107 protein-coding genes, 4 tRNA genes and 2 pseudogenes (1 of these 113 only partly in view) are annotated in these 113,640 nt (G+C 71.3%); 46 read left to right on the forward strand and 67 right to left on the reverse strand.

Annotated elements, in window-relative coordinates; all coding sequences use genetic code 11:
- The 8 genes and pseudogenes from IE200_RS14950 to IE200_RS14980 form a co-directional block, all read left to right on the forward strand.
- On the forward strand, positions 1 to 317 hold a 317-nt coding region (locus IE200_RS14950; RefSeq protein WP_191280289.1), incomplete at its 5' end, for a transposase.
- Between the two features lie 65 nt (positions 318 to 382).
- Positions 383 to 574, forward strand: a pseudogene (locus IE200_RS21040) (recombinase family protein); the annotation flags it as partial.
- A gap of 48 nt (positions 575 to 622) precedes the next feature.
- Complete coding sequence (locus IE200_RS14955) at positions 623 to 1,192, forward strand: zinc ribbon domain-containing protein (RefSeq protein ID WP_268245554.1); 570 nt, start codon at positions 623 to 625, stop codon at positions 1,190 to 1,192.
- Between the two features lie 538 nt (positions 1,193 to 1,730).
- Positions 1,731 to 2,333, forward strand: a complete 603-nt coding sequence (locus IE200_RS14960) for a helix-turn-helix domain-containing protein (RefSeq protein WP_191280291.1) — start codon at positions 1,731 to 1,733, stop codon at positions 2,331 to 2,333.
- 702 nt (positions 2,334 to 3,035) lie between these two features.
- Positions 3,036 to 3,416, forward strand: a complete 381-nt coding sequence (locus IE200_RS14965; protein WP_191280292.1) for an ArsR/SmtB family transcription factor — start codon at positions 3,036 to 3,038, stop codon at positions 3,414 to 3,416.
- Positions 3,413 to 4,066: a cation diffusion facilitator family transporter gene (locus tag IE200_RS14970; RefSeq protein WP_191280293.1), complete on the forward strand. Its 654-nt coding sequence runs from the start codon at positions 3,413 to 3,415 to the stop codon at positions 4,064 to 4,066. Before IE200_RS14965 ends, IE200_RS14970 begins: the two co-directional genes overlap by 4 nt.
- A 286-nt stretch (positions 4,067 to 4,352) precedes the next feature.
- The gene (locus tag IE200_RS14975; protein WP_456237866.1) at positions 4,353 to 4,952 is read left to right on the forward strand and encodes a recombinase family protein; all 600 of its coding nucleotides are present in this window, start codon (positions 4,353 to 4,355) and stop codon (positions 4,950 to 4,952) included.
- Between the two features lie 222 nt (positions 4,953 to 5,174).
- A complete protein-coding gene (locus IE200_RS14980; RefSeq protein ID WP_229856599.1) occupies positions 5,175 to 5,459 on the forward strand; it encodes a hypothetical protein in 285 nt (94 codons plus the stop codon).
- A 162-nt stretch (positions 5,460 to 5,621) separates the two neighbouring features.
- On the opposite strand, the gene IE200_RS14985 is transcribed toward IE200_RS14980, so the two are convergent.
- Complete coding sequence (locus tag IE200_RS14985; protein ID WP_229856600.1) at positions 5,622 to 7,694, reverse strand: DNA gyrase/topoisomerase IV subunit B; 2,073 nt, start codon at positions 7,692 to 7,694, stop codon at positions 5,622 to 5,624.
- Between the two features lie 235 nt (positions 7,695 to 7,929).
- Between IE200_RS14985 and IE200_RS14990 the strand changes: the two genes are divergently transcribed.
- Both IE200_RS14990 and IE200_RS14995 read left to right on the forward strand, forming a co-directional pair.
- The gene (locus IE200_RS14990; protein WP_191280296.1) at positions 7,930 to 8,175 is read left to right on the forward strand and encodes a DUF7455 domain-containing protein; all 246 of its coding nucleotides are present in this window, start codon (positions 7,930 to 7,932) and stop codon (positions 8,173 to 8,175) included.
- Between the two features lie 81 nt (positions 8,176 to 8,256).
- Positions 8,257 to 8,733, forward strand: coding sequence for a DUF456 domain-containing protein (locus IE200_RS14995; RefSeq protein WP_191280297.1), 477 nt, complete (start codon positions 8,257 to 8,259; stop codon positions 8,731 to 8,733).
- 30 nt (positions 8,734 to 8,763) lie between these two features.
- On the opposite strand, the gene IE200_RS15000 is transcribed toward IE200_RS14995, so the two are convergent.
- From IE200_RS15000 to IE200_RS15015, 4 genes are all read right to left on the reverse strand, one after another.
- Entirely contained in the window at positions 8,764 to 9,306 is a 543-nt protein-coding gene (locus IE200_RS15000) for a hypothetical protein (protein WP_191280298.1), read from the reverse strand.
- Between the two features lie 60 nt (positions 9,307 to 9,366).
- A complete protein-coding gene (locus IE200_RS15005) occupies positions 9,367 to 10,842 on the reverse strand; it encodes an RNA polymerase sigma factor (protein WP_407941012.1) in 1,476 nt (491 codons plus the stop codon).
- A 171-nt stretch (positions 10,843 to 11,013) separates the two neighbouring features.
- Positions 11,014 to 11,607, reverse strand: a complete 594-nt coding sequence (locus IE200_RS15010) for an HhH-GPD-type base excision DNA repair protein (protein WP_191280299.1) — start codon at positions 11,605 to 11,607, stop codon at positions 11,014 to 11,016.
- A 45-nt stretch (positions 11,608 to 11,652) separates the two neighbouring features.
- Positions 11,653 to 12,054 (reverse strand): universal stress protein, encoded by a 402-nt coding sequence (locus IE200_RS15015; protein ID WP_191280300.1) that lies wholly within the window; start codon positions 12,052 to 12,054, stop codon positions 11,653 to 11,655.
- Positions 12,055 to 12,180: 126 nt separating this feature from the next.
- On the opposite strand from IE200_RS15015, the gene IE200_RS15020 reads away from it, so the two are divergent.
- Positions 12,181 to 12,618 carry a hypothetical protein gene (locus IE200_RS15020; protein WP_229856603.1) on the forward strand — a complete coding sequence of 146 codons (438 nt, stop codon included), beginning with the start codon at positions 12,181 to 12,183 and terminating at the stop codon, positions 12,616 to 12,618.
- Between the two features lie 18 nt (positions 12,619 to 12,636).
- Here IE200_RS15020 and IE200_RS15025 read toward each other — a convergent pair whose 3' ends face one another.
- Both IE200_RS15025 and IE200_RS15030 read right to left on the reverse strand, forming a co-directional pair.
- Complete coding sequence (locus IE200_RS15025; RefSeq protein ID WP_191280301.1) at positions 12,637 to 14,100, reverse strand: glutamate--cysteine ligase family protein; 1,464 nt, start codon at positions 14,098 to 14,100, stop codon at positions 12,637 to 12,639.
- A gap of 53 nt (positions 14,101 to 14,153) precedes the next feature.
- Positions 14,154 to 15,155, reverse strand: a complete 1,002-nt coding sequence (locus IE200_RS15030; protein WP_191280302.1) for a DUF4192 domain-containing protein — start codon at positions 15,153 to 15,155, stop codon at positions 14,154 to 14,156.
- Between the two features lie 197 nt (positions 15,156 to 15,352).
- On the opposite strand from IE200_RS15030, the gene IE200_RS15035 reads away from it, so the two are divergent.
- Both IE200_RS15035 and IE200_RS15040 read left to right on the forward strand, forming a co-directional pair.
- Positions 15,353 to 16,654 carry a DNA polymerase IV gene (locus tag IE200_RS15035; RefSeq protein ID WP_191280303.1) on the forward strand — a complete coding sequence of 434 codons (1,302 nt, stop codon included), beginning with the start codon at positions 15,353 to 15,355 and terminating at the stop codon, positions 16,652 to 16,654.
- A gap of 198 nt (positions 16,655 to 16,852) precedes the next feature.
- Positions 16,853 to 17,818, forward strand: coding sequence for a sigma-70 family RNA polymerase sigma factor (locus IE200_RS15040; protein WP_191280304.1), 966 nt, complete (start codon positions 16,853 to 16,855; stop codon positions 17,816 to 17,818).
- Between the two features lie 4 nt (positions 17,819 to 17,822).
- Here IE200_RS15040 and IE200_RS15045 read toward each other — a convergent pair whose 3' ends face one another.
- The 7 genes from IE200_RS15045 to IE200_RS15070 form a co-directional block, all read right to left on the reverse strand.
- Positions 17,823 to 19,145, reverse strand: coding sequence for a glycoside hydrolase family 3 protein (locus IE200_RS15045; protein WP_191280305.1), 1,323 nt, complete (start codon positions 19,143 to 19,145; stop codon positions 17,823 to 17,825).
- 40 nt (positions 19,146 to 19,185) lie between these two features.
- Complete coding sequence (gene coaE, locus IE200_RS15050) at positions 19,186 to 19,782, reverse strand: dephospho-CoA kinase (protein WP_191280306.1); 597 nt, start codon at positions 19,780 to 19,782, stop codon at positions 19,186 to 19,188.
- A 37-nt stretch (positions 19,783 to 19,819) separates the two neighbouring features.
- Complete coding sequence (locus IE200_RS15055) at positions 19,820 to 21,100, reverse strand: aminotransferase class I/II-fold pyridoxal phosphate-dependent enzyme (RefSeq protein ID WP_191280307.1); 1,281 nt, start codon at positions 21,098 to 21,100, stop codon at positions 19,820 to 19,822.
- Between the two features lie 276 nt (positions 21,101 to 21,376).
- A complete protein-coding gene (locus IE200_RS20815; protein ID WP_229856634.1) occupies positions 21,377 to 21,538 on the reverse strand; it encodes a hypothetical protein in 162 nt (53 codons plus the stop codon).
- Entirely contained in the window at positions 21,511 to 22,218 is a 708-nt protein-coding gene (locus IE200_RS15060) for a patatin-like phospholipase family protein (protein ID WP_229856605.1), read from the reverse strand. Before IE200_RS15060 ends, IE200_RS20815 begins: the two co-directional genes overlap by 28 nt.
- A 125-nt stretch (positions 22,219 to 22,343) precedes the next feature.
- Entirely contained in the window at positions 22,344 to 23,825 is a 1,482-nt protein-coding gene (gene rpsA, locus IE200_RS15065; protein ID WP_191280308.1) for a 30S ribosomal protein S1, read from the reverse strand.
- A 220-nt stretch (positions 23,826 to 24,045) separates the two neighbouring features.
- A complete protein-coding gene (locus IE200_RS15070; protein WP_191280309.1) occupies positions 24,046 to 24,948 on the reverse strand; it encodes a phosphotransferase family protein in 903 nt (300 codons plus the stop codon).
- A gap of 1,184 nt (positions 24,949 to 26,132) precedes the next feature.
- Between IE200_RS15070 and IE200_RS21225 the strand changes: the two are divergent.
- The 4 genes and pseudogenes from IE200_RS21225 to IE200_RS15090 form a co-directional block, all read left to right on the forward strand.
- Positions 26,133 to 26,459 (forward strand): annotated as a pseudogene (locus IE200_RS21225) (Ig-like domain-containing protein); the annotation flags it as partial.
- 194 nt (positions 26,460 to 26,653) lie between these two features.
- Entirely contained in the window at positions 26,654 to 27,673 is a 1,020-nt protein-coding gene (locus tag IE200_RS15080) for an Ig-like domain-containing protein (RefSeq protein ID WP_407941013.1), read from the forward strand.
- Positions 27,674 to 27,772: 99 nt separating this feature from the next.
- On the forward strand, positions 27,773 to 28,591 hold the full coding sequence (locus IE200_RS15085) for a class I SAM-dependent methyltransferase (RefSeq protein ID WP_191280311.1): 819 nt from the start codon (positions 27,773 to 27,775) through the stop codon (positions 28,589 to 28,591).
- A 26-nt stretch (positions 28,592 to 28,617) separates the two neighbouring features.
- The gene (locus tag IE200_RS15090; RefSeq protein WP_191280312.1) at positions 28,618 to 29,865 is read left to right on the forward strand and encodes an SGNH/GDSL hydrolase family protein; all 1,248 of its coding nucleotides are present in this window, start codon (positions 28,618 to 28,620) and stop codon (positions 29,863 to 29,865) included.
- 29 nt (positions 29,866 to 29,894) lie between these two features.
- Here the strand turns inward: IE200_RS15090 and IE200_RS15095 are convergent, their stop codons facing one another.
- Together IE200_RS15095 and IE200_RS15100 are read right to left on the reverse strand one after the other, a co-directional pair.
- Complete coding sequence (locus IE200_RS15095; RefSeq protein ID WP_191280313.1) at positions 29,895 to 30,884, reverse strand: DUF3068 domain-containing protein; 990 nt, start codon at positions 30,882 to 30,884, stop codon at positions 29,895 to 29,897.
- A 107-nt stretch (positions 30,885 to 30,991) separates the two neighbouring features.
- On the reverse strand, positions 30,992 to 31,723 hold the full coding sequence (locus tag IE200_RS15100) for a class I SAM-dependent methyltransferase (RefSeq protein ID WP_191280314.1): 732 nt from the start codon (positions 31,721 to 31,723) through the stop codon (positions 30,992 to 30,994).
- A gap of 35 nt (positions 31,724 to 31,758) precedes the next feature.
- On the opposite strand from IE200_RS15100, the gene IE200_RS15105 reads away from it, so the two are divergent.
- Complete coding sequence (locus tag IE200_RS15105) at positions 31,759 to 32,991, forward strand: acyltransferase family protein (RefSeq protein WP_191280315.1); 1,233 nt, start codon at positions 31,759 to 31,761, stop codon at positions 32,989 to 32,991.
- Here IE200_RS15105 and IE200_RS15110 read toward each other — a convergent pair.
- The 4 genes from IE200_RS15110 to IE200_RS15125 are packed head-to-tail and all read right to left on the reverse strand — an operon-like array spanning position 32,886 to position 43,870.
- The gene (locus IE200_RS15110) at positions 32,886 to 37,049 is read right to left on the reverse strand and encodes an alpha-(1->3)-arabinofuranosyltransferase domain-containing protein (protein ID WP_191280316.1); all 4,164 of its coding nucleotides are present in this window, start codon (positions 37,047 to 37,049) and stop codon (positions 32,886 to 32,888) included. The two genes, IE200_RS15105 and IE200_RS15110, sit on opposite strands and share 106 nt — an antisense overlap.
- A complete protein-coding gene (locus IE200_RS15115; RefSeq protein WP_191280317.1) occupies positions 37,046 to 37,798 on the reverse strand; it encodes a class I SAM-dependent methyltransferase in 753 nt (250 codons plus the stop codon). The genes IE200_RS15110 and IE200_RS15115 overlap by 4 nt, the downstream gene beginning before the upstream one ends.
- A gap of 59 nt (positions 37,799 to 37,857) precedes the next feature.
- The gene (locus IE200_RS15120; RefSeq protein WP_191280318.1) at positions 37,858 to 39,726 is read right to left on the reverse strand and encodes a hypothetical protein; all 1,869 of its coding nucleotides are present in this window, start codon (positions 39,724 to 39,726) and stop codon (positions 37,858 to 37,860) included.
- Positions 39,727 to 39,778: 52 nt separating this feature from the next.
- Positions 39,779 to 43,870 (reverse strand): alpha-(1->3)-arabinofuranosyltransferase domain-containing protein, encoded by a 4,092-nt coding sequence (locus IE200_RS15125; RefSeq protein ID WP_191280319.1) that lies wholly within the window; start codon positions 43,868 to 43,870, stop codon positions 39,779 to 39,781.
- A gap of 101 nt (positions 43,871 to 43,971) precedes the next feature.
- Here IE200_RS15125 and IE200_RS15130 point away from each other — a divergent pair, with 101 nt between their 5' ends.
- Positions 43,972 to 44,691, forward strand: a complete 720-nt coding sequence (locus IE200_RS15130; RefSeq protein WP_191280320.1) for a class I SAM-dependent methyltransferase — start codon at positions 43,972 to 43,974, stop codon at positions 44,689 to 44,691.
- Here the strand turns inward: IE200_RS15130 and IE200_RS15135 are convergent.
- Complete coding sequence (locus tag IE200_RS15135; protein WP_191280321.1) at positions 44,676 to 45,497, reverse strand: class I SAM-dependent methyltransferase; 822 nt, start codon at positions 45,495 to 45,497, stop codon at positions 44,676 to 44,678. The genes IE200_RS15130 and IE200_RS15135 overlap by 16 nt on opposite strands.
- 80 nt (positions 45,498 to 45,577) lie before the next feature.
- On the opposite strand from IE200_RS15135, the gene IE200_RS15140 reads away from it, so the two are divergent.
- Positions 45,578 to 46,741, forward strand: a complete 1,164-nt coding sequence (locus IE200_RS15140) for a glycosyltransferase family 4 protein (RefSeq protein WP_191280322.1) — start codon at positions 45,578 to 45,580, stop codon at positions 46,739 to 46,741.
- A gap of 139 nt (positions 46,742 to 46,880) precedes the next feature.
- On the opposite strand, the gene IE200_RS15145 is transcribed toward IE200_RS15140, so the two are convergent.
- Both IE200_RS15145 and IE200_RS15150 read right to left on the reverse strand, forming a co-directional pair.
- On the reverse strand, positions 46,881 to 47,030 hold the full coding sequence (locus IE200_RS15145; RefSeq protein WP_191280323.1) for a hypothetical protein: 150 nt from the start codon (positions 47,028 to 47,030) through the stop codon (positions 46,881 to 46,883).
- A 46-nt stretch (positions 47,031 to 47,076) separates the two neighbouring features.
- Positions 47,077 to 48,861: a hypothetical protein gene (locus IE200_RS15150; RefSeq protein WP_191280324.1), complete on the reverse strand. Its 1,785-nt coding sequence runs from the start codon at positions 48,859 to 48,861 to the stop codon at positions 47,077 to 47,079.
- Positions 48,862 to 48,877: 16 nt separating this feature from the next.
- On the opposite strand from IE200_RS15150, the gene IE200_RS15155 reads away from it, so the two are divergent.
- Entirely contained in the window at positions 48,878 to 50,140 is a 1,263-nt protein-coding gene (locus IE200_RS15155) for an oligosaccharide flippase family protein (protein WP_191280325.1), read from the forward strand.
- 45 nt (positions 50,141 to 50,185) lie between these two features.
- Here IE200_RS15155 and polA read toward each other — a convergent pair whose 3' ends face one another.
- Positions 50,186 to 52,888 carry a DNA polymerase I gene (polA, locus tag IE200_RS15160; RefSeq protein ID WP_191280326.1) on the reverse strand — a complete coding sequence of 901 codons (2,703 nt, stop codon included), beginning with the start codon at positions 52,886 to 52,888 and terminating at the stop codon, positions 50,186 to 50,188.
- A gap of 42 nt (positions 52,889 to 52,930) precedes the next feature.
- On the opposite strand from polA, the gene IE200_RS15165 reads away from it, so the two are divergent.
- Entirely contained in the window at positions 52,931 to 53,377 is a 447-nt protein-coding gene (locus IE200_RS15165; protein ID WP_229856607.1) for a hotdog fold thioesterase, read from the forward strand.
- A gap of 36 nt (positions 53,378 to 53,413) precedes the next feature.
- Here IE200_RS15165 and IE200_RS15170 read toward each other — a convergent pair whose 3' ends face one another.
- Positions 53,414 to 53,983: a GNAT family N-acetyltransferase gene (locus tag IE200_RS15170; RefSeq protein ID WP_191280328.1), complete on the reverse strand. Its 570-nt coding sequence runs from the start codon at positions 53,981 to 53,983 to the stop codon at positions 53,414 to 53,416.
- A gap of 237 nt (positions 53,984 to 54,220) precedes the next feature.
- Here IE200_RS15170 and IE200_RS15175 point away from each other — a divergent pair, with 237 nt between their 5' ends.
- Genes IE200_RS15175 through IE200_RS15185 form a run of 3 tightly spaced genes read left to right on the forward strand, consistent with a single transcriptional unit; the run spans position 54,221 to position 56,650 of the window.
- Positions 54,221 to 55,066: a transporter substrate-binding domain-containing protein gene (locus tag IE200_RS15175; RefSeq protein WP_191280329.1), complete on the forward strand. Its 846-nt coding sequence runs from the start codon at positions 54,221 to 54,223 to the stop codon at positions 55,064 to 55,066.
- 7 nt (positions 55,067 to 55,073) lie between these two features.
- Entirely contained in the window at positions 55,074 to 55,898 is an 825-nt protein-coding gene (locus tag IE200_RS15180) for an amino acid ABC transporter permease (RefSeq protein ID WP_229856608.1), read from the forward strand.
- 2 nt (positions 55,899 to 55,900) lie between these two features.
- Positions 55,901 to 56,650: an amino acid ABC transporter ATP-binding protein gene (locus IE200_RS15185; RefSeq protein WP_191280406.1), complete on the forward strand. Its 750-nt coding sequence runs from the start codon at positions 55,901 to 55,903 to the stop codon at positions 56,648 to 56,650.
- Positions 56,651 to 56,735: 85 nt separating this feature from the next.
- On the opposite strand, the gene IE200_RS15190 is transcribed toward IE200_RS15185, so the two are convergent.
- From IE200_RS15190 to IE200_RS15215, 6 genes are all read right to left on the reverse strand, one after another.
- A complete protein-coding gene (locus IE200_RS15190; RefSeq protein ID WP_456237868.1) occupies positions 56,736 to 57,443 on the reverse strand; it encodes an ABC transporter ATP-binding protein in 708 nt (235 codons plus the stop codon).
- A gap of 1 nt (position 57,444) precedes the next feature.
- On the reverse strand, positions 57,445 to 58,227 hold the full coding sequence (locus IE200_RS15195; protein ID WP_229856609.1) for an ABC transporter ATP-binding protein: 783 nt from the start codon (positions 58,225 to 58,227) through the stop codon (positions 57,445 to 57,447).
- Entirely contained in the window at positions 58,220 to 59,359 is a 1,140-nt protein-coding gene (locus IE200_RS15200; RefSeq protein WP_191280331.1) for a branched-chain amino acid ABC transporter permease, read from the reverse strand. The genes IE200_RS15195 and IE200_RS15200 overlap by 8 nt, the downstream gene beginning before the upstream one ends.
- Complete coding sequence (locus IE200_RS15205; RefSeq protein WP_229856610.1) at positions 59,356 to 60,345, reverse strand: branched-chain amino acid ABC transporter permease; 990 nt, start codon at positions 60,343 to 60,345, stop codon at positions 59,356 to 59,358. Before IE200_RS15205 ends, IE200_RS15200 begins: the two co-directional genes overlap by 4 nt.
- Positions 60,346 to 60,454: 109 nt before the next feature.
- Entirely contained in the window at positions 60,455 to 61,612 is a 1,158-nt protein-coding gene (locus tag IE200_RS15210) for a branched-chain amino acid ABC transporter substrate-binding protein (RefSeq protein ID WP_191280333.1), read from the reverse strand.
- Positions 61,613 to 61,803: 191 nt separating this feature from the next.
- Positions 61,804 to 62,448: an ANTAR domain-containing response regulator gene (locus IE200_RS15215; RefSeq protein ID WP_268245551.1), complete on the reverse strand. Its 645-nt coding sequence runs from the start codon at positions 62,446 to 62,448 to the stop codon at positions 61,804 to 61,806.
- Between the two features lie 37 nt (positions 62,449 to 62,485).
- Here IE200_RS15215 and IE200_RS15220 point away from each other — a divergent pair.
- A tRNA-Leu gene (locus tag IE200_RS15220) sits at positions 62,486 to 62,568 on the forward strand.
- Positions 62,569 to 62,600: 32 nt separating this feature from the next.
- A complete protein-coding gene (locus IE200_RS15225) occupies positions 62,601 to 63,380 on the forward strand; it encodes a transcriptional regulator (protein WP_191280334.1) in 780 nt (259 codons plus the stop codon).
- Between the two features lie 15 nt (positions 63,381 to 63,395).
- Here IE200_RS15225 and pyk read toward each other — a convergent pair whose 3' ends face one another.
- The 12 genes from pyk to IE200_RS15285 form a co-directional block, all read right to left on the reverse strand.
- Positions 63,396 to 64,844 (reverse strand): pyruvate kinase, encoded by a 1,449-nt coding sequence (gene pyk, locus IE200_RS15230; RefSeq protein WP_191280335.1) that lies wholly within the window; start codon positions 64,842 to 64,844, stop codon positions 63,396 to 63,398.
- Positions 64,845 to 64,994: 150 nt separating this feature from the next.
- On the reverse strand, positions 64,995 to 66,464 hold the full coding sequence (locus IE200_RS15235; RefSeq protein WP_191280336.1) for a glutamate synthase subunit beta: 1,470 nt from the start codon (positions 66,462 to 66,464) through the stop codon (positions 64,995 to 64,997).
- 47 nt (positions 66,465 to 66,511) lie between these two features.
- Complete coding sequence (gene gltB / locus IE200_RS15240) at positions 66,512 to 71,062, reverse strand: glutamate synthase large subunit (RefSeq protein ID WP_191280337.1); 4,551 nt, start codon at positions 71,060 to 71,062, stop codon at positions 66,512 to 66,514.
- Between the two features lie 139 nt (positions 71,063 to 71,201).
- Positions 71,202 to 72,083 carry a prolipoprotein diacylglyceryl transferase gene (gene lgt / locus IE200_RS15245; protein ID WP_229856611.1) on the reverse strand — a complete coding sequence of 294 codons (882 nt, stop codon included), beginning with the start codon at positions 72,081 to 72,083 and terminating at the stop codon, positions 71,202 to 71,204.
- An 8-nt stretch (positions 72,084 to 72,091) separates the two neighbouring features.
- Positions 72,092 to 72,715 (reverse strand): SCO family protein, encoded by a 624-nt coding sequence (locus IE200_RS15250; RefSeq protein ID WP_191280339.1) that lies wholly within the window; start codon positions 72,713 to 72,715, stop codon positions 72,092 to 72,094.
- Positions 72,702 to 73,508, reverse strand: a complete 807-nt coding sequence (gene trpA / locus IE200_RS15255; RefSeq protein ID WP_191280340.1) for a tryptophan synthase subunit alpha — start codon at positions 73,506 to 73,508, stop codon at positions 72,702 to 72,704. Before trpA ends, IE200_RS15250 begins: the two co-directional genes overlap by 14 nt.
- Positions 73,505 to 74,788 (reverse strand): tryptophan synthase subunit beta, encoded by a 1,284-nt coding sequence (gene trpB, locus IE200_RS15260; protein ID WP_229856632.1) that lies wholly within the window; start codon positions 74,786 to 74,788, stop codon positions 73,505 to 73,507. The genes trpA and trpB overlap by 4 nt, the downstream gene beginning before the upstream one ends.
- Before the next feature lie 23 nt (positions 74,789 to 74,811).
- On the reverse strand, positions 74,812 to 75,609 hold the full coding sequence (gene trpC, locus IE200_RS15265) for an indole-3-glycerol phosphate synthase TrpC (RefSeq protein ID WP_191280342.1): 798 nt from the start codon (positions 75,607 to 75,609) through the stop codon (positions 74,812 to 74,814).
- Between the two features lie 80 nt (positions 75,610 to 75,689).
- Positions 75,690 to 75,890, reverse strand: coding sequence for an HGxxPAAW family protein (locus IE200_RS15270; protein WP_191280343.1), 201 nt, complete (start codon positions 75,888 to 75,890; stop codon positions 75,690 to 75,692).
- A gap of 67 nt (positions 75,891 to 75,957) precedes the next feature.
- Positions 75,958 to 76,548: a Trp biosynthesis-associated membrane protein gene (locus IE200_RS15275; protein WP_191280344.1), complete on the reverse strand. Its 591-nt coding sequence runs from the start codon at positions 76,546 to 76,548 to the stop codon at positions 75,958 to 75,960.
- Entirely contained in the window at positions 76,541 to 76,903 is a 363-nt protein-coding gene (gene hisI, locus IE200_RS15280; protein WP_191280345.1) for a phosphoribosyl-AMP cyclohydrolase, read from the reverse strand. Before hisI ends, IE200_RS15275 begins: the two co-directional genes overlap by 8 nt.
- Positions 76,900 to 77,730 carry an aminotransferase class IV gene (locus IE200_RS15285; RefSeq protein ID WP_191280346.1) on the reverse strand — a complete coding sequence of 277 codons (831 nt, stop codon included), beginning with the start codon at positions 77,728 to 77,730 and terminating at the stop codon, positions 76,900 to 76,902. The genes hisI and IE200_RS15285 overlap by 4 nt, the downstream gene beginning before the upstream one ends.
- Before the next feature lie 150 nt (positions 77,731 to 77,880).
- Here IE200_RS15285 and IE200_RS15290 point away from each other — a divergent pair.
- From IE200_RS15290 to IE200_RS15300, 3 genes are all read left to right on the forward strand, one after another.
- Positions 77,881 to 77,953: transfer RNA gene (locus IE200_RS15290), tRNA-Gly, on the forward strand.
- A gap of 34 nt (positions 77,954 to 77,987) precedes the next feature.
- Positions 77,988 to 78,058: transfer RNA gene (locus IE200_RS15295), tRNA-Cys, on the forward strand.
- 20 nt (positions 78,059 to 78,078) lie between these two features.
- A tRNA-Val gene (locus IE200_RS15300) sits at positions 78,079 to 78,153 on the forward strand.
- Positions 78,154 to 78,336: 183 nt separating this feature from the next.
- Here the strand turns inward: IE200_RS15300 and IE200_RS15305 are convergent.
- The 3 genes from IE200_RS15305 to IE200_RS15315 all read right to left on the reverse strand — a co-directional run bounded on the left by IE200_RS15305 (position 78,337) and on the right by IE200_RS15315 (position 81,032).
- Positions 78,337 to 78,960, reverse strand: a complete 624-nt coding sequence (locus IE200_RS15305; RefSeq protein ID WP_191280347.1) for a hypothetical protein — start codon at positions 78,958 to 78,960, stop codon at positions 78,337 to 78,339.
- A gap of 15 nt (positions 78,961 to 78,975) precedes the next feature.
- Positions 78,976 to 79,971 carry a potassium channel family protein gene (locus tag IE200_RS15310; protein WP_191280409.1) on the reverse strand — a complete coding sequence of 332 codons (996 nt, stop codon included), beginning with the start codon at positions 79,969 to 79,971 and terminating at the stop codon, positions 78,976 to 78,978.
- Between the two features lie 95 nt (positions 79,972 to 80,066).
- Positions 80,067 to 81,032 carry a YihY/virulence factor BrkB family protein gene (locus tag IE200_RS15315; RefSeq protein ID WP_191280348.1) on the reverse strand — a complete coding sequence of 322 codons (966 nt, stop codon included), beginning with the start codon at positions 81,030 to 81,032 and terminating at the stop codon, positions 80,067 to 80,069.
- 108 nt (positions 81,033 to 81,140) lie between these two features.
- On the opposite strand from IE200_RS15315, the gene IE200_RS15320 reads away from it, so the two are divergent.
- From IE200_RS15320 to IE200_RS15330, 3 genes are all read left to right on the forward strand, one after another.
- Positions 81,141 to 82,796 carry an acyl-CoA dehydrogenase family protein gene (locus IE200_RS15320; RefSeq protein WP_191280349.1) on the forward strand — a complete coding sequence of 552 codons (1,656 nt, stop codon included), beginning with the start codon at positions 81,141 to 81,143 and terminating at the stop codon, positions 82,794 to 82,796.
- Positions 82,797 to 82,880: 84 nt separating this feature from the next.
- A complete protein-coding gene (locus IE200_RS15325; RefSeq protein ID WP_191280350.1) occupies positions 82,881 to 83,198 on the forward strand; it encodes a hypothetical protein in 318 nt (105 codons plus the stop codon).
- Positions 83,199 to 83,353: 155 nt separating this feature from the next.
- Positions 83,354 to 83,698 carry a hypothetical protein gene (locus tag IE200_RS15330; RefSeq protein WP_191280351.1) on the forward strand — a complete coding sequence of 115 codons (345 nt, stop codon included), beginning with the start codon at positions 83,354 to 83,356 and terminating at the stop codon, positions 83,696 to 83,698.
- On the opposite strand, the gene pgm is transcribed toward IE200_RS15330, so the two are convergent.
- Positions 83,679 to 85,322: a phosphoglucomutase (alpha-D-glucose-1,6-bisphosphate-dependent) gene (gene pgm, locus IE200_RS15335; RefSeq protein WP_191280352.1), complete on the reverse strand. Its 1,644-nt coding sequence runs from the start codon at positions 85,320 to 85,322 to the stop codon at positions 83,679 to 83,681. The genes IE200_RS15330 and pgm overlap by 20 nt on opposite strands.
- A 134-nt stretch (positions 85,323 to 85,456) precedes the next feature.
- On the opposite strand from pgm, the gene IE200_RS15340 reads away from it, so the two are divergent.
- From IE200_RS15340 to IE200_RS15355, 4 genes are read left to right on the forward strand one after another with little or no spacing between them, the layout of a single operon-like run.
- Positions 85,457 to 85,807, forward strand: coding sequence for a YciI family protein (locus IE200_RS15340; RefSeq protein ID WP_191280353.1), 351 nt, complete (start codon positions 85,457 to 85,459; stop codon positions 85,805 to 85,807).
- A gap of 11 nt (positions 85,808 to 85,818) precedes the next feature.
- Complete coding sequence (locus tag IE200_RS15345; RefSeq protein WP_191280354.1) at positions 85,819 to 86,178, forward strand: YciI family protein; 360 nt, start codon at positions 85,819 to 85,821, stop codon at positions 86,176 to 86,178.
- Entirely contained in the window at positions 86,175 to 86,528 is a 354-nt protein-coding gene (locus IE200_RS15350; RefSeq protein ID WP_191280355.1) for a YciI family protein, read from the forward strand. The genes IE200_RS15345 and IE200_RS15350 overlap by 4 nt, the downstream gene beginning before the upstream one ends.
- 2 nt (positions 86,529 to 86,530) lie before the next feature.
- On the forward strand, positions 86,531 to 87,769 hold the full coding sequence (locus IE200_RS15355) for an RNA polymerase sigma factor (RefSeq protein WP_191280356.1): 1,239 nt from the start codon (positions 86,531 to 86,533) through the stop codon (positions 87,767 to 87,769).
- An 11-nt stretch (positions 87,770 to 87,780) separates the two neighbouring features.
- On the opposite strand, the gene glgC is transcribed toward IE200_RS15355, so the two are convergent.
- Positions 87,781 to 89,028, reverse strand: a complete 1,248-nt coding sequence (gene glgC / locus IE200_RS15360) for a glucose-1-phosphate adenylyltransferase (RefSeq protein WP_407941014.1) — start codon at positions 89,026 to 89,028, stop codon at positions 87,781 to 87,783.
- 79 nt (positions 89,029 to 89,107) lie between these two features.
- Between glgC and glgA the strand changes: the two genes are divergently transcribed.
- Positions 89,108 to 90,295 carry a glycogen synthase gene (gene glgA, locus IE200_RS15365; protein WP_191280358.1) on the forward strand — a complete coding sequence of 396 codons (1,188 nt, stop codon included), beginning with the start codon at positions 89,108 to 89,110 and terminating at the stop codon, positions 90,293 to 90,295.
- Positions 90,296 to 90,429: 134 nt separating this feature from the next.
- Positions 90,430 to 91,317: an endonuclease domain-containing protein gene (locus IE200_RS15370; RefSeq protein WP_191280359.1), complete on the forward strand. Its 888-nt coding sequence runs from the start codon at positions 90,430 to 90,432 to the stop codon at positions 91,315 to 91,317.
- 51 nt (positions 91,318 to 91,368) lie between these two features.
- Here the strand turns inward: IE200_RS15370 and IE200_RS15375 are convergent, their stop codons facing one another.
- Positions 91,369 to 92,805 (reverse strand): glycine hydroxymethyltransferase, encoded by a 1,437-nt coding sequence (locus IE200_RS15375; RefSeq protein WP_191280360.1) that lies wholly within the window; start codon positions 92,803 to 92,805, stop codon positions 91,369 to 91,371.
- A gap of 100 nt (positions 92,806 to 92,905) precedes the next feature.
- On the opposite strand from IE200_RS15375, the gene IE200_RS15380 reads away from it, so the two are divergent.
- From IE200_RS15380 to IE200_RS15400, 5 genes are all read left to right on the forward strand, one after another.
- Positions 92,906 to 93,523: a DUF5701 family protein gene (locus tag IE200_RS15380; protein WP_191280361.1), complete on the forward strand. Its 618-nt coding sequence runs from the start codon at positions 92,906 to 92,908 to the stop codon at positions 93,521 to 93,523.
- A gap of 289 nt (positions 93,524 to 93,812) precedes the next feature.
- The gene (locus tag IE200_RS15385) at positions 93,813 to 95,525 is read left to right on the forward strand and encodes a nitrite/sulfite reductase (protein WP_191280362.1); all 1,713 of its coding nucleotides are present in this window, start codon (positions 93,813 to 93,815) and stop codon (positions 95,523 to 95,525) included.
- Positions 95,525 to 95,686 carry an Insertion element protein gene (locus IE200_RS15390; RefSeq protein ID WP_191280363.1) on the forward strand — a complete coding sequence of 54 codons (162 nt, stop codon included), beginning with the start codon at positions 95,525 to 95,527 and terminating at the stop codon, positions 95,684 to 95,686. The genes IE200_RS15385 and IE200_RS15390 overlap by 1 nt, the downstream gene beginning before the upstream one ends.
- The gene (locus IE200_RS15395; RefSeq protein ID WP_191280364.1) at positions 95,683 to 96,426 is read left to right on the forward strand and encodes a phosphoadenylyl-sulfate reductase; all 744 of its coding nucleotides are present in this window, start codon (positions 95,683 to 95,685) and stop codon (positions 96,424 to 96,426) included. The genes IE200_RS15390 and IE200_RS15395 overlap by 4 nt, the downstream gene beginning before the upstream one ends.
- Before the next feature lie 100 nt (positions 96,427 to 96,526).
- A complete protein-coding gene (locus tag IE200_RS15400; RefSeq protein ID WP_191280365.1) occupies positions 96,527 to 97,270 on the forward strand; it encodes a sirohydrochlorin chelatase in 744 nt (247 codons plus the stop codon).
- 66 nt (positions 97,271 to 97,336) lie between these two features.
- Here IE200_RS15400 and IE200_RS15405 read toward each other — a convergent pair whose 3' ends face one another.
- The 17 genes from IE200_RS15405 to IE200_RS15485 all read right to left on the reverse strand — a co-directional run bounded on the left by IE200_RS15405 (position 97,337) and on the right by IE200_RS15485 (position 111,180).
- Complete coding sequence (locus IE200_RS15405; RefSeq protein WP_191280366.1) at positions 97,337 to 98,032, reverse strand: DNA alkylation repair protein; 696 nt, start codon at positions 98,030 to 98,032, stop codon at positions 97,337 to 97,339.
- Positions 98,029 to 98,415 (reverse strand): DUF3037 domain-containing protein, encoded by a 387-nt coding sequence (locus tag IE200_RS15410; protein WP_191280367.1) that lies wholly within the window; start codon positions 98,413 to 98,415, stop codon positions 98,029 to 98,031. The genes IE200_RS15405 and IE200_RS15410 overlap by 4 nt, the downstream gene beginning before the upstream one ends.
- Positions 98,412 to 99,209, reverse strand: coding sequence for a HipA family kinase (locus IE200_RS15415; protein ID WP_229856616.1), 798 nt, complete (start codon positions 99,207 to 99,209; stop codon positions 98,412 to 98,414). The genes IE200_RS15410 and IE200_RS15415 overlap by 4 nt, the downstream gene beginning before the upstream one ends.
- Positions 99,206 to 100,066, reverse strand: coding sequence for a polyphosphate kinase 2 family protein (locus IE200_RS15420; protein WP_191280368.1), 861 nt, complete (start codon positions 100,064 to 100,066; stop codon positions 99,206 to 99,208). Before IE200_RS15420 ends, IE200_RS15415 begins: the two co-directional genes overlap by 4 nt.
- Entirely contained in the window at positions 100,066 to 100,815 is a 750-nt protein-coding gene (locus IE200_RS15425; protein ID WP_191280369.1) for a GNAT family N-acetyltransferase, read from the reverse strand. Before IE200_RS15425 ends, IE200_RS15420 begins: the two co-directional genes overlap by 1 nt.
- An 8-nt stretch (positions 100,816 to 100,823) precedes the next feature.
- On the reverse strand, positions 100,824 to 101,315 hold the full coding sequence (locus IE200_RS15430) for a phosphoribosyltransferase (RefSeq protein ID WP_191280370.1): 492 nt from the start codon (positions 101,313 to 101,315) through the stop codon (positions 100,824 to 100,826).
- A gap of 45 nt (positions 101,316 to 101,360) precedes the next feature.
- Positions 101,361 to 102,092, reverse strand: coding sequence for a regulatory protein RecX (locus IE200_RS15435; protein ID WP_191280371.1), 732 nt, complete (start codon positions 102,090 to 102,092; stop codon positions 101,361 to 101,363).
- The gene (gene recA, locus IE200_RS15440) at positions 102,082 to 103,134 is read right to left on the reverse strand and encodes a recombinase RecA (RefSeq protein WP_191280372.1); all 1,053 of its coding nucleotides are present in this window, start codon (positions 103,132 to 103,134) and stop codon (positions 102,082 to 102,084) included. The genes IE200_RS15435 and recA overlap by 11 nt, the downstream gene beginning before the upstream one ends.
- A 204-nt stretch (positions 103,135 to 103,338) precedes the next feature.
- Positions 103,339 to 104,607 carry an MFS transporter gene (locus tag IE200_RS15445; RefSeq protein WP_191280373.1) on the reverse strand — a complete coding sequence of 423 codons (1,269 nt, stop codon included), beginning with the start codon at positions 104,605 to 104,607 and terminating at the stop codon, positions 103,339 to 103,341.
- A complete protein-coding gene (locus IE200_RS15450) occupies positions 104,604 to 104,798 on the reverse strand; it encodes a DUF3046 domain-containing protein (RefSeq protein ID WP_191280374.1) in 195 nt (64 codons plus the stop codon). The genes IE200_RS15445 and IE200_RS15450 overlap by 4 nt, the downstream gene beginning before the upstream one ends.
- Positions 104,795 to 105,412, reverse strand: coding sequence for a class I SAM-dependent methyltransferase (locus IE200_RS15455; RefSeq protein WP_229856618.1), 618 nt, complete (start codon positions 105,410 to 105,412; stop codon positions 104,795 to 104,797). Before IE200_RS15455 ends, IE200_RS15450 begins: the two co-directional genes overlap by 4 nt.
- 264 nt (positions 105,413 to 105,676) lie before the next feature.
- On the reverse strand, positions 105,677 to 106,477 hold the full coding sequence (locus IE200_RS15460) for an ABC transporter permease (protein ID WP_191280375.1): 801 nt from the start codon (positions 106,475 to 106,477) through the stop codon (positions 105,677 to 105,679).
- 1 nt (position 106,478) lies between these two features.
- Complete coding sequence (locus tag IE200_RS15465) at positions 106,479 to 107,243, reverse strand: ABC transporter permease (RefSeq protein WP_191280412.1); 765 nt, start codon at positions 107,241 to 107,243, stop codon at positions 106,479 to 106,481.
- 74 nt (positions 107,244 to 107,317) lie between these two features.
- Positions 107,318 to 108,244 (reverse strand): ABC transporter ATP-binding protein, encoded by a 927-nt coding sequence (locus tag IE200_RS15470; RefSeq protein ID WP_456237869.1) that lies wholly within the window; start codon positions 108,242 to 108,244, stop codon positions 107,318 to 107,320.
- A gap of 73 nt (positions 108,245 to 108,317) precedes the next feature.
- On the reverse strand, positions 108,318 to 109,757 hold the full coding sequence (locus IE200_RS15475; protein ID WP_191280376.1) for a PGAP1-like alpha/beta domain-containing protein: 1,440 nt from the start codon (positions 109,755 to 109,757) through the stop codon (positions 108,318 to 108,320).
- Entirely contained in the window at positions 109,754 to 110,728 is a 975-nt protein-coding gene (locus IE200_RS15480; RefSeq protein WP_191280377.1) for a hypothetical protein, read from the reverse strand. The genes IE200_RS15475 and IE200_RS15480 overlap by 4 nt, the downstream gene beginning before the upstream one ends.
- A complete protein-coding gene (locus tag IE200_RS15485) occupies positions 110,725 to 111,180 on the reverse strand; it encodes a WXG100 family type VII secretion target (protein ID WP_191280378.1) in 456 nt (151 codons plus the stop codon). The genes IE200_RS15480 and IE200_RS15485 overlap by 4 nt, the downstream gene beginning before the upstream one ends.
- A gap of 235 nt (positions 111,181 to 111,415) precedes the next feature.
- On the opposite strand from IE200_RS15485, the gene IE200_RS15490 reads away from it, so the two are divergent.
- Positions 111,416 to 112,078, forward strand: a complete 663-nt coding sequence (locus tag IE200_RS15490) for a YqjF family protein (protein WP_268245552.1) — start codon at positions 111,416 to 111,418, stop codon at positions 112,076 to 112,078.
- Positions 112,079 to 112,082: 4 nt separating this feature from the next.
- Here IE200_RS15490 and IE200_RS15495 read toward each other — a convergent pair whose 3' ends face one another.
- Positions 112,083 to 113,234: a PQQ-dependent sugar dehydrogenase gene (locus IE200_RS15495; protein ID WP_229856622.1), complete on the reverse strand. Its 1,152-nt coding sequence runs from the start codon at positions 113,232 to 113,234 to the stop codon at positions 112,083 to 112,085.
- 164 nt (positions 113,235 to 113,398) lie between these two features.
- Here IE200_RS15495 and IE200_RS15500 point away from each other — a divergent pair, with 164 nt between their 5' ends.
- On the forward strand, positions 113,399 to 113,640 hold the 5' portion of the coding sequence (locus tag IE200_RS15500) for a YciI family protein (protein ID WP_229856624.1). The gene runs 118 nt beyond the window's last position; only the first 242 of its 360 coding nucleotides appear in the window; its start codon is at positions 113,399 to 113,401; the stop codon falls past the right edge of the window.

Raw genomic sequence — 113,640 nt, forward strand, 5'->3', positions numbered from 1 at the left:
ACCACCTCGACGCCGCCCGCGACGACATCCTCGCCTTCACCGGCTTCCCGAAGGACGTGTGGACCCAGATCTGGTCCAACAACCCCGCCGAACGCCTCAACCGCGAGATCCGGCGCCGCACCGACTCCGTCGGGATCTTCCCCACCCGCGACGCGATCGTCCGCCTCGTCGGCGCGGTCCTGGCCGAGCAGACCGACGAATGGGCCGAAGGCCGCCGCTACCTCGGACTCGAAGTCCTCGCCCGCTGCCGAGTCAACATCGTCCCCACCACCGAACCCGAGATCGGAGCTGAAGACCTACCAGCACTCACCGCCTGAAACACCGCGAAGGAACACGCAGCGCTACACCACCACTCGGGACTTGACCAGCGTCGGGAGAGTCCACGACAGCGATTGCACGAGACTTCACAACACGCGGCATCAAGACTGTCAGCGGTAGGGACTGGACCAGTGGTGTACTGGGAGAGACGCTGACCAAGCATGTGTACTACGGCAAGGTGACCTTTAAGGGAGAGGTCATAGCAGATTCCATCTACCCGGCTCTGGTGGATGAAGACACATGGCTAGCAGCACAAGCCAACCTTGCCAACGACTCAGCAGGTACCAACACGCGCCGGTATCTGTTGAGCGGCATCCTCAAATGTCGCTACTGCCTGTCCCCCATGAAGGGCAACCCCTCAAACCAGATGTACCGCTGTAGCACTACCTACGGGGGTTGTGGTCGCCTCTCAGTACGCATCGCACAGGCAGACCGCTGGATTGTGTGGGCCGCGCTGGACTGGGCTAGGTCATCTAGGACCACTCTCCCAGCCCCTAAGCGGGACTACAAGGCTGAGGAAGCGTCACTGAGGGCTGAGCGTGCCAAGTGGCAAGAGGGCTACCGAGCGGGTCTGTACACGCTTGCCGAGGCTCAGGGACCCATCAGGGAATTGGATGCGAAGATTAAGGCCGTTGCGAAAGAAGCAGTCAAGAGCAAGCCTCGTATGAACGCAGTGACCAAACGGCTACTGGACTACCAAAAGATGAACCTTGCACAGAAGCGAGCGTTCATCTCAGAACAGATTACAGACGTAGTTGTAGGTCCGGCACTCTCTAGAGGTAACCAACCCTTCAACCCTGCGAGGTTTGAGGTTCACTACACAGACGGTTCCATCGTGACTCTCAGTAGGGACCTTGACCCGGAAGACATGTAGTCAAAACGACATGCCGACAATGCAATAAGATTGCCTGACTGTTGACTAGTCTTTTTATAGGCATATGAACGAGAATAGATTAACGTGCCCGTAACGTCACATACGATATACTGGAACAGAACGAGAGAGACGCCTGAGAAAAGTCTCTAGATGCGAACTTATCGCACCGTTCGCCCATGAGTGGACTTCTTCCACTTCTTTGCCATTCATGGGCTTAGCCTGTACAATAGAAGATGAGAGAATGACGCAATAATACATAGTTTGGATTGCTTTCTCAGTCTGACTCTCACGGGTTGCCGGTAGGTATTAAGGTCCTCCTAGATTTGAGTAACTACCGGCAACCTAAGAATTTCCTGAGACTATTCAAAAGAGTTGTTCTCGTGATACAATGGTAGTAGCAGAACACACCGCACAACTACCATTCGGGAGTTCATCACAGTTTTCCTTTGTAAAGTCAGGGACCAGTTCCCTAGGAGACAGCCCACGCGAATGGTAGCGCGTGGGCTGTTTCTGACTTTAACGAAGGATTACTACCATTATGAACAAGTTTGAACTGATTAACACGACGCTGATGAGCAATCTAGCAGCGGAGAACAAGACCCTACTGATTGAACTCATCATGCGCTCTGACGATGAGGGACTGTCGTGGCCGTCTGTCGAGCGTCTTTGCAAGGCACGCGGTATCAAGCATGAGAAGAACTTCAAGGGTGCTGACGTGTACCTAGAGGGTCTGGTTACAAAGGTTAGGAAGGGACGCAGGAACTCCTACGTTCTCAACGTACCGGCCATTCAGGCGCTAGACCCGCTAGTAGTGCGCATCAAACACACCGACACCCATGCCGCAGAAGGGGCGAAGGCCCCTGCTGTAGCAGACGACACCCCTGCTGTGGAAGGGGCCAATAGTTCAAAGAAAAATACAGAAGATAGTTCAGAAGATAGTTCACAGTTGGCTACGCCAACGGAAGACGCTTCGCGTCCCCCGTCCCTACCTTCCTCCAACTACGACAGTCCTAGCCTGCTAAGTGTTGGCACTATTACAGACAGGGACACCCCTGCTGTAGAAGGGGTATCGAGTTGGGAAGAGGGCGGTAGAGACTGGTGGTACGCGGAAGAAAACAATGAAATGGAGAAAGCAAGATGAGTATTGAAGTAAGAGCAGAGGGTCTAGCAGACCTTCTAGACGAAACAAACAGGCACCTAGAGCAGGTAGCCCGCGCCGGTAGGGCAACAAACATCATCCTCTTGGCTAACGCCATGGGCGTAGACCCGACAGAGCCGCTAGCACGCGCCAAGGTGGAACGCCACTTGGCAACACTGGTGAGCACCAATGACTGAGACATTGGGAGAATTGGTGAGCACGCAGACGCTCGGCGCGTGCGCTAGGGAGTTCCTAGGCTTCTCATGTCTGGCAGGTAGTGGGTACGCCTGTACGTGCGAGGACGTGAAGACAGCAGCCGTGCACGTTGAGGACAGCAAGGCAGGGCCGGTACTGGTCCTGCACCTAGAACTACAGCAGGGCATCTTGAACACCAAGCCTTTGGTCAGGGCAGTACACCTAACTGGCTACCGGGCTGAGTGGACACAGATTGGCAACGGGGGTCTCGACCATGGTGTGACACTGCGAGTGTCCTACCAACTAGACAGGCCAGAGAACAAGGCTTTGAAAGCACACGTAGAAGAACAAGGCTTCTAGAGCATCGCGTTATGGAAGAGACTCCGGACTACCCGGAGTCTTTTTCATGCCGTCAGACAGGCGCACAGAGGGTTCTCATGCATGCGTAGGCATCCCGTCCCGGCTCGCTTTGACAACGTTGCCCGTCTGCGCCAACATCGGGATATGCCGATGACACAGGTTGTGCCCGATGAGGACCGCGCCGGAGGACTCGCGGTTGCCGCATGCCTCTTCCGTGGGTTCGGAGACCCCTCGCGGCTCGGCATCCTTCGGCACCTCGCGCTTGGAGAGCATCGCGTCGTAGACCTGACCGCGCATCTTGGCCTTGCCCAGTCCACCGTCTCCGAGCATCTGGCGTGCCTGCGGGACTGCGGCTTGGTTCAGGTCCGGGCGGTCGGACGGTCCTCCGTGTACTCGCTGGCGCACCCAGACACGACGGCGATGCTGCTCGCCGCTGCTGAGCAGTTGCTACGCGACACAGGCGAGGCCGTGGCCCTTTGCGACAACTTCGGCACACACACCCAGACCAACGATGAGGAGACCAACCGATGACAAGCACCCCCGAGCTGACTTCCCAAGAGGAAGAGCGGCTGACACGCAGGGGCCTGCGGCTTGCCCAGTTCACGGTTGCCTACAACGTCGTAGAGGGTGCTATCGCCATCACCGTCGGACTCATGGCCGGTCTAGTGTCTCTGGTGGGCTTCGGACTCGACTCAGGCATCGAGTCTGCGGCATCGGTGCTCGTCGGCATCCGCCTTGCAGCCAGACTGCGACACGGGGAGGCGGACGAGGACAAGGAGCGCCGCACCTTGAAGGCCGTAGCCGTCACCTTCTACGTCCTGGCGGCCTACGTCGTCTTCGAAGGCGTGCGCAGCCTCCTGAACGACGAGACGCCCGAGACCTCCACGGTAGGCATCGTGCTGCTCGTGGCGTCCGTGGTCGTCATGCCCGTGCTGGCTGCGGCCAAGCGACGTGTGGGCGTAGCGCTCGGCAACGACCCGCTCATCTTGGCCGACGCCGCTGAGACCCGCATCTGTGTGCTGCTGAGCATCTCAACGCTCATCGGTCTGGGCCTGTTCGCGCTGACCGGCGCGGCATGGCTCGACCCGGTAGCAGGGTTCGTCATCGCTGGCTTCGCAATCATGGAGGGCCGCGAGGCGTGGGAAGGCGAACTTGTCGAGGACGAGGACGATGACGACTGACCTACAGAGCCCTACAAGGGGTCTGTGAGTCCTTCGCGAAAGAACACCGGGAGCAACTAGCCCGGTGTTTTTTCGTGTCTGAGACAGCGCAAGAGCATGTAGAAGTCCCCGTGATTCTGCGAGGGGGTTTCGTAAGACTACTTTGCAAGCGTCTTGCACGGAGCACTGGCAGCACTCAACCAGTAGTTGAGACTAGGACTACAACGGGTGCCAAACTGGAGTAGACAAAAACAAGACACCTAGAACACAGAGTGATACTGTCTACCTAGAGTCCAGATTAGAGAAGATGGACACAAGTGCAGAAGGGTGTAACCCCAACATGACAGGTCAGGTAGTTGGATACGTCAGAGTCAGTTCGGCTGACCAGAACCCACAGAGGCAGATTGAGACGCTGGCAGGGTGTGACCGGCTCTTCACAGACAAGGCGAGCGGTAAGAACACAGAGCGTCCCGCACTGACAGAGTTGCTGGGCTACGTCCGTGAGGGAGACACCGTGCGCGTTGCCTCTCTCGACCGTCTGGCACGCAACATGCGCGACATGCTGGAACTGGTGGAGACGCTGACCGGCAAGGGTGTCACGGTCGAGTTCGTGAAGGAAGGTCTCACGTTCAAGGGCGAGGGCGAGGGCGACAGCATGAGTCGTCTCCTGTTGGGCATCTTCGCAAGTGTTGCCGAATTTGAGAGGGCCACCATCCGCGAGAGACAGCGTGAGGGCATCGAGATTGCCAAGGCTCAGGGCAAGTATCGCGGGAGAGCACGAGCACTCAATCCCGAACAAGTCGAACAAGCCAAGACACTGGTCGCCACTGGAGTCGCCAAAGCCAAGGTTGCCCGTGACCTAGGCGTGTCCCGACAGACCCTCTACAACGCACTGGCAGCCGCGTAGGCGAGTGTGCTCACTATCGGTCGGGCAGTAGCCCGCCGGTAGTGGTGGTTATCCACCACACACAAATTTATGCATTTTGGAGATTGGGATGCCTCTAACGCTGTAGGTTGACAGGACACGTAGGGTGTACCCAAGCAACCAGAGCAAGGAGACGCTGTGAAACTAGAGTTTTCTCCCCAGAAGCCCAGAGCCACGCGCTCGCCAAACGGGGAGCACAAGTACATGAAGACTGATGTAGTGGCCCAGTTCAAGGACAACCCCGGACAGTGGGCGACCGTGGCAAAGAACGTGTCCTCTGCGCAGTCGGTAGCGCAGTGGGTGGACCGACAGAATGGGCGAGACAAGGACGGCAACAAGAACGACGGCCCGTGGGAGTACACCGCGATTGCATCCGGCGAGACCGCCACGGACAAGGACGGCAAGAAGGTCAAGAACGGCAAGGGCGAAGAGGTGAAGGGCTACAACGTCTCTGTGTGTTACAACCCCGAGGGCATCAAGTGGACGTAGGACGCTGACGCCACCACGCACAAGACCCCGGACGGCCAATGTCCGGGGTCTTGCTGTGTCCAGAGTAGGCCGGATTTTCCGGCCCCTCCCGCTGGGACAGCATCCGTGCAGGTCAGGACGGGTGTTGGAGTTTCCGGCCCCTACTCCCCCCAGTGCCTTAGGTCAGAAGTCGAGGTCATCGTCTGATAGATGCCCTCCGTTGGCGACGATGAACTCCTTGCGCGGCGCGACGTCGGAGCCCATCAGCAGGTCGAAGACCTTGCTCGCCTCGTCGACGTCGTCGATGGTGAGCTTGCGCAGCGTGCGGTGGCGGGGGTCCATGGTCGTCTCGGCCAGCTGGTCGGCGTCCATCTCGCCGAGGCCCTTGTAGCGCTGGACCGGGTCCTTCCAACGCACGTTCTTCCGCTTCAGCTCGGCGAGCTTGCGCTGCAGCTCGTCGTCGGAATAGGTGTAGATGTACTTGTCCATCCCCTTCTTGGGGTTGGACAGCTCGATGCGGTGCAGCGGCGGGACGGCCGAGAAGAGCCGCCCGTCGCGCACCAGCTCGGGCATGTACTTGAAGAACAGCGTCGCGAGCAGGCACCGGATGTGGGCACCGTCGGAGTCGGCGTCGGCCATCAGGATGATCCGGCCGTAGCGCGCCGCCTCGAGGTCGAACGTACGGCCCGAGCCGGCGCCGACGACCTGGATGATCGAGGCGCACTCGGCGTTCTTGAGCATGTCGCCGACGGTGGCCTTCTGGACGTTGAGGATCTTGCCGCGGATCGGCAGCAGCGCCTGGAACTCGCTGCTGCGCGCCGCCTTCGCCGTGCCCATCGCGGAGTCGCCCTCGACGATGAAGAGCTCGGTGCGCTCGGTGTCGGTGCTGCGGCAGTCGAACAGCTTGGCCGGTAGGGCGGAGGACTCGAGCGCGTTCTTGCGGCGCTGGTTCTCCTTGTGCTGCCGGGCGGCCAGGCGGGTCTTCGACGCGCCCGCGACCTTCTCCATCAGCAGCTTGGCCTGCGCCTTCTCGGCGCGCTTGGTGGAGGTCAGGAACGACTTGAGCTCGCCTGCCACCACCTTGCGCACGACGCCTCGCGCGGCGGGGGTGCCGAGTATCTCCTTGGTCTGGCCCTCGAACTGGGGCTCGGCCAGGCGTACGGTCACCACCGCCGTGAGGCCCTCGAGCACGTCGTCCTTGATCACGTCGGTGTCGGCGGCCTTGAGCACCTTCGCGGCGCGCATCGCGTCGTTGAACGTCTTGGTCAGCGCGGTCTCGAAGCCGCTGACGTGGGTGCCGCCCTTGGGGGTGGCGATCACGTTGACGAAGGAACGGACCTCGGTGTCGTAGGCGGTGTCCCAGCGCACGGCGACGTCGACCGAGAGCTCGCGCTCGACCTCCTGCGGCGTCATGTGCCCCTTGTCGTCGAGCAGCGGCACGGTCTCGGTGAAGGTGTCGGTGCCCTGCAGGCGCAGGATGTCGGTGACCGGCTCGCCGTGGGAGAGGAACTCGACGAACTCGGCGATGCCGCCGTCGTGGCGGAACTTCTCCTCCACCATCTCGCCCGTGCGCCGGTCGCGGATGACGAGCTCGAGGCCCGGCACGATGTACGACGTCTGCCGCGCACGGCCGACGAGGCCGTCCATCTCGAAGCGGGCGTCCTTGGTGAAGATCTGGCGGTCCGGCCAGAACCGGATGCGGGTGCCGGTCTTGCCCTTCGCGACCCGCTTGCCCTTGCGGGTCAGGCCGGACTGCGGGGTGAACGCGGCGTCGGGGCCGTCGCCGTCGAAGACGCCCGGCACGCCGCGCTGGAACGACAGGCCCTGCTGGCTGGGCGAGCGGTCGACGTCGATGTCCATCCGCGACGACAGCGCGTTGACCACCGACAGGCCGACGCCGTGCAGGCCGCCGGTCGCGACGTACGAGCCGCCGCCGAACTTGCCGCCGGCGTGGAGCTTGGTCGCGACGACCTCGACGCCGGGGAGCCCGGTCTTGGGCTCCTTGTCGGTCGGGATGCCGCGCCCGTCGTCGTAGACCTCGACGGAGCCGTCGCCGTGCAGGGTGACCTCGACGAGGTGGGCCACACCGGCCAGGGCCTCGTCGACGCCGTTGTCGATGATCTCCCACAGGCAGTGCATGAGCCCGCGGGTGTCGGTCGAGCCGATGTACATGCCCGGGCGCTTGCGGACGGCGTCGAGTCCCTCGAGGACCAGGAGGTGCGCTGCGTTGTAGGTGTTGTCTGACGGTGCTGCCACGAGGAGAGAACCTACCTGCGACACGCCGGGCGGCGACGGAGGCACGCCTGCCCCCGGACGCGCATGAGCAGGTCTAGCGCGGGGCACCTCACAGGTATCGCTTCTGCAACGGTCCGTCCACGCATGAGGACAACGCCAGCGGGGAAGGGTGCGACGTGATTCACTGAACGAGTTCTCGATCTACACCCGCCGGCGGGGAATCTTTGCCCCACTGGCTACGTTGGGCCAGACACCGATGAACAGAAATGAGGCTGACGTGACCACTGCCACCGCACCCACCCAGGCCGTCCTCACGGCTGGTGACCGCTGCGACCGCTGCGGCGCCCAGGCCTACCTCCGTGTGGAGCTCCAGACCGGCGGCGAGCTGCTCTTCTGCGCCCACCACGCCCGCGAGCACGGAGAGAAGCTCCGCGAGGTCGCTGCGAAGGTCCACGACGAGACCCACAAGCTCGAGGCCCCCGCTGCGGGGAGCGAGGCCTGACACTCCCCCGCCCACCCGACTTCCAGAACGGCCCCGGACTCAGGTCTCCGGGGCCGTTCTGCGTCTGCGAGGCTGTGCCGCGTGAGCCTCACCGAGATCCTCGTCGCCCTCGCGATCGCCGTCGGCATCGTCGGCATCGTCCTGCCCGTCCTGCCCGGCACCGTGCTCGTCCTGGGCGCGGTCCTCGTCTGGGCGCTGCAGGTGGGCACGTCGACCGCTTGGATCGTGTTCGCGGTCGCCACCGTCCTGCTCGCCGCCGGGACGGTGGTGAAGTACCTCGTGCCCGGCCGTCAGCTCAAGGCCTCCGGTGTCCCCAACCGCACGCTCCTCGTCGGCGCGCTCCTGGGCTTCATCGGGTTCTTCGTCGTCCCGGTGATCGGGCTGTTCATCGGCTTCGTCCTCGGGATCTACGTCGCCGAACGTGCCCGTGTCGGCGCGGCCCTGGCCTGGCCTTCGACCAAGGGAGCGCTCAGGGCCGTCGGGGTCTCGATCCTCATCGAGCTCGTCGCGGCGTGCCTGGCCGCGGCGGCGTGGGTCGTCGGCGTCGTGGTGACCTGACCGGCGCCATGCGTACGAGCGACCGCAGGCTCAGGCGCGCAGCCCCGAGGCGATCGGCAGGGTCCAGCGCTTGCGGCGCGGCACCCAGTCGCGCACCGGGTGCGAGCCGTCGACCGGGTCGACCATCTTGACCGAGAGCCGTACGGATCCCGCCCCGTCGAAGCAACCGCGACTGAGCCGCGCGCGGAACACGTCCCGCCCCCACCTGGGCCGGGCGGTGTAGTCGCACCTGACCTGCTCGTCACTGCCGCGCCAACCGTCCGCCGCGGTCAGGACGTAGTCGGTGCCGTCGCCGAGCCCGCTGCTGAGCACGTACTCGGGGCCCTTGGCGTCACGGTCGGTGTCGACGAACACCGACACACCCGCGGCGCTGGACCGCATGAGCTCGTTGAAGCGCACCTTGACCAGCAGGGCGTCGCTGCCGTGGTCGGCCTCGAGGCCGTACACGTCGGTCAGCGACGCCCGGGCGTCGGCAGGGTCGTCGATGGCGTAGAGCTCCGCGTGCGCCGGCGCGGCTACCAGCACGCCGAGCGCGAGCGCAGGGACGACGGCCGCTGAGATCCGAGTTCTCATGGGGTCGAGTCTGTCATCGCGCCCCCCCGCCGCGTCCACCCACGTCGGGGGGTGGACGGCTCAGTCGAGGTAGTCGCGCAGGACCTGCGAACGGCTCGGGTGCCGCAGCTTCGACATCGTCTTGGACTCGATCTGACGGATCCGCTCGCGGGTCACGCCGTAGACCTTGCCGATCTCGTCGAGCGTCTTGGGCTGGCCGTCGGTGAGGCCGAAGCGCATGGAGACCACACCCGCCTCCCGCTCGGACAAGGTGTCGAGCACCGCGTGCAGCTGCTCCTGCAGCAGGGTGAACGAGACCGCATCGGCCGGGACGATCGCCTCGGAGTCCTCGATCAGGTCACCGAACTCCGAGTCGCCGTCCTCGCCCAGGGGCGTGTGCAGCGAGATCGGCTCGCGGCCGTACTTCTGGACCTCGATGACCTTCTCGGGGGTCATGTCGAGCTCCTTGGCGAGCTCCTCCGGCGTGGGCTCGCGGCCCAGGTCCTGGAGCATCTGCCGCTGGACGCGGGCGAGCTTGTTGATGACCTCGACCATGTGCACCGGGATGCGGATGGTGCGGGCCTGGTCGGCCATGGCGCGGGTGATTGCTTGGCGGATCCACCACGTGGCGTAGGTCGAGAACTTGTAGCCCTTGGTGTAGTCGAACTTCTCGACCGCACGGATCAGGCCGAGGTTGCCCTCCTGGATGAGGTCGAGGAAGAGCATGCCGCGGCCGGTGTAGCGCTTGGCCAGCGACACGACGAGCCGCAGGTTGGCCTCGAGCAGGTGGTTCTTCGCCCGCCGACCGTCCTCGGCGATCCACTCGTACTCCTCGAGCATCTTGGGGCTGATGCGACCGCCCTTGGCGAGCTTCTCCTCGGAGAACAGGCCGGCCTCGATCCGCTTGGCGAGCTCGACCTCCATCTCGGCGTTGAGCAGCGGGACCTTGCCGATCTGCTTGAGGTAGTCCTTGACCGGGTCGGCGGTCGCGCCGGCGACCATGACCTGCTGCTCGGGCTCGTCGGTCTCGTCGGCCGCGGAGACGGTGAAGGCCTGCTTCTCGTCCTCCTTGATCGTCGGGTCGGCGGCGACGTCCTTCTCGAACTCGGCGTCCGGGATGTCGGGCAGGACCTTCTTGCCGTCCGCACCGATCACCGGCGCCTCGACGGCACCGAGGTCGACGACCTCGTCGGCGGGAGCAGGGGACGTCGCGGCCTTCTTGGCCGCCGTCTTCTTCGCCGGGGCGGCGGCCTTGGTGGCCGTCTTCTTCGCGGCTGCCTTCTTGGCCGGGGCCTCGGTCGCAGCGGCCTTCTTGGCCGGTGCCTTCTTGGCGGCCGACGAGGTCGCGGCGCGCTTGCTGGTGGCGGCGACCGCACGCAGGCTGGTGGCGTCGATCTGGACCGAGATGCCGAGGCCGCTGAGGTGCACGAGGAGCGCTTTCAGGTGGCGGGGCTCGACACCGGCCTCGTCACTGGCGCGCCGTACGTCTTCGGGGGACACGGTGCCCGAGGGCGTGGCCTCGGCGACCAGTGCGGTGATGGAGGGGTGCGTGAGCACCTCTGCGGGGAGCAACTTGCGTGCGTGTGAGGACACGAACACCTCTCGTCCAGCAACTTCGGGGCGCGGCGAGACCCGGTGACGTCAAGAGCCGCGTCGTCATTCTGCCACGGCCCCCCTGAGGATCCCGCACCGCCCGCCCGCCCGGCGCGTACGGCCGCGCACGGGCGTTCAGCCGGCGGACCGGGGCGCGGGCTTCGTGGGCGTGTTGGCCGTCTTTGCCTTCTTGGCCTTCTTGAAGTCGCGCACCTTCTGCAGCGAGTCGGCGTCCACGACGTCGGCGACGGAGCGGTGCCCCTCCAGCGCGTAGTCCCCCACCACGGCCTCCCAGCCGGTGGGCCGGACACCGGCCTGCTTGGCCAGCAGGGCGACGAAGATCTGCGCCTTCTGCTTGCCGAAGCCGGGCAGTGCCATGACCCGCTTGAGCAGGTCCTTGCCGTCGGCCGCCTCGGTCCAGATCCGCGAGGCGTCACCGCCGTAGGTCTCCTCGACGATGCGGGCCAGCTCCTGGAGCCGGGCAGCCATCGAGCCCGGGAACCGGTGGATGGCCGGCGGGGTCGCGGCCATCGCGGCGAACTGCTCGGGGTCGGCGGCGGCGATGGCGTCGGGATCGAACGTGCCGAAACGGTCGAGCACCTTGGCGGGCCCGCGAAAGGCGTGCTCCATCGGGTACTGCTGGTCGAGCATCATCCCGACGAGGAGCGCGAACGGCGAGTCGTCGAGGACCTTGTCGGCGGCGGGATCGCCGGTGATCTTGAAACCCATGGGGCCATCCTGCCCGACTCGTGGCGCGGGGCAGGACCTCGTGGGCTACTGGGCCTTGACCGCGAGGACCGGGCAGGGGGCGTCGAGCAGCACCCGCTGGGCGTTGCTGCCGAGGATGAGCTTGCCGACGGGCGAGCGGCGGCGCAGACCGATCACGAGCAGCTCGGCGCTGTTGGCCTCGGCGATGCTGATCAGGTCCTCGGCCGGCTCGAAGCCGCGCACGAGCTGGCGGATGTCGTGCTCGACACCGGCCTCGTCGAGCCTCGCCTGGATCGCGGCGAGCTCGTCCTCCGCGGCCCTGGCCGCCGTGCCGTCGTACTCCTGGCCTCCCCGGTGGGAGTTCACCACGACCAGCTTGCTGCCGCGCAGCTTGGCCTCGCTGATGCCAGCGGCGAGAGCGGCCTCGCCCTCCGGCTTGGGGACGTAACCGACGACGACAGTGCCCATGGTGTCTCCTCTCGGGGCCGCGGCGGCTCGCCGCTGGCCTGCTGGCACCGTAACGGAAAATCTTCGGCCGTGGGCGCCTGTGGAGGAGCGCGTCGCCCGTGCGGGTGTGTACGGCACGCTGGACCCGTGGCTCCCCAGCTCGCCGGCCCGTACGCCATCCGCCCACCCATCGACCGCTACACCCACACCATGCTGCGCGCCGCGACCCTCGAGCTGGTGGAGCGCGAGCGCCGGCGCCGGTTCGCGCCCGTCGTGCACGCCGGCGTGCCTGGCCGGTGCGTCGCCCACCCGGACGACGGCACCGCGTCGGATCCCGGGCTGCGCGCCGACGTCGTGCTGGCCATGCTGCGCCGGTCGGCCTCGCTCACCGCTCGTCCCCTGCTGTGGCTCACCCGCCCCGGCGAGCTCAGCCCCCACGACGACGACCTGCGGTGGCTCGGTCCGACCTCCTGGGCCGCCCAGGCGCTCGGCATGCACGTCGGGCTCGTCGTGGTGACCCGACGAGGATGGTTCGACCCCGTCAGCGACGTACGACGCGAGTGGCGCCGCCTGCGCCCGCGGTGACTCGCGGGTCGACTCCGGTCAGTCCCAGGCGTGCACGGGCTCGTTGCTGTGCATCCGGTCGCGGTAGTCGAGCAGGGTCGCGCGCAGGGCGTCGAAGCGGTCCTCTCCCCCGCGCTGGCGCACCCGCTCGACGAACCAGCCCGCACCGCTCGCCTCGGCCTGGCACCGCTGCTCGATGATCCCGAGGTAGCGGTCGCTCTGCTCGCTCGGCACACCCCACGACTCAAGGCCGGCGCGCGCCATCGGCAGCAGCCGGCGCAGCACGAGCTCGGTGGCACGCACCTGTCCGATGCCGGGCCAGTAGACCTGCGCGTCCACACCGGTCTGGGCGGCGACGTGGAAGTTCTCCTCCGCTGCGGAGAAGGACATCTGCGACCACAGCGGCCGTTCGCTATCGACGAGGTGGCGGATCAGGCCGAACCACAGAGCCGCGTTGGCGATCGTGTCGGCGATGGTGGGGCCGGCAGCCAGGAGCCGGTTCTCCACCCGCAGGTGCGGCCTGCCCTGGGAGATGTCGTAGACGGGGCGGTTCCAGCGGTAGATGGTGCCGTTGTGCAGCTTGAGCTCGTGCAGGGCCGGGGTGCCTCCCGACTCGAGGACCTCAAGGGGGTCCTCCTGGTCCGTCACGGGCAGCAGCGCCGGGAAGTAGCGGACGTTCTCCTCGAACAGGTCGAACACCGAGGTGATCCACCGCTCGCCGAACCACACGCGCGGACGCACGCCCTGCGCCTTGAGCTCCTCGCTGCGGGTGTCGGTCGCCTGCTCGAAGAGCGGGATGCGGGTCTCGCGCCAGAGCTCCTTGCCGAGGAGGTAGGGCGAGTTGGCCGAGACGGCGAGCTGGACGCCGGCGATCGCCTGCGCGGCGTTCCAGTAGGAGGCGAACTGGTCGGGCGAGGTCTGGACGTGGAACTGCGTGCTGGTGCACGCGGCCTCTGGGACGATCGAGTCGGCCGTCGTGGTGAGCCGCTCCTTGCCGGAGATGCTGATCGTGATGTCCTCCCCGCGCGCGTTGAGGATCTGCTCGGACAGCAGGCTGTAGCGCGGGTTGGAGCTCAGCGAGTCGCGCGTCATGTGCCCCTCGGCGAGCGTGGGCAGGATGCCGATCATCACCTGGTGCGCCCCGACCCGCGACCCCTTCTCGTCGGCGTCGTTGAGCGAGCGCCGCAGGCTCTCCTCGAAGGTCCCGAGGCCGCCCTCGCGCAGCTTGGCGGGCGGCAGGTTGATCTCGATGTTGAACTGGCCGAGCTCGGTCTGGAAGTCGGGGTCGGCGATCGCCTCGAGCACCTCGGCGTTCTTCAGCGCCGGGTCCCCCGCGTCGTCGATGAGGTTGAGCTCCATCTCCAGACCGGTCATCGGGTCGTCGGTGTCGAATGCTGCCTCGCGCAGCATCCGGGCGAACACGTCGAGGTTGCGCCGCACCTTCTCCCGGTGCCGCGTCCGGTCGGCCCGACTGAACTCCTGCTGCGCGACCTCTTCTCCCATGTCCGCACCCTAGCCACGCGCGCGTGCCTCGGGAACCGCCCGCCGGGCTGGTCTCAGGCGGCCGGGTCACCGCTGGCGGCCAGCCGGGGCCGGAGCAGGGTCCACTCGTCGGGCGAGGTCGCCGACTCGAGCAGCTGGGCGACGAGGGTCCCGAGGGACTGCTCCGGCTCGGCGTCGCGGCACCGGTCGACCGCGCACCACGCCAGCGCACCGTCGCCGAGGAGCCAGGCCGCGAAGGCGAGGACCGCTGCCGGTGCGGCCACGTGGGTGGCGGGCAGGCGCCTCACCGCATCGGTCCACAGGTCGACCGCGCGACGAGCCTCGTCCCGGGAGAGCCACGCCCACGCCTCGTCGCGTCGCGCGCCCGAGGGCACCGTCAGCGCGACCGCGGCCAGCTCGCCGCAGGAGAACCGGGTGCCGTGGTCGACGTGATCGCGCACCAGGCGCCCCAGCGCGCCGGCGGCGAGCGCGCTCGCACCCTCGAGGGCGGCCTCGGTCGCCCGTACCCCCGCGACGTCGGGGTCCAGCGTGGCGCGCAGCGCCTCGCGGCTGGTGTGCGTGACGCGACCGTCGAAGACGCCCTGCGCCGTGAACGGGTGCTCCGAGCGGGTGAACGCAACGCCGCGGTAGGCGGCCAGGGGCGCACCGGGGAGCACGGCGTACCAGTGGTCGTCGTGCACCCGGAGCACCTCGTGGACCAAGATGCCGGCCGCCGTGAGCTCCTCGTGGAGGGCCCACGCGGCCTCGTCGGCCACCGTGGTGTCGTCGTCGTAGATGACGACCACCACATCGCGCACGCCGTTGCGGCGTGCCGGGCGCAGCAGTGCCTCGACCACGTCGTCGACGTCGTCGGGGTCGTGGGGCAGGTCGACCCGGGCGCTCATCCCGCCGGGCGAGCCGACGCCGATGACGACCACGGAGCGTTCGGGGACGAACCCGAGGGCGAGCGGCACGAAGGCCGCGATGTCGTCGGGTGTGCGTGCCCGCAGGGTGGTGACGCCGCGGCGCGGGCGGTCGTGGGCGGATGAGGTCGTGGCGTGGTCATCGGGTTCCATGTCGACGACGCTTCCCGCCGCCACCGACGGGCCATGCCGGTCAGGCCACGGACCTGTGGACAAGTCCGTACGGCGGCTGGCTGTGGACGGTTCGTGGCCCACGATCGACGCGCGCAGGCCCGTCGCACCGGCCGTCACGCATGCGTGGGCGAGAATGGAACGGTGAGGCAGCCTTACGGATCCCGGGTCCCCGGCTGATGCGCGACACCGCCTCGATCCTCCACCTCGACCTCGACGCCTTCTTCGCCGCGGTCGAGCAGCGCGACAAGCCGTCCCTGCGGGGCAAGCCAGTGATCGTCGGCGGCACCGGGGGTCGCGGCGTGGTGGCGACGGCGTCGTACGAAGCGCGCAGGTACGGCGTCGGGTCGGCGATGTCGGGGCGCGAGGCGCGGGCCCGCTGCCCCCACGCAGCGTTCCTCAGCGGTCGGTTCCACGCCTACCGGGAGACGAGCAGGCAGGTGATGCAGGTCCTGCGCGACCTCTCCCCCCTCGTCGAGCCCCTCTCCCTCGACGAGGCCTTCGTCGACCTCGCTGCAGCAGACCTCCCCGACCTCGAGGTCGCGACGGTCACCGAGGTCGGCGAGCGCCTCCGCGCGCGGGTGCAGGAGGTGACCGGCGGGCTCACCGCGACGGTCGGCATCGCCTCGTCGAAGTTCCTCGCCAAGGTCGCCAGCGAGCTCGACAAGCCGGACGGCATGACGGTGGTCCCTCCCGGCACCGAGCTCGACCTGCTCCGACCGATGACGGTCCACGTGATCCCGGGGGTCGGCCCGGCCACCGCCGAACGGCTCCGCCGCGCGGGCATCCACACCATCGCCGAGCTGGAGCTCGTCACCGAGGACGAGCTCGTACGCCTCCTCGGGCAGGCGCAGGGACACGGCCTGTGGCAGCTGGCGCGGGCGCAGGACTCGCGTCCGGTCGTGGCGGAGCGCGAGGCGAAGTCGGTGAGCGTGGAGGGCACCTACGACTCCGACCTCACCGACCGTCGGCTGATGGAGGGCCTGCTCACGCGCCAGGCCCGCGAGGTCGGGACCCGGCTGCGCAAGAGCGGCCTCTCCGGTCGCACGGTGACCATCAAGGTGCGGCTGCACGACTTCACCACCCTTAGCCGCTCCAGCACCCTGTCCAGCCCCACCGACGACGGCGGCACCATCGGTCGCATCGCCCGCTCCCTGCTCGCCGACCTCGACACCACCGGCGGCGTACGCCTCCTCGGGGTGGGCGTCTCCGGCCTCGCCGACTGGGTCCAGGAGGACCTCTTCGGCGAGACCACGGACGAGGAGGAGGCCGAGGTCGTGCTGCCCGAGCCTCCTCGGCGCGCCTGGCCCCCGGGAGCCGACGTCGTCCACGACGACCTGGGCCCCGGCTGGGTCTGGGGCTCGGGGGCCGGCGTCGTGACCGTCCGGTTCGAGACCGCGGACACCCCGCCCGGACCGGTCCGCAGTTTCCGCGCCGACGACCCCGCCCTGCGGCGCCCCGAGCCGCCCGCCGAGGACTGAGCCTCCCGCGGGGTATGTCCCCGCACCGACCGGGGAACCCCTGAGAAGTCCCTGAGAGTTGGCCGTTCGTGCAACTCCCGGGGGAACTGGCTCGTCAAGGCAGGTGAAGGCACCAATCCGATCGGGAATCCCGCAGCGGACACAGGCGTTGGAACAGATGTGCGACACGGGGTGGTCGCACGAGAGCAGGAGGACGAGATGAGCACTGCACAGCGCAAGAGCACGACCAGCACCACTCGTGAGATCGAGGGCCGCGACAGCGTGGGCCTCTACCTCGACGAGATCGCTCGCACCCCGCTCCTCGACGCCGAGACCGAGGTCGAGCTGTCCAAGACCATCGAGGCGGGCCTGCTGGCCCAGCACCTGCTCGACACCGGCCGCGTCGGCCGACGCAAGGGCGGCGCGCCGATGAGCGCCAACGAGGCCGAGCTCGAGTGGCTCGCCGAGCAGGGCCGGCTCGCCGTCGACCGTTTCATCGAGGCCAACCTGCGCCTCGTGGTGTCGATCGCCCGCAAGTACGGTCGCTCGCAGATGCCCATGCTCGACCTGATCCAGGAGGGCAACACCGGCCTGATCCGCGCGGTCGAGAAGTTCGACTACACCAAGGGCTACAAGTTCTCCACCTACGCCACGTGGTGGGTGCGCCAGGCGATCACCCGCGGCATCGCGCAGCAGGCTCGCGTCGTACGCCTCCCCGTGCACGTCGTCGAGGAGCTCAACCAGGTGGGCAGCGCGCGTCGCACGCTCGAGCGCCAGCTCGGCCGCGACCCGGAGCCCGAGGAGATCGCCACCGAGCTCGGCATGGAGCTCGACCGCGTCCTCGACCTGATGAGCTGGGGCCGCGACCACGTCTCGCTCGACACGCCTGTCGACGAGGACGGCGACACGTCCCTCGGTGACCTGATGGCCCAGGAGACGGCCCCCGGCCCGGACCTCAACTACCTCGACGCCGAGGCCCGCCAGCGCCTCGACGACCTGGTGGCCATCCTCGACGAGCGCTCGGCGGACATCGTCCGGGCCCGCTACGGCCTGGCCGACGGTCGCCAGCACAAGCTCGCCGACATCGGTGCCCGTCACGGCATCTCGGCCGAGCGGGTGCGCCAGCTGGAGCGCGAGGCCCTGCAGAAGCTCCGCCGTGCCGGGGACCCCGACCTCGCGGCCTGACCTTCTAGTACGCCGCGGACTCCAGGTCCGCGCTCGCGGCCCGTGCCCGGTCGACCACGTCGGCAGGCACGGGCCGCTGTGCTGCGATCCGCTCCTGCCACATCTGCAGCGCCACGACGCGCGCGGCGGCCTCCTCCACCCGGGCCCGGGAGACGAGCCCGGCGTCGAGGGCGTCGACGACGATCTGGTGCGTCGTCGCGTTGTCCACCGGCATCAGGAGCAGGTCCGCGCCGGCCTGGAGCGCCTGCAGCGCCGGGGTCGGCCGGCCCCCGACCGCGCCCATGCCGAGCGAGTCGGTGATGGCGACGCCCTCGAACCCGAGCTCGTCGCGCAGCAGGTCGTAGACCTCGGGCGCCATGCTCGCCGGGACCCCCGGCGCGATGTCGGTCAGGTCGAGGTGGCTCATCATCACCGCCGGCGCCTGCTGGCGGACGGCTGCCTCGAAGGGCGGCAGGTCGTGGGCCGAGAGCTCCTCGAGCGTCGCGTCGAGCTCCGGCAGCGTGTCGTGGCTGTCGGACGTCGCCCCGCCGTGCCCGGGGAAGTGCTTGACCGTCGAGACGATGCCGGCGTCGTCGTAGCCCTTGATGGCGGCACCGACTGCCTGCGAGGCCAGCCGGGGGTCCATCGACGGCGAGCGCAGGCCGATCGTGGGGTCGGCGGCACCGATGGTGACGTCCGCGACGGGCGCGAACACCCAGGTGAACCCCAGGCCGCGCAGCTCGAGTCCCGTCGTCAGCGCGGCGGCACGGGTGACCCGGCGACCCAGCCCAGGATCGGCCGCGATGGCCAGCCCCGCCGAGGCGAAGTGGGGGAACTCGGTGGCGATGCCACGCAGGTGCGAGACGTAGCCGCCCTCCTGGTCCACCCCGATCACCGGCGGGAACTCGCGACCGTCGTCGGCCGCGGCACGAGAGATGGCCGCGGTCATGTCGAGCACCTGCTGCTGGTCGAGGACGTTGGCGCCGGTGACCGACACGCCGGCCAGGTGCAGCTCGCGCACCATGCGCGCGGGCTCCTCGGGGTCGGTGCCGTGGAACCGGCCGACGATCACACCGCCGGCGAGCTGCTCGGGCGTCCAGGTGGCGACGAGCTCCTGGGCCTCGGCGAGCTCTCCGACGGTCGGGCCCCACGACGTCGGGGTGTCCGGGTCCTCGGGCTGCTCCGCGTCGGCGGACGCAGAACCGGCCTCGTCGGTGGCGGGCGCGGACGACGAGGGCGCGGGGGCGGCCGGCGCGGCGTCGTCGGGGGTGGACCCGAGGCCCGCGCACCCGCTGACCAGCAGGACGCCCGTCGCGATCACGGCCAGTCGGGGTCGGATCGGGAGCACGCGTGGAGGTTACCGGGCCGACCCTCGTGATCCGGAAACGTCAGGCCAGCGCGACCAGGTCGGCGTAGACCTCCTCGACGCGTCGACGCAGGTCCTCGAGCGAGCCCGTGTTGTCGATCACGTGCGTGGCGATCGCCAGCCGGTCCTCGCGCGAGGCCTGCGCGGCGATCCGCGACTGCGCCTCCTCCGTGCTCGACCCCCGGTCCCCGACCATCCGTGCCACCTGCACCTCGGTGGGGACGTCGACGACGACCACCGCGTCGAACTGCCCGGCACGACCCACCTCGGCCAGGAGGGGGATGTCGTGCACCACGACCGAGCCCGGTGCCGCGGCCGCCTCGAGCTCGGCGCTGCGCCGGTGCACCAGCGGGTGGATGATCGCCTCGAGACGCTTGCGGGCCGAGGCGTCGGCGAAGACCAGTGCCCCGACGGCCGGGCGGTCCAGGTCGCCCTCAGGAGTCAGCACCCCGCGCCCCAGCTCGGCGACGACGGCGTCGAGCCCGGGCGTGCCGCGCGCGACGACCTCACGGGCGAGCAGGTCGGCGTCGATGACCACCGCACCGAGCTCGGCGAGGATGGCCGACACGGTGCTCTTGCCCGAGGCGATGCCCCCGGTCAGTCCGACGCGTACGGTCACCGGTCCTGCTCCACGACAGCGGCGCGCGGCGTACGGCTCACGCCGCCGCGGCCTTCTCGGCAGCGGCGAGCAGCACGCAGGTCGCGACGCCCTCCATCGCCGCCGTGACCTCCTCCAGCGGGGGCATGGTCGGCGCGAGCCGGATGTTGGTGTCGTCGGGATCGCGCTTGTAGGGGAACGACGAGCCCGCCGGGGTGAGGGCGATGCCGGCCTCCTTGGCCAGGGCGACGACGCGGCTGGCGGTGCCCGGCACGACGTCGAGGTTCACGAAGTAGCCACCGGTCGGCGTGTTCCAGGTCGCCACGCCGCGGCCGCCGAGCCGCTCGGACAGCACGCGGTCGACCTCGGCGAACTTCGGGGCGATGATCTCGCGGTGCTTGACCATGTGGTCACGCACGCCCTGGGCGGACCCGAAGAACTCCGCGTGGCGCAGCTGGTTGACCTTGTCGGGGCCGATCGACCCGGTGCCGAGGTGCGCGAGGTACCAGCTGACGTTGCCGGCCGACGCGGCGATGAAGGCCACCCCGGCACCGGCGTAGCTGATCTTCGAGGTCGAGGCGAACATGATCGGGCGGTCCGGGTGCCCGGCTGCCGAGGCGAGGGTGAGGATGTCGGCGCTCTTGGCCTCGTCTGCGGTGAGGTGGTGCAGCGCGTAGGCGTTGTCCCAGAAGATCTTGAAGTCCGGCGCAGCCGTCGGCATCGCGGCGAGCCGGGCGGCGACCTCCTGGCTGCAGATCGCGCCGGTCGGGTTCGCGTAGGTCGGGACGATCCACATGCCCTTGATGCTCGGGTCGTCGGCGACGAGCGCGGCGACGGCCTCGGCGTCGGGTCCGTCCTCGCGCATCGGCACGGTCAGCATCTCGATGCCGAGGCTCTCGAGGAGCGTGAAGTGACGGTCGTAGCCCGGCACCGGGCACACGAAGCGGACCTTCTCCTCCCTGCCCCAGGGCCGCTCGGAGTCGACCGCGCCGAAGAGCATCATCCACACCAGGCAGTCGCGCATCATCGACAGGCTGGAGTTGCCGCCCGCCACGACCTGGTCGGCGTCGACCCACAGGAGCTCGGCGAACATCTCCCGCAGCTCCTGCAGTCCCTGGAGCCCACCGTAGTTGCGCACGTCGGTGCCGCTGGCGTCCTTCGTCGACGTCGGCAGCCGCAGCAGGTCGTCGGCGAGGTCGAGCTGCTGCGACGACGGCTTGCCGCGGGTCAGGTCGAGCTTCAGCCCGCGGGCCTTGAGGTCGTCGTACGCAGCGCGCTGCTCCTCGAGCAGCGCGGCGAGGTCGTCGGCGGACAGGTCGGCCAGCGCAGTCGCGTTCACGCGCGCAAGGCTACCGAGGCGCGCGACCTGACCGGACGCTCGTACCCACGGAGCGGGACGGGGGTGTCGGACGACCCCGGCTCCGCCGGTCGCAGCAGGCTTGGTGGCTGCATCGGCGACGTGGTCCGTCCGGGTGACCGCCGGGTACGCGTGCCGAGGACGTGGACAAACCGCCGGCGACGTGCGTGACGCGACCACCGTCCGGGGCGGACTTGGCTGACCGTGGCCCGCATGCGCCCCGAGTCGATGGGGCGCCGTGCGGCGTGACGGCTGGCGTCAGGCCTGCCAGACGCCGCGCACGTCGTCGACCACGTCGCGCGCTTGCCGCAGCCCGGCCTCCGCGGCGACCGCGCGCTTGGCAGGGTCGAGCAGGTTGCGCCCGAACACGGTCAGCGCCTCGGCGTCCGGCGTCACGACCGACCACGCCCGGGGCGCCACCCGCTCGAGCGCGCCCGGATCGACGTCTTCTTGCTGATCGAGCGCGGCAGCGGTGCCAGCACCACGACCCGCTCCGCGCCGCGCGCGACGTCGACGTTGGCAGTCGATCGCATGCCCCCGTCCATGTAGTGGCGCCCCCCGATCTCGACGGGCGGCCACACGGTCGGCACGGCGCAGCTCGCGGCGACGGCGGAGACCAGGTCCACGCCGGAGGACGGGGTGAAGACGGTGAACTCGCCGCTGGCGGTGTCGACCGCAGTGACCCGCAGGTCCCGTTCGGGCCAGCCGTGCACGGTCAGTCGCGAGCGGATCACGCCCTCGCGGTCGACCGAGCCCGGCTCGTGCGCGGCGTGGGCGACCTTGCCGACGCGCGCCAGCTTCGTACGCCCGCTCCCGGGCAGGGCGTACGGCGGGAGCAGCTTGAGCGCCGCCACCCGCGACATCCGACCGCCGAGCTCGGCGTCGGGCGGCTCGAGCTGCGTGGCGTAGAGCTCGTCCAGCGACAACCCGTTGGTCACCTGCGCGCCCACCACCGAGCCGGCAGACGTGCCGACCACGATGTCCGCGCCGCTCAGGTCGACGCCCGCCTCCGCGAGCCCGGCGAGGATGCCGAGCTCCCAGGCGATGCCGGTGATCCCGCCTCCGCCGAGGACCAGTGCCGAGGTGCCGCGTCCAGTCATGCGCCAGTTCTAGCGGACACACCCTGACGGAATCCGCCCCCGACACCCGTGCGTACGCCGAACGGCCCGCCGGGAGTCCCGGCGGGCCGTTCGTGGTGGTGCTGTGGAGCTAGCGGGTCAGCCGATCAGGCCTGCCCACCGGTCAGCTTCTCGCGGAGCGCCTGCAGCGCCTCGTCGGAGGCGAGGGAGCCACCGGTGTCGCCACCGGTCTCGGCCACCTGGTCGCCACCGGAGGAGTAGGACGTGGCCTCGCCGGCCTCGACCTCGGCCTGCTTGGCCTCCTCCTGCTGCTTGACGTGCGCCTCCCAGCGGGCGTGCGCCTTGGCGTACTGGTCCTCCCAGATCGCGCGCTGCTCGTCGAAGCCCTCGAGCCACTCGCCCGTCTCGGGGTCGAAGCCCTCGGGGTAGACGTAGTTGCCCTGCTCGTCGTAGGTCGCGGTCATGCCGTAGAGCGTGGGGTCGAACTCCTCCACGTCGGAGGCGGCGGCGGTCTCGTTGGCCTGCTTGAGCGACAGCGAGATGCGGCGACGCTCGAGGTCGATGTCGATGATCTTGACCATGACGTCGTCGTTGACCTGGACGACCTGCTCGGGGATCTCGACGTGACGCTCGGCGAGCTCGGAGATGTGCACCAGGCCCTCGATGCCCTCCTCGACGCGGACGAACGAGCCGAAGGGCACCAGCTTGGTGACCTTGCCCGGCACGATCTGGCCGATCTGGTGGGTCCGGGCGAAGTGCTGCCACGGGTCCTCCTGCGTCGCCTTCAGCGACAGGGAGACACGCTCGCGGTCCATGTCCACGTCGAGGACCTCGACGGTGACCTCGTCGCCCACGGCGACGACCTCGGACGGGTGGTCGATGTGCTTCCAGGACAGCTCCGAGACGTGCACGAGGCCGTCGACGCCACCGAGGTCCACGAAGGCACCGAAGTTGACGATCGAGGACACGACACCCTTGCGGATCTGGCCCTTCTGCAGCTGGGTGAGGAAGCCGTGGCGGACCTCGGACTGGGTCTGCTCGAGCCAGGCACGGCGCGACAGGACCACGTTGTTGCGGTTCTTGTCGAGCTCGATGATCTTGGCCTCGAGCGTCTGGCCGACGTAGGGCTGCAGGTCGCGGACGCGACGCATCTCCACGAGCGAGGCCGGCAGGAAGCCGCGCAGGCCGATGTCGAGGATGAGGCCGCCCTTGACGACCTCGATGACGGTGCCCTCGACGACGCCGTCCTCCTCCTTGACCTGCTCGATGGTGCCCCAGGCGCGCTCGTACTGGGCGCGCTTCTTGGACAGGATCAGGCGACCTTCCTTGTCCTCCTTCTGGAGGACCAAGGCCTCGACCTTGTCGCCCACGGAAACGACCTCGTTGGGGTCGACGTCGTGCTTGATCGACAGCTCTCGCGAGGGGATGACGCCCTCGGTCTTGTAGCCGATGTCGAGGAGGACCTCGTCACGGTCCACCTTGACGATGGTGCCGTCGACGATGTCGCCGTCGTTGAAGTACTTGATGGTCGCATCGATTGCGGCGAGGAAGTCCTCTTCGGACCCGATGTCGTTGACGGCCACCTGGGGCGCGTCGTAGTCCGGAAGGGCGGAGAGCGTGCTCGTCATATGGGAAGTGATTCCTTGGATGGATGGAGTCGTACGGATGCGCGCGAGAAGTCTGTTTCACTGGGCCTCGTCGGTGACGGGTCACTGACGCGAGCTCGGCGAGCACGGGTTCGCTCGGTATGGAAGCCGGGCAGACGACTGGCGCAACTCCCAAGAGTACGCGCCCGCGCGGGCGCACGTCCAACCAGCGCGGGACGCCCGTCCCACGCTCAGGCCACGCTCACCGGGCAGGCGGCCGGACATGCAGGTCGCCGGACTCCGCAACGGCCCGGAGCAGGTCGTCGGCGCGGTCCGCGACGGGGTTCTCCCCCGCACGGGCGGCGAGGTCGACCAGCGCCCACAGGTCGGCCGCGCGGGCGCCGTCGAGGAGGGTGCCGGCGTCTCCCCCGCGCCCCGACCGCCAGGCGTCGAGGACCGCGGAGGCGTACGCGGGGTGGCGGTCGAACCGCAGCAGGTTGCCCAGGTCGGTCCACGGGTGGCCGGCGTGGGCGTACTCCCAGTCGAGGACCGCGGTCACCTCGAGCGTACGGGGGTCGACGAGGACGTTCTTGGGGTTGAGGTCGCCGTGGGCCAGGCTTGCGCGTCCCACGGTGTCCAGCAGGTCCTGCGCGGAGCGGCACACCTGCGACAGCGCCTCGCGGAGGGAGTCCGGCCACGCCCGCAGGCGGGTGGCGACCCACGAGGTCAGGTCGTCGTCGGGGAACCTGCCCACGCCCAGCGCGCCGTCGACGAAGGGCCCGGGACGCAGCATCGGCATCCCCGCCAGCGTGGCGGCGACCGCGCCGAGCCCCGACCCGAGCCGCTCCAGCCCGACCGCGTCACCGGCATCGAGCAGGCACGCGAGGACGAGGTCCCCCCGATCGCCCGGCAGGAGGGACGTCACCAGCAGCCCGGGAGCGTCGTCCGCGGCGACGGCTCGGCGCGCCTCGAGCACGTCCGGGACCGGCACCAGCCCGCGCACCAGGTGCAGGACGGACCGGTCGACCTCGGGGGCCGCGTCCCCCCGCACGTCGCCGGGAGGGTAGAGCCGTACGACGACCCGCTCCCCGCCCGCCTCACCGAGGAAGGTCCGCCCCGAGTGCCCGCCGTCCAGGGGCGTCAGTGACGGCGTCGCTCCGCTCATCGCCCCATCGTGGCAAACGACCGGCGAGACCTGGCACGGAAGGTCGGCCTCACCCTTTGGGGCAATGTTTGTGTCACCTTCCCGTGGGACGCTCGTTGCCACTTGTCAGGAACGGCTTGACGCACCGTGGATCTTCCGAGGGTCGACGGGCACCGCACACATGGGGGGTACGACAGATGCATGCACGACAGCACCGGTCACGGGGCCGGTTGTCCGGAGCAGCGGCGGTGGCGATGGCCGTCGCGTTGCCAGCGTCACTGCTGGTGCTGACGCAGGCGCCCGCCGCGGCTGCACCGCTGCCAGCGGCGTACGCGGCTGACGCGCACTCCGACATCGTCGACCTGTCCGCACAGGTCCTCGACGCGGGCGACCTCGCCGGGCTCGTCGTCGGGCACAGCCGCAGCACCGTGGCCAGCACGACCGCCGACGGCAGCTCCACGGCGTCATCGGCGAACCTCGACGCGGACCTCGTCTTCGGGGGCGTGCCCATCTCGCCGGACGGCACCTTGGTCACCGCACCGCCGAGCGCCGACCCGCCCGCCGAGGACCTGGCGGACATCCCGGTCGACCTCGTCGCAGACGTCGGGCTCGTGACGGGTGACGTCCAGGCCGCCTGGGCCGGCAGCAACGCCTGCGTGCCGGCGAGCGACGGCGAGCGCGTGCTGTCGGACTCGCGTACGACCCTGGCCGGCGTCACGCTGGTGGACGCCCCCGCCCCGGTGGGCACCCTCGCCGCGGTCACCGCGTCGGAGACCCGGACGCGCACGGCGCTCGTCGACGACGGCGACGGCTCGGACGTCGTCGCCACCGCCACGACGACCGTCGGCGACATCGACCTGCTGGGCGGCGCGGTCACGGTCGACGTCACGAACCCCGTCGTCCTGCAGGCGAGCTCCGACGGCACCACCGGCTCGGCCGGCTTCGTGAGTCCGCCCACCATCACCGCCACCGTCGGCGACAACCCGGTCGACATCCCGCTCAACGCCACACCGCAGCAGATCGAGCTGCCTGCCCTCCTCGAGCCACTGGCGGACCTCACCATCACGGCCTTCGACGCCACCGACCAGTCCTCGGGGGCCACCGGCGAGGGCACGCTGGACGCGTTGCTGCGCATCGACCTGGAGGTCCTCAGTGGCGTCCCGCTGGCACCCCCGGTCGCCGATGTCTCGCTCGCGGTCGCGCCGATGGCCGTGCAGGCCACCGCGCCCAGCGGCGGCGTCGAGTGCGGCGCGGTCGACGCCACCGCGCCCGGTGCACCGGTCATCGAGCAGCCCGCGGAGGGCGCCGTCACCGACGACCCGACGCCCGGGTTCTCCGGCACGGCCGAGCCCGGCTCCACGGTCGTGGTGAGGGACACCGTCGGCGACGAGGTGTGCACGGACGTCGCCGACGCCGGCACGGGTGCCTGGAGCTGCACCCCGACCACTCCCCTGCCCGACGGGACGAACCCCTACACCGCCGACGCGACCGACGAGGCCGGCAACACCTCGGCGCCGGACACGGTCACCTTCACCGTCGACACCACGGCGCCCGCCGTCGCGGTGCTGACGCCGGCGGACGGCTCGACGACGGCCGACCCGACCCCCGAGGTCACGGGCAGCGGCGAGCCCGGCACCTCCATCGCGGTGACCGAGGACGGGCTGCCGGTCTGCACGACGACCGTCCCCCCGGCGGCACCTGGTCCTGCACGCCGACCCTGCCGCTGCTGCTCGGCGAGCACACGTTCACCGCCACCGCGACGGACGAGGCGGGCAACACCGCGACCGCGACGACCACCTTCACCGTCGTCCTCGGCAGTGGCGACACGACCCCGCCCGCCGCGCCGGTCATCACCTCCCCGGCACCGGGCGCGACCGTCCAGGACACCACGCCCCTGATCTCCGGGACCGGGGAGTCCGGGGCGACCGTCACCGTCACCGAAGGCTCGACCGTGCTGTGCACCGCGGACGTCGGGGGCGACGGCACGTGGTCCTGCTCCCCCACCGTCGCCCTGCCGACCGGTCCGCACACCGTCAGCGCGACCCAGGCCGACGCCGACGGCAACGTCAGCCCCGCCGACAGCGTGAGCTTCACCATCGCGGGTGCGACGCCGCCCACGGGCCCGGGCGACACCGACGGTGACGGACTGCCCGACGGCCAGGAGGGCGCCCTCGGGACCGACCCGGCCGACCCCGACACGGACGGCGACGGGCTGACCGACGGAGCCGAGGTCAACACCCACGGCACCGACCCGCTGGACCGCGACACCGACGGCGACCGCATCACCGACGGTCGCGAGGTCAGCGGCGTGCGGATCAAGGAGCGCTTCGAGGTCTGCGGCAGGAAGGCGCGCACGGCGATCCTCGTCCGCACCGATCCCCTGGCCAAGGACACGGACAAGGACGGGCTCCACGACGGGCGGGAGGTCCGCGGCTACACGATCAAGCAGAAGGTGCGGACCAAGAAGAAGTCGTTCGTCATCGGCAGGACCCGCTCCAACCCGCGCAAGAAGGACACCGATCGCGACGGCCTCAAGGACAAGGTCGAGATGACCGGCAAGGCCAACAAGCGCTTCGGCAAGGACAGGTCCGACCCGACGAAGTGCGACACCGACAAGGGTGGCGTACGCGACGGCGCGGAGATCAGGGCGAAGGCCAACCCCGCCGACTGGCGCTCCGGTCCGCGCGACCCGCGGATCCGCGACGGTCGCATCGTGAGCCGCTACGAGTCCTTCGGGATCGGCTGACCCCACCAGCCGCGGCTCTGAAGCGGCGACCGGGTCCCCGGGGCAGGCGACTGCCCCGGGGACCCGGTCGTCGCGCGTGGGCGGACTACCCTTCGTACGGTGGAGGATCACCAGCCGCAGTCGGTCCGGGTGGAGCGCCGCCCGGTCTCCGAGCAGGAGTCGCGCCGGGCCAACGGACCCGACTGGGACCGCTACGCCGACGAGTACCAGGCCACCCACGGCGAGTTCCTCGGCGATGCCGGGTTCGTGTGGGGCCCAGAGGGTCACACCGAGGACGAGCTGCGGGTCCTCGGCGACGTGGACGGGCGCGACGTCCTCGAGGTCGGCAGCGGCGCCGGCCAGTGCTCGCGGTGGGTGCGCCTCCACGGCGGTCGCGGCATCGGGCTCGACCTCTCGCACCGCCAGCTCCAGCACTCGCTGCGGCTGGACGCCGAGACCGGAGTCGCGGTGCCGTCCGTACGGGGCACGGCGACTGCGCTCCCCTTCGCCGCTGCGAGGTTCGACATCGTCTTCTGCTCCTTCGGTGCGCTGCAGTTCATCAGCGACATCGATGTCGCCGTCGCCGAGGTGGCACGGGTGCTGCGTCCAGGTGGCCGGTTCGCCTTCTCCATCACCCACCCGACCAGGTGGATGTTCCCCGACGACCCGGGCGAGCCCGGGCTGACCGCGACCCAGTCCTACTGGGACCGCACGCCGTACGTCGAGATCGACGACGCCACCGGGGTGGTGTCGTACGTCGAGCACCACCGCACCCTCGGCGACTGGGTCCGGCTGCTCGCGGACCGCGAGTTCAGGCTGGTCGACCTCCTCGAGCCGCAATGGCCCGAGCACCACGACCGGGTGTGGGGCGGGTGGTCACGCACCCGCGGGATGTTGACGCCGGGCACCGCGATCTTCGTGGCGGAGCTCGCCCGCTGACGGGAACGGGGAGGTACCTTGCGCGGGTGCCTGCCGTACGACCGCCGACCCGCGCCTCCGCCTGGTGGCGCCTCGCTCCTGCCGGAGCGCTGGTCGTGGTGTGCGGGGCGGGCGCCCAGCTGGCGACCACGCCGACGCCCGCCGTCGCGTCCGCGTCAGCGGAGCGGTCCAGCGCGGTCGACCGTGACGACGACGGGTTGTCCGACCGCCGCGAGCTCGGGGCGACCGCGCTCCGGCACCCCGACCTGGGCCCCCTCACCACGGCCCTGGCCCAGCGCCGCGAGCGGAGCGTCCGCCTGCTGTTCCTGGGGTCGTCCACCACCTACGGGGTCGGTGCCAGCGCCCCGGCGACCCGCTACGTCGACCGGGTCGTCGCCGGCCTGCAGGCGTCCTTCCCCTCGCGCACCGCGGACGCGCCGGTGCGCGACCTCCGCCGCAGCACGCTCCGGCCGGACCGGTCCCCGGGGGTGCAGGGCGTCAACGGCGGCGTGGGCGGCACGACGGCCGAGACCTACTTCACCGACGCGCACGCCTACGCCGTACGCCTCCTCCAGCCGGCGTGCGTCGTGCACCTCATCGGCTCCAACGACACCGTCGAGCAGGTCCCCGTGGCGACCTTCCGGGCGCGCGTCGCCGCCGTGGTCCGCCGCATCGACTCGCTGACCCGCCGCCCGCCGTGCCACATCCTGGTGCAGCCCGTGCGTCGCTACCAGGTCGGGGTGGAGGCGTGGGCGGCCTACGGCGAGGCCCTGCGGCAGGTCGCCGATGCCGACCTTCGCGTGACGTACGTCGACGCCGGCGCCGCGTTCGAGGCCTACGACGCCCTCGGGGCCGACCCTGCGAACCTGATCGGCACCGACGCCGTGCACCTCACCGACGCCGGGCACGCGCTGCTCGCGACCACGGTGCTCGACGCGCTGGCGCTCAGCCGCGACGGCCTCAGCACCGGCACCGACCCCCGTGACGCCGACAGCGACGGCGACGGGCTCACGGACGGCAGCGAGGTCCGTGGCTACGTCGTGCGCCAGCGGGTGGAGCGGTGCGCGGGCCGGGTCGTGGTGCGGCAGCGCGCGCGGAGCCTGCCGTACGTCCGCGACACCGACGGTGACGGGATCGGCGACCAGCGCGAGGCCGCGGGCTACCGCCTCCTCGACGGACGCACGGTCCGCACCGACCCCTCGGAGGCCGACACCGACCGCGACGGCCGCACGGACGGCCGGGAGGCGAGGACGCCGGGCGGGGACCCCACCACATGCCGACGGCCGGCGGGATGACCCGCCGGCCGTCGTGGTGATGAAAGTCGTCAGGCCGCGCGTGCGGACCCGTCGTTCTTGCGGCGCATGAGCAGCAGGCCGGCCACGAGCAGCAGGAGCCCGAGCACACCGCCGACGATCGGAACCCAGATGCGGATCGCCTTGAGCTGGGTCGACAGCGCCGAGTAGGTGTCGACGTTCTCGGAGATGGTGTCGGGGTTGTAGCCTATGACCACGTCGGTGAGGGTGGCGACCTGCTCGCCCTCGTACTCGGCGACGGTCAGCTGGTCCTCCTGGCCGCGGATGATCACGCCGGTCTCGGGCTCGATCCACAGCGTGCGGGTGTTGGAGTAGACGCGGTCGAGGGTGACGTCACCCTCCTCGTCGATGCCGAAGATGGACGCGGGCGCGTTGATCGTCGCGACGGTGGTCGCGGGGATGACCTGCTCGAAGCGGTAGACCTCGAGGCCCTCGATGGTCTCGACCTCCTTGAACTCGATGTCCGGCGCCTCGCCGAGCGACCCGTCCCAGAACTGGTAGGTCTTCTGCTCGGTCTGGAACGGGAACTTGAAGTAGAGGCCCTCGAAGGCGGTCGCCTCGGGCTGCTCGACCCCGCGGTCGTCGGCGGTGGTGCTGGTGAAGGTCTCGCAGCACACGACGGCCTCGCCGGTGTGGCGGTCGAACGCGACGCGGTCGTGCGTGCCGGACCGCGGCGGGTTGTCGGCGTCGATCTCGGCGCCCGGCTCGTCGGTGTAGACGAGGGTCTCCCACACGGCGATGTCGCGGCCGAGCTCGTCGCTGGCCTCCTCGGAGGCCTCCACGTCACCCACCACGTTGCGCGTGGACACGAGGTCGACGGTGATCTCCTGCTGGGTGGCGATGTCGAAGATCGTCGCCCCCGGCCCCTCGGAGACCGACACCGTGTTCTGGTCCAGCGGCACGACGGCCAACTGGTCGTAGGCGTAGAACCGGGCCAGGAGTGCGACTCCCAGGACGAACACGCCCAGCCCCGCCAAGATGACGCCCAGCTTCTTTCCCACCCTGCGCTCCTCTGTGTTAGTGGACGCGCGACTGTGTTGGGGGTCACGCGACGCGCGAACGTTACCAGTCAGTCACCTCGTCGGCACCAGTCTTGGGAACGACAGGATCACGGCGCGTCGAACTCGGCGACGAGGACGGCGTGCGCGGTGTAGAGCAGGCGGTCGTACGGGGTGCTCCAGACGTCGTCCGGCGGCACCTCGCGCCACACGTTGCGGGTGGGTTCGCGCAGCAGGGCGCGCATGCGGGTGGTGCCGAGCGTGCCGTCGCGGAACCGGGCGTCGAGCGCCGGGTTGTAGCCGACCGGGTGGGTCACCCACAGCAGGCCACCGGGGGCCACGTGCGCGCGCAGGCGCTCCACGGCCCGCACCGGCTTGTCCTCGTCGAGCACGTCCTCGTCGAGGCCGACGTGCTCCAGCGTGGAGATCGCCAGCACGAGGTCGAAGCGGCGCCCGAGGTCGAGGTCGGCGACGTCCTGGTTGAGCACGCCGGGTGCCGTCTCGTACTTGTCGACGACCGTGTGGTCGACCGGCACGTAGTGGCCAAGCACGTTGCCGATCTCCAGCACCGAGGCGCTCGGTCGGCGCTCGAGCACCTCGAGGGCGAGCGGCACCTCGACGGCACGCTCGTTGAGCCACGTGTAGTGGTAGTCGTGGACGAAGTAGGGGACGTCGCGACCCTCCCACTCGAACGACCCGTGGTCCCGCCCCCGGCCGGGGCGCCCCCGGAGCCAGTCGCGGGCCCACCGGGCGCACGACGCGACGACGTCGAGGAGCCCTCGCTCGCGGGCGAAGGACGCCACCCGGGACAGCACGGAGCCGGCTCGCCTCAGCAGCAACATGCGCGAACAGTAGTGGCGCGTGCGAGACTCCCCCCATGGTGGGCCCGGACCGGAGAGCAGCCGCGGTCGCCTTCCCCGCACTCGACTCCCTTCGAGCGGTGGCGGCGATCGCCGTCCTCGCCACGCACGCCGCCTTCTGGGCGGGCGCCTACGCGCGACCGGTGTGGGGCACTCCCCTGTCACGCCTCGACGTGGGCGTCGCGGTGTTCTTCGTGCTGTCCGGCTTCCTGCTCTCGCGGCCGTGGATCGCCCGTCATCGAGCGGGCCTTCCGCCGCCGTCGACGCTGCACTACCTGTGGAAGCGGGCCCTGCGCCTGGTGCCGGTGTACGTCGTGACGGTTGTCGCCGCGCTCACGCTGCTGCCGGGCAACCGGGACGCCGGGGTCCGGCAGTGGGTGACCACGCTGCTGCTCGGCGACATCTACCTCGACGACGAGCTGCCCGACGGGCTGACGCAGATGTGGAGCCTGGCCACGGAGGTGGCGTTCTACGTCGTGCTGCCCGCGCTGATGTGGCTCGCGCTCTCCCGTGGCCGGTCCTACCCCCGCGACCGCGTCGGGCTCGTCGCCGCCGGCATGACCCTGGTGAGCGTGGTCTGGCTGATGGACCTGTCCGTGCGGTGGGACGGCGGCGCGACGATGATCCGGCTCTGGCTGCCGTCCTACCTCGTCTGGTTCGCGGTGGGCATCGTCCTGGCCTGGTGCGACGTCCGCTCCCGCGACGACGCCACCGGCGCCGACCGGCTCACGGACCGGCTCACCGACCGGTTCACGGCGGTGCTGGTCGAGATGGGTCGCTCCCCCGGTCTGTGCTGGCTGGCGGCCGGCGCGCTGTTCGTCATCGCCTCCACGCCGCTGGCAGGCCCCGCCGACCTCACCCCGACCACGCTCGGTGCGGCGCTGACCAAGAACCTGCTCTACGCCGCGATCGCGGGCCTGGTCATCCTGCCCGGCGTCTTCGCGCCGCCTGGGAGCCGCTTCGTGCAGGTGCTGTCGCTGCCCGTCCTGCGGCACGTCGGCCACCTGTCGTACGGCATCTTCTGCGTCCACCTCATCCTGCTGGAGCTCATCGCCGACTGGCGTGGGATGCCGCTCTTCGAGGGACGCGGGCTCGAGCTCTTCGCGCTGACCCTCGCCGCGTCGCTGGTGGTGTCGGAGGTCCTTCACCGACTGGTGGAGCGGCCCGCCCTCCGGCTGCGCAACGCCTGGACCAGGGGGTCCGCGTCGGCGACCACGAGCGCACCGAGGGCCAGCGCCACCAGCAGCTGAGGCGCGGTCAGCGCCCCGGCCCAGCCGTCGGCCGAGCCGAGCGGACGCCACCAGTAGACGACGCCGGCCGCGACGAGCGGCGCGGTCGCCACCCACGCGACCGTGGGGGCGGCGACACGGGTACGGGCGGCCGTCGTGGCGGCGGCCCCGAGCACCCCGCAGGCCAGTCCCCACCAGCCGCCCACCAGCCCGAGCGCGAGGACGCCCGCGGCGGGCACCACCCAGACCGCGACCCGGGTGCCGGCGGGCGGCGCCGGGTGCGGGACGCGGCGGCGCACGAGCGCCGCACCGAGCGCGAGCAGCACCAGCAGCACCGCGCCCGCTGCCAGCGCGAGGCGGTACGTGCGGTCCGGGGCGTAGCGCAGGTCGAGCGAGGTGACCCCCTCGGGCACCTGCCACGCCTGCTGCCAGCCGTCGACGACCAGCGGGTCGGCCGTCGAGCCGTCGGGCAGCCGTGCCTCCCACCCGGGGTTCACGTTCTGCCGCAGGGCGACCACGCCGCCGGGGGTCTCGAGGTCGACGGTCGCGGCGACCGGGCCGCCCGAGCGCAACGAGGCCGCCGCCCCGCTGCCCGCGGCCGCCGCGCCAGGCAGGGACAGCGTCATCGTCGTCGGCCGGAAGGCGGGCGCGGGGGTGGCGACCACGCGGGTCTCGCCCTCGGCCAGCGGCACGATCGCCGGCCCGCAGGCCCGCGCGGGGACCTGGTCGCCGTCGAAGAGCTGGCGCGGGGATGCGGTCACGCTGCTCGCGAGGAGCTCCTCGCCCACCCTGAGCGTCGGGCCGAACCCGCAGCCGATGTCGACCGGCACCTCGGAGAGCTCGAGCGGGAGCAGGCCGACGCCCTGGAGGCGCAGCTCGCTCACCCCCACACCGAGCGGCGTCACCGAGCCACCTGCCGAGCGGGTGTCCGTCTCGTCCACCCCGACCACGCGGACCTGGACGCGGCTGGCGCGGAAGGGCGTGAGCGGGGCGTAGCCGTCCGCGTCGAGCCGGACGAGCTGGCGGCCGCCGGGATGGACGACCTCGACCCGCGTCGCGCGCGCTGCCGGCGCCTGCCGGTCGAGGGCCACCCGGATGCCCCGGACTGCCCGCTCGCCGATCCAGTTGACGCCCAGGGTCGGGGCGGGGTCCTCGGCCTCGGCCACCCAGGTCGTCCCGGTCGAGCCGTCGATCGCGGCCACCGCGGACGCGCGGGCGTCGTCGACGGCCGTCGAGGACGCCGCCACGTTGACCAGCTGGTTCCTCGTCACCAGCCCCGTCAGGGCATCGCCCGCGACGGGTCGCACCTCGAGCGCCACGCCGTAGTCGGCGGCGGTCCCGAGCCGTACGGTCCGGTCGATCACCCCGCCGTCCTCGTCGCCGCGACCGCGCCCGTCCGCGCAGCGCACGTCGTCGTCCACGCGCACGCAGGCGTCGCGCGAGGCACCCGCCGCGAGGAGGACGTGCTCGGGTGCGCCCCACTCCGCGGGGACCTCCGGGAGCACCAGCGTCCGGTCGACGTCGAGCCCGTCGGCGCGCACCTCGGCGATCGCGAGCTCCCCCGCCGACCCGGCGACGTCGGCGCCGGTGATCCGCAGCCGCGTCGTCGCACCCTCCGGCAGCGGCACGGTCACGGCCTCGCCGGCCGGCGCGCGCACCTCGGGCGACGTGCCGGCGTCGGTCTCCACGACGATGGTGGGCGCGCGGTCCGCGCCGGTCTCCCCCGTGACGACGGTCAGCGCGGCGAGGTCGAGCGGCTCCTCCAGCACCACCTCCAGCCAGGGGGCGTCGCCGGTGCGGGAGCGACCGGACTCCCACTGCGTCCCGGGCCGGCCGTCGAACGCGGCGTACGGCAGGGTCTCCGGCAGCACCGCTCCGGGCGTGTCGGCGAAGGCACGGGAGCCGGACGCGTCGACGGATCGGGCGCCCAGGATGCGGGCCGTGGTCTCCCACCGGGCGTCGTCGTCACGGACGTAGTCGCGCGCCGGTGCGCCGCGTCGGCCGTCGTCGGAGGACTCCAGCGTCGCGGAGCGCCCGTCGTGCACGCGGGCGAAGGTCGCCTCGCGGCGGCGCAGGCCGTCGGTGAGCAGGAGCCGGCCCGGCGCGCCGTCCGTGAGGTCGGCGGCGTCGGCGGCCAGCACCGCGGGCTCGTCCCCGAGCAGGCCGGCGTCGAGGAGGTCCAGCAGGCTCTCCGGGCCGCCGACCACGACCGGGGGGTCCGAGGCGACCACCGCGCTCCGCGCGCCCGCGACCTCGTAGACCTCCACCGCCGGGTAGGCCGTGCGCCAGCCGTCCTCGACGACCACGGTCGAACCGTCGTCGGCCTCCACCCGGACCCGGCCGCCGAGCTCGGGGCCGAACTCGGCGACCTTGGTGATGCCGGGCGACCCGTCCAGCGCCTGGTGGACGAGCACCGGGAGCGGGACGTCGTCGGCGGGGCGCAGGTCGTTGCGCACGACCAGCAGGCCCACCCCGGCGCGCGCCAGGAACGGCGCCAGCCCGGCCGACGGCCGGCCGGTGGCGAGCCGCGACTCCACCGCGTCCAGCATCCTGATGTTGCCGGGGGGCGCGAGCGGCACGGCGTTGCGCACCGCCCAGCCCGACACGCCGTACGCCTGGACGGGCTCGTCCTCCGTGGTGCCCCAGAGATAGGTGGCGAAGCTGGAGCCCGGGACGAGCAGAGCGGTCCCGCGGTCGGGGTCCTCCGCGCCCTCGCGCTCGAGCCACGCCACCGTGCGCTCCCAGTAGCCGGGGACCGAGTCGAAGTCCTGGGACGGCGCGAGCCGGCCCGCGAGGGCTGGGGTCGCCACCCCGGCCACCGCGACGGTGGCCAGGACGAGCAGGCCGGCGTACGCGACCCGCTGGCCGTCCTCGAGCCGCTCGCGCCACGCGGTGCGGCCCGGAGCGGGTCGCGTCAGCGCCGCCGCGGCAGCCCCGAGCACGTGCGCCAGGCCGAGGACCAGCGGCAGCCGCACGACCGGCTCGAACTTGTGCACGTTGCGCAGCGGCGCGAGGGCACCGTCGAGCCACGAGCGCTCGGTGGTGGCGAGCCAACCCTGGACCGAGCCGGAGTGGCCGAGGGACACCAGGACGAGGCCGCCGAGCAGCCCGAGCACGAGGAAGCGGCGATGCGGGTTGCTGCGCAGCGAGAGGCCGACGAATCCGAGGACGAGCAGCACCGCACCGTTGACCGCGACGTAGCCGGTCGTGAGCAGGTCGTTGCCCGCCTGCCAGATCGGGTCGACGTACGGCACCCAGTGCGAGGTGCCGCGCAGCACGTCGAACGGCGTCGTGGGAAAGGTCGTGACCGCCGCCGTCTCGATGAAGTCGAGGAACGGCGGGCTGTAGCTGCCCAGCAGCAGGAGCGGGACCAGCCACCACAGGGTGCCGACCACCACCAGGCTCGGCCACCAGACCAGCAGCGTCCGCCGCCGCGGGCCGGGGGCGCGGGTGAGCAGCCAGACGACACCGAGCGGGAGGACGGCTGCGGTGGCGGCGGCGTTGACTCCGCCCACGGCCGCGACGGCGAGCGCCGACAGGGCGGCCGCGCGCCGCGGGGAGCCCCGGCGACACCCCACCACGAGCGGGACCAGCACCCACGGCGCCAGGGCCATCGGCCAGGCCTCGATGGAGATCGGGCCGAGCGTGGTGAGGATGCGCGGCGACAGGGCGTACGCGAATCCCGCCACCAGCCGGGTGGTCGGTGTACCGAGGCCGAGGACGGCGCACAGCTTGACCACGCCGAGGAAGGCGACCACCAGCAGCAGCGACCACCACCCCCGCTGCACTGCCCAGGCCGGGACCGAGGCGAGGTCGCCCAGCCAGAAGAACGGTCCCATCGGGAACAGGTAGCCGTACGCCTGGTTCTGCACCTGCCCGAACCCGCCGGTCGGGTCCCACATGTGCAGCGACCGGGCGAGCATCGCCGCGGGGTCCGCGACGAGGTCGAACTTGGTGTCGCTGACCAGGCGTCCCGGTCGCTGGGCGAAGGCCAGCGCCACCAGCAGCAGGCAGCACACCGACAGCCGGAAGCGCCAGGTGACCGGCGACGGCTGCTCCTGAGCGGGCGTGGGCGTCATCGTCGGCGCAGGACGATGACCAGGTTCCAGGTGACGACCTCGCGCAGCACCGGCAGGGAGGACAGCCAGCGCGTCGCGGCGGGGTTGTAGCGCGGGATCACGTCCAGGACCTCGGCGCCGGTCTGCCTCCGCGCCCATTCGCGGCCCGCGCGCACGGTCACGGCGTAGAGCGACTCGCCGAACTTGTTCTTCGGCTCGTGGCCGTGCCGGCGCTGGTAGCGCCGCCGCGCGCGGCGGCCGCCGAGGTAGTGCCACGGGGACGTCTCGTGCCCGCCCCACGGCCCGAACCACACGGTGTACGAGATGAACGTAAGGCCTCCGGGCCTGGTCACGCGCACCATCTCGTCGGCCATCCGCCACGGGTCGCTGACGTGCTCGAGCACGTTGGAGGAGTAGCAGAGGTCGAAGGTGCCGTCGGCGAAGGGCAGCTCCATCCCGCTGCCCAGCACCGTGCGTGGCGCGATGCCGCCGAGCCCGGAGAGCTCCCCGACGTCGGCGTCGAGGGCGAAGTAGGTCGCTCCGGCCGTCTCGAAGGCGGTGCGGAAGTAGCCCGGTCCCCCGCCGACGTCGAGCATGCGGGCGCCGGCGAGGTCGGCGTACTGCGACACGTGGCCGACCGCGTCGTCGGCGAGCTCGCCGTAGAAGACGTCGGGCTGCGTCTGCTCGACGCGGAACGCACGGAAGAGCCGGACCGAGCGGCGCAGCGTGGGTGCCCAGGCCGACGGGTCGGGGGCGGACGGCTGCGGCACGCGGCGACTGTAGTCGATGGGTGCGTGGGACTCGGCGGGCGTCGACAGGTTGGTCGCCCTCACCCTGCCGGCGCTGCGGCTCCGGCCTCGTCCGCCACCCACGCAGGGCCCACTGCAACATCGGTGATGCAGATCGATCCGCCGTCACTCACGCGCGCCGCCACGTCCCCCGCTTCTGGGCCGATGACGAAGAACGCCTGACCGAGACCTGCCGGAAGCTCGACCGTGTGGGTTCGCTCTGCCAAGGACACGTCAAGGGTTGCCGGGACACCCGAGTAGTACCCCATCCGCAGGATCCGTGGCGCGACGGGCTCTTCGTCGATGGCCCACAGGTCTTCGTACAGCCGGCCGACGGACCAGCCGCAGCCCTCCTGCGGGCCTGTCTCGGACGGGCTGCCGGGGAACAGGTCCATTCTCTTCAGCTGGGCCAACCCGTCGAAGAGATACATGTCCGTCGCGGGTCGGTCGAACACGACGTCCGCACCGATCGCATTCATCATCCCCTGGAGATCTGCGCGCGCCGACACCTCGAACGGCGGCGCTGTGTTGATCACGGACCGCCGAGGGTCCTCCTTCATCTGGCGTGCGACACCCAACGCGTAGTTGGCCGCGTAGTCGTGCTGCACCACCGGGGCCATGCGGACCGTGGTGACGAGACAACTGACGATCAGCACGGCCACTGCATTCATCGTCATGCGGAGAGACATCCGACTGCGCAGCCATTGCGCGGCCTTGCGCTCGTCCGGCGCCGGCTCCCACAGCCCCCGAAATGCTGCCAGCACCGCGATCGTCATGACAGGGAGAGCATCGGCAACGTATCGGGGATCCCGCAGCAGGATCCCGATCCAATCCGCCCTGCCGAGCCCGAGGAGCGCGAGGTCGGCGACGAGGTAGCCGACCAGGAGGAACCATCCCTGGAGTGCCCGCCGCCCGGTGACCATGAAGCTCGCGACGACGATGCCCAGGAATGCGAGAGAGAAGATCATCGCCGGGTATGTCTCGGTGTACGGGAAGATGGTGCTCTCCGCGCCGGTGCTGTGCCACGGGCCCCCGAACAGCCCGGGCACGAACATGCGGAACAGCGTCTCGCCGAACATCGGGCCGACCTCGACGCCCTCTCTCGCGGTCGAGTCCAAGCCGCCGTCGACGACATTGAGGTAGACCACGATGTAGGCAGTGAGGACGCCCACCAGGCCGACCCACATGCCCGCGGTCCGCCGCAGACCTCGCAGGCGCTCGCGCCATGGCTGCGGGTCCGCAACGACGAGCAGGTGTACTGCCAGGGCGAGCGGGAGGATCAGTCCGGCCTTCTGCCACATCAGGAGACCGACGGCGAATGCTGCGACAGAGCCAGTCGCCCACGCCCTCGAGCCCGTCTTGTGAGCCTTGGCGCTCGCGATGAGGACCAAGGCTGTGGCTATCTGCAGCGGGAGCGCCTGCATCGCAGCCGACAACCAGCTCGACCACCCCACCGCAAGCGGAGTGAAGAGGTACACGGTCCACGGCAGCAGGATGAACGGGGATGGGCCGAAGAGCGTCCGGAGCAGGATGAAGAGCAGCACGGACGCCACCGCCTGCATGATCACGATGGCGAAGGCGGCAGGAGCGAACGTCTGGTCAATCGTGTGGGACATGACCCACAGGAGGAAGTACTGCCCCACCTCGAAGTGACCACCGTAATCCCGCACGAGGTACTCGCTCGTCAGGCCGCTGCGCCTTGCGAGGTCGAGGTGGGCGAAGTCGTCCTGGAAGTAGTAGGACCCGCTGACGACCCATCCGCGCACCACGGCCTGCAGCAGGACCAGAGCGGCTGCGATCACCGTGACCGGCTCGAGCTGCGAGGGCAGATGAACCCCAGAGCGCGATCGCGCCTGGGACCCGCCACGCATGGCCGGCTCGAGGTCAGGTCTGTCCTGCTGGGTCGTCACGCCGCACAGAGTACGGCGCGGACGCGGTCAGGTTCGCCGATGGTCGGAAGCATCACGTCCCGTCGCTCGATGTGAACACCCGGCCGCACACGGCTCCCACCGCCAGCGCCACGACGACGTCGGAGCCTACCGGTGGGACGACCACCGCGGACGTCGACAGCGCGATCGCCCCCGAGAACGCGAACGCTCCGAGGCAGGCGGCCCCGAGCCGGACGTCGACGAGGCCGGCGTCCGGGCGCCGGCTGGAGATCCACCCACCGAGCGCTCCGAGGGCCAGCGGGAGCGACACGAGCGCGAGGACGACCAGCGCAGGTGCCTGCGACCACGACCGGAGGTCGCGCCAACCGGGAGTCGGGCGATCGGTGTGCGTGCCCGTGCTGGCGTCCTGGGCGGCAGGCTCCCCGGCGGCAGGGTCCTCGCCGCGGAGGCGCCCCACGCGCCCCACGACCAGGCCGACGGCTAGCAGGAGCAGCAGCGCGACGACACCGAGCCCTCCCAGGAGGGCCACCCGGAACGGCACCTGGGGGGCGTAGTCCAGCGAGACGACGCCCCGCGTCCCCGCGGGGACCACGAAGCCCTGCCGCCAGCCGTCGAGGACGACCGGCGCCAGGTCGGTCCCGTCGATGCTCGCCGTCCAGCCCCGGTTGAAGCTCTCGGCCACCCCGAGCACGGACTCCGCGGGTGAGGAGACCTCGACCTCGCGATGGGTGGACGACCACGACCGTACGCTCGGTCGCACCGCGGCGGCCGTCTCCGGCGGGTCCGGTGCGAGCACCAGGCTCGAGGTGACGAAGCCCTCGGGGTTCGTGACGCGGACGCGGTGCTCCCCCGGCGTGAGGGCGACCGACCGCTTGCCGCACGGGATGACGGCGAGGTTGCGCCCGGACCGGACGTCGCCGAGGGTGCCGCTGATGCGCGTCTGGACGGTGCGCCCAGCCACCTCGACGCTCGGACCGAACCCGCACGCCGTACCGGTCGGGGTGCCCGGGTCGGGGCGGTGCAGCAGGTCCTCGATCCCGGCGACGTCGAGCTCGGAGATCCCGACCCCGTCGAGACCGGCCTGGCCGTACGCCGTCACCCGCAGGCGATTGGTTCGGACCGGTTGCATGACCCCCGCCTGGGCTCCCCGGGTCGCCACGAGCTGCGGCTCGCCCGTGCCGGGGCCGCCCTCGACGACGACGTACTCGGGCAGGTCGCCCGGAAGGTCGGGCGAGCCGCTGACATCGATCCGCGACACGGTGCGACGCGGGCCCCAGGTGAGCTGGAGCGCCGCGCCGGGGTCACCCGGAGCCGACGTCCAGCCGGTCTCCGGCCTCCCGTCGAGCGCGCCGGCCGCGCCCACCGCAGGATCGCCGCCGTAGGTCGACGTGGCGACCACGTCCACCTGGTCCTCGGCCAGCGGCGCGAAGAGACCGGCGAGCAGGGGACCGTGGGTCGCGAGGGCGTGCCCCTTGACCGTCCACTCGCCGCTCTCCTCGACCGTGATCGTGCGGTCGAAGCCCGGCGTCTCGGACGTCTCGCGCTGCCAGGCGAGCTCGCACCCGACCACGCTGTCGTCCGGACCCACGGCGCACGCGCGGCGCGGGATCTCGCTGCTCAGGAACACCGCGGTGTCCGACGACACGGCCCCCGGCACGACCAGGGACCGGCTGACGTCGCGACCGGCGATGCGTACGTCGGACAGCCGCACCTGGCCGCGGTCGACCCCCGCGCCCAGCACGGTGACGCGCAGGGTGCTGGCGGCGTCGTCGTCGACGCGCACGGCGGGGACCGCACCGTTGGGCTCCACCTCGGCCACCGTCGACCGGTCCTCGGTGGAGATCCGCACCGACGTCACCGGCGCGCCGGAGAAGGTGTCGAACGCCAAGGACACCTCGCGCACCGGGGTCGGGCGATCGAACGTCGCCTCGATCCACTGGCCCTGCGGCCGCGACAGCGGCGCGCTGCCCCAGGCGGTGTAGATCGAGCGGTCGAAGGCCGACCAGGGATGCTGCTCGGGACGCACCGGGCCGAGGATGTCGGCGTACCCCGCGGAGGTCGACGCGGAGATCCGAGCGACGCCGTCGTACGCCGCCGTCGTCCTGCTCGCGGGCATCGCGTCGTCGCTGTGGTCGTGCGCGAGCCGGTCGACGCGGTACGCCTCGCCGGCGGTCATCACGCCCGACCGGGCGTCGTGGACCCGCCCGAAGCTGCGCTCGACGCGACGCAGGCTGTCGGTGACGACGTCGGGAGCCTCGTCCCCGACGGCCAGCACGGCGGCCTGGTCCTCCCGCACGAGTCCGGCGGCGCGCAGGTCGGGCACGATCTCGGGGGCGCCGTCGACCACCACCCGGTCGTCCCAGGCCTGCAGCTCGACGCGCGGCTCGTCGTCGTGTCGCAGCTCGAAGACCTCGATGGCGGCCGGACCGCCGGCCGTGCTGCCGAAGGACGCCGCGAGGCGGGCACCGGGCACGTTGGCGATCGCGGCGTGCACCAGTTGCGGATCGGGTGCGTCGACCTCCTCGGGGTCGAGGTCGTTGCGCACGACGACGTGCGTGACGCCGAGCTCCTCGAGCGCGGCCGCGAGGTGCTTGAGGGGCCGGGGATCCGCCACCGACTGCTCGACCGAGTCGAGGAGCCGCAGCGTGCCGGCCGGGGCCACGGTGACCTGCGCCCGTGCCATCCACGGCGACGGGTCGAGCACCTGGATCGGCTCGTCGATGGTCCGTCCCCACGTCTGCACGGCGAACCCGGCGCCGGGGAGCACGATCGTCCGGGTCGGACCCGACTGCTCGGCGAGGTAGGCGACCGCCTCGCGCCAGGGCGCCGCGATGTCGTCGAAGCCCCCCTTGGTCCGCAGCGAGCCCGCGGCGGCCGGACCGGCTGCGGCCAGGACCAGGAGGGTCACCACGCCCAGCACGAGCGGTCGCACCGGGACCGGAGCGGCCCCGGTGGTGCGGCGCCAGGTGTGCGGCACGGCCGAGGTGACGAGCGCAGCCAGGCCGAGGCTCAGCGGCAGCCGCACGACGGGGTCGAACTTGTGGATGTTGCGCAGCGGCGCCAGCGTCGTGTCGAGAGCGTGGAGCCAGGTGTCCGCGAGCACCGACCCGGCCCACCCGCCGCTGCCCGCCGTGAGCACGCCGAGGCCGACGAGGACCGACACGGCCAGCACGCGCCGCTGCCACAGGTCCCGCTGCAGCAGGCCGACCAGGCCGACGCCGGCGACCAGGACGGTCGGCACCAGCAGCCAGCGGGACGACGCCAGCTCGTAGCCGCCCTCCCACCCGATCTGCCCGCCCCCGGGGAAGAAGGCCACCCAGTGGCTGGTCCCGCGCAGGGAGGAGAGCCAGCCGGTCGCCCCGGCGGTGTTGTTGGCGGACTCGATGAAGTCGAGGAAGGGGGGCGCGTACGAGCCGAGCAGCAGGAGCGGCACGACCCACCAAACGCTCGCGAGCCCGACCAGGGAACCCCACGCGACGAGGTGGGTGGCGCGCTGGCGCAGCGACCTCCCCGACGCGAGGAGCAGCAGCAGCGCCGGGAGCACCAGGCACGCCACGACGAGGGTCGCGTTCTGCCCGCCCATGACCGGCACCGTGGCGGCCGAGAGGACGAAGGCCACCCAGCCGCGCAGGCGACCGCGCAGGAACAGCACCATCGGCAGCACCGTCCACGGCAGCACCGCCGCGGGGAGGGTCTCTCCGCTGAGTCCGCCGACGGTCGTCAGCACACGCGGGGAGAGCATGTAGGTGAGGCCGGCGAGCACGGCGCCGACCTGCCCGATCCCGGGCCAGCTGGCCGCCAGCCGGCGGGCGCCCTCGTACGCGAGCAGCATCACCAGCGCCGACCACAGGCGCTGCCACACCCACATCGGTGCGCCCAGCACCTCGCCGAGCAGGAACGCCGGTCCCATGGGGAACAGGTAGCCCGATGCCTGGTTCTGCAACCCACCGAGGGCCCAGTCGGCGTTCCACAGGTCCGCACTGCGCACGAGCAGATCGGCAGGGTTGAGCTGGAGGTCGAGCTTGGTGTCGAAGGTGATGCGCCCCGGCTGCTGCACGAGGTTGAGCACGAGGACCGCCACGACGACCGCGAGGTGAACGCCCCACGACCACGGGGAGTGGCGCGGAGGCCATCGGCGGACCGACGCGCTGGAGCCGTCGGTCACTGGGACTGCCTTCCGTGCTGATCCGTCCGGGCGGCGCAGAGTCTATATTCTGCGTCCGTACCGCGACCCAGCCGCGCCGTCCGACGCCCGAGGGACCTCACATGACCACTTGCCGACCCGCCGAGTTCGCCGCGACGTGGACCGTCGCATCGACGATCCCCGGGTGGCTGACGGAGGCTCAGGCGCGGCTGCTGTTCGACACCGCGCACGAGCTGTCCGAGCGTCCGCTGATCGTCGAGATCGGCAGCCACCAGGGCAAGTCCACGGTGGTGCTGGCCTCCGCGGCGCGCGCCATGGGCGGAAGGGTGGTGGCCGTCGACCCGTTCGTCGACGGCCGGCTCTTCGGCGGTGCGTCCACGCGCACCAAGTTCGAGGGCAACGTGGCTGCGGCCGACCTCGACGGCGTCGTCGAGCTGCTCCCCGACTACAGCACCCGCGCCCGTACGACGTGGGCGCGCGACATCGACTACCTCTACATCGACGGCAAGCACGACTACTGGACGCTGAGCGACGACCTGAAGTGGGCGCGCCACCTGCCGTCCGGCGCCCCGATCCTCGTGCACGACTGCTACTCCTCCATCGGTGTCACCCTCGGGGTCCTGGTCAAGGTCCTGCCCTCGCGGACGATCCGCTACGAGCGCCGCGCCGGGTCGCTGGCCCTCTTCCGGGTCGGCCGTCCGACCCTGCAGGACCGCCTCCGGATCCTGCGCGAGGTCCCGTGGTGGCTGCGCAACGTCGCCGTGAAGGTGCTGCTGCGGCTCCGGCTGCGCGCCGTCGCGGCCCGCGTGTTCGGCCACGAGGGCCCCTACGACCCCTTCTGAGGCCCGTCGAGGCGGTAGATCCTCCGCTCGAGCATCTCCCCCGGCCGTGCGTGCTCGGCCTTGACGACCCGGTCGAACGGGATGCGCTGGTCGCGGCGCCTCTGGCGCGTACGCCACGTCCACGCCGCCGTGAGCGCCTGCACCGCGACGGCCTCCCAGCCGCGCTGGTGGCCCGGGGCCCGCATGGCACGGTCGTAGAAGTCCGGGTCGAGCTCCCCCTCGGTCCGCAGGTCGACCGATCCGGTCCAGTGGTACTGGATGACGCGGTGCTCGAAGCGCCGGTTCAGCACGGCGTCCAGCTCGTCGCGCACGCCGGCCCGATCGATGTAGTCCTGGATCTCGGCGTCGAAGAAGGGTGCCTGCTTGGCGGTCAGCACGAGGGTCGGGCTGCCGTCGCCCTCCTCCAGCCGGCACCACCACACGTGGCTCGGGAAGTCCACGATCTTGGCGCTCGCGGCCTCGGGCACCTCGATGTAGCCCGCCCGCGCGACGCGCGTCAGCTCGGCCGCGACGGCGACCGGGTCGGCGACGTGCTCGAGCAGGTTGGAGCAGATGGCGTAGTCGAACGCGCCGTCGCGGAACGGCATGTCGGCGGCGTCGGCGTCGAACAGCGGCCGGCTCACCCGGGCCGCCGCCCGTCCGGACCGCTGGGCGGCGTGCTCGGCCCCGGTGTAGCGGTCCAGCAGCACGTCGGCACGCCACGACGGCTTGTCGCCGCTGCCCACGTCGAGCACGAGCGCGTCGTCGTCGACCGGCACGGCGATGCGTCGCTGGTGGAAGACGCGGAGCGCGTCGAGGGCTGCCATGGTCGAGGAGTATGGCAGGGGCGACGCCCACATCCGCGGAGCACGGGACGCAAACCGAACTGGCGGGTAACCTGACCCCCATGCAGGGAGCGAACCCCGCGTCCCTCGAGGGACGCCACGTCGTGCTGTTCAACTGGCGCGACACCCAGAACCCCGAGGGCGGCGGGTCGGAGCGCTACGTCGAGGCGATGGCCCGCGGCCTCGTCGAGCGCGGTGCACGCGCCACGATCTTCTGCGCCGCGCACGACAGCGCACCCGCCGACGAGGTGGTCGACGGCGTGCGGTTCGTCCGTCGCGGCGACCACCTCGCGATCTACCTCATCGGGGCCCTGCGCCTGCTGCTGCGCCGCTTCGGCAAGGTCGACCTCGTGGTCGACGTGCAGAACGGCCTCCCCTTCTTCACCCGGTTCGCCACCCGCGCCCCCGTGGTCGTCCTGGTCCACCACGTGCACCGCGAGCAGTGGCCGGTGGTCTTCCCCGGCCTCCTCGGCCGCGTCGGGTGGTGGATCGAGCGCGTCGTGGCTCCGCGCGTCTACCGCCGGTCCCAGTACGTCGCGGTGTCCCGCGCGACGCGCACCGAGCTCATCGCCCTCGGCATCGACCGCGGACGCATCGCCGTCGTCCACAACGGCACCGCCCCGCCGCCGCTGACCGAGGCCACCCGCAGCCCCGCGCCCACCCTGTGCGTGCTCGGCCGGCTGGTGCCGCACAAGCAGGTCGAGCACGCCATCGACGCCATCATCGCGGTCCGCGCCGAGCACCCCGGCGCGTCGCTGGTCGTCGTCGGCAACGGCTGGTGGGAGGAGTCGCTGCGCGCGTACGTCGCCGAGCGGGGTGCTGGCGACGCCGTCACCTTCACCGGTCACGTCAGCGAGCAGGAGAAGCACGAGATCCTCGCGCGGTCCTGGCTCATGGTGCTGCCCTCGCTGAAGGAGGGCTGGGGCATCGTCATCGGCGAGGCCGGCAGCCACGGCGTGCCCACCGTGGCCTACGCCTCGGCGGGCGGCACCCGGGAGTCGATCGCGGACGGCACGTCGGGGCTGCTCGTGGACACGCCGGACGAGCTCGTCGAGACCGTACGCCGCCTCGTGGCCGACGACGCCGAGCGTCGTCGGCTCGGCAAGGGCGCCCGGGAGATGTCGCACACGTTCTCGTGGTCGCACTCGCAGGAGTCGTTCGCGCACGTCCTCGGGGACGTGCTCGACGGACGTCGCGTCGCGGTCGAGGACCCCGACGGCCCCTGACGGCTCGACGCGACGGGCTCGACGGGCTCGACCGGCCGGCCGGTCGCGCACGCAAGAACACCGCCGCACCTGACGGTGTCGGCGGTGTCTGCGTCACCGGTCTCGCGGCCCGGAGGCCCTGCGGGACGCGGTCGGGAGGCTACTCGGCCTGGTTGGTGCCGTAGTCCATGACGTTCTGCTCCGGCTGCTTCGGCTCGGCGCTGACCGTGTTCACGACGCCGAACGTCGTGAAGAACGCCAGCAGGGCAGCGACGATCATGGCGATCAGTCCTGCAAGGAACGGGTTCACGTCTTCAGTCTCCACTTCGCTAGGCCGGGAGAACCGTAGCACCTCCTCAGTCGCTCCGGCGCAATTGTCGACGACTCGTCACTCGCGTTCCTACTGATCGGTACAGCGCGGTCAGGAGGGTGAGCGCCGCCAGCCCCCAGGCGAGCGCGAGGAGCGCGCGGGCCGGCGCGGTGTCGGCCGGTCCCGGGGTGACGTGCCCGGTCGGCGTGGCGAGCTGCCACGCGGTGAGCAGGGTGCCCCGGTGCAGCACCTCGGCGCTGCCGAGCTCCACGGAGCCGCCGTAGCCGGGTGCGTCCACCTCCTGCGCCGCGAGGGCGGCGGCCGCCTCGCGGTCCAGCACGACCCACCCGATCCCCTCTCCGGCCAGGGCCTGCTCGAGGGCGGGGCCCTCCAGCGTGGCGAGGTGGTGACCCACGCGGGCTGCCCGCTGGTCCTCGCCCGCGATCTCCTCCCCCGAGACGACGAGCGTGTCGCTGGCGAGGTAGTCCGCCGGCAGGTAGCGGCCGAGCGGGTCGAGCGTCCGCCTGCCGTCGTTCCACCCCGGCTGCCGGTAGGACGTGAACGGCAGCAGCAGGACGTCGCCCGGGTGGCCGGCCTGCCGGTCACGCTCGACCGCCTGCCGCACCGTGGCGTACTCCTCGGGGAAGTCGACGGCCTCCAGCCGGCCGGACACCCCGCGTGCCGCGTCCGGCATCGTCATCACCGGCACCAGGACGAGGAACGTCCCCACGCCCAGGCCGACGGCGCGGACGGGCACCGCCGCGGCGAGTCGCGCCGCACCCAGGCCGAACAGCAGCGCCTGCAGGGGCGCGACAAGCGCGACGAACCGCGTGCCGTCACGCAGCAGCCCGGCGCCGGGCACGTGCCCGACCAGCCACGCCACCGCGTCGGGCGCCACTCGTCCGGCGAGGGCGACCACGAGACCGACCACGGCGACCGCGACCAGCGCGTGGCGCTCCGCCCGAGGCGTACGACGGCGCCAGGTCGTCAGCCCGGCGACGCACACCGCCAGCACGAGCACGAGGGCGGCGAGGCCCACCACGGTCGTGCGCGAGGCCGGGACCACCTCGGCGTTCCAGATGCCGCCGAGGCCCAGCACCGCCAGCCAGGGCGGCATCACGCCCTCCCCCTGCGCGGCGAACAGCGCCACGGCAGCCGGGTCGCTCACCGTCGCCGACCCGTGGACGGCGCCGGCCACGATCCACGGCGCGTTCACCGCGAGGACCGCGCCGGTGGCGACGAGCAGCGGCCGGCGCACGCCTCGTGCCGAGGCCGCCACCGCGGCCACGACCATCACACCGGCGACGATCCCGCCGACGGGGCTCAGGCTCGCGAGGACGACCCAGAGGACCAGCTGCGGCAGCGCGCGCTCGCCCGCGGCCAGGCGCCTGGCGCACAGGAAGATCCACGGCAGGCTGGCGTAGGTGAGGAGGAGCGGCCAGTGGCCGATCCCCAGCCGTTCGGCCACGAACGGGTTCCACACGTAGAGGGTGGCCGCGGCGAGCGGGCCGACGAGGCCCGTGCCGGGGACGAGACGGGCGGCCCCGGCCCCGGCCACGACGAGGGCGCCGAGCAGGGCCACCTTCTGCAGGAGCATGCCCGGGACGACCTCGTCCAGCAGCGCGACCACCAGGTCGGAGGGCACCGCGCGCGGCAGGCTCGACCCGGTGCCCCAGAAGTCGCCCCGCACCGCCAGGTCGGGCACCCAGACCATGTCGTACGACAGGACGTACCCGGGGCCGAGCGCGCCGCCCAGCACCAGGACGGCGAGCACCGCGGACCAGAGGGCGGGGGCGGCGCGCAGGCCCGCTGCACCGATCCGTCCTCGCACGAGAGGACAGCCTAGGATGCCGCGGGTGACCGCCACGAGAAGCGCGCGCGCCCGGCGCTCCTTCGACGGCAGCGCCGTCGCCGTCGCCACCAGCGTGATGAACGTGGCGACCTACGGCTTCACCATCGTCGCGGCCCGGGTCATCGGTCCCAGCGAGTACGGCGCGTTCGCGGCCTGCCTCAGCTTCCTCCTCGTCGTGCAGGTGGGCGCGCTCGGGCTCCAGGCGACCGCGGCGCGGCGCATCGCGCTCGACCGGGGCCACGTCGCCGCCATCGAGAAGGCGATCCTGACCCTCACTGCGAGGGTCTCGCTCGTCGTCGGGCTGGTCATGCTGGCGCTGGTCCCCCTGATCAACCGGCTGCTCAACCTCGACGACTTCGTCACCGCGACCATCGTCGCGCTCACGGTGGTCCCGCTGACCCTGGCGGGCGGCCAGGCGGGGGTGCTCCAGGGCGAGCGCCGGTGGCGGGCGCTCGCGGTGTTCTACGTCGCCGGGGGCATCCCGAGGCTCGTCATCGGCACGGCGCTCATCCTGTGGCGACCCGACGCGACCACCGCGCTGCTCGGCGTCGGCATCGGCTTCCTCTTCCCCGTGGCCGTGGGCGCGTGGTTCCTGCGGCACCGACGTACGCCCGAGCGGGTGCCCGGCGAGCACTCCGCGCGCGCGATGCTCCTCGAGAGCGCCCACAACGCCCAGGTCCTCCTCGCGTTCTTCGCGCTCTCGAGCGCGGACATCGTCATGGCCCGGCACGTGCTGACCGAGCACGACGCCGGCCTCTACGCGGCCGGCCTGATCATGACCAAGGTGATGCTGTTCCTGCCGCAGTTCATCGTGGTGATCGCCTTCCCCGACATGGCCACCCCCGAGAACCGCAGGCGCGCGCTGCGCCTCAGCCTGCTCGCTGTCGCCGGGCTCGGGCTCCTGGCCGTGGTCGCTGCCCGGGTGCTGTCGGGCGTCGCGATGGTCTTCGTCGGCGGCGCGGAGTTCGGCGAGGTGGAGGACCTGCTGTGGGTGTTCGCCGTCCTCGGCACCGTCCTGGCGATGCTGCAGCTCCAGGTGTACGCGGTGCTGGCCCGTCAGGGACGCCGCACGGTGCTGCTGGTCTGGGCAGCGCTCGCCGCGGCCGTCGTGCTCGGGCTGCGTACGGACTCGGTCATCGCCCTGGTGGCGGTCGTCGCCACCGTCGACGCCGTCCTGCTCGTGGCGCTCACCCTCCTGAGCCTCCGGTCCACCCCGGTCGCTCCCGCGTCGCCGGAGCACGCGCCGCTGCCGACCTGACGGCCGGCGCGCCGTCGCCGGCGCAGGCCCGGTCGGCGTACGTGCTCAGTGCGCGGCGTCGTGCCAGCTGCGCCCGGTGCCGATCGACACGTCGAGGGGCACCGCCAGGTCGGCGGCGCCGCCCATCTCCGCACGCACCAGTGCGGCGAGCGCCTCGCCCTCACCCGGCGCCACCTCGAACACGAGCTCGTCGTGGACCTGGAGCAACATCCGCGAGTGCAGGCCCTGCTCGGCCAGGGCGCGCTCGACGCCCAGCATGGCGACCTTGACCAGATCGGCCGCGGAGCCCTGGATGGGGGCGTTGAGCGCCATCCGCTCGGCCGTCTCGCGACGCTGGCGGTTGTCGCTGGTGAGGTCGGGCAGGTAGCGGCGCCGCCCCAGGATGGTCTCGGTGAACCCCGAGCGGCGTGCCTCGTCGACGATGCCGCCGAGGTAGTCGCGCACCCCGCCGAAGGTCTCGAAGTACTCGTCCATCAGCCCCCGCGCCTCGGAGGTGTCGATGCGCAGCTGCTGCGAGAGCCCGAAGGCGGACAGGCCGTAGGCCAGGCCGTAGTTCATCGCCTTGATCTTGGCGCGCTGCTCGACGCTGACGTCGGCGGCGTCGACGCCGAACACCCGGGCGGCGGTGATCGAGTGGAAGTCCTGGCCCGAGCGGAACGCCTCGATGAGCAGGGCGTCCTCGGAGAGGTGGGCCATGATCCGCATCTCGACCTGGCTGTAGTCGGCGGTCATCAGCGACTCGCCGGCCTCGCCGACCACGAAGGCCTCGCGGATGCGGCGACCGGCCTCGGTGCGGATCGGGATGTTCTGCAGGTTGGGGTCGGTGCTCGAGAGGCGTCCGGTCGCGGCGATGATCTGGTTGTAGGTGGTGTGGATGCGACCGTCCGGGGCCACGGTCTTGAGCAGGCCCTCGACGGTCTGCCGCAGCCGGATCACGTCGCGGTGGCGCAGCAGGTGCTGGAGGAAGGGGTGCTCGGTCTTCTCGAAGAGCTGCTGCAGCGCGTCGGCGTCGGTGGTGTATCCGGTCTTGGTGCGCTTGGTCTTGGGCATGTCGAGCTCGTCGAACAGCACGACCTGCAGCTGCTTGGGCGAGCCGAGGTTGATCTCCTTGCCGATGACGTCGTAGGCGTCCTGGGCCGCCGCGCGGACCTGCTCGCCGAACTCGGACTCGAGCCCCTCGAGGTAGTCGGTGTCGACCGCGATACCGACCTGCTCCATCCGGACCAGGGTGCCGATGAGGGGCAGCTCGACCTCGCGCAGCAGCCGGGTCCCGCCGTGTTCCTCGACCGCGCCGTCGAGCGCGTCGGCCAGGTCGAGCACCGCGCGCGCGGTGAGCATCGCGGTGTCGCTCGCGGTGGTGTCGTCCATCGCGTCGAAGCTGAGCTGGTCGGCGTCGGCGGAGTCCTGGCGCAGCTCGCGCTTGAGGTAGCGCAGCGTCAGGTCGGCGAGGGCGTACGAGCGCTGGTCGGGCTGGACGATGTAGGCCGCGAGGGCGGTGTCGACCTCGAGCCCGGCGAGCGTCCACCCGCGCGCGGCCAGCGCCAGGCTGGGGCCGTTGGCGTCGTGCACGACCTTGGGACGCGACGCGTCGGCCAGCCAGGTCGCCACCGCTGCGTCGTCGTCGGGACCGAGGCCGGCGGCGTCGATCCACGCGGCCTGCCCCTCGCGCGTCGCGACGGCGATCGAGTGCACGTCGCCGGTGCCGGCACGCCACGTGCCCTGGACGGCGACGCCGACGCGCGTGCCCGCCGGGGCGTGCTCGTCCAGCCAGGCCGCCGCCTCGCCCGCGCCGAGTCGCCGGCCGTCGAGCTCGAACCCCGCTTCGGCCTCGGTGGCCTCGCCCGGGTCGGGGTCGATGGTGTCGAGCAACCGGGTGCGCAGCTCGCCGCGGAACTCCAGCTCGTCGAGGAGCTCGAGCCCGGCCGTACGGTCCCACGGCCGGCGGGCCAGTCCGTCGGGTCGTACGGGCAGGGTCAGGTCGCGGACCAGTGCGTTGAGCCGGCGGTTGCGGATGACGTCGCCGAGGTGGGCGCGCAGCGCCTCGCCCTTCTTGCCCGTGATCTCGTCGGCGCGGGCGATGACGTTGTCGAGACCGTCGAACTGGTTGATCCACTTCGCGGCGTAGCCCTGGCCCACGCCGGGCACACCGGCCAGGTTGTCGGAGGTCTCGCCGACGATGGCGGCGAGCTCGGGGTAGCGGTGGGGCGGGACGCCGTACTTCTCCTGGACGGCGGCCGGGGTGAGTCGCGCGAGGTCGCTGACGCCGCGCATGGGGTAGAGGACCGTGGAGGACTCGGTGACGAGCTGGATCGAGTCGCGGTCGCCGGTGAGGATCAAGACCTCCATGCCCTCGTCGAGCGCCTGGGTGACGAGGGTGGCGATGATGTCGTCGGCCTCGTAGCCCTCGAGCTCGAGGTGGGTGATCGACAGCGTGTCGAGCACGCGGCGGATCAGCGGCAGCTGGCTGCCGAACTCGTCGGGAGTCTTGTTGCGCTTGGCCTTGTAGTCGCTGTACTCCTCGAGGCGGAAGGTCTGACGCGACTTGTCGAAGGCGACGGCCACATGGGTGGGGGCCTCGTCGCGCAGCACGTTGACCAGCATCGAGGTGAAGCCGTAGACGGCGTTGGTGTGCTGTCCGGTGGCGGTCGCGAAGTTCTCCACAGGCAGGGCGAAGAACGCCCGGTAGGCCAACGAGTGGCCGTCCAGCAGCAGGAGGCGGGGGCGCGCGGTCTCGCTCGTCTCAGGCACCCGCCGACTCTATCCGCCGCCGCCGACAGCAGAATGGGCGCCATGACGACTCCGCAGACACTGGCCGGGTTGAGCGTGGAGGAGCTGATCGCCTTCATGCCCGAGGGCAACGGGCGCCTCAACGACAAGATGGGCGTCGAGCTGGTCGAGGTCTCCGCCGAGCGGGTCGTGGCGACCATGCCCGTCGAGGGCAACACCCAGCCGTTCGGGCTGCTGCACGGCGGCGCCTCGGTGGTGCTCGCCGAGACCCTGGGGTCGATCGGCTCGGCGATCCACGCCTACCCCGCCAAGATCGCGGTCGGCGTCGACATCAACGCCACCCACCACCGCGCGGCCACGTCGGGCACCGTCACCGGCGTCGCGACCGCCATCCACCTCGGCCGATCCTCGACGTCCTACGACATCGTGATCAGCGACGAGCAGGGTCGGCGGGTGTGCACCTCGCGCATCACCTGCGCGTTGTTGGACGCTCCTCCCTCCGCTGGTTGAGGGGGAGGGAGTCCCCGGCTCGAGACCCGCGGCGCCTCAGCCCGGGACGCGTTCGCGCCGGATGCGGCGCGCAGCCAGGACCCGGTCGATCCGCTGACGGCTGGTCGCGGCCTGGGTCACCTGGCGCATCTGCGGCAGCCGGGCCCGTACGGCGCTGGTGGTGGCCGCGCGCAGCGTGGCCTGGGGAGCGAAGGACAGCCGGGCCATGAACCGGTTGGCGTCGCGGGCCTCGGCCGCCGCCGCGGTCTGGACGTGGCTGATCCCGTGCTGGTCGGCGAAGCGGCAGGCGGCGTCCATGAGCGCGCTCCCAACGCCCTTGCGCCGGAACTGCGGCAGCACGTGGGGCGAGACCGCGAGGACCGCGGGCTCGAGGTTGAGCGGGGTGAACGTCGTGGCCTCGAGGTAGACCGCGCCGGCCACCTCACCGTCGACCTCGGCGACGACGACGCACTGGTCCTCACGAGAGGCGGCCGTGGCCACCACCCGGGCGACGTCGGCGAGCTGCTCGTCGAGCGCTCCCCGACGCAGGATGTCGCTCCACAGCTCGCGCAGGGACGCGACGTCACCCGCCTCGGCCACGCGTACGGTCACCGGCGTCCGGCTCATCGACCCACCATTCCTACGTGCACGTGCAGTGGCCCCCCACCGGCCTTGTCCGGCGCCACACCCGGGCGAGGATATCCCTCCGCGGGCCATCCGGCTACGTCGAGGTGCGCCCGACATGATCTGCGAGCGGCCCCGGATCGGCCCCGCGATCGGTCCCGAGGAGCGAATGTAACTTCCGGGTGACGATGCTCTCCGCATTGGCGTCCCCGGCACGGCAGGTGCACTAGTCTCCCCGACATGTCATCCAGCACCCTTCCGCGCCCGCGCGGCATCATCCGGAGCTCCATCGCCCTCGTCTCCACCCTGGCCCTGGCCACGGTCCTCACGGCCTGCGGCTCCGACGACGGCGGCAGCGACTCGGCCGGCGACAGCGGCTCCGGCGACGACTCCGGCATCACCACCGTCGCCGACGGCACCCTGACGGTCTGCTCCGACGTGCCCTACCCGCCCTTCGAGGACTTCGACGAGACGTCGGAGTCGGGCTTCAAGGGCTTCGACATCGACATCGTCCAGGCGATCGCCGACGGCCTCGAGCTCGAGCTCGCGGTCAAGGACTCCTCCTTCGACGCCCTCCAGAGCGGCCAGGCCCTCAACGCCGCCCAGTGCGACATCGCCGCCAGCGCGATGACGATCACCGAGGAGCGCAAGGCCGCCCTCGACTTCTCCGACGGCTACTACGACTCGCAGCAGTCGCTGCTCGTGGCCGAGGGCTCCGACATCGCCTCGATCGACGACCTCGACGGCGTGAAGGTGGGCGTCCAGCAGGGCACCACCGGCAAGGCCTACGCCGAGGAGAACGCCACCGGCGCCGAGCTGGTGTCCTTCCCCAGCGACGCCGAGATGTTCCAGGCGATCAAGGCCGGCCAGGTCGACGCCCTGCTGCAGGACCTCCCGGTCAACATCAACCACCAGGACCAGGGCGGCTTCAGCGTCGTGGAGACCTACTCCACCGACGAGTCCTACGGCCTGGCGATGAAGAAGGGCAACACCGCGCTGGTGGAGGCGGTCAACGAGCAGCTCTCCGAGATGCGCGACGACGGCACCTACGACGAGATCTACAACTCCTACTTCGCGACCGAGTGACCTGAGCGTGGCTCTGAAGCGCTCGACGCGCCGCATCCTCAGCAGGACGGTGCTGTACGCCGTCCTGCTGGGGGTGCTGCTCCTGGTCGGCCTCAGCGCCGACTGGGCCACCATCCGTGCCAACTTCTTCGCCCCGGCCGGCATCGGCAACCCGTTCGTCGGCGACTGGGGCACCTGGCCCGACCTGATCACGGTCGGCGTCAAGAACTCGCTGATCTACACCGTCGTGGCCTTCGGGGCAGGACTGGTGCTCGGGGTGGTGCTCGCGCTGATGCGCCTGTCCCCCGTCGCGGCATACCGCTGGCTCGCCACCGCCTACATCGAGTTCTTCCGCGGCCTGCCCGTGCTGCTCGTCGTGCTGGTGATGGCCTTCGGCATCCCGATCGCCTTCAACGGTTGGACCCCGCCGGGCGGCACCGTCGGCGCCGGCGTCGTCGGTCTCATCCTCGTTGCCGCCGCCTACATGGCCGAGACCATCCGCGCCGGCATCCAGGCGGTGCCGAAGGGGCAGACCGAGGCCGCGCGCTCGCTCGGGATGAGCGCCGGGCGCACCACGACCACCGTCGTGCTCCCGCAGGCGTTCCGGATCGTGATCCCGCCGCTCACCAACGAGTTCGTCCTGCTGATCAAGGACACCGCGCTGCTGTTCGTCATCGGCTTCGCAGCCGACCAGCGTGAGCTGACGACGATCGCCCGCGACTTCATGGCCTCCAGCGCCACGGCCGGGACCGCGACCAGCCTGATCCAGGCGTCGATCCTCTACCTCATCATCACCCTGCCGCTCACCCGCCTGGTGTCGTGGCTCGAGCGCAAGCAGCAGAAGGCACGGTGACCATGAACGCGAGCGCCTCAGCGGCCCCCGCCATCCAGATCCGCGACCTGCACAAGTCCTTCGGGTCCAACCGGGTCCTCACCGGCATCGACTTCCACGTCGACCACGGCGAGGTCGTCTGCGTCATCGGTCCGTCGGGGTCTGGCAAGTCGACCCTCCTGCGCTGCGTCAATCGGCTCGAGGAGCCCGACAGCGGCCAGATCGTCGTCGAGGGCATCGACATCTGCGACCCCGAGACCGACCTCGACGCCGTCCGGTCCCGCATCGGCATGGTCTTCCAGCAGTTCAACCTCTTCCCGCACATGAACGTGCTGCGCAACCTGACCGTCGCGCAGCAGAAGGTGAAGGGTCGGTCCAAGAAGGAGGCCACCGAGATCGCCCGGGCGAACCTCGACAAGGTCGGGCTGGGCGGTCGCGAGAACGTCTACCCCGCCCACCTGTCGGGCGGGCAGCAGCAGCGCGTCGCGATCGCGCGGGCGCTGTCGATGGACCCCGACATGATGCTCTTCGACGAGCCGACCTCCGCCCTCGACCCCGAGCTCGTCGGTGACGTGCTCGAGGTGATGAAGACGCTCGCCTCCGAGGGCATGACCATGATGGTCGTGACCCACGAGATGGGCTTCGCCCGCGAGGTGGGCGACAAGCTCGTCTTCATGGACGGTGGCGTGATCGTCGAGGAGGGCGACCCCCGCGAGGTGCTCTCCAACCCGCAGCACGAGAGGACCCAGGCCTTCTTGTCGAAGGTCCTGTAGGGAAACGCCGACCGGGCACTTCGTGCCCGTCCGGGTCGCCGACCGGGCACTTCGTGGTGGCACGAAGAGCCCGGTCGGCGAGGGCTCAGATGTCTCCGCCGAGGTAGGCGGCCTTCACCGAGTCGTCGCCGGCGAGCTCGCTGCCCTTGCCGGAGCGGACGATCTCGCCCGTCTCGAGGATGTGCGCGTCGTCGGCCGCCTTGAGCGCCTGTGCGGCGTTCTGCTCGACCAGCAGCACCGTCGTGCCCTGCTCGTTGATCTCCTTGATGATCGAGAAGATCTGGGCGATGAGCTTGGGTGCGAGACCCATGGACGGCTCGTCGAGGAGGATCAGGCGCGGGCGCGCCATGAGCGCACGCCCGATGGCCAGCATCTGCTGCTCACCGCCGGACATGGTGCCGGCGGACTGGTTGATCCGCTCGGCCAGCCGCGGGAACAGCGCCAGCACCCGGTCGATGTCCTCCTGGTAGGCCTTGCTCTTGCGGTCGTTGCGCACGAACGCGCCCATGTCGAGGTTCTCGCGCACCGTCATGCCGACGAAGCAGCGGCGCCCCTCGGGTGACTGGCTGATGCCCAGCTTGACCCGGTCGTACGGAGCGGCGTGGGTGATGTCCTTGCCGTCGAACTTCACCGACCCGGCACGCACCTTGCGGATGCCGGAGAGCGTCTTCAGCGTCGTCGTCTTGCCGGCGCCGTTGGCGCCGATCAGGGTCGTGACGCTGCCCTCGGGCACGTTGAAGCTGATGTCACGGATGGCCTCGATGTGCCCGTAGTTGACACACAGCCCCTCCACCTCAAGAAGCATCTTCTTCCTCCACTCCGAGGTAGGCGGCGATGACCGCAGGGTTGTCGCGGATCTCCGCAGGGGTGCCCTCGGCGATCTTCTTGCCGAACTCGAGCACCACGATCCGGTCGGTCACACCCATCACCAGGCGCATGTCGTGCTCGATGAGCAGCACGGTGAACCCCTGGTCGCGGACCTTGCGGATCAGGTCCATCAGGACCCGCTTCTCCTGCGGGTTGAAGCCGGCTGCCGGTTCGTCGAGGCAGATCAGCTTGGGGTTGGTCGCCATGGCGCGGGCGATCTCCAGGCGACGCTGGTCACCGTAGGACAGGTTGGCCGCCAGCTCGTCGGCCTTGGTGTGCAGGCCCATGAAGCGCAGCAGCTCCATCGCCCGCCGGTGACCTGCCTCCTCCTCGCGCCGGTGCTTGGGCAGGCGGAAGAGGGCGCTGAGGATGCCGGTGGAGTGCTGGGCGTCAGCGCCGACCAGGACGTTCTCCAGCGCCGTCATGGTGGGGAACAGCCGGATGTTCTGGAACGTCCGCGCGATGCCGGACTGGGTGATCTCGAACCGCTTCTTGCCGGCCAGGGACTCGCCTCGGAAGCTGATCGTGCCCGACGTCGGCTTGTAGACGCCAGTGATGGCGTTGAAGCAGGTCGTCTTGCCGGCTCCGTTGGGACCGATGAGGCCGAGGATCTCGCCCTCCTTGATGTCGAAGCTGACGTTGTCCAGCGCCGTGAGGCCGCCGAACCGGAGCGTCAGCTGGTCCACCTCGAGGATGTGTGCGTCAGGCACGGGCCTTCTCCTCTCCCTCGCTGTCGGTACCTTCTTCGAGCTCGTCGAGCTCGTGCTCGAGCTGCTTGGCCCGCACCGTGCGCTTCGGCGGGAACAGGCCCTCGGGGCGCAGCACGGCCAGCACGACCAGCGCGAGACCGAAGACCAGCACGCGGAAGTCGTCGAACTCGCGGAACCGCTGCGGCAGGTAGGCCACGAGGGCAGCGCCGACGAGCACGCCCCACCTGTTGCCCTGGCCTCCCACCACGACCGCCGCGAGGAACAGGATCGAGAACAGCAGCAGGAACGAGTCGGGGTTGATGAAGTTCTGGCGGCTGGCGTAGAGCGCCCCGGCCAGGCCGCCGATGAACGCGCCGGTGGCGAAGGCCAGCAGCTTGAACCGGAAGGTCGGCACGCCCATCAGCTCGGCGGCGTCCTCGTCCTCGCGGGTGGCCTCCCATGCCCGCCCGACGCGGCTGTTCTTGATCAGGTAGTCGGCGAACAGCACGACGATGACGACCGTGAGGCCCATCCAGTAGTACGGGATCTGGTCGAGCACGCCGAAGACGAGGAACTTGGTGCTGTCGTTGAAGTCCAGGAGTGGTACGCCGGAGTCCCAGTTGAGGTGGGGGATCTCGAACACGCCCTCGGTGCCGCCGATGCTCGGCGGACGCGCGATGTTGCTGATGCCCTTGCGCTCACCGAGCCACTCGGTGTTGACCGCGACGAGCCGGATGATCTCGCCGAAGCCCAGCGTCACGATGGCGAGGTAGTCGCCGCGCACCCGCAGGGTCGGCGCGCCGAGCAGGACGCCGGAGATCGTGGTGGCCACGATCGCCACCGGCAGCGCCAGCAGCAGGGGCCAGTTGGCGTGGAACGAGGTCAGGATCGCCACCGTGTAGGCGCCGATGGCGTAGAACCCGACGTAGCCGAGGTCGAGCAGGCCGGCGTAGCCGACCACGATGTTGAGGCCCAACGCCACCAGCATGTACATGGTGACCACGAACAGCACGCCGCCGAAGTCGACGCCCGGGGTGGTGATGAAGGGCGGCTCCAGCAGCGGGAGCGCGTACGCGAGGAGGGCGAGGAGCACCCACAACGCGATCTTCACCGGCTTGGGCATGGCCGCCAGGGCTGACTTGATCTTGCTCATGCGCGCGCCTTTCCGAGCGACTCGCCCAACAGGCCCGTGGGCCGGAAGAGGAGGATGACGACGAGGAGCACGAAGGCCACCACGTGGCGCCACTCCGTGCCGAGCAGCGCCGAGCCCCAGATCTCGGCCACGCCGAGGACGAGTCCGCCGAGGAGGGCGCCGCGCAGGTTGCCGATGCCGCCGAGGACCGCGGCGGTGAACGCCTTGACGCCGAGCAGGAAGCCGACGTCGAACTTGGTCGTCTCGATCTTCAGCATGTAGAGGAAGGCGGCCACGCCGGCCATCAGGCCACCGATGAGGAAGGTCATCTGGATGGTGCGCGTGGGGTTCACGCCCATCATCGACGCGGTCTCGGGGTCCTGGGCCGTGGCGCGGATGCCCTTGCCGAGCTTGGAGCGGCGTACGAACTGGTCCACCACGACCATCATCGCGACGGCGGAGAGGATGACCAGGATGTCGATGCTCGACACCGACACGCCGCCGATGTCCCACCGGGGCGCCTCCACGACGCCGGCGATGCTGTTGTTGATGCGTGCCTTGCCGACGTAGTCGGACAGGTCGTCTTCGAGCCCCAACCACCCCGCGACCCGGTCACGCAGGCCCATCAGCTCGGCGAGCACGAAGCTCGCGCCGATGGCCGAGATGAGGGCGATCAGCCGGGGCGCGTTGCGCTTGATCAGCGGGCGGTAGGCGACGCGTTCGAGGACGAGCGCGACGATCGCAGACAACGCCATCGCTGCCACCAGTGAAGCGAGGAGAATGGCGACGAGCTCGACGCCGTCGGCGTCGGCGCCGCCGAGCGCCATCACCGTCCACAGCATCGCGAAGGTGCCGTACATGAAGACTTCGGAGTGGGCGAAGTTGATGAGCTGCAGGACGCCGTAGACCATCGTGTAGCCGAGGGCGATCAGCGCGTAGATCGCGCCGAACGCGAGACCGGACACGGTCAGCGACGGCAGGTTGTTGAAGAAGAACTCGAAGTTCACGCAAGGCCTCCTGGCCGGAGTATCACCGAGTCGGGTCGTGGACACCGGCGCGGCCGGGGAGGTCATCCCCGGCCGCGCCTGTTGTCATGCTGTGACGGTCAGCCGTCGATCAGCCGATCTCGCCGTCGGAGACGATCTCGCCGCCCTCGACCTTGTAGGCGTAGACCTTGACCTCGGACGGCTCGCCCGACTCGTCGAACGAGAGCTGCTTGGTGATGCCGGCCTCGTCGTAGCCGTTGACGAACTCCAGCATCGCCTCGCGGTCGCCGATGCCCTCGCCGATGCCGTCGAGGAAGATCGTCGCGGCGTCGTAGGCCTCCGCGGCGTAGGTGCCGGCGGCCTCGCCGAACTCCTCCTCGTAGGCGGCGGCGAAGTCGGCCACGGCCGGGTCGGTGTCGGGGATGCAGGGGCAGGTGATGATGGTGCCCTCGGCGGCGTCACCGGCGTCGAGGTAGGCCGGGTCCTTCACGCCGTCGGCCACGACGAAGGTGCCGTCGAAGCCACCGTCGCGCAGCTGGCCGATGAGGATGGTCGCCTCGGCGTAGTAGCCGCCGAAGAACACCGCGTCGGCTCCGGAGTCGACAGCCTTGGTGACCGTCGCGGAGAAGTCCGTGTCACCGACCTGGATGGTGTCGGTGCCGGCGACGGCGTCGCCGCCCAGGTCCTCCTCGACGATGCCGGCCAGGCCCGCGCCGTACTCGGAGGCGTCGTCGATGACGAAGGTGCTCTCCGCCTGCAGCGTGTCCTTGATGTAGGCAGCAGCGGCCGGGCCCTGCGTGGCGTCGTTGCCCAAGGCACGGTGGAAGGTGTCCCAGCCGTTCTCGGACAGCGCCGGGTTGGTGGCCGACGGGCTCACCGTCGGGACACCGGCCTCGGCGAAGATCGGGCCGGCGGCTGCCGACTCACCGGAGAACGCGGGGCCGACGACACCGATGATCGACTCGTCGCCGGCGACCTCGGTCGCGAGCGCCGGGGCCTCGTCGGGCGAGCCCTGCGAGTCGAAGTTGACCAGCTCGACCTCGCACTCGGCGTCCTCGTTGTACTGGGAGACGGCCAGCTCGGCACCCTGGATGATCGGCTTGCCGAGACCGGCCGCGGGGCCCGTCTCGGGACCGAAGAAGGCGAGCTTCAGGTCGCAGGCGGCCTCGCCGCCGCCACCGCTCCCACCTTCGTCGCCGGCGTCCTCGGTCGTGCCGCACGCGGCGAGCACCAGGCCGGCGGCCGCTGCGACCGCGACGGCCCGCCAGGACTTGGATGAGCGGATCATGGATCCCTCCGTAGTTCTCAGTGGGCTGTCCACCACGGCAGCCTCGTGGCGGGAACCTAACACTCGGAGTGTGGCGCGGGACACGATTGCGCTGCCCGAGTCGCAGGCCGTTGCCGTTTCGTGACCAACCGGTCTGTACCGGCGGCCCCGGTGGTGCCGGATGCGTCGACGGGGGCCGGCGGGACCGGGGCTCAGCCCGGGTCCGCGGACGTCTCGCCGCCCGCGGCGAGTCCCGCCACGCCGTGCTCGACCACGCCGTCGGAGACCTGCTTCATCGACAGCCGCAGGTCCATCGCGGTCTTCTGGATCCAGCGGAACGCGTCGGGCTCGCTGAGCCCGAGCTTCTCCTGCAGCACGCCCTTGGCCCGGTCCACGGACTTGCGCGTGGCCAGCGACTCCTGGAGGTCGGAGACCTCCTGCTCGAGCACGGTGATCTCGGCGTACCTGCTCACCGCCATCTCGATCGCGGGGACCAGGTCGCCACGCTGGAACGGCTTGACGAGGTAGGCCATCGCCCCGGCGTCTCGCGCGCGGGCCACCAGGTCGCGCTGGGAGAACGCCGTCAGGATGACGACCGGGGCGATCCGCTCCCCCGCGATGGTCTCGGCGGCGGCGATCCCGTCGAGGACCGGCATCTTGACGTCGAGGATCACCAGGTCAGGTCGCAGCTCGCGCGCGAGCTCGATCGCCCGCTGGCCGTCAGCGGCCTGACCGACGACCTCGTACCCCTCCTCGCCCAGCATCTCGGCGAGGTCCATGCGGATGAGCGCCTCGTCCTCGGCGATCACCACGCGGCGTACGTCGGGGGCTGTGCTGGTGTCAGCAGGCTGGGTCACGACGGCAAGGCTAGTTCCGATACGGTGTGGCGACCTAGCCGGGTTGGCGGAATGGCAGACGCTATGAGCTCAAACCTCATTGTCCGAAAGGGCGTGCGGGTTCGAATCCCGCACCCGGCACCGATGTCGGTGGCAGCAGGTTGCATGGGGCCATGCCACACGTCCGTCCTCAAGCCGTCGTCGACTCGGCGCTGCGGTGCTCGGACGAAGGCATGCTGGACGCGGACAACGCCGCCGTCCACGGAGTGGCGGTCAAGACGATCCGACGCTGGCGACGTGACTACCAACGTCGCGGTCAGGCTCGCGGTCAGCGGCACCTGGCGCCGCCGTGCCCCAGATGTGCCGGAGGCTCCCTCGATCCGGCTGCCTATGCAGAACTGCTCGGCTGGTACCTCGGAGACGGCTACATCTCGACGGGACGCCGTGGAGTCCACAACCTCCACGTCTACAACGACACCCGCTACACCCATCTGAACGACGGCATCCTCGACCTGATGCGCAGGGTCAAGCCTGGCTCGCGGCCGCACACGCGGGATGTGCCGGGCTGCCTGGTCTCGACGGTCTCCTGGAAGCACTGGCCCTGCCTCTTCCCCCAGCACGGACCCGGGCGCAAGCACGAGCGTGACATCGTCCTCGAGGCCTGGCAGGCCGAGATCGTCCGTGCCCATCCCGCCGACTTCCTCCGAGGGTTGTTCCACTCGGACGGGTGCCGGGTCGACAACTGGGCCACGCGCGTGGTTGCCGGAAAGAAGAAGCGCTACCACTATCCGAGGTGGCAGCTCGTCAACGCTTCCGAGGACATTCTCGACCTGTGCACCTGGGCCCTGGACCTCGTCGACGTGGCGTGGCGACGCTCAGGCGTACGAGTCGTGTCGGTCTCGCGGCGCGGCGCAGTCACCCGCCTCGACGAGCTGATCGGGCCCAAGACGTGAGGGCCGCGACAAGCCTCAGCGCGGGCGGCGGTACGCCGGCGCGGCGCCGTCGATCGCGTCGCCCATGCGGTGGATCCGCAGCGCGTTGGTCGAGCCCGGGATGCCGGGAGGGCTGCCAGCGATGATCACGACCAGGTCGCCCTTCTCGACGCGTCCGATGTGCAGCAGCGCCTCGTCGACTTGCCGGACCATCTCGTCGGTGTGCTCGACGTCGGCGCCGAGGAAGGTCTCCACGCCCCACGTCAGCGCGAGCTGCGAGCGGGTCCGCGGCTCCGGGGTGAAGGCCAGGACGGGGATCGACCCGCGGTAGCGCGAGAGACGCTTGGCCGAGTCGCCGCTGACGGTGAACGCCACGACGTACTTGGCGCCCACCCGCTCGGCGACCTCGGCCGCGGCCTTGGCGATGATGCCGCCGCGGGTGTGGGGGTTCCAGGCCACCTCCGCCATGTGACTCAGGCCGTGGTTCTCGGTCGACTCCACGATCCGGGCCATGGTCTGCACGGCGACGATGGGGTGCTCCCCCACGCTCGTCTCGCCCGAGAGCATCACGGCGTCGGCGCCGTCGAGGACGGCGTTGGCCACGTCGCTGGCCTCGGCGCGGGTCGGCGCCGGCGAGCTGATCATCGACTCGAGCATCTGGGTCGCGACGATGACTGGCTTGGCGTAGCGGCGCGCCTTGTCGATGATCAGCTTCTGGTGGATCGGCACGTCCTCGAGCGGGCACTCGACGCCGAGGTCGCCGCGCGCCACCATGATGCCGTCGAAGGCGTCGACGATCTCGTCGATGTTCTCGATGGCCTGCGGCTTCTCGATCTTGGCGATGACGGGGACGAAGATGCCCTCCTCGCGCATCACGTCGCGCACGTCCTCGGCGTCGCGGGCGTTGCGCACGAAGCTCAGGGCGATGAAGTCCACGCCCAGGTGGAGCGCCCAGCGCAGGTCCTCGGTGTCCTTCTCCGACAGCGCCGGGACGGACACCGCCACGCCGGGGAGGTTGATGCCCTTGTTGTTGGACACCTTGCCGGGGACGACGACCTCGGTGACCACGTCGGTGGCGTCGACGGAGACGACCTTCAGCCGCACCTTGCCGTCGTCGATGAGGAGCGGGTCGCCCGGCTCCACGTCACCCGGCAGGCCCTTGTAGGTGGTGCCGCACATCTCCGCGGTGCCCTCGACGTCACGGGTGGTGATGGTGAACCGGGCGCCGCGCTCGAGCTCAACCGGACCGTCGGCGAAGGTCTCCAGGCGGATCTTGGGACCCTGCAGGTCCGCGAAGACGCCGATCGCGTGGCCGGTGTCGTCGGACGCCTGACGCACCAGCCGGTAGACGGCCTCGTGGTCGGCGTACGCGCCGTGGCTCATGTTGAGCCGGGCGACGTCCATGCCGGCCTCGACGAGCGAGCGGATGCCCTCCGGGGTGTTCACCGCGGGGCCAAGGGTGCAGACGATCTTTGCTCTACGCACGGGCCTCACCCTAGCGGACATTGGAACGATCCAAGCAAGGCCTGCTCCGATACGCGGACTCGCTGCAACGCCGGGTTCAGGGCTGTACCCACCCTGGTGCATGGGGGTGGGTAGTTGCCGTAACCCGGCGTCACAGCGAGTTCTGGGGGATCAGACGACCAGCGGGCGCTCGTGCGGCTTGATCGGCGAGGGCAGCGTGGTCGAACCGGTCAGGTAGGCGTCGACCGAGGCGGCGGCACTGCGCCCCTCGGCGATCGCCCACACGATCAGGGACTGGCCGCGCCCGACGTCGCCGGCGACGTAGACGCCCGGCACCGAGGCGGCGTACGACTCGTCGCGCTTGACGTTGCCGCGCTCGTCGAGCTCCACGTCGAGCTGCTCGATGAGCCCCGGCTTCTCCGGTCCGACGAAGCCCATCGCGAGAAGCACCAGCTGAGCCGGGATCTCGCGCTCGGTGCCCTCCACGGGCTGGAACGACGCGTCGACCTCGACGAGGCGCAGCGCCGCGACGTTGCCGGCATCGTCGCCGAGGAACTCCTGCGTCGAGACCGCGTAGACCCGCTCGCCACCCTCCTCGTGGGCCGAGGAGACCTTGAAGGTCATGGGGTACGTCGGCCACGGCTGGCCGGCCGGACGGTCGTGGCCGGGCTGCGGCATGATCTCGAGCTGCGTGATCGACCGCGCGCCCTGGCGGATCGACGTGCCTAGGCAGTCGGCGCCGGTGTCACCGCCGCCGATGATGACGACGTCCTTGCCGGTGGCCACGATCTGCTCGGACCCGTCGGTCGTCGGGGCCTCGCCCAGCGAGGCCCGGTTGGCCTGGGGCAGGAACTCCATCGCCTGGTGGATGCCACCGAGGTCGCGTCCCGGGACGGGGAGGTCCCGCGCAGCGGTGGCGCCCATGGCGAGCACGACCGCGTCGTAGCGGTCGAGCAGCTTCTCGCCGGTCAGGTCGCCGCCGACGTCCACCCCGGCACGGAAGACGGTGCCCTCCCGGCGCATCTGGTCCAGGCGCCGGTCGAGGTGCTTCTTCTCCATCTTGAACTCGGGGATGCCGTAGCGCAGCAGCCCGCCGATCTTGTCGGCGCGCTCGTAGACCGCGACGGTGTGCCCGGCACGGGTGAGCTGCTGGGCGGCGGCGAGACCGGCCGGGCCGGAGCCGATGACGGCGACCGTCTTGCCCGAGAGCCACTCCGGCGGCTCGGGCCGGACGTAGCCCGAGCCCCAGGCGCGGTCGATGATGGACACCTCGACGTTCTTGATGGTCACCGGGTCCTGGTTGATGCCCAGGACGCACGCCGTCTCGCAGGGCGCCGGGCAGAGCCGACCCGTGAACTCGGGGAAGTTGTTGGTCGCGTGGAGTCGGTCCATCGCGCCGTCCCAGTCGTCGCGCCAGACCAGGTCGTTCCACTCCGGGATGATGTTGCCCAGCGGGCAGCCCTGGTGGCAGAACGGGATGCCGCAGTCCATGCAGCGTCCGGCCTGCGTGTTGATGATCGGGAGCAGCGCACGCCCGATGCCGTCGGGGTAGACCTCGTTCCAGTCGTGCACCCGCTCCGCGACCTCGCGGCGGGAGGCGACCTCGCGGCCGTGCTTCAGGAATCCCTTGGGGTCAGCCATGCTGGTTCACCTTCTTCGAGGGCGTGATCGGGGTGGTCGGGGCGTGCTCAGCCATGGAGGACCTCCATGATCCGGGCGGCTGCCTCGTCCTCGTCGAGCCCTTCCTCCAGGGCCTCCTCGCGCGCCTCGAGGACGCGCTTGAAGTCGCTGGGCATCACCTCGGTGAAGCGCGCCAGTGCGTCGTCCCAGTCGGCCAGGAGCGCGGTGGCGACGGCCGAGCCGGTCTCCTCCGCGTGCTGCTCGACCAGGGACCTGAGCTCATCGGCGGCCTTGCCGGTCACGGGCGCGAGCTCGACCAGCTCGGGGTTGACCCGCCGCTCGTCGAGGTCGAGCACGAAGGCGTAGCCACCGGACATGCCGGCCGCGAAGTTGCGCCCGGTCGGACCGAGCACGACCACCACGCCGCCCGTCATGTACTCGCAGCCGTGGTCGCCCACGCCCTCCACGACGGCCAGGGCACCGGAGTTGCGTACGCAGAACCGCTCGCCGACTCGACCGCTGAGGAAGATCTGGCCCGACGTGGCGCCGTAGCCGATCGTGTTGCCGGCGATGATCTGCTCGGACGCGTCGAACGCGGCGGCCCGGTCGGGCCGCACCACCAGACGGCCACCGGACAGCCCCTTGCCGACGTAGTCGTTGGCGTCGCCCTCCAGCCGCAGGGTCACCCCGCGCGGCACGAAGGCTCCGAACGACTGGCCGGCCGAGCCGGTCAGCGTGATGTCGATCGTGCCGTCGGGCAGGCCCTCGCCGCGGTAGCGCTTGGTCACCTCGTGCCCGAGCATCGTGCCGACCGTACGGTTGACGTTGCGGATCGCGACCTGCGCGCGCACGGGTTCCCCGGACTCCAGCGCCGGTGCGGCGATCGCGATCAGCTCGTTGTCGAGCGCCTTGTCCAGGCCGTGGTCCTGCACCTTGGTGTTGCGCAGGTCCTGGCCCTCGAACTGGCCGAACTCACCGTGGGCCGAGGCCTGGTGCAGGATCGGCGTCAGGTCGAGTCCCGAGGCCTTCCAGTGGTCGACTGCGTCGGCGACGTCGAGCGTGCCGACCTGGCCGATGGCCTCGTCGAGGCTGCGGAAGCCGAGCTCAGCGAGCAGCTCGCGGACCTCCTGGGCGATGAACTCGAAGAAGTTCACGACGTACTCGGCCTTGCCGCTGAAGCGCTCGCGTAGCACCGGGTTCTGGGTCGCGACGCCCACCGGGCAGGTGTCGAGGTGGCAGACCCGCATCATGATGCAGCCGCTGACCACGAGCGGCGCGGTCGCGAAGCCGTACTCCTCGGCGCCGAGGAGGGCGGCGATCACCACGTCGCGCCCGGTCTTGAGCTGGCCGTCGGCCTGCACCACGATCCGGTCGCGCAGGCCGTTGAGCAGCAGCGTCTGCTGGGTCTCGGCGAGGCCGAGCTCCCACGGACCGCCCGCGTGCTTGAGCGAGGTGAGCGGCGAGGCACCGGTGCCACCGTCGTGCCCGGAGACCAGGACGACGTCGGCGTGGGCCTTGGAGACGCCGGCCGCGACCGTGCCGATGCCGACCTCGGACACGAGCTTCACGTGGATGCGCGCGGCCGGGTTGGCGTTCTTGAGGTCGTGGATCAGCTGCGCCAGGTCCTCGATCGAGTAGATGTCGTGGTGCGGCGGCGGGCTGATCAGGCCGACCCCGGGCGTCGAGTGCCGGGTCTTGGCCACCCAGGGATAGACCTTGTGGCCGGGCAGCTGCCCACCCTCGCCGGGCTTCGCGCCCTGCGCCATCTTGATCTGGATGTCGTCGGCGTTGGTGAGGTACTCCGACGTCACGCCGAAGCGGCCCGACGCCACCTGCTTGATCGACGAGCGCCGCTCCGGGTCGTACAACCGGTCGGGGTCCTCGCCGCCCTCGCCGGTGTTGGACTTGCCGCCCAGCCGGTTCATCGCGATGGCGAGGGTCTCGTGCGCCTCCTGGCTGATGGAGCCGTAGGACATCGCACCGGTGGAGAACCGCTTGACGATCTCCGAGACCGGCTCGACCTCCTCGATGTCGATCGGCTCGCGCACGCCGTCCTTGAACGTGAACAGGCCGCGCAGCGTCATCAGCCGCTCGGACTGCTCGTTCACCCGGTCGGTGTACTGCTTGAAGATGTCGTAGCTGCCGGTGCGGGTCGAGTGCTGCAGACGGAACACCGTCTCGGGGTCGAACAGGTGCGGCTCTCCCTCCCGACGCCACTGGTACTCGCCACCGATCGCCAGCTCGCGGTGCGCGGGCGCGATCCCCTTGCGCGGGTACGCCGTGGCGTGGCGGCGCGCCACCTCCTCGGCGATCGTCTCCAGCTCGATGCCGCCGAGCTTGGAGGTGGTGCCGGTGAAGTAGCGGTCGATGACGGCCTGCGAGAGCCCCACGGACTCGAAGATCTTCGCGCCCGTGTAGGAGGCGACGGTGGAGACGCCCATCTTGGACATGACCTTCAGCACGCCCTTGCCGAGCGCCTTGATCAGGTTGGCGACGGCCTTCTCGGGGTCGACCTTGACGTAGAACGCCTCGCGGGCGAGGTCCTCCACCGACTCCATCGCGAGGTAGGGGTTGACCGCGGCGGCGCCGTAGCCGACCAGGAGGGCCACGTGGTGGACCTCGCGGACGTCGCCGGCCTCGACGAGCAGGCCGACCTGCGTGCGGGTCTTCTCACGCACCAGGTGGTGGTGGATCGCGCCGGTGAGCAGCAGCGAAGGGATCGGTGCCAGCTCGGCGGTCGAGTGCCGGTCGGAGAGCACGATGATGCGGGCGCCGTCCGCGATCGCCGCGGAGACCTCGGCGCACAACTCGTCGAGACGCGCCTCGAGCGCCGCTCCCCCGCCCTCGACGTCGTAGAGGCCGCGCACGATGTGGACCTGGAAGCCCGGCATGTCGCCGTTGCGGTTGATGTGCCGGATCTTGGCCAGGTCGTCGTTGGAGAACACCGGGAACGGCAGCACGATCTGGCGGCACGACGCCGGCGTCGGCTCGAGCAGGTTGGCCTCGGGCCCGATCGACCCGCTCAGCGACGTCACGAGCTCCTCGCGGATGGCGTCGAGCGGCGGGTTGGTCACCTGGGCGAACAGCTGGGAGAAGTAGTCGAACAGCAGCCGCGGCTTGTCGCTGAGCGCGGCGATGGGGGTGTCGGTGCCCATCGAGCCGAGCGCCTCGCCGCCGGTGTTGGCCATCGGGCTCAGCAGGACCCGCAGCTCCTCCTCGGTGTAGCCGAAGACCTGCTGGCGGCGGGTGACCGAGGCGTGGGTGTGGACGACGTGCTCGAGGTCGTCGATGTCGTCGAGGTGGACGAGGCCGGCGTGCAGCCACTCGTCGTACGGGTGCTCCGCGGCGAGCTGTCCCTTGATCTCCTCGTCCTCGATGATGCGGTGCTCGTCGGTGTCGACGAGGAACATCTTGCCGGGCTGGAGCCGGCCCTTGCGCACGACCGTGGCGGGGTCGAGGTCGAGGACGCCGACCTCGGAGGCCAGGACGACGAGGCCGTCGTCGGTGACCCAGTAGCGCGAGGGGCGCAGGCCGTTGCGGTCGAGGACCGCGCCGATCTGGGTGCCGTCGGTGAACACCACGCAGGCGGGGCCGTCCCAGGGCTCCATCAGCATCGAGTGGAACTCGTAGAACGCCCGGCGCTGGGCGTCCATCTCACTGTGGTTCTCCCAGGCCTCGGGGATCATCATCAGCACGGCGTGCGGCAGCGACCGGCCGCCGAGGTGGAGCAGCTCGAGCACCTCGTCGAATGACGCGGAGTCGGAGGCGCCCGGCGTGCAGATCGGGAAGAGCCGCTCGAGGTCACCGGGGATGAGGTCGCTCTCGAGGAGCGCCTCACGGGCGCGCATCCAGTTCCGGTTGCCCATGACGGTGTTGATCTCGCCGTTGTGCGCGATGAACCGGAACGGGTGGGCCAGCGGCCAGCTGGGGAAGGTGTTGGTGGAGAAGCGCGAGTGCACGACCGCCATGGCCGACGCGACCCGCTCGTCGGTCAGGTCGGGGAACACCTGGTCGAGCTGGTCGGTGGTGAGCATGCCCTTGTAGGCCAGGGTGCGCGAGGACAGCGACGGGAAGTAGACGTCGGTCTCGGACTCGGCGCGCTTGCGCAGGCAGAAGGCAAGGCGCTCCAGCGCCATGCCGCTGATCCGCGAGCCCCTGCCGGCCACGAAGACCTGGGCGAAGGCGGGCATCACGCTGCGGGCCGTGGCGCCGAGCGTGGAGTCGTCGACGGGCACGTCGCGCCAGCCGAGGACCGTGAGGCCCTCCTCGTCGGCGATCTCCTCGATCCGGCGGCGGGTGCTCGCCACCGCCTCGGCGTCGCCGGGCAGGAACGCGGTGCCGACGGCGTACGCCCGCGCCGGGGGCAGCTCGAAGCCGAGCTCGGCGGTGACCTCGCGCAGGAACGCGTCGGGCACCTGGAGCAGGATCCCGGCGCCGTCACCGGAATTGACCTCGGCGCCGGCGGCGCCGCGGTGGTCGAGGTTGCGCAGGGCGGTGAGCGCCTTGGCCACGATGTCGTGGCTGGCCTCACCGGTCAGGGTCGCCACCATGGCGACACCGCAGGCGTCCTTCTCGTGGCGAGGGTCGTAGAGACCCTGGCTCGGCGGGAATGCGTGCATGGAGGCATTCTCCCGTCGTCGTCGCGACTCACCCGGGAGCGAGTCCCGGGCAGGCTGGGGGTGGGGTTTCCGCTGGGGACGACGTTGGCCCGAGCACCACGGAACCTATCACCGGGGTCGGGCACAGGCCCACGACGTGTCAGGCCGTGGGATCGGCGGGCGTGACCTCGGCGTCGGGCTCGCGGGTGCGCACGGTCTCCTCGCGGCCGGGGTGCCGACGGGTGGACCAGGCGAAGTACGCCGCCGCGAGGACGAACAGCACGATCGAGGTCCACACGTTGAGGCGCAGGCCGAGCACGTCGTTCATCTGCACGTCGTCGATGCGCAGGTTCTCGATCCAGCCGCGCCCGGCGGTGTAGAGCATGACGTAGAGCGCGACGACGCGGCCGTGGCCGAGCCGGAAGCGACGGTCCAGCCAGACCAGCACCGCGAACGCGGCGAGGTTCCACAGGCACTCGTAGAGGAACGCCGGGTGATAGGTCGCCACGTCGAGGTACTGCGCGGGACGGTGGGCCACGTCGATCTCCAGGGCCCACGGCAGGTCGGTGGGACGCCCGTAGAGCTCCTGGTTGAACCAGTTGCCCCAGCGACCCACCGCCTGCGCCACGAGCACGCCCGGTGCGAGCGCATCGAGGAGCGGCAGCAGCTTGATGCCACGGGAGCGGGCCCCCAGCCACACGCCGAGGGCACCCAGGGCGATCGCGCCCCAGATGCCCAGTCCGCCGCGCCAGACGTACAGCGCGGTGACGGGGTTGCGTCCCTCGCCGAAGTAGAGCTCCCAGTCGGTGGCCACGTGGTAGAGCCGGCCGCCGACCAGGCCGAACGGTACCGCCCAGATGGCAAGGTCGCTGACCTCGCCCGCCGTGCCGCCACGCGCGACCCAGCGCCGCTCACCGATCCAGATCGCGAGGCCGATGCCGAGGATGATGCTCAGCGCGTAGCCGCGGATGGGGACGGGCCCGAGGTTCCACACGCCGTCGGCGGGGCTCGGGATGGACAGCAGGGTCACGAGCGGCTGCATGGGGAGCATCATCCTTCGTCGAGCAGCAGGAGGACGTCGCGGGCCAGCTGGGCCTGGGAGACGTCGTGGTCCCACATGACGTGGGTCTCGTCGTCGGCGTCGATGGCCATCACCCGCGTGCCGTGGGTGACGTCGTAGCCGCCGCTGGGCAGCTTCTCGCCGCGGTCGACCCCGACGTAGAGGCTCCTGCCGACCGCGACGATGTCGTCGAGGTCCCCCGTGAGCCCGATGATGCTCGGGTCGAACGCGCTGACGTAGTCCGCCACGACGGCCTCGTCGTCACGCGCGGGGTCGGTGGTCACGAAGACCACGTCGAGCCGCTCCTTCTCGCTGGCGTCGAGGCGTGCGAGGGTGCCGGCGAGCGTCGCCATCACCTGGCCGCAGATGTCGGGGCAGTTGGTGTAGCCGAAGAAGACGAGCGTGAGGTCCTTCTCGGTGTCGTCGACCAGGCTGTAGGGCTCTCCGGACGTGTCGACCAGCGGGGTCCCGACCACCTCGGCCGGCGGGTCCAGCGGGGTGCCGCTGAGCTCCGTCGAGCCGCCCGACCCGCTCGCCCCTCCCCCGCACGCTGCGAGCAGCCCGGCGAGGGCGGCTGCTCCGAGCGCGGACCCGAGCGTCCTACGACCGCGCACGGCGTACGCCCTCGGCGAGGTCGGTGGTCAGGGCGCGCAGCGCGTCGAGCCCGGCCTGCTCGTCGTCCTCGTGGTCGAGCAGGCAGCGCACGAAGGCGGACCCGACGATGACGCCGTCGGCGTAGGCGGCGACCTCCGCGGCCTGGTCACCGGTGCTGACGCCGATGCCGACCGCGACCGGCACGTCGCCGCCCGCGCGCACGCGCGAGACCAGCGGGCCGGCGAGGTCCGAGCTCGACTCCCGCGCGCCGGTGACGCCCATGACGGCGGCGGCGTAGACGAACCCGCGGCTCTCGCGCGCGGTCATCGCGATCCGCTCGTCGGTGGAGCTCGGAGCGACGAGGAACACCTTGTCGAGGTCGTGCTCGTCGGCCGCGGCGATCCACTCGGCGCCGTGGTCGGGGGTGATGTCGGGCGTGATCATGCCCGCTCCCCCGGCCGCGGCGAGGTCGGCGGCCCACCGCTGCACGCCGTAGCGCTCGATCGGGTTCCAGTAGGTCATCACCAGCGTCGGGACGCCCGTCTCCGCGACGGCCTCGACGACCCGCAGGACGTCGGAGGTCCGTACGCCGCCGTCGAGCGCGGCCTGCGCCGCCGCCTGGATGGTGGGGCCGTCCATGACGGGGTCGCTGTAGGGCAGGCCGATCTCGATGGCGTCGCAGCCGGCCTCGACCATCGCCCGCAGTGCCCGGATCGAGCCCTCGACGCTCGGGTAGCCGGCGGGGAGGTAGCCGACGAGAGCGGCGCGGCCCTCCTCGCGGGCCTTGGCGAAGGCGGCGCTGGTGGACGTCACTGCTGCGCCTCCGTGTCGAGGCCGGAGGAGGCGTCGGCCTCGACCTGCGCGAGGTCGGCCTCGGGCCCCTCGTCGGCGTCACCGAGGCCGAACCACTCGATGGCGGTGCCCATGTCCTTGTCGCCGCGCCCGCTCAGGTTGATGATGATCGTCGCGTCGGGGCCCTTCTCCTGACCGAGCCGCTTCGCCACCTCGATCGCACCAGCGACGGCGTGGGCCGTCTCGATGGCCGGGATGATGCCCTCGGTGCGGCTCAGCAGCGCCATCGCGTCCATCGCCTGCGCGTCGGTGACCGGCGTGTAGGTCGCGCGCCCGGCCGCGGACAGCCAGGAGTGCTGGGGCCCGACGCCGGGGTAGTCGAGTCCGGCCGAGATCGAGTGCGACTCGACGGTCTGGCCGTCCTCGTCCTGCAGCACGTAGGTGCGCGCACCGTGGAGCACGCCGGGCTCGCCGGCGTGGATGGTCGCAGCGTGGCGACCGGTCTCGACCCCGTCGCCGCCGGGCTCGAAACCGTGGATCTCCACCCCCTCGTCCTCGAGGAACGCGGTGAACAGGCCGATGGCGTTGGACCCGCCGCCGACGCAGGCCGCGACCGCGTCGGGCAGCACGCCGAACTGCTCGAGGCACTGCGCGCGCGCCTCGTCGCCGATGCCGCGGCAGAAGTCGCGGACCATGCTCGGGAACGGGTGCGGGCCGGCGGCGGTGCCGAAGAGGTAGGCGGTGTGGTCGACGCTGGCGACCCAGTCGCGCAGCGCCTCGTTGATCGCGTCCTTGAGGGTCGCGCTGCCGGACTCGACCGGGACGACCTTGGCGCCGAGCAGCTGCATGCGGGCGACGTTGAGGGCCTGGCGGCGGGTGTCCACGGCGCCCATGTAGACGGTGCAGTCGAGGTCGAACCAAGCGGCCGCGGTGGCGCTCGCGACGCCGTGCTGGCCGGCGCCGGTCTCGGCGATGACCCGGGTCTTGCCCATCCGCTTGGTCAGCAGCGCCTGGCCGAGCACGTTGCGGATCTTGTGGGCACCCGTGTGGTTGAGGTCCTCGCGCTTGAGCAGCACCCGGGCGCCGACGGTCTCGGAGAGCCGCTCGGCGTGGTAGAGCCGGCTGGGCGTCCCGGCGTACTCCCGCAGGATCCGCTCGAAGTCGGCGACGAAGGCCTCGTCGGCCATCGCGTCGCGCCAGGCGACGGTCAGCTCGTCCAGCGCGGCGACGAGGGCCTCGGGCATGAACCGCCCGCCCCACGTCTGGCCGAAGTAGCCGCGCTCGTCGGCCTCGTACCTCATCGGGCCGCTGGGGACGCTCACGCTCACGGTGCAGTCACTCCTGTCATTGCTCGTACGGCGGCCTCGGGGTCGCCGTCCTTGACCAGTGCCTCGCCCACCAGGACGACGCCTGCTCCCTCGGAGACGAGGCGCTCGACGTCGGCGACCGCCGAGATGCCGCTCTCGGCGACCTTGACGACGTCGGCGTGGATCGCGGGCGCGAGGCGCCCGAAGACGTCGGGGTCGACCTCGAGGGTCTTGAGGTTGCGGCTGTTGACGCCGATCAGCTCGGCGTCGAGGGCGACCGCGCGCTCGGTCTCGGCCTCGTCGTGGACCTCGACCAGGACGGTCAGCCCGAGCTCGCCGGCCTCGTCGTGCAGCCGCCGCAGCGTGTCGTCGTCGAGGGCGGCGACGATCAGCAGCGCGAGGTCGGCGCCGGCGGCGCGGGCCTCGACGAGCTGGTAGGTGTCGACGATGAAGTCCTTGCGCAGGATCGGGGTCTCGACCGCGGCGCGCACCGCCCGCAGGTCGTCGAGGCTGCCGCCGAAGCGGCGCTCCTCGGTGAGCACCGAGATCGCCGCCGCGCCGCCACGTGCGTAGGCGGCGGCGAGCGACGCCGGGTCGGGGATGTCGGCGAGCGCGCCCTTGCTGGGGCTGCGCCGCTTCACCTCCGCGATGACGCTCGAGCCGCGGGCCCGGAAGTGCGGCATCGGGTCGCGCGGGGCGGGGGCATCGGCGAGATGGGCGAGCAGCTCGCCCAGCGGGAGCGCCGCCTCGCGGCGCGCGAGGTCCTCGCGTACGCCGGCGACGATGTCGTCGAGCACGGAACCGGTCGCAGGCATGGGATCAGCCTCTCACCCGGCTCCAGCCCCGACGGGACCGGTGCCCAGTGGACGGACGTCCGACGAGCCGGCGGAAGGGCTCAGTGGTCGGAGGAGTGGAAGCCGAGCTTGGCGAGCACGAGGAACAGCGGGAACGCCAGCACCGCGACGATGATGCCGATCCACAGCAGGGTCATCTGCGTCGGCACCTGGAGGAGGGCGACGCTGCCCACGACGAAGCCGAGCATCGCGACCGAGACCGCGGTCCAAGCAGCGGGGGTGTTGCCGTGGCCTGCAGCCATCGTGGGTGCTCCTTCGTCTGTTCGGCGGGTGCGCGCGCAAAGTCTAGGCGGTGGCGTCGCGGGTCGGTCAGGCGGTCGGGTCGCGGCCCTCGTCGAGCGCCTTCCAGATGTCGCGGTTGTCGCTGGGCTGCTCCGGCACCGTCTCGCGGGCACCGGCGGGCGAGTCGTAGCGCGCGCCCATCTCCGGCCACGTGGGGACCAGGCGCAGCGCGAAGACGGTGGAGGCCAGCACGAGCAGCGCCGCGAGCACCGACAGCCAGAACCAGCCGGTGAGGGAGGTGTCGTCGAGGACGCCGCCGGTGCGGACGCGGACCTGCTCGACGAGGTGGTCCGGCAGGCTGAACGGCGCCCAGACGACGGCCGCCGCGTACCCGAGAGCAGCGAGCACGGCCACGGCCGCCACCGCTCGGCGGAAGCGACCGCGGGTCACCAGGACCACGCCCCAGCAGGCCAGCACGACGAACGCCAGCGCCGTGGCCAGCGGCGAGGACGAGATCTCGTCGAAGGCGACCGGAGCGACGCCGACGACCGACTCGGCGCCCGTGCCGGACACCCACGGTCTGCTCGCGGCGTACGCCCCCAGCGCCGCGGAGGCGAGGCCGAGCGCGACGACCGGGCCGAAGGTGCTGCGGGGCCCGCCCGCCGGGCGCTCAGCCATCGACGCGGTGGACGAGGTCGGCGTCGAAGCAGGTGTGGTCCCCGGTGTGGCAGGCCGCACCGACCTGGTCGACGACGAAGAGCAGCGTGTCGCCGTCGCAGTCGAGCCGGACCTCCTTGACCCACTGGACGTGGCCGGAGGTGTCGCCTTTGACCCAGTACTCCCGGCGCGAGCGGGACCAGTAGGTCGCACGGCCCGTGTCGAGGGTGCGCGCGAGCGCCTCGTCGTCCACCCAGGCGAGCATCAGCACCTCGCGCGAGCCGTGCTGCTGCACCACGACGGGGACGAGGCCCTCCGCGGTGTGGCGCAGGCGGGCGGCGATCGCGGGGTCGAGGCCGGAGTCGGGGGTGCTCATGGCTCCATGGTCTCAGCCTCGCGGGCGGCCCACGTGTCCGCGCACTGCTGCGTGACCGGACCGGGCGCGGGGAGCTCACGGTCGTCCCAACGGGCGATGGCCTGGACGTCGCGGGTCGTCGAGACGAGGAACGCCTCGCTCGCCCGCTTGCGCACCTCAGCCAGCGGCTCGTCGACCTCCCTGGCCCCGCACCACTCGACGACGAGCTCGCGGGTGATCCCGGCCAGGCACCCGGCCGCCAGGGTCGGCGTGCGCAGCTCGCCGTCGAGGACGTAGAAGACGTTGGACCCGGTGCCCTCGCAGAGGTTGCCGGCGGTGTTGGCGAAGACCGCCTCGGTCCCGCCGCGCTCCTGGGCGTGGGCGAGCGCGATGACGTTCTCGGCGTACGACGTCGTCTTGAGGCCCGCGGTGGCGCCGTTCTCGTTGCGGGTCCACGGGACGGTGACCACGCTCGTCTCCCGGGGCGCGTGCTCGATGGGGCTGTAGGCCACGACCAGGGTGGCGGGGCCCCCGCCGCGCCCGGACCCCATCGGCGCCGGCCCGGCCGTCCAGGTGATGCGCAGGCGGCCGATCGGGTCGCCGGCCGCGCCGTCGGCGAGCACCGCGGAAACCCCGTGGCGTACGTCGTCGAGGTCGGGCGCCGGCAGCCCCAGACCCTTGGCGCTGCGCTCGAGCCGGGCGAGGTGGCGGGTCAGCGCGAAGGGAGTGCCGGCCACGGTCTTCACCGCCTCGAAGACGCCGTCGCCGACCGTGAACCCGTGGTCGGTGACCGCCACCGCCCCCTCGGTCGGGTCGGCCAGGAGGGTCCCGTTCAGCCATGCGCGCATGGGCGCCACTCTAGGGCTCCGCCGCGCGGCCTGACCGGGGCTGCGACGCGGGTCGGACACGCGGTGCGGGGACCCGATTTTGGCGCCGAGTCGGGCATGGGCTACTGTTCCACTCGCACTCAGGGCCGGTGAAACGGCCAGGAAATGCAGGCGGACATAGCTCAGTTGGTAGAGCGCAACCTTGCCAAGGTTGAGGTCGCGAGTTCGAGTCTCGTTGTCCGCTCTGAGGGGTCTCCCAGTCATACGTGGGCCTCCACGGTGGGTTGGCCGAGAGGCGAGGCAACGGACTGCAAATCCGTCTACACGGGTTCAAATCCCGTACCCACCTCGCACCACACAACTCAACACGGGCGATTGGCGCAGCGGTAGCGCGCTTCCTTGACACGGAAGAGGTCACTGGTTCAAACCCAGTATCGCCCACCAGCACGAAGCCCCCGACCGGGACGACCGGTCGGGGGCTTCGTCGTTCTCCTCCTGCGGGTGCACGGATGTATCAGGACGACCTCGAGCGGCACCTCCCGGGCAGACCGAGTGCGTGGGGCCTCGGTCGAGGCCCTGCCGGCTCGCCGAACCGCGGCCGGCAGGGCCGCCGGCCGCACCCGTCGATCAGAACTCGTAGCCGAACTCGCGGATCGTCCGCGCGAACCGCTCCGCCACGATCTCGGCGTCGCCGGGCCCGTAGAGCTCGCGGTAGTGCGGACCGCTCCCCTGCTTGGCGTGGGGCAGGTCGAGGTCCAGCCCGAGGCGGCCGGAGAGGTCCGCCACCGCCGCGGGGAGGTCCTCGTAGCGGTAGACCCGGTCGACGACGACCCGCCCGTCGAGGCGGTAGAGGCGCTCGTTGAGCGCGAGCCGCTCCATCCGCTTCGGGGTCCGCACGAACTCGGCGAACGTCTTGGTGAAGGTGGGCTTGCGGGCGCTGTAGCGGTAGGACGAGGCCACCACGTCGTACGGGTTGCGCTCGACCGCGAAGGTGAAGTAGTCGTCCCACGTCTCGCGGCCGATCACCTCGATCACCCGCCGCGCGCCCATGTGGGCGTACGAGCCGGGGTCGGTGTCGTCGTTCTGCGGTCCCACTCCCCCGGCTGCCGCGCGGAGCACCTCGTCCTCGGGGCTGATCCGGGTGACGATGTCGTCGGGACCGCAGTGGCGCGACAGGGCGATCTCGAGGCTCGTGCCGGCCGTCTTGCGGGTCTTGATGAAGACGAAGCGGTGGGTGTGCGAGGCGATCACGTGACCGGGTCCGCCTCAGTCGTCGTCGGCGGCGAGGTCCTCGCCGTGCGTGCCGGGCCGCGGCGCCCACGGCAGCTCCTTGGCGGGGCGGATGACGATGAGACGGTCACCGCGCGCCAGGAGCGAGACCACCGGGTCGAAGTAGCGGTAGACCTTCTCGTCGCGCACGACGGCGATCACCTGGTCGGGCAGCCGCTGGGGCTGCGTGCCGACCTCGCTGACCAGCAGGTCGCGCTCGGCCACCTCGAGGCCCTCGCCGTAGGTCATCAGGTCCTCCATCACCGAGCCCAGCTCCGGCGACATCGACGAGAGCCCGAGCAGGCGCCCGACGGCGTCGGAGGAGGTGATGACCGAGTTGGCGCCGGACTGGCGCATGAGGGGCACGTTCTCGTGCTCGCGGACCGCTGCGACGATCCATGCGTCGGGGTTGAGCTGGCGCACGGTGAGGGTGACCAGCACGTTGGAGTCGTCGCGGTCGGTGGTGATGATGACGTGGGTGGCCTTGTCGACGCCGGCCTGTCGCAGCACCCCGCGCCGCGTGGCGTCGCCCGCGATGACCACCAGCTGGTCGCGGTTGCCGTCGGCGACCGCCACCGGGCTGGGGTCCACGACGACGATCGAGTCGCGGACGTAGCCGTTGTTGAGGAGCGTCTCGATCGCGCTGCGGCCCTTCGTGCCGTAGCCCACGACGACGACGTGCTGGTCCATCTTCTTCCTCCACCGGGAGACCCGGAACATCTCGCGTCCCTGGGAGGCGAGGACCTCCAGGGTGGTGCCGATCAGCAGGACCAGGAAGGCGATGCGCGCCGGGGTGATGACGAACGCGTTGACCAGACGGGCCTGGTCGGACACCGGGGAGATGTCGCCGTAGCCGGTCGTGCTGAGCGTCACGGTCGTGTAGTAGATCGCGTCGATCCAGCTGATCGTGTTGGTCGGGTCGTTGCCGTCGCGATAGCCCTCGCGGTCGAAGTAGACGAGCAGCACGGTGCCGACCAGGATCGACAGCGCCATCAGGACCCGGCGTCCCAGCTCCCACCAGGGCGAGCGGATCTGCTCGGGCAGCGACACCCGGCCCACGCTGGGCTGGTGGCTCGACGTCGACACGGTCAGGAGTCTCGCACGGCGAGGCGCTCGCGCAGCCGCTGCACCGTCTCGAGCCGCGCGCGCGTCGTGGCCTTCTGCGGGAACACGGTGTCGAAGGCGGCGTTGACCGCGGCGCCGATCAGCACCGCGAGGGCCAGTAGGTAGAGCCACAGCAGGACGGCGATCGGCGCGGCGAGCGGTCCGTAGATCGAGCGCGACTCCGCGGCCGTCACCGTGAGCACCCAGCGCAGCGTGTAGGACCCGGCGATCCAGCAGAACAGCGCGAAGACCGCGCCGGGCAGGTTGAAGCTCCAGTTGGTCCGGACGGGGACGGACACGTGGTAGAGCGTGGCGAGGAAGCAGATGCAGAGCACCAGCACCACGGGCCAGTAGAGGTTGTTGACGAAGTCGAGCCGCTCCGGCACCACCCGGTCGACCAGCGTCGGGCCCGCCACCACCAGCGGGATGCTGACCGCTCCGGTGACCATCGCCAGGACGTAGAGGACGAAGGAGAGCGCGCGCGTCGCCACGATCCCGCGGTGCCCGCCGAGGCCGTGCATGATCGTGATGGTGTCGACGAAGACGTTGAGCGCGCGCGAGCCCGACCACAGGGCGAGGATGAAGCCGATGGAGATGACGTCGTAGCGACCACCGTCGAGCACGGTGTCGATCGTGGGCCGGATGATGCTGTTGACGGCCCGCTCGGTCAGCGCCTGACGGGAGACCTCCAGCACGGCGTTGCGGACGTCCTCCACCTGCGTGGCGGTGAACCGCTCGCTGACGAAGCCGACGGCGCCCGCCAGGGCGAAGACCAGCGGCGGCACCGACAGCACCGCGAAGAACGCGGCCTCCGCCGCCAGCCCGGTCACCCGGTGGCGCAGGCAGGCGCCGGTCGCGGTGACGAGGATGCGCCACAGGTGCTCGCGGACCCGGCGCACGACGGCTTCGACCCGGCGCGGGGCAGGGATGTCCTCGCGCGCCTCGACCATGGGAGCACGCTATCGAGCCGGCACCCGGTTGGACCGGATCCGTGCGGCGGTTCCCCGTACGACGTGGTCGGCGTCACCCGGGCGCCCTCCGCGCCCTACGGTGGTCCCATGACCGACCGCACCGGCGCCGTCGACCACCGCACCGCCACCAACCAGGCGCCCGCGCTCGTGGGCCACGACGTCGTGACCTCCGACGTGGCGCTGACCGAGGCCCTCGTCCGCCACGGGTCCCCCGACCTCGTCGCCGACCTCTCCGGGCTCGGACGCGAGGCCGGTAGTGCCGAGGCCCGCGAGCACGGGATGCTCGCCAACCGGCACCACCCCGAGCTGACGGCGTACGACCGCTGGGGCAACCGGGTCGACGAGGTCGAGTTCCACCCGTCCTGGCACTGGCTGATGGAGCGCGCCGTCGGCCACGGCCTCCAGGCGGCGCCATGGGAGCGACAGCGGGCGGGCGACCCGCACGCGCACCTGCGTCGTGCGGCCGGCTTCTACGCCTGGTCGCAGACCGAGCCGGGCCACGGCTGCCCGATCTCGATGACGTACGCCGCGGTGCCGGCGCTGCGGGCCGACGACGCGATCGCCGAGCAGTGGACGCCGCTGCTCGCGTCGACGTCGTACGACCCCGGGCTCCGGGCCCCGGCGGCCAAGGCGGGCGCGCTGGCCGGCATGGGCATGACGGAGAAGCAGGGCGGGTCCGACGTCCGGGCCAACCGGACGACCGCGGTCGCCACGTCCGAGGACGGCTGGTACGCCCTGCACGGGCACAAGTGGTTCACCTCGGCCCCGATGAACGACCTGTTCCTGGTGCTGGCACAGGCCGAGGGCGGGCTGACGTGCTTCGTCGTGCCGCGCGTGCTGGAGGACGGCGCCCGCAACCGCCTCGACGTCGTCCGGCTCAAGGACAAGCTCGGCAACCGGTCCAACGCCTCGTCCGAGCTCGAGCTGTCCGGCACGCTCGGCCAGCGCCTGGGCGACGAGGGCCGCGGCGTGCGGACCATCATCGAGATGGTGGCCGCGACGCGGCTGGACTGCGTCCTGGGATCGGCGGCGCTGATGAGGCACGCGCTGGCCGAGGCGTCGTGGCACGTCGCCCACCGCTCGGCGTTCGGCGGACTGCTGGTCGACAAGCCCCTGATGCAGAACGTCGTCGCCGACCTCGCCGTGGAGTCCGAGGCCGCGACGGCGCTGGCCATGCGGCTGGCAGCGGCGGTCGACCGCCCCGACGACCCGCACGAGGCGGCGCTGCGCCGCATCGCGCTGCCGCTGGCGAAGTTCTGGGTCTGCAAGCGCACGCCCGCGATGGTCGCTGAGGCGCTGGAGTGCCTCGGCGGCAACGGCTACGTCGAGGAATCCGGGCTGCCGCTGATGTTCCGCGAGTCGCCGCTCAACTCCATCTGGGAGGGATCGGGCAACGTCAACGCGCTCGACGTGCTGCGCGCCCTCGGGCGCGAGCCGCAGGTGCTGGAGGCGTGGATCGCCGAGGTCGGCGCGGCCCGCGGGGCCGACGCCCGCCTCGACCGCGCGGTCGACGACACCCTGGCGATGCTCGGCGAGGACGCGGGGCTCGAGGCGGGTGCGCGCCGGCTGGCCAGCCGGATGGCGGCGTGCCTGCAGGGCTCCCTGCTCGTGCGGCACGCGCCACCCGAGGTGGCCGACGCCTTCTGCGGCAGCCGCTTCGGCACGACGTACGGCGGCACGTTCGGCATGCTCACCAGCGGCTCCCTGCGCGCCGTCGTGGACCGGGCGACGCCGCTCGCCTGAACCCGTCAGGACCTTCCTGACCGGTTCGGCAGCGCGGACGGCGCGGACGTCCTAGCGTTGCCCCCCGAACCAGAGGGGGAAGCCGTGTCCAGCAAGGGCAGCACGTTGTTCACCGTCGGCACGCTGCTGCGGCACGCGCAGGACGCCGGCGCCTCGGTGCGACTCCTCGTGCAGGGCACGTGGCTCGACGGCCGCATCGTCGGGGCGGACGGCCTCGGCGTGGTCCTCGACGACGGCAACGCCCAGCAGGTGCTCGTACGCCTCGACTCGATCGTCGCGGTGAGCTTCTCGCGCGCCGACATCGACGGCGACGAGGACGAGGAGGACGACGCCCGTGCCCACGGACGGCGCCGCCGCGACCCCATCGAGGCGGGCCCCGTGGGCGGCAGCGCCGGCGCCTGAGGCGGTCCACGCCACCCGGCCGGCTTCCGGCAGGGTCGTCGAAGATCTCTCGAAGTCCTTCCGCATCCCCGGCGCCGGCTGCCCGCAGCGGCCTACGTTCGCCCCAGCCGCACCGCGAGGGGTGAGTGCGGAGGGGCCGTGGTGGGGAGGTCGCGATGACCAAGGTGTCGAGCACGATGCTCAGCGTGGGCACGCTGCTGCGCAGGGCCGAGGACACCGGGGCGCAGGTGAGCGTCCTGGTCCAGGGGACCTGGCTCGAGGGCCGGGTGATCGGCTGCGACGGGCTCGGTGCCGTCGTCGACGACGGTGAGGCGCAGGCGCTCGTACGCCTCGACTCGGTGACGGCGGTGAGGTTCCGCCGCTCCCAGCTCGAGGACGCCGGGTTCGCCGACACCCGCGCGCACGGCGGCGGGGCGAGCGGGCCGATCGAGGCGGGCCCGGTCACGGTGCCCCACCCCGCGCGCGGCGAGCAGTACTTCCTCAGCCCAGGGCCGAGCTGACCACCTCACGCGCCTCCTCCTGCACCTGCGCGAGGTGCTCGGGGCCGCGGAACGACTCCGCATAGATCTTGTAGACGTCCTCGGTGCCGCTGGGGCGCGCGGCGAACCAGGCCGACTCGGTGGTGACCTTGAGCCCGCCGATCCGCGCGCCGTTGCCGGGCGCCTCGGTGAGCTTGCCGGTGATCGGCTCGCCCGCCAGCGTGGTCGCCGCCACGTCGTCGGACGACAGCGCGCCCAGCTTGGCCTTCTCCTCGCGCGAGGCGGGGGCGTCGATGCGCGCGTAGGCCGGGTCGCCGTGCTGGGCGACGAGGTCGGCGTAGTGCTGGCTGGGGGTCTTGCCGGTCGCGCCGAGGATCTCGCTGGCGAGCAGCGCCAGCAGGAGGCCGTCCTTGTCGGTGGTCCAGGTGGAGCCGTCGCGTCGCAGGAACGACGCTCCCGCCGACTCCTCGCCGCCGAAGCCGAAGGACCCGTCCATCAGGCCGGGGACGAACCACTTGAAGCCGACCGGGACCTCGACCAGCGGCTTGCCGATCGAGGCGGCGACGCGGTCGATCATCGAGCTCGACACCAGGGTCTTGCCGATCCGCGTCGACTCCGGCCACCCGGGACGGGCGCCGCCGAACAGGTGCGCGATGGCCACGGCGAGGAAGTGGTTGGGGTTCATCAGGCCGGCGTCGGGGGTCACGATCCCGTGCCGGTCGGCGTCGGCGTCGTTGCCCGTGGCGATCGAGTACTCGTCCTTGCGGCCGACCAGCGAGGCCATCGCGTGCGGCGAGGAGCAGTCCATCCGGATCTTGCCGTCCCAGTCGAGGGTCATGAAGCGCCACGTCGGGTCGACGAGCGGGTTGACCACGGTCAGGTCGAGCCGGTGCCGGTCGGCGATCTCGCCCCAGTAGGCGACGCTCGCGCCACCCAGCGGGTCCGCGCCGATGCGCACGCCGGCGTCGCGGATGGAGTCGAGGTCGAGCACCGTCGGCAGGTCGTCGACGTAGGTCCCGAGGAAGTCGTAGGACTCGACGGCCGCCCGCGCCCGCGCGAACGCCACCCGGCGCACCCCCGCGATGTTGCCGCGGATCAGCTCGTTGGCGCGCGCCGCGATCACCGACGTGGCGTCGGAGTCGGCCGGTCCGCCGTGGGGCGGGTTGTACTTGAACCCGCCGTCCTGCGGGGGGTTGTGCGAGGGGGTGACCACGATGCCGTCGGCCAGGCCCGCGCCCGTCGTACGGCCCTGGTTGGCGCGCAGGATCGCGTGGCTCACCGCGGGGGTGGGGGTGAAGCCGTCGCGGTCGTCGACCAGCACGGTCACGTCGTTGGCGACCAGCACCTCGAGCGCGGTTGCCCAGGCAGGCTCGGACAGCGCGTGGGTGTCGCGGCCGATGAACAGCGGTCCGTCGTAGCCCTGCTCCTTGCGGTAGTCGCAGATGGCCTGGGTCGTCGCAGCGATGTGGACCTCGTTGAAGGAGGTGTTGAGCGAGGTGCCGCGGTGCCCGCTGGTGCCGAAGGCGACCTGCTGGGCGACGTCGTCGGGGTCGGGCTCGAGGTCGAAGTAGGCCGTGACGAGGTGGGCGACGTCCACCAGGTCCTCGGTGCGGGCGGGCTGTCCGGCTCTCTCGTGGGTGGCCATGGCCCCATCTTGGTGGGTCGCCGCGACTCCCGTCGAGAAGGGTGTCGGCCCGGTGTCGAATCGGGCAGGGTTGACCCGTCAACGGGGTGAGGCCGCAGTCCTGCGGCCCTGACACGAAGGAGCTCGACCGACCGATGAGCCGCTACCTGATCCTGCTGCCCGCTCCCGAGGCCGACTGGGCGGACCTGCCGCCGGAGGAGCACGAGAAGGGGCACGCGTCCCACGTGCAGTTCCAGGAGGACCTGAGGGCGGGTGGCCACGAGCTGCTCGTGGCCGGACCGCTGGAGCCCTCGGCCGCGGCCACCTCGATGCGACCCGACGGCGGCGGCGGCACGCTCGTCACCGACGGACCGTTCAGCGAGACCGCTGAGCAGGTCGTGGGGTTCTACCTCGTCAGCTCGGACGACGAGGCGGACCTGCGCGCGGCGTGCGAGCGGTGGTCGTCGCGGGGCGAGCACCTCGAGGTCCGCCGGATGGCGGAGTAAAGGAGCAGGAGATGACCGAGTACGTCGTGCTGCTGATGGGCGACGCCGAGCGCTGGTGGGACCTCACCGAGGAGGAGCGTCGCGCCGGCTATGCCGCGCACGAGGAGTTCTCCGCGCGCCTCGTCGCGGGTGGGCACCGCATCACCGGCGGGGCCGAGCTGCACCGGGCGTCGGAGGCGCGCACGATCCCGCCCGGGACCACCACCGTCACCGACGGCCCGTGGGCGGAGACCACCGAGCAGGTGGGAGGGTTCTACCTCGTCGAGACCGACGACCTCGACGGCCTGATGGACTGCTGCGTCCTGCTCGCGGCGACCGGCGACGCCGTCGAGGTCCGCCGGTGCGTGACGCCGCAGGAGCGTGCGTCATGAAGTACCTCGTGCTGCTGATCGGCGACGGCGAGCTCCCGCCGTGGTCCGAGCACTCGGAGCAGGAGCAGGCGGAGGTGATGCGCCGGTTCGAGGCGTTCGACGCCGCGTGCCGCGACCGCGACGGGGTCGAGATCCTCGCCGGCGAGGCACTCGCCGGACCCGACCACGCCACGACGATCCGTACGCGCGGCGGGTCCACGGTGCTGACGGAGGGGCCGTACGCCGAGGCCGTCGAGCAGATGGGCGGGTTCTACCTCGTGGAGGCTCCCGACCTCGACGTCCTCGTGGAGCTCCTGCGGATCCTGCCGCCCTACGACATGCAGGTCTCCCCTGCCGTGGACCCGTACTGACCGTGAGCGCGGCGGACCGGGCCCTGGAGCGGGTCGTACGCGAGGAGTGGGGCCGGCTCGTGGCCCTGCTCCTCGCCGGGTTCCGCAGGCTCGACCTCGTCGAGGACGCGCTCGGCGACGCCGTCGAGGCCGCCAACCGCACCTGGCCGGCCGACGGGGTCCCCGCCAACCCCGCCGGCTGGCTCATGACTGCGGCGAAGCGCCGCGTCATCGACCGGCTGCGCACCGAGGACGTGGCCGCCCGCAAGCAGCCGCTGCTGCTCACCGACGCCCAACGCCACCAGGAGGTCGTGCGCACCATGGCCGACAGCGGCAGCCTCGTCGAGGACGACGTCCTCCGGCTGGTGCTGATGTGCGCCCACCCCGCGCTCGCGCCCGAGTCCGCCGGCGCGCTGAGCCTGCGACTGGTCCTCGGCGTGCCCACGGCCGACATCGCGCGGCTCTTCCTCGTGCCGGAGCCGACCATGGCGGCCCGGATCACCCGGGCCAAGAAGCGCATCGTGGGCGCCGGCATCCCTTTCGCTGTGCCCGACGCCTCGGTGCTGCCCGAGCGGCTCGACGTCGTGGCCCAGACCGCCTACCTCGCCTTCACCGCCGGCTACTCCCCCGGCACGGGCCCCGACCTGCTGCGCGCCGAGCTCTCGGGCGAGGCGATCCGGCTGGTGCGGGTCGTGCTGGGCCTGCGTCCGGACGAGCCCGCGCTCGTCGCGCTGCTCGCGCTGATGCTGCTCCAGCACTCACGCCGCGACGCCCGCACCCGCGACGGCAGGCTCGTCCTGCTCGCCGACCAGGACCGCACCCGCTGGCACCACGACGAGGTGGCCGAGGCCACCGGGCTGCTGGGGTCGCGCTGCCTGAGCGGTCCGGTGACCCCGCTGACCGCGGCGTACGTCCTGCAGGCCCGCATCGCCGCCGAGCACGCCACCGTCGCGACGCCGGAGGAGACGCGGTGGGACCGGGTCGTGCACCTGTACGACCTGCTGCTGCAGGTGGCTCCGTCGCCGGGGGCGCGGCTGGCTCGTGCCGTCGCGGTCGCCGAGGACCGGGGAACCGCCGTCGGCCTGGCCGCGCTGGAGGGCCTCGAGGTCCCCGAGAGCCACCGGCCGGCCGCGGTGCGCGCGGAGCTGCTGTCGCGCGCCGGCGACACCGACGCGGCGCGCGCGGCGTACGACCAGGCGATCGCGGCGTGCCGCAACGACGTCGAGCGCGCGTTCCTGCTCGCGCAGCGCGACGCGCTGTAGGTCGCGCCGGGTCAGGCTTCGGGGACCGGCTGCTGCTTGGCCAGCACGGTCAGGCCGTCCTCGACGACGAAGCCTCGCGCCCGGTCGGCGTCGTGGTCGACGCCGATCTGGACGCCCGGCGGGACGACGACGCCCTTGTCGATGATGGCGTTGCGCACGATCGCGCCCTCGCCCACGCGCACGCCGTCCATCAGCACCGAGTCCGACACCTCGGCGCCGTCCTTGACCCAGACCGCCGGTGAGAGCACCGACTGGTTGACCGTGCCGCCGGTGACGACGACACCCGGGGACAGGATCGAGTTGAAGGTCGACACCTGCGCGCCGGTGCCGCCCTCGACGAGCTTCGCCGGCGGGTGGGGCCCGTAGCTGGTGTAGATCGGCCACGCCGTGTTGTAGAGGTTGAACACGGGCAGCGGCGAGACGAGGTCCTTGTGGGCGTCGTAGTAGGACCGCATGGTGCCGACGTCGCGCCAGTAGCCGCGGTCGCGGTCGGTCGCTCCGGGGACCTCGTTGTCCTTGTAGTCGTAGACCGCGGACTCGGACTTGTCGACGAACCACGGCACGATGTCGCCGCCCATGTCGTGCTTGGACTGCTCACGGTCGGCGTCGCGGGTGACCGCGTCGCGCAGCGCGTCGGCGTCGAAGACGTAGTTGCCCATGCTGGCGAGCACCTCGTCGGGCGCGTCGGGCAGGCCGACGGGGTCGGTGGGCTTCTCCAGGAAGGCGCGGATGCGCTGGGGGCTGGCCGGGTCGACGTCGATCACGCCGAACTGGTCGGCGAGGCCGATCGGCTGACGGATCGCCGCGACCGTGCACCCGGCGCCGGACTCGACGTGGTCGGCGACCATCTGCGAGAAGTCCATCCGGTAGACGTGGTCGGCACCCACGACCACCACGATGTCGGGCTGCTCGTCGGTGAGCAGGTTGAGGGACTGGAAGATCGCGTCGGCGCTGCCGAGGTACCACCGCTTGCCGACCCGCTGCTGGGCCGGCACCGGGGTGACGTAGTTGCCGAGCAGGTTCGACATGCGCCAGGTCGTGGTGACGTGGCGGTCGAGGCTGTGCGACTTGTACTGCGTCAGCACGACGACCTTGAGGTAGCCGGAGTTGACGACGTTGGACAGCGCGAAGTCGATCAGCCGGTAGATGCCGCCGAACGGCACGGCCGGCTTGGCGCGGTCGGCCGTCAGCGGCATGAGGCGCTTGCCCTCCCCACCGGCCAGGACGACTGCGAGCACCTTCTTGCGCGGGGGCGTGATGGCCATGCGACGAAACTAGCCGTCCAGCGGTGCGCGGTCGACCTCCCTCGGCAGCGCGTCTTGCGGCTAGGTTCGCTCCATGCGCATCGACGTCCTCAGCAAGGAGTACCCACCGGAGGTCTACGGCGGAGCGGGCGTGCACGTCGCCGAGCTGGTGCGCGCACTCCGCGTGCTGCCCGACGTGGACGCCCGCGTGCGCTGCTTCGGCGCGCCGCGGTCCGAGCCGGGCACCACGGCGTACGCCGAGCCGTCGTCGCTCTCCGGGGCCAACGCCGCGATCCGGACGCTGGGCGTCGACCTCGCGATGGTCGACGACTGCGCCGGGGCCGACCTGGTGCACTCCCACACCTGGTACGCCAACATGGCCGGCCACCTCGCCGGCCTGATGCACGGCATCCCGCACGTGGTGAGCGCCCACTCCCTCGAGCCGATGCGTCCGTGGAAGGCCGAGCAGCTCGGCGGCGGCTACGCCCTGTCGAGCTGGGCCGAGCGCACGGCGTACGAGGGCGCGGCCGGCATCGTCGCCGTCAGCGCGGCGATGCGCGACGACGTGCTCCGCAGCTATCCGTCCGTCGACCCCGCCCGGGTGCACGTCGTGCACAACGGCATCGACACCACCGAGTGGTCGCCGGTCGCGAACCCCGACCGGGTGCGCGAGCTCGGGGTCGACCCCGACCGGCCCAGCGTCATCTTCGTCGGCCGGATCACCCGCCAGAAGGGCCTGCCGCTGTTCCTCCGCGCCGCGGCCGCCCTGCCGCCCGACGTGCAGCTGGTGCTGTGCGCCGGCGCGCCCGACACCCCGGAGATCATGGCTGAGGTGACCGAGCTCGTCTCGGAGCTGGCCGAGACGCGATCGGGGGTCGTCTGGATCGCCGAGATGCTCCCGCGTCCCGACGTCGTGGCGCTGCTGACGGCCGCCACGGTGTTCGCCTGCCCGTCGATCTACGAGCCGCTCGGCATCGTGAACCTCGAGGCGATGGCCTGCGAGACCGCCGTCGTCGCCACCGCCACCGGCGGCATCCCCGAGGTGGTCGTGCACGGGCAGACCGGCTGGCTGGTGCCGATCGAGCAGGCCACCGACGGCACCGGCACCCCGCTCGACCCCGAGCGCTACGTCGCCGACCTCGCAGCCGCCCTCACCGACGCCGTCAGCGACCCCGACCGTGCCCGCGCGTACGGTGCCGCCGGTCGCCGCCGGGCCGAGGAGTCGTTCAGCTGGGGGTCGATCGCCGGGCGGACGCTGGACCTCTACCGCTCGCTTGCGTAGACGCGCGGACAGAACCTCTGCCGCCCGGGCGGGGCGTACGCTCACCGGCCCTGTCGCATCCGGGTTCTGTCCGCGCGTCTGCGGCCTGTGGATGAGCAACGCGCTGCGACGACCACGTGGTCGATGCTGGGTCCGTGGACGTCCAGACGGTGATCGAACGACTCGGAGGGTTGGCCACCCGGGCCGACCTGGTCCGAGCGACGTCGCGCGCGGACGTCGACCGCGCGCTGGCAGCCGGCGCGGTCAGCCGGGCCGGGCAGGGCCGCTACGCGTCGCCCGGCACCGATGATGCGGCCGCACTCGCCTTCGGGTTGAACGGTCACCTCAGCCTCACCAACGCCGCACTGCACCACGGGTGGGAGGTCAAGACGGTCCCGCAGGTCCCGCACGTCGTCTTCCCGCGCAAGCGCAAGCTTTCGGACGTCGCCCGGCGGCAGGTGGTGGTCCACCGTGCCGACCTGGGATCCGACGACGTCTCGGGAATCGCCACCAGCCGCGAGCTCACCCTCCAGCAGTGCCTGCGCTCGCTGCCGGACGACGAAGCGCTCGCCATCGCAGACTCGGCGCTCCGCCACGGAGAGATCGCGACCCTGCGTAGGGTGATGGCGAGCGCTCGCGGGGCCGGGAGCGCCAAGGTGCGACGGATCGGGGCACAGGCCGACGCCCGCGCCGCCAACCCGTTCGAGTCGGTGACGAGGGCCATCTGCCTGCAGGTCCCGGGGCTGCAGGTGACGCCGCAGCTCGTCTTGTCGACCGATCACTACTGGGCCTGTCCGGACCTGGTCGACCGCGACCGCCGCCTCGTCATCGAGTGCGAGTCCTACCAGTGGCACGGCGACCGTGCCGGGTTCTTGAAGGACGTCCGCCGCTACACCCTGCTCGCTGCCGACAGGTGGGTGATCCTCCGGTTCACCTGGGACGACGTGATGATGCGGCCCGACTGGGTACGTGAGGTGATCGCCCGGGCGATCGGCGTGGACACGCGGACAGAAGTCCGTCCAGCTTGGCCTGTCGCAGCGTGACTTCGACCGCGCGCGCGGGTTGTGTCCGCGCGTCTTCGTCGCGGGGCGAGGTCAGCTGAGGACGAGACCCGGGTAGAGCGGGTGCTTGTCGAGCATCTCGGCCGACTGCTTGGTGACGCGGTCGGCGACGCCGTCGCCCAGGACGTACGACGCCTTGCTCGGGCCGCCCGCCTTGGTGGTGCCGGCCTCGGTGTTGCTCAGCACGTCGACGATCAGCTCGGCGACGGTGTCGAACTCGTCGTGGCCGAACCCGCGGGTGGTGAGCGCGGGCGTGCCGAGGCGGATGCCGGAGGTGTACCAGGCGCCGTTGGGGTCGGCCGGCACCGAGTTGCGGTTGGTGACCACGCCCGCGTCGAGCAGCGCGGACTCGGCCTGTCGGCCCGTGAGGCCGAAGGACGACACGTCCAGCAGGACGATGTGGTTGTCGGTGCCGCCGGTGACGAGGTTCGCCCCGCGGGTGAGGAAGCCGTCCGCGAGCGACTTGGCGTTGTCGGCGATGCGCTGGGCGTACGCCTGGAAGTCGGGGGTGCGGGCCTCGGCGAAGGCCACGGCCTTGGCCGCCATCACGTGCGAGAGCGGGCCGCCGAGCACCATCGGGCAGCCGCGGTCCACGTCGGCGGCGAACTCCTCCTGCGCCAGCACCATGCCGCCGCGGGGGCCGCGCAGCGACTTGTGGGTCGTGGTGGTGGTGAGGTGGGCGTACGGGACCGGGTTCTCCTCGCCGGTGAACACCTTGCCGGCCACGAGACCGGCGAAGTGGGCCATGTCGACCATCAGCACCGCGCCGACCTCGTCGGCGATCTCGCGCATCTTGGCGAAGTTCACCCGGCGCGGGTAGGCGGAGTAGCCCGCGACGAGCACCAGCGGCTTGAACTCGCGTGCCTTGGCCGCGACCGCGTCGTAGTCGAGCAGCCCCGTCTCCGGGTCGGTGCCGTACTGCTGCTGGTGGAACATCTTGCCGCTGATGTTGGGGCGGAAGCCGTGCGTGAGGTGACCGCCGGCGTCGAGCGACATGCCCAGCAGCCGCTGGTTGCCGAACTCGTGGCGCAGGGTCTCCCAGTCGGCCTCGGACAGCTCGTTGACGTTCTTGGCCTGCAGCTTCTCGAGGTAGGGGCTCTCGACCTTGTTGGCCAGGATCGACCAGAACGCGACCAGGTTGGCGTCGATCCCCGAGTGCGGCTGGACGTAGGCGTAGGGCGCGCCGAAGAGCTCGCGCGCGTGCTCGGCGGCGAGGGACTCGACCGTGTCGACGTTCTGGCAGCCGGCGTAGAAGCGGTGCCCGACGGTGCCCTCGGCGTACTTGTCGCTGAACCAGGTGCCCATCGTCATGAGCACGGCCGGGGACGCGTAGTTCTCCGAGGCGATCAGCTTGAGGGAGCCGCGCTGGTCGGCGAGCTCCTGGCGGGTCGCCTCCGCGATGCGGGGTTCGACCGAGGCGATGACCTCGAGGGCCTGGGAGTACGCACTGCTGATCAGGGAGTCCGTCATGGCCCCCAGCCTAGAGGCCGGCGGTGGCCACGCGCGCGCGGGCGTCCGGGCTGGACGGCGGTGGCGGGAACCCCGGCGACGCCGCGCGCGTTGGACCCTCGTGGCCCTCCCCTCGCTGACCGACCAGGCCGAGCGGCTCGTACGCCTCGGTGTCCACGAGCTCGCCGGGACGCCTGCGGACAGGCTTCGCGAGGCGGCTGCCGACGGCCCGGCGGACGGGCTCCTCGTGACCGCTGCGCCCGCATCGGTGCTCGCCCCCCTCCTGCGGCGTCCTGACGCCCACGAGCACAAGGAGGGGTTCGTGGTGGCTGACATGACGGACGTCGACCTGTTCGCCCCGACCGTCGAGGTGCCCGCTCCGCCGTACGTCGCGCTCGGGCTCGAGCGCGGGGACGCGTTCCTGGACCGTACGCCGGCCGAGTCGGTGCCCGAGCTGCTCGCCGCGGGGCGGTCGCCGATGACCCTCGCGGAGGGCCTGCACTGGGTCCTGCAGGAGCCGGAGGTGCTGCAGCGCAACGCCTGCTTCATGACCCCCGGCTCTCGCCTGCGCCGAGGCGACGGGTCGTACGACGCCCGCACGCCCGCGTTGTGGATCAGCAACGGGACCGGGCGCGACGGCCGCGAGCGACGCGACGCGGTGAAGCTCGGGTGGTGCTGGTGGCGCAATCGGCACACGTGGCTGGGTGTCGCGTCGTGCGCTGCCCGACGAGCGGTGTGACCTGGACCGCACCGCCCGGGCCTCTCACGCGGGAGTCGAGAACGCTGTCTCACATACTGGCCAGCAATCCCACATGTCGAGATTTCGTCTTGTGGAACCCGTGTCCACTCCCTGAGACTTCTTGACATGGTCTCCGCCTCCACACACGCACACCTGGTGGTTCGACGTCACGTCGACCTCATGCGTGTGGGCAGCGCGACCTGTTGGCATCGCTGACGCCGCCCCGTACGACCCCCTCCGCGCTCACCGTCGCGCGCGGCACTCATTCAGCGAACAGGACTCTCCTGACATGCCCGACCTCCGGTTCAAGCCCCAGGCCGCCCAGAAGACCGAGATCCCCCGCCCGAAGCGCGCCGAGGGCCAGTGGGCGCTCGGCTACACCGAGCCGCTCAACAAGAACGAGCAGTCCAAGAAGGACGACGACCCGCTCAACGTCCGGGACCGCATCCTCCACACCTACTCGCGACGCGGCTTCGACTCGATCGACCCCGCCGACCTCCGCGGCCGCTTCCGCTGGATGGGCCTCTACACCCAGCGCGCGCCCGGCTTCGACGGCGGCAAGACCGCGCAGCTCGGCGAGGAGGAGCTCGACGACCGCTTCTTCATGATGCGCGTGCGCACCGACGGCGCGATCCTCGACGGTCCGGCCCTGCGCGCGCTCGGCGAGGTCTCGACGGCCTATGCCCGCAACACCGCCGACATCACCGACCGCAACAACATCCAGTACCACTGGGTCGAGATCGAGAGCGTCCCGGCGATCTGGGAGCGCCTCGAGTCCGTCGGCCTCACCACGCTCGAGGCGTGCGGTGACAGCCCGCGCCCCTTCCTCGGCTCGCCGGTCGCCGGGATCGCCAAGGACGAGATCATCGACGGCACGGCTGCGCTGGACGAGATCAAGCGCCGCATCCTCGGCAACCCCGAGTACTCCAACCTCCCGCGCAAGTTCAAGACCGCGCTCACCGGCCACCCGAGCCACGACGTCGCGCCGGAGGTCAACGACGTGTCGTTCGTCGGCACCGTCCACCCCGAGCACGGCCCCGGCTTCGACCTCTGGGTCGGCGGCGGGCTGTCGACGAACCCGATGCTCGCGCACAAGCTGGGCGTCTGGATCCCCCTCGACGAGGTCGCCGACGCCTGGGAGGGCGTCGCCGGCATCTTCCGCGACTACGGCTACCGCCGGCTCCGGTCCAAGGCCCGTCTGAAGTTCCTGCTCGCCGACTGGGGCAAGGACAAGTTCCGCGAGGTCCTGGAGAACGAGTACCTCCACCGCCGGCTCGTCGACAACCCCTCCCCCGCCTCGCCCGTCGCGCAGGGCGACCACATCGGGATCCACGAGCAGAAGGACGGCCGGTTCTACGTCGGCGCCGCCCCCGTCGTCGGACGCATCGACGGAACCACGCTCACCGGGCTCGCCGACCTCGTCGAGGCGTACGGCGCGCGCGGCGCCCGCCTGACCGCCTACCAGAAGCTCGTCGTGATCGGCGTCGCCGCCGAGGACACCGCGGCCTTCGCCGACGACCTGGAGAAGATCGGGCTCACCGCCCGGCCCAGCAACTGGCGCCGGTCCACGATGGCCTGCACCGGCATCGAGTTCTGCAAGCTCGCCATCGTCGACACCAAGGAGCGCGCGCGTCGCCTGGTCGCCGAGCTGGAGAAGCGCTTCCCCGACCTCGACACCGACATCTCGGTCAACGTCAACGGCTGCCCCAACGCCTGCGCACGCACGCAGGTCGCCGACATCGGCCTGAAGGGCCAGCTCGTCATGGACGACAGCGGCCGGCAGGTCGAGGGCTTCCAGGTGCACCTCGGCGGCGCCCTGGGGCTGAACCCCTCCATGGGCCGCAAGCTGCGCGCCCACAAGGTCACCAGCGCGGGCCTCGACGACTACGTCACCGCGGTCGTCTCGGCGTACCTGGAGGACCGCACCGACGGTGAGCGGTTCGCCGCCTGGGTGGCACGCGCCGACGAGGCACTGCTACGCGGGGAGCTGGTGGCGGTCTGATGTCCGAGCGCGCAGTCCCCTTCCACTGTCCCTGGTGCGGGGACGAGAACCTGTTCCCGCGCGAGGGTGCAGGTGCGTGGGAGTGCCGCTCGTGCCTGCGCAGCTTCACCGTCCAGATGACCGGCATGATCCCGCACCCCGGCACGGGAGGCACGTCATGAGCCTGTCGACCCGCGCCGCGCGCGACTTCAAGGGCACCCACACCGCGGGACGTACTCCCGAGGAGCTGCGCGAGCTCGTCTCCCACGTCGGCGCCGAGCTCGAGCTGGCCCCGGCCGAGGTGATCATCGAGTGGGCGGTCGCCACCTTCGGCGACCGGTTCGCGATCACCTCGTCGATGGGTGACGCCGTGCTGGCCCACCTCGCCTCGCGGGTCGCCCCGGGCATCGACGTGGTCTTCCTCGACACCGGCTACCACTTCGCGGAGACCATCGGCACCCGCGACGCGGTCGAGGCCACCCTGCCGGTCACCCTGCGCACCGTGACCCCCGCACAGACGGTCGAGGAGCAGGACGCCACCCACGGCAAGGACCTCTACAAGACCGACCCCGACCTGTGCTGCGCGCTGCGCAAGGTCACCCCGCTGGCCGACACCCTCGCGCAGTACGACGCGTGGGCCACGGGCCTGCGCCGCGCCGAGACCCACAACCGCGTCATCGCGCCGGTCGTCGGCTGGGACGCCCGCAAGGGCAAGGTGAAGGTCTCCCCGCTCGCCCGCTGGAGCGACGAGCAGGTCGCGCGCTACGTCGACGAGCACGGCGTGCTGGTCAACCCGCTCGTCCACGACGGCTACCCCAGCATCGGCTGCTGGCCCTGCACGCGCCGTGTCGCCCCGGGCGACGACCCGCGCAGCGGGCGCTGGGCCGGCACCTCGAAGACCGAGTGCGGGATCCACGCATGAAGACACTCCACGACCACACCCCCGTCCGCGACAACGTCGTCGCAGCCGCAGCACCCCTGTTGAAGCACCGCCGCACCACTCACGATCGGAGGCACCACTGATGGCTGCTCCTGCTCTGGTTGCCCTGGCCCACGGAAGCCGGGACCCGCGATCCGCCGCGACGATCAAGGCGCTCGTCGCCGAGGTCAAGGCCATGCGCCCCGACCTCCGCGTCGAGACGGCCTTCCTCGACCTCTCGAAGCCGTCGTTCGACACCGTGGTCGACCGGCTCGTGAAGGCGGGCCACGACGAGATCGTGGTCGTGCCGCTGCTGCTCACCGAGGCCTACCACGCCAAGGTCGACGTCCCCGAGGCGATCGCCGCCGCGATGGCCCGCCACGAGGGCCTGCGCATCCAGGCCAGCCGCATCCTCGGCATGGAGGCCGCGTTCCTCGAGGTGCTCGACGTCCGGCTGCGCGAGGCGCTCAGGTCCGCCAGGGTCCGCGAGCTCGACGCCCTCGTGCTGGCCGCGGCCGGGTCCTCCGACCCCCTCGCCAACCAGGCCGTCGCCCGCATCGCCCGGACGTGGGGGGCGCGCCACCGCCTGCCGGTGACCGCCGCCTTCGCCTCGGCCGCCCCACCGGCCGCCGGCGAGGCCGTGCGCACCTTCCGGTCCGCCGGGAAGCGCCACATCGCCGTCGCGTCGTTCTTCCTCGCCCCGGGCCGGCTGCCGGACCGGGCTACGGAGCTCGCGATGGAGGCGGGCGCGGTCGCCGTCTCCGACCCGCTGGGCGCCCACCCGGCGGTCGCGCGCGCGATCCTCGCTCGCTACGCCGTCGGCGCTGTGGAGCTCGTCCCCGTCTGAGACGAGCAGTGGCGCGCGAGGAACGAGTGCGACGCGTGTGCTCGGCCAGATCGAGCACGTCGAGATCTAGACGAGGTGCTTGAGCGCTTCGCGCCGCGAGAGCCCGCTGAGCCGGTCGTCGTGGGCCTGGACGAAGGTCCGGACCCACGACGCGTCGGTCCGCGCGTGCTGGCGCAGCGCCCAGCCGAGCGCCTTGCGGATGAAGAACTCCCGGCCGTACGCCGTGTCGTCGAGGTTGGCGACCAACACCCGCTCGAGCAGGGCGGTGTCGGTGCGCTCGGCGTGCCCGAGCTGGCAGAGCATCGCCGTGCGCCGGATCCAGAGGCTGTCGTCGTCGACCGACCAGGCGTCCATGAGCGGCGTGACGTCGTTGCGGTGCCCCTGGAGGACCTGGCCGACCGGGTGCGCCGCGATCACGTCGACGACGTCCCACCACGCGCCGCTGCGCACGAGGTGCTCGAGCAGCGGGAGCAGCGCAGGGTCGTTCCACTGCCGGTAGGCGCGGTGGCGCAGCAGGGCGAGGGCGGCGTACCACTCCTCGCGGTGGGTCGCGTCGTCCCACAGCTCGAGCACGGCGGCCTCCCACGAGCCCCGGTCGATGAAACGGTGCTCGGCGAGGAGCGGCTTCAGGAGCGCCGCGAGGGCGGGCGCCGCGAGGCCGACGTAGGGCAGCTCGGACTTCATGTAGGCCTGCTGCTGCGCGGCACGCGCCGGGTCTCCCGTCCGCGCCAGGGCGGCACGAACCGCCGGGACGTACGTCATCCGACCAGGCGCTCGCAGAGGTGCTCGAGCTGGCGCGCCGGGTCGTCGGTGACGCCGCCGTGCACCGGCCCGGGCTGCAGGACCGTGCTGCGCGGCGCCTTGAGGAAGCCGAAGCGCTGCCCCAGCGACTGCCGGGCGGCCGCGCCGGCGCGCTCGTCCCCGCGGCACACGAGGTCGACGAAGGCCAGGGCGTCGCAGACCTGGTCGACGTCGACGCCCGGGTGCAGCGCCCGCAGCCGGTCGCGGTCCACCGACCAGGCGGCGGCGAGGTAGTCCGCGCCCTGGCAGTGCAGCACGACGCCGACGTTGACGAACTCCTCGCGGTCGGGCCGCGGGACGCAGCGCAGGACGACGTACTGGTAGGGCAGGCGGGCCGTGCTCATCGCGACACCCCCGGGAGCCACTGGCGGGTGCCGAGGCGGGCGAGGAGGAAGTCGACGTACGCCGCGCGCAGGTCGTCGGGGGTGCCTGCGCCTGGCACCGGCTCCAGCCACACGTCGGGGACCGCGGCCAGGACCTCGGTGAAGGCATCACGGTCGAGCACCGCCGCGATCTCCGCGTCCAGCTCGCGGGCGCGTGCGGCGCACGTCTCGAAGACGTGCCCGCTCGGGCCCCAGGCCTGCGCGGCGAACCGCTCGGGGTCGGTGACCCCGCCCTGCCAGCCGTGGTGGAAGTAGAGCGAGGCGCCGTGGTCGATCACCCAGAGGTCGCCGTGCCACAGAAGCAGGTTGGGGTTGCGCCACGAGCGGTCGACGTTGGCGGTGAAGGCGTCGAGCCAGAGCACCCGCGCGCCCTCGTCGTCGGCCGTGGACACCTGGCCGTCGACACCGAAGGATCCCGGGAGGAAGTCGATGCCCAGGTTGGCGCCGACACTGGCGTTGAGCAGGTCCTGCACCTCCTCGTCCGCCTCGTAGCGGGCGAGCTCGGGGTCGAGGTCGAGCACGACGAGCCGCGGGGTCCGCAAGCCGAGCAGGGTCGCGAGACCGCTGACGACGACCTCCGCGACCAGCACCTTCGCGCCCTGCCCCGCGCCGCGGAACTTGCAGACGTACGTCCCGAGGTCGTCGCCCTCGACGACCCCGGGCAGGCTGCCGCCCTCGCGCAGCGGCGTGACGTAGCGGGTGACGTGGACGGTGGGGAGCACCGTCGGCACGCCGCGGGCCACGACGTCGGTCACCGGACCGGTGCCTCTGCGGCGAGGCGGGCGGTCTCGGCGGCCACGTCGAAGTCGGCGACGGGCCACTGCAGGTCCAGCCCGCGCAGGGTGTCGAGCAGGACCTGGCCCACGGCGAGGTTGCGGAACCACTTCTTGTCGGCCGGCACGACGTGCCACGGGGCGGCCGCGGTGCTGGTGCGCTCGAGGGCGATCTCGTACGCCTCGCGGTAGGCGGGCCAGTGGGCCCGCTCGTCGAGGTCGCCGGGGTTGTACTTCCAGTGCTTCTCAGGATTGGCCAGTCGCTCGGCCAGCCGCTCCTTCTGCTCCTCGGCGCTGATGTGGAGCATGCACTTGACGATCGAGAAGCCGTCGTCGACCAGGCGCGCCTCGAACTCGTTGATGGCGCCGTAGCGCCGCTCGATCTCGTCGGGGTCGGCGAACCCGCGGACCCGGGCGATCAGCACGTCCTCGTAGTGGGAGCGGTCGAACACTCCGATGTAGCCGGCCTGGGGCAGCCCCTTCTCGATGCGCCACAGGAAGTCGTGGGCGAGCTCCTCCTCGGTGGGCGCCTTGAAGCTGGTGATCCGGACGCCCTGCGGGTCCACGAGGCCGATGGTGTGCCGCAGCACCCCGCCCTTGCCGCTGGTGTCCATGCCCTGGAGCACCAGCAGGACCCGCCGCGCGGAGCCGGCCGTACGCTCGGCCCACAACCGCTCCTGGAGGTCGGCGAGCTCGGGCTGCATGGCCGCCAGGGCTTCCCGGCCGTCGGCCTTGGCGCCGTCGAACCCCGGAGCGGCGTCGGTGTCGATGGCGGTCAGGTCCACCGGACCCTCGGGGAGCCGCAGCGCCGCGGCGATGGCAGAGGTCATGGGGGCCATCATGGCCCACCGGGGGCGGGAGCAGGCTCGCGACGCTGCGTACCGCCGAGGACACGTCGTACGTCGAGCGTGCAACCGACGACCGTGGCCACCGACCCGTCCCTGCCGGGCTCGTCGAACCACGTGCCCTGCTCGAAGCCGACCTTCTCCAGCACGCGCAACGAGGCCGCGTTGCGATGGTCGGGAGCGGCGAAGAACTCCTCCGCGTCGGGGAAACGGCGAGTCGCGCCGACCATCCACGACCAGAGGATCCGGGCGCCGAGCCCCCGTCCTGCCCACTCCGGCTCGCCGACCGCGTAGTCGAGACCGATCGCGTCCGGGTTCGGTGTCAGCAGGGCGAAGTCCGGGACGTCGTGGAGGCGGTAGTCCTGCACGAACCCGACCGAGCGACCGTTGACCTCCACCACCCACATCCGCAGCGGCGTGTGCCCGTCGACCCGAGGGCCGTACGTCGCCGTGACCCTCTCGGGTGTCGGTGGACCGTCGGCGTGCCACCAGCGGCGTACGTGCGGTGCCGCGAGCCACCGAGCGAGGATCGGCAGGTCACCGCGCGTCATCGCTCGCAGGTCGGCGCGCAGGGAGTCGTCGACGACGAACTCGAGCACGTCTCCCGACAGGTCGTCGGCCACCGGGAGGACGCCCAGCGGCATCGCGATCCGCGCCGCCGCACCCGCCCAGGGCTCGCCCGGGCGCACCTCACCTGCCAGCACCCCGGCGTCGCCGCGGACCCGCAGCCGCCTGTCGGTCATCCGGGAGGTCAGTGCGCGAGTGCGTCGGGGTCGACGACGGGTGGCAGCACCGACCACGGGAAGTCGATCCACCGCTCGGTGCGCCGCCACACGTAGTCGGCCTTGATCACCGACTGCGGCTTCTCGTAGATCACGACGGTGCGGGCCTCCGCGACGTGGCCCTCGCAGAACTCGTGGACGAGCTCGAGGGTGCGACCGGTGTCGGCGACGTCGTCGGCGATGAGGACCTTCAGGCCCGACAGGTCGACGACCGCGGGCGTGGGCGGCAGCATGATCGGGACCTCGAGCCGTTGGTCGACGCCGGTGTAGAACTCGACGTTGACCACCGAGATGTTCTTCACCGCAAGGGCGTAGCCCAGACCCATCCCGAGTGCGAGTCCGCCGCGGGCGATGGTCAGGATCATGTCGGGGCGAAACCCGGAGTCGGCGACCTGCTGCGCCAGCTCCCGGGTCGCGGTGCCGAACAGCTCGTAGGTGAGGACCTCGCGCTCGTTGATCACCGGGCCATCCCACCAGAGTCCGGACACCGTGCGGAAGTGCCGCCCTCAGAAGTCGGGGTGCTCGCCGACCTCGCCATCGTCCTCGGCCTCCCCCAGCGCCTCGCGCACCACCGAGAACGCCAGGCCCGCCGCGTAGCCCTTGCGGGCGAGCAGGCCGGCGAGACGCCGGGTGGCCACCTGTCGGTCGAGGCCGCGCATCGAGCGCAGCTTCTTGTCGACGAGCGCACGGGCGGCCTCGCGCTGGTCGCCCTCTTCGATCTGCTCGAGCGCCTCCTTGGCCTCCTGATCACCGACGCCCTTGCGGCGCAGCTCCTGCGCCAGGGCGCGTGGAGCCAGGCCGCGGCTGCGGTGACGACTCTCGACCCACTGGCGGGCGTAGGCGGCGTCGTCGATCAGGCCGACCTCGGAGAACCGGTCGAGCAGGGACGCAGCCAGCTCGGTCGGCACCCCCCGCTTGGCGAGCTTGTCGGCGAGCTCCTGGCGCGAGCGCGCCTGCCCGGTCAGCGCGTCGAGGAGGATCCTGCGCGCCACCGCCTCCGGGTCGGCCTCGACCTCCGCGGCGGCCGCCTCCTCGCGGGCGACCCTGGCGGCCTCCCGCTCCTCCCACGTCCGGGTGCGCTTGCGGTCGGCCTGGCGTCCGCCCGTACGTCCGCCCGTGCGTCCGGCGCGGGTGGGAGCCTCCTCGGCAGGCGGGGGCGGGGTCTCCCCCACCCACGCCTGGACGCCGAGGCTGACGTCCCCGACCCACGACGGCGGCGGACGGTGCTCAGAAGTCATTGACTCCGATGGGCTCGTCGCTCAGGTCGTCGGACGGCTTGTCGACGGCAGGAGTGACGCCCAGCTTCTCCAGGATGAGCTTCTCGATCTCGTTGGCGAGGTCGGGGTTGTCGCGCAGGAAGTTGCGCGAGTTCTCCTTGCCCTGGCCGAGCTGGTCGCCCTCGTAGGTGTACCAGGCGCCGGCCTTGCGGATCAGGCCCGCCTCGACGCCCACGTCGATCAGGCCGCCCTCGCGGCTGATCCCCTTGCCGTACATGATGTCGAACTCGGCCTGCTTGAACGGCGGGGCCACCTTGTTCTTGACGACCTTGACGCGGGTGCGGTTGCCGACCATGTCAGTGCCGTCCTTGAGCGTCTCGATGCGACGCACGTCGAGGCGCACCGAGGAGTAGAACTTCAGCGCGCGACCACCGGTGGTGGTCTCCGGCGAGCCGAACATGACGCCGATCTTCTCGCGGAGCTGGTTGATGAAGATCGCGGTCGTGCCGGAGTTGTTGAGGGCACCGGTCATCTTGCGCAGCGCCTGGCTCATGAGTCGGGCCTGGAGACCGACGTGGCTGTCGCCCATCTCGCCCTCGATCTCGGCGCGGGGCACCAGGGCGGCCACGGAGTCGATGACGATCAGCGACAGCGCGCCGGAGCGGATCAGCATGTCTGCGATCTCGAGCGCCTGCTCACCGGAGTCGGGCTGGGAGACCAGCAGCGCGTCGGTGTCGACGCCGAGGGCCTTGGCGTAGTCGGGGTCGAGCGCGTGCTCGGCGTCGATGAAGGCGACGATCCCGCCGGCCGCCTGGGCGCTGGCCACCGCGTGGAGGGCGACCGTCGTCTTTCCGGAGGACTCCGGTCCGTAGATCTCGACGACGCGCCCACGGGGCAGGCCGCCGAGACCGAGGGCCACGTCGAGGGCGATCGACCCGGTGGGGATCACCTCGAGCGGGGCACGCGTCTCGTCGCCCAGTCGCATGACCGAGCCCTTGCCGAACTGCTTCTCCACCTGTGCGAGCGCGGCGTCGAGGGCCTTCTCGCGGTCTGCACCAGCCATTGCTGTGTCCCGTTCTCTCGTCGTGTGTGTGAGGTACTTCTGCGACGGTAGGGCGAGCCACCGACAGTCCCTGATCAGGACGGTCTGACGCTGTGGACAACCTCGCACTTCGTCGTACCTGTGGACGCACAGTAGCCCGAACAGGTGTTCGACGCAGTGTGCGGCACGGCGTGTCGCCGAGTTTCCGCCGTCGCCCTCGCGGGCTCAGGCGTGACGCCGCGTCACCCAGCCCGCGGCGACCACCGCGCCGGCCAGCAGGGCGGCGAACATCGCGAGGGCGGAGTAGCCCAGCGCGCCGACGATGACGCCGGCGAGCGCGCCACCCCCGGCGGCGGTGAGGGCCATCGCCATGTCCGAGGTGCCCTGCACGTCGGTGCGCGCCGCGATCGGCGTGCGGTCGGCGATCACGGTCGACGCCGCCACGGTCGCGCAGGACCACCCGAGGCCGAGCAGGAACAGCCCGGCGAGGATCTGCCAGGACGAGCCTGCGGGCGAGAGGCCGCACAACGCCAGCGACACCAGCAGCACCGCTCCCCCGGCCACCAGCACGGCCGAGCGGCCGAAGCGGTCGGTCGCCCACCCGACGACCGGGGAGAAGGCGAACATGCCGAGCACGTGGATCGAGATCACGAAGCCGATGACCTCGAGGTGCGCACCCCCGTGCTCCATGTGCAGCGGCGTCATGATCATCACCGTCACCATCGCAGCGTGGGCGCAGGCCATCGCGACGACCGCTGCACCGACGGCGGGGACCTCGCGCACCACCGTGACGAACCGGGTCCAGGAGCGCCCCGGGGCCTCCCGCCCGGGGGCCGGCACCGCACCGGCGGCCTGCTGGGCGAGGAGCAGCGGGTCCGGGCGCAGCCGCAGCCAGACCCAGCCGGCCGCCACGACGAGCACCGCCGCGCCGATCGCGAAGCCGCCGGTGAGCTCGGGCACGCCCATCCACCTGGCCACGGCGGCCCCGACGCCGGTGAGGTTGGGGCCCGCGACGGCACCGATGGTCGTCGCCCAGACCACGACGGACAACGCGCGAGCGCGGTGCTCCTCGGTCGCGAGGTCGGTCGCGGCGTAGCGCGAACCGTTGTTGACCGCCGTGGTCGCACCGAGCATGACGGCGCCGAGCAGCAGCACCGCCATCGAGTCCACGACTCCCGCGAGCACGGCGAGGGCGGCGCCGGTCGCCCCGGTGAGGTAGCCGGCGACGATCCCGACGCGGCGGCCACGACGACGCATGACGCGCGCGAGGACGTACGCCGCCAGGGCCGTGCCCAGCACCTGGAAGGTCTGCGCGAGGCCCGCCATGGTCTCGCTGCCGGAGATGTCGCGGGCCAGCAGGGAGGCGGTGGCGACGCCGATGGTGACGCCGACCGCGCCCACGGCCTGGGAGACGACGACGGTGCGTACGGTGCGGCGCTGGACGTCGGCGAGGTCGGGCCCGGGCTCGGTGCGGGCGCCGAGCGGGGTCGTCACCGCTCGCTGTCCGGGAGCTCGAGGTGGCGCCGCACGGCCGCCCACACCTGCTTGGGCGGGACACCCGCGTCGAGCGCTTCCTGCGTCGTCCGGCCGTCGAGCTCGCGCACGACGGTCAGCTCGGCCCACGTCCGCGAGTAGTCACGGCCCAGGGTGTCGTCGAGCCGCGCCCAGAACTCGGTGTGCCTCATGGTGACACCCCATCACGGACCGCCGACACCTCGAGCCACGCCTCCCCCCGCCTACCGGCGACGCCCGCGTGGATCTCGATCCCGGTCCAGCCGGCCGCGGCGACGACGGCGCGCAGGTGGTCGGCGCGCCAGTAGGTGAAGTGGCGCGGGCCGCTGATCGCCCCATGGGTGGACCATCCGTCGCCGTCCCCCTCCTTGAGCGCGGCGCCCAGCAGCCCACCGACCCTCGTCACCGCGGCGAGCCTGGTGAGCACCACGCGCAGGTCCACCCGCGCCACGTGCAACAGCGAGGCGTTGGCCCACACCGCGTCGTACGGGTCCCCTGCCGCGGCGAGGTCGTCGACGAGCGGGTCGAGGAGGTCGGCCTCGTGGCCCTGTGCCCGGAGGAGCGCCACGAACCCGGGCGTGATGTCGGTGCGTCGCACCCGGAGGCCCAGCCTCTCCATCAGGAGTGCGTCCCGGCCTCCGCCGGACCCGATCTCCAGCACGCGGGCACCCGCCCCGAGGCGTTGCGCGAAGTCCTCGACCCGCGCGCGGACCGCGTCCGTCATAGCCGGGCCGTGCGCCACGTACGCCGCAGCGTCGCGGTCGTAGGCACGCACCGTCTCGTTCACGACCGATCCCCCTGCGCCAGCACCCACGTACGGTCCACGGTGTGCGGGACGACCGCCTCCGGCACAGCGCTCATGCCCGACATCAAACCAGCCCCACCGACCGCGGCACTCCGCGTCCGGGACACCCGCGCCCGGGCTTCCAGTCCCTTTCGTGCGGTTCTTGCCCGTTGCAACGGGCGAGAACCCGGGCAGTCACCGGCTGACCGGTGGTCCCGACGCGAGGACGAGGCGAGCTCCGGGGGGGCCAGGAGCCCCCTGCACCCCTCAGGTCAGCAGCAGCCTGTCGAGGCGCCGGCGTACGACGAGCAGCCCGACGATGCCCATCACGACGAGGTAGACCACCGAGACCGCCGACTCCCAGGTGACGACCCCGGTGGTCAGCTCGCGGCACAGGACGACGCCGCGGTAGAGCGGGGTGGCCTCGACGACCCAGCGCAGCACCCCGTCACCGAAGGCCTCGACAGGGAAGAACGTCGCGGAGAACAGGAACAGCGGCATCTGGACGAGGGTGATCTTGTCGAAGTCCTGCCAGGACGTCATCCAGGTCGTCACCGCCATGCAGACCGCGGAGAAGGCGAAGGCGATCAACACGGCCGCGGGCAGCGCGAGCACGGCCCACCAGGAGTGGGTCAGGCCCATGACCGCCATGACCACGAGGAACGCCGCGGAGTAGACCGAGCCGCGCATCAGGCCCCAGGCGATCTCACCGCGGGCGATGTCGCCGGTCGAGAGCGGCGTGGCGAGCATCTGGTCGTAGAGCTTCTCGTACTTGAGCTTGAAGAAGACGTTGTAGGTGGAGTCGAGCAGGGCGCCGTTGAACGCCGAGGTGGCGAGCATGGCCGGGGCGACGAACTCGGCGTAGGGGATGGCCTCGCCGTGGAACTCGAAGGTGTCGATGAGCTGGCCGACGCCGATGCCGATCGAGAAGAGGTAGAACACCGGCTCGAGGAAGCCGGTGACGAACAGCTTCCACGCGCTCTTGTAGACGACGTAGTTGCGCAGCACCAGGACCCGGGTCGCGGCGGCCGGGGACAGGGGGGCGGGAATCTCGTGCAGCAGCGCCACCTCAGACCTCCAGCCGTCGGTCGAGGTTGCGCACCGCGAGGAACCAGCCCACGACGGTGAGGCTGACGAGCACGACCACGTGCAGCAGGACCAGCGACCAGTCCACCTGCCCGACGCAGAACATCCGCGACAGCGACACGCCGTGCCACAGAGGGGTGAGCCGCGCGACCCACTCGAGCACCGGTCCGAGGTTGGCGATCGGGAAGAAGGCGCCGGAGAACAGCGTCAGCGGGATCACCCCGAGGCGGAACAGCAGCCCGAAGCCCTCCTCGGAGGTGAGGCGGGCGCTGTAGGCGAAGACGAGCGTGGCGAAGGCGAAGCCCACGAGCACCTGCGACAGCCAGGCCAGGATCGGCCCCCACCAGGTGGCGAACACGCCGAACGGCGCGATGACCAGCATGAAGACCGCGCAGGCGGAGGCGACGCGGAACATGACGAACCCGAGGAACGCGTTGACCAGGTCGCGGACGGCCAGCGGCGTGGCCAGCTGGGCGTAGAAGGTCTTGTGCCACTTGATGGCGCCCATGACGGGGTAGGTCGACTCGCTGACGGCGATCGTCATGGCGTGCGAGGCGACGAGGCCCGGCACCACGAAGGCGAGGTAGGACGTCGCGCCCTCGAGTCGGTCGGGGTCGCCCTCGATGAAGCCGCCCAGCAGCACACCCATCGCGACGACGTAGAGCAGCGGGGTGAGGAAGCTGCCGACCACTCCCCCACGCCACGTGCGCTTGAGGACGGTGAGCCAGTAGTCGTACTGGCGCGCCATGCCCTCCCGGGCCGACAGCGCACCCCTCGGTGCGGATCCGCTTGTGGTGCGCGGTGGTGTCGTCCCGGTCGCCATCAGTCGGCCAGTCTCCGGCCGGTGAGGCGCAGGAAGACGTCCTCGAGGGTGGAGCGGCGTACGAGGGTGGCGAGGGGCTGCAGGCCGCGGTCGAGCACGGCCGTCACGACGTCCTCCCCGTGGTCGCTGTAGACCAGGAGCCGGTCGGGCAGCACCTCGACCCGCTCGCCGAGGTCCTCGACCTTGCCGGCGATCGCCTCGTGCTCGCCGACGCCGAAGCGCAACTCGGCGACCTCGCGGGTCGAGTGGGCGTCGATGAGCTCGCGCGGCGAGCCCTCGGCGGCGATCAGCCCCTTGTCCATGACGACGAGCCGGTCGCACAGCTGCTCGGCCTCGTCCATGTAGTGGGTGGTGATCACGAGGGTCACCCCGGCCTGCTTGAGCCGGAAGAGCTGGTCCCAGAGCACGTGGCGCGCCTGGGGGTCGAGTCCGGTCGTCGGCTCGTCGAGCAGCAGCAGGTCGGGGTTGTTGATCAGGCTGCGCGCGATGGTGAGGCGGCGCTTCATGCCACCGGAGAGGGACTCGACCTTGGCCTTGGCCTTGTCGGTGATCTGGGCGAACTCGAGGAGCTCGCGAGCCCGCTCGCGACACGTCGCACGGTCGATGCCGAAGTAGCGGCCGTAGATGTAGAGGTTGTCGAACACGCTGAGCTCCTTGTCGAGGGTGTCCTCCTGCGGGCACACCCCGAGGCGACCGCGGATGGCGGGGCCGTCGGTCGCCGGGTCCATGCCGAGGATGCGCAGCTCACCGCCGCTCACCGGGCTGACCGAGGCGATCATCCGCATCGTGCTCGACTTGCCCGCTCCGTTGGGCCCGAGGAAGCCGAACGCCTCCCCGCGGCGCACCTCGACGTCGATGCCCTTCACGGCCTCGAAGTCACCGAACGACTTGCGCAGCCCCCGCGCCGAGATCATGGCTCCTGTCACGGGGAACGAGCCTAGATCAGAGGTACGACCTCACCGCACCGAACGGCGACAGTCGCGCCGGTGTACGGGGGTGTCACCGGGTGATCACCCAGGTCTGCACCGGCCCTGACGAGCCGGCGCCGAGGAAGCCGTCGTCACGCATCCGGTCGAGCTGGTCGCGGATCGAGCCGTTGCTGGACGCGTCCACGGCGGCAGCGCCGAGGGCGTAGCGGTCGAGACCGTGGTTGTCCACGACGTCGTGGTCGCCGGCGTCGAAGCGGACCGTCGTGCGGAGGGGCTGGTCGGGGTTGTCCTCCCCGTCGAGGAGGGGAACCGCGTCACCACGGTTCTCGAGATGCAGGGCGCCGGTGCCGTCCGGTACGTACGGGACCTGGGCGGTCGGCGAGCCCGCGGTCACGACGTGCCGCACGTCGAAGTGCCGGGCGAAGTCGGGGTCGGCGGCCAGCGAGGTGGCCACCATCCCGCCCTGGGAGTGCCCGACGAGCATCACCTCCTTGCCGGCCAGCCCGGCCTCGGTCATCGCCTCCTGGATGCCGTGGCCGTAGGAGCTGTCCGTGCGTCCGATGAGCTGGTAGTTGGTCTCCATGTCACGGGCCCGGTCGCCCGCGGCGGGCACCGGGCGCATGTCCTCGGTGCCGGGGAGGTAGACGATGTAGCGCTCGTCGGGTGCCCGCCCGACCTGCTGGACCTGGATGGCGCCGTGGTCGACCTCGCCGGTGAGCGGGAGCCGCTGGGTGGCTGCGAGCTGGTGGACGAGGTCCTCGAGGCCGGCGGGCGCCGTCGGGCCGGCGCCGTGGTCGTCGAGGTCCCCGCGCCGGACCACCGAGGAGTCGGTGTCGTCGCCGAGCAGCAGCGCCATGAGCCGCGCCGCGTCGTTGGTGGTGGCCTGACCGATGGGGCCGTCGCCGGGAGCGAGCAGTCCCGCTCCCGGGACGAGGGACTCCACGAGCCCTCCTCCGGAGTTGATGACGTGCTGGGCCAGCCCGGGATGGTCGTGCACCAGCTGGCCGAGGTCGTCGGCGATCCGCTCGCCGAGCTCGTCCTGCTCCTGCTGCGACAGGGTGGACCAGTGGGCGTAGGTCACCCCGCCCGCCACCAGCAGCGCAGGGAGCGCGACGGGCAGGGCGCAGCCCGCGAGACGTCCGAGGCTGTGGTCGACCATCTCGGCCGTGTGCCGCGACAGCGCGTCGCCCGCCCGGAACGCCGCCACCACCGCGCGTACGCCGAGGGCATCGGCCTCGATGCCGAGGATGCGCACGGTCAGCCCGTCTGCGCCCGTCGTGGCGTCGAGGACCTGGAGCTCGGCGTCGGCGAAGCTCGTCGGGGAGAGCAGGGACGACTCGAGGAGGTCGCCGTCGGCCATCACGCGCGCACCGAGCCCGGCCATGTCGGCGAGGAGGCCGGCGTGGCGCTCGTAGCGATCGGCGAGGGCGAGCATCTGGTCGTAGCCCGCGGCCATGCCGTGCGACCCGCCCGCGACCGCCTCGATCGGCGGCAGGGCCGAGCCGCTCACGCCGTCACCTCCGCGGCCAGCACGGACAGCGCCCGGGGCAGGTCGACCGCTCCCGTCCGCTCGATCCGCACCCTCGTGCACCCGTCCCGGGTGACGGGCGTCAGGGAGCGCCACCCGTCGGGGAGGAGGACCCACTCGACGATGCCGGCCCCCGGGCGTCCGTGCCGGCCGCGGCCCATCACCGCGGCGTGCAGGCGCCCGCGGGACGTGCGCTCGAGCTGCTCGAGCCAGCGGCGTACGTCGCTGTCGTCGGCCGCGCCGAGCGAGTCGCGGTCCGCGCCCGCGACGGTGCTGCCGGAGTGGTCGGAGACGAGCTGGTGGAGCAGGTCGTGGCGACGGCGCTGCACGGCCTCCCCCGAGGCGAGCAGCAGCTCCCACGGGGTCTCGAGGACGTCCGGGACCGGAGCGGCGTCGGAAGCGGGGCACAGCGAGCAGATGTCGACGTGGACGGCGCGTCCGAGCTCGAGCCACCAGTCCTCGACGGACAGCCAGCCGAGCTCGAAGTCCCTGCCGTCGCTCGTGGACAGGCAGACCACCCAGTCGTCGAGGGTGCGGTGCCAGCTCCGCACGCGGGCTTCGCCGCTGTCGAGCGACACGAGGAGCTCGAGCTCGACCGCGAGCGCAGCTGCGTGCCACACGGTGAGCACGGCGCGCCCCTGTGCGGTGGGCACACCGGCGTCCACGAGCCCGACGGACGCGAGACGAGCGTCGAGCTCCGCGTCCCCGTCGGTCGTCGCCGCGACCGGCGAGACCGGCGAGACCGGGCGCTCGTCAGCGCGGTCGCACCCGCCGAGGCGCTCCCCCAGCCCCTCGAGCGTCCGCGCGGAGGACTGCATCTGGCCGGCAGGGGACGACACGCCTGCCAGGGCGGCGAGGCGGTCGATCCCGGCACGCGGGAGGCGTACGCGCCGCGGGACCACGGTGCGCGGCTCGACCTCGTCACCCGTCGCGCCGAGCAGGATGGCGTTCACCGGGACGCGTCCGGGATCCGGTCGGGCACCCGGAGCCAGTCCTTGTGGCCCTCGGGCGGAGGTCGGAACGACGCGAGCACCTCGTCGACGGGGTCGGGCCTGATCGACGACGCAAGGTCGAGGGCGCGGGACGCGACGTCAGCCAGCCGGGACGTCGCCCCCTCGACGAGACCGCGGACGCGGTGCGCGATCTCGCGGATCAGGTCCTGGAGGCGGTCGACCTCGTCGGCGTGGCGGCGCAGTGCCCGGGCAGCACCGTCGTGCTCGTCGGCCGTGCGGCGCAGCGCGACGGCCCGCTCCGTCATCCGCTCCCGCATGGCCGTCGCCGCCCTGCCCTCCCAGCGCACCTGGCGCGAGGCCTCGACGAGCCGGTCGGCGTCCCTCCGGATCTCGGTGGCCTGCTCGTCCATCTGCCCGGCGAGCCGGCGGATGACCGCGGTGTCTCCGTACATCTGCGTCTCCTGCCCCCATCGGCGCGGTGGTGCGCTGGCGGTCAGGTGCCCGGGCCCGGGCGGCATCAAACCGGGCGGCACCAGGCTGTGGACAGACCGCCCGCCTTGGCGGGCTGCCTACCGTGGAGGGGTGGACGAAGCCTCCGTCGAGCCGGTGTCGCCGCTCGCGCCGGCCATGTCGCCGACGATCGTGATGACCCAGCTCTGGCGCGACCTCACGTTCCTCCACTGAGCCGTGGAGCCGGACGTCGTGGCGCACCTGATGCCCCCGGGCGTGCGCCCCGACACCCTCCACGGGCGGACGTACGTCGGGCTCATCCCCTTCCGGATGGTCGACGCGGGCCTGGGTCGCGGACCGGCGGTGCCGTGGCTCGGCACCTTCCTCGAGACCAACGTGCGCCTCTACTCCGTCGACGGGACGGGACGCCGCGGCATCGTCTTCCTCAGCCTCGACACCGATCGCGCGGCAGTGGTGCTCGGGGCGCGGGCGGCCTTCGGCGTGCCCTACCGCTGGGCGCGGATGCGCTACCGCCGCGACGGTGACGTCCACACCTACGACGCACGGTTGCGGTGGCCACGGCCCCGAGGGGTCGCCAAGACGTCGAGCCACGTCGTCGTACGGGCGGGTGCGCAGCGCGAGCCCACCGAGCTCGACCACTTCCTCAGCGCGCGGTGGGGGCTGCACAGCCGTGCGTGGGGACGCACGCTCCACGTCCCCAACCGGCACGAGCCGTGGCCCGTCCACGACGCGGAGGTGCTGGCGCTCGACGACGGGTTGATGGCGTCGGTGGGCCTGCCCGCGCTGGCCTCCCGAGCGCCCGACCACGTCGCCTTCAGCCCGGGCGTGCGCACCGAGTTCGGCCTGCCCACCGACGCACGGCGACCCCGGAGGGCGTGAGGCCTCAGCCCGCCGGGGTCAGCCTCAGCAGCCGCCCGGCACCCTCGTCCTCGAGCAGCCAGATCGCGCCGTCCGGCCCCTCCTCGACCGCGCGGATGCGCTCGCCGGTGTCGAAGACCTCGACGTCGGTCGCGGTGCGGCCGTCGAGGTCGACCCGCACGAGCGCCTCACCCGACAGCGCGCCGAGGAACGCGTCGCCCCGCCAGTCCGGGAAGAGGTCGCCGCCGTAGAGCATGAGGCTGCCGGGAGAGATGCTGGGGGTCCACGACCGGACGGGTGGGGCGTACCCGTCGCCCTCGGCGTGGTCGGGGATCTCCCCGCCGCCGTAGGCGCTGCCGTCCGAGACCTCGGGCCAGCCGTAGTTGGAACCCGATTCGATGACGTTGAGCTCGTCGCCGCCCTCGGGGCCCATCTCCGAGGACCACAGCGTCCCGTCGGCGGCGAACTCCAGGCCGAGCGGGTTGCGGTGCCCCCAGCTCCAGATCTCCGCGCTGGCGCCTCCCTCGTCGGCCAGCGGGTTGCCGGGTGCGGGGTCGCCGTCGAGCGTGAGTCGCACGATCGAGCCGAGCGTGTTGGTCGTGTCCTGCGCGGGGTCCTCCAGCTGCCGGTCGCCCGAGGAGACGAAGAGGTGCTGCCCGTCGGGCGAGAAGGCGATGCGGTGGCTGAAGTGGCCGTCGCCCTCGACCTTCGGCGTCTGCCGCCAGATCGCCTCGAGGCCGACCAGGCGCGGCCGGTCATCGGTCTCGAGCACGGCCCGTCCGACGACGGCACCGGTGCCGCCGGCACCCGACTCGACCCAGCTCAGGTAGACCACCCCGTCCTCCGCGTATGTCGGGGCCGGCACGATGTCACCGAGGCCGCCCTGGCCGGCGTCGACCACCTCCGGCACCCCGCTCACCTCGACCCGCTCGCCGCTGTCCGCATCGCGCAGGTGGAGCGTCCCGCTGCGCTCGGTGATCAGCAGGTCGCCCGAGCCCGGCAGGAAGGCCAACGCCCACGGCTCGTCGAGCCGGTCGACCTCCTCGACCACGAACGGCCAGCCCTCGTCGCCCTCCGACGTCGCAGGCCCGAGCGAGCCGTTCGCCGCGGTGTCCGAGGAACAGGCGGCGCCGAGCACTGCGACCAGTCCGGCGAGCGCGGGTGCGAGCGGCTTCATGGCCTCCATCATGCGTGGCGGGTGGCAACCCGGCGGCTGCGTCGGAAAAACTCCTGGCACCGATGTCGAAACATGCCGCACCCGTTCGACGTACGGGCGAGAACACACCCAACCGCCCCACAGGAGGAACGATCACGATGCCGCGTTTCATGGGATTCGTCAGGATGGAAGAGAACATCGGGATGCCGCCGCAGTCGCTGTTCGACGCGATGGACTCCTACATCGGCGAGCGCGCCGCCAACGGGGTCTTCCTCGACGGTGGCGGCCTCCACGGCACCGAGGACGCGGTGAACTTCGTCGTCCGCCAGGGCGAGGTGAGCCGCGTCGACGGGCCGTACGCCGAGGCCAAGGAGGTCGTCGGCGGCTGGTCGCTGCTGGACTACCCCACACTCGAGGAGGCGGTCGC

Source organism: Nocardioides flavus (ex Wang et al. 2016) (genome assembly GCF_014653115.1).
Classification (GTDB): domain Bacteria; phylum Actinomycetota; class Actinomycetes; order Propionibacteriales; family Nocardioidaceae; genus Nocardioides; species Nocardioides flavus.

Excerpts from the sequence above, each read along its gene's own strand:
- IE200_RS14960 (WP_191280291.1), top strand. The coding sequence starts at position 1,731 with ATGAACAAGTTTGAACTGATTAACACGACGCTGATGAGCAATCTAGCA.
- IE200_RS14965 (WP_191280292.1), top strand. The coding sequence starts at position 3,036 with ATGACACAGGTTGTGCCCGATGAGGACCGCGCCGGAGGACTCGCGGTT.
- IE200_RS14970 (WP_191280293.1), top strand. The coding sequence starts at position 3,413 with ATGACAAGCACCCCCGAGCTGACTTCCCAAGAGGAAGAGCGGCTGACA.
- IE200_RS14975 (WP_456237866.1), top strand. The coding sequence starts at position 4,353 with ATGGACACAAGTGCAGAAGGGTGTAACCCCAACATGACAGGTCAGGTA.
- IE200_RS14980 (WP_229856599.1), top strand. The coding sequence starts at position 5,175 with ATGAAGACTGATGTAGTGGCCCAGTTCAAGGACAACCCCGGACAGTGG.
- IE200_RS14990 (WP_191280296.1), top strand. The coding sequence starts at position 7,930 with ATGAACAGAAATGAGGCTGACGTGACCACTGCCACCGCACCCACCCAG.
- IE200_RS15000 (WP_191280298.1), bottom strand. The coding sequence starts at position 9,306 with ATGAGAACTCGGATCTCAGCGGCCGTCGTCCCTGCGCTCGCGCTCGGC.
- IE200_RS15010 (WP_191280299.1), bottom strand. The coding sequence starts at position 11,607 with ATGGGTTTCAAGATCACCGGCGATCCCGCCGCCGACAAGGTCCTCGAC.
- IE200_RS15015 (WP_191280300.1), bottom strand. The coding sequence starts at position 12,054 with ATGGGCACTGTCGTCGTCGGTTACGTCCCCAAGCCGGAGGGCGAGGCC.
- IE200_RS15025 (WP_191280301.1), bottom strand. The coding sequence starts at position 14,100 with ATGGGAGAAGAGGTCGCGCAGCAGGAGTTCAGTCGGGCCGACCGGACG.
- IE200_RS15030 (WP_191280302.1), bottom strand. The coding sequence starts at position 15,155 with ATGGAACCCGATGACCACGCCACGACCTCATCCGCCCACGACCGCCCG.
- IE200_RS15035 (WP_191280303.1), top strand. The coding sequence starts at position 15,353 with ATGCGCGACACCGCCTCGATCCTCCACCTCGACCTCGACGCCTTCTTC.
- IE200_RS15040 (WP_191280304.1), top strand. The coding sequence starts at position 16,853 with ATGAGCACTGCACAGCGCAAGAGCACGACCAGCACCACTCGTGAGATC.
- IE200_RS15060 (WP_229856605.1), bottom strand. The coding sequence starts at position 22,218 with ATGACTGGACGCGGCACCTCGGCACTGGTCCTCGGCGGAGGCGGGATC.
- rpsA (WP_191280308.1), bottom strand. The coding sequence starts at position 23,825 with ATGACGAGCACGCTCTCCGCCCTTCCGGACTACGACGCGCCCCAGGTG.
- IE200_RS15070 (WP_191280309.1), bottom strand. The coding sequence starts at position 24,948 with ATGAGCGGAGCGACGCCGTCACTGACGCCCCTGGACGGCGGGCACTCG.
- IE200_RS15100 (WP_191280314.1), bottom strand. The coding sequence starts at position 31,723 with ATGTTGCTGCTGAGGCGAGCCGGCTCCGTGCTGTCCCGGGTGGCGTCC.
- IE200_RS15105 (WP_191280315.1), top strand. The coding sequence starts at position 31,759 with ATGGTGGGCCCGGACCGGAGAGCAGCCGCGGTCGCCTTCCCCGCACTC.
- IE200_RS15110 (WP_191280316.1), bottom strand. The coding sequence starts at position 37,049 with ATGACGCCCACGCCCGCTCAGGAGCAGCCGTCGCCGGTCACCTGGCGC.
- IE200_RS15130 (WP_191280320.1), top strand. The coding sequence starts at position 43,972 with ATGACCACTTGCCGACCCGCCGAGTTCGCCGCGACGTGGACCGTCGCA.
- IE200_RS15135 (WP_191280321.1), bottom strand. The coding sequence starts at position 45,497 with ATGGCAGCCCTCGACGCGCTCCGCGTCTTCCACCAGCGACGCATCGCC.
- IE200_RS15140 (WP_191280322.1), top strand. The coding sequence starts at position 45,578 with ATGCAGGGAGCGAACCCCGCGTCCCTCGAGGGACGCCACGTCGTGCTG.
- IE200_RS15155 (WP_191280325.1), top strand. The coding sequence starts at position 48,878 with ATGCCGCGGGTGACCGCCACGAGAAGCGCGCGCGCCCGGCGCTCCTTC.
- IE200_RS15165 (WP_229856607.1), top strand. The coding sequence starts at position 52,931 with ATGACGACTCCGCAGACACTGGCCGGGTTGAGCGTGGAGGAGCTGATC.
- IE200_RS15170 (WP_191280328.1), bottom strand. The coding sequence starts at position 53,983 with ATGAGCCGGACGCCGGTGACCGTACGCGTGGCCGAGGCGGGTGACGTC.
- IE200_RS15175 (WP_191280329.1), top strand. The coding sequence starts at position 54,221 with ATGTCATCCAGCACCCTTCCGCGCCCGCGCGGCATCATCCGGAGCTCC.
- IE200_RS15185 (WP_191280406.1), top strand. The coding sequence starts at position 55,901 with ATGAACGCGAGCGCCTCAGCGGCCCCCGCCATCCAGATCCGCGACCTG.
- IE200_RS15200 (WP_191280331.1), bottom strand. The coding sequence starts at position 59,359 with ATGAGCAAGATCAAGTCAGCCCTGGCGGCCATGCCCAAGCCGGTGAAG.
- IE200_RS15210 (WP_191280333.1), bottom strand. The coding sequence starts at position 61,612 with ATGATCCGCTCATCCAAGTCCTGGCGGGCCGTCGCGGTCGCAGCGGCC.
- IE200_RS15225 (WP_191280334.1), top strand. The coding sequence starts at position 62,601 with ATGCCACACGTCCGTCCTCAAGCCGTCGTCGACTCGGCGCTGCGGTGC.
- IE200_RS15235 (WP_191280336.1), bottom strand. The coding sequence starts at position 66,464 with ATGGCTGACCCCAAGGGATTCCTGAAGCACGGCCGCGAGGTCGCCTCC.
- gltB (WP_191280337.1), bottom strand. The coding sequence starts at position 71,062 with ATGCACGCATTCCCGCCGAGCCAGGGTCTCTACGACCCTCGCCACGAG.
- lgt (WP_229856611.1), bottom strand. The coding sequence starts at position 72,083 with ATGCAGCCGCTCGTGACCCTGCTGTCCATCCCGAGCCCCGCCGACGGC.
- trpB (WP_229856632.1), bottom strand. The coding sequence starts at position 74,788 with ATGAGGTACGAGGCCGACGAGCGCGGCTACTTCGGCCAGACGTGGGGC.
- trpC (WP_191280342.1), bottom strand. The coding sequence starts at position 75,609 with ATGCCTGCGACCGGTTCCGTGCTCGACGACATCGTCGCCGGCGTACGC.
- IE200_RS15270 (WP_191280343.1), bottom strand. The coding sequence starts at position 75,890 with ATGGCTGCAGGCCACGGCAACACCCCCGCTGCTTGGACCGCGGTCTCG.
- IE200_RS15275 (WP_191280344.1), bottom strand. The coding sequence starts at position 76,548 with ATGGCTGAGCGCCCGGCGGGCGGGCCCCGCAGCACCTTCGGCCCGGTC.
- hisI (WP_191280345.1), bottom strand. The coding sequence starts at position 76,903 with ATGAGCACCCCCGACTCCGGCCTCGACCCCGCGATCGCCGCCCGCCTG.
- IE200_RS15285 (WP_191280346.1), bottom strand. The coding sequence starts at position 77,730 with ATGCGCGCATGGCTGAACGGGACCCTCCTGGCCGACCCGACCGAGGGG.
- IE200_RS15310 (WP_191280409.1), bottom strand. The coding sequence starts at position 79,971 with ATGGCGCTGTCGATCCTGGTCGGCACCGTGCTGCTCGTCTACTTCGAC.
- IE200_RS15315 (WP_191280348.1), bottom strand. The coding sequence starts at position 81,032 with ATGGTCGAGGCGCGCGAGGACATCCCTGCCCCGCGCCGGGTCGAAGCC.
- IE200_RS15320 (WP_191280349.1), top strand. The coding sequence starts at position 81,141 with ATGACCGACCGCACCGGCGCCGTCGACCACCGCACCGCCACCAACCAG.
- IE200_RS15330 (WP_191280351.1), top strand. The coding sequence starts at position 83,354 with ATGACCAAGGTGTCGAGCACGATGCTCAGCGTGGGCACGCTGCTGCGC.
- pgm (WP_191280352.1), bottom strand. The coding sequence starts at position 85,322 with ATGGCCACCCACGAGAGAGCCGGACAGCCCGCCCGCACCGAGGACCTG.
- IE200_RS15340 (WP_191280353.1), top strand. The coding sequence starts at position 85,457 with ATGAGCCGCTACCTGATCCTGCTGCCCGCTCCCGAGGCCGACTGGGCG.
- IE200_RS15345 (WP_191280354.1), top strand. The coding sequence starts at position 85,819 with ATGACCGAGTACGTCGTGCTGCTGATGGGCGACGCCGAGCGCTGGTGG.
- IE200_RS15350 (WP_191280355.1), top strand. The coding sequence starts at position 86,175 with ATGAAGTACCTCGTGCTGCTGATCGGCGACGGCGAGCTCCCGCCGTGG.
- glgA (WP_191280358.1), top strand. The coding sequence starts at position 89,108 with ATGCGCATCGACGTCCTCAGCAAGGAGTACCCACCGGAGGTCTACGGC.
- IE200_RS15375 (WP_191280360.1), bottom strand. The coding sequence starts at position 92,805 with ATGACGGACTCCCTGATCAGCAGTGCGTACTCCCAGGCCCTCGAGGTC.
- IE200_RS15385 (WP_191280362.1), top strand. The coding sequence starts at position 93,813 with ATGCCCGACCTCCGGTTCAAGCCCCAGGCCGCCCAGAAGACCGAGATC.
- IE200_RS15390 (WP_191280363.1), top strand. The coding sequence starts at position 95,525 with ATGTCCGAGCGCGCAGTCCCCTTCCACTGTCCCTGGTGCGGGGACGAG.
- IE200_RS15395 (WP_191280364.1), top strand. The coding sequence starts at position 95,683 with ATGAGCCTGTCGACCCGCGCCGCGCGCGACTTCAAGGGCACCCACACC.
- IE200_RS15400 (WP_191280365.1), top strand. The coding sequence starts at position 96,527 with ATGGCTGCTCCTGCTCTGGTTGCCCTGGCCCACGGAAGCCGGGACCCG.
- IE200_RS15405 (WP_191280366.1), bottom strand. The coding sequence starts at position 98,032 with ATGACGTACGTCCCGGCGGTTCGTGCCGCCCTGGCGCGGACGGGAGAC.
- IE200_RS15410 (WP_191280367.1), bottom strand. The coding sequence starts at position 98,415 with ATGAGCACGGCCCGCCTGCCCTACCAGTACGTCGTCCTGCGCTGCGTC.
- IE200_RS15420 (WP_191280368.1), bottom strand. The coding sequence starts at position 100,066 with ATGGCCCCCATGACCTCTGCCATCGCCGCGGCGCTGCGGCTCCCCGAG.
- IE200_RS15425 (WP_191280369.1), bottom strand. The coding sequence starts at position 100,815 with ATGACCGACAGGCGGCTGCGGGTCCGCGGCGACGCCGGGGTGCTGGCA.
- IE200_RS15435 (WP_191280371.1), bottom strand. The coding sequence starts at position 102,092 with ATGACTTCTGAGCACCGTCCGCCGCCGTCGTGGGTCGGGGACGTCAGC.
- recA (WP_191280372.1), bottom strand. The coding sequence starts at position 103,134 with ATGGCTGGTGCAGACCGCGAGAAGGCCCTCGACGCCGCGCTCGCACAG.
- IE200_RS15450 (WP_191280374.1), bottom strand. The coding sequence starts at position 104,798 with ATGAGGCACACCGAGTTCTGGGCGCGGCTCGACGACACCCTGGGCCGT.
- IE200_RS15465 (WP_191280412.1), bottom strand. The coding sequence starts at position 107,243 with ATGGCGCGCCAGTACGACTACTGGCTCACCGTCCTCAAGCGCACGTGG.
- IE200_RS15485 (WP_191280378.1), bottom strand. The coding sequence starts at position 111,180 with ATGTACGGAGACACCGCGGTCATCCGCCGGCTCGCCGGGCAGATGGAC.
- IE200_RS15495 (WP_229856622.1), bottom strand. The coding sequence starts at position 113,234 with ATGAAGCCGCTCGCACCCGCGCTCGCCGGACTGGTCGCAGTGCTCGGC.